At 67.6% G+C, this 109,266-nt stretch carries 114 protein-coding genes and 1 tRNA gene (2 of these 115 cut by a window edge); 50 read left to right on the forward strand and 65 right to left on the reverse strand.

All coding sequences use genetic code 11. The annotated features are described in order from the left end of the window. The 10 genes from ACQY76_RS14145 to ACQY76_RS14190 all read right to left on the reverse strand — a co-directional run. On the reverse strand, positions 1-15 hold the beginning of the coding sequence (locus ACQY76_RS14145; protein ID WP_428029374.1) for an FGGY-family carbohydrate kinase. The gene continues 1,590 nt to the left of window position 1, outside the view; 15 of the gene's 1,605 nt are visible here — the first part of the coding sequence; the start codon lies at positions 13-15; its stop codon lies off the left edge, out of view. A gap of 3 nt (positions 16-18) precedes the next feature. Next, positions 19-747 carry an SDR family oxidoreductase gene (locus ACQY76_RS14150; protein ID WP_428029375.1) on the reverse strand — a complete coding sequence of 243 codons (729 nt, stop codon included), beginning with the start codon at positions 745-747 and terminating at the stop codon, positions 19-21. 97 nt (positions 748-844) lie between these two features. Beyond that, positions 845-1,882, reverse strand: a complete 1,038-nt coding sequence (locus ACQY76_RS14155; RefSeq protein ID WP_428033016.1) for an NAD(P)-dependent alcohol dehydrogenase — start codon at positions 1,880-1,882, stop codon at positions 845-847. A gap of 41 nt (positions 1,883-1,923) precedes the next feature. Further along, complete coding sequence (locus tag ACQY76_RS14160; protein ID WP_428029376.1) at positions 1,924-3,006, reverse strand: ABC transporter ATP-binding protein; 1,083 nt, start codon at positions 3,004-3,006, stop codon at positions 1,924-1,926. 47 nt (positions 3,007-3,053) lie between these two features. After that, positions 3,054-4,028, reverse strand: coding sequence for a sugar-binding transcriptional regulator (locus ACQY76_RS14165; protein ID WP_428029377.1), 975 nt, complete (start codon positions 4,026-4,028; stop codon positions 3,054-3,056). A 10-nt stretch (positions 4,029-4,038) separates the two neighbouring features. Then, on the reverse strand, positions 4,039-4,959 hold the full coding sequence (locus ACQY76_RS14170; RefSeq protein WP_428029378.1) for a sugar phosphate isomerase/epimerase family protein: 921 nt from the start codon (positions 4,957-4,959) through the stop codon (positions 4,039-4,041). Next, a complete protein-coding gene (locus tag ACQY76_RS14175) occupies positions 4,956-5,774 on the reverse strand; it encodes a carbohydrate ABC transporter permease (protein ID WP_428029379.1) in 819 nt (272 codons plus the stop codon). The genes ACQY76_RS14170 and ACQY76_RS14175 overlap by 4 nt, the downstream gene beginning before the upstream one ends. Next, the gene (locus tag ACQY76_RS14180) at positions 5,774-6,691 is read right to left on the reverse strand and encodes a carbohydrate ABC transporter permease (protein WP_428029380.1); all 918 of its coding nucleotides are present in this window, start codon (positions 6,689-6,691) and stop codon (positions 5,774-5,776) included. Before ACQY76_RS14180 ends, ACQY76_RS14175 begins: the two co-directional genes overlap by 1 nt. A gap of 52 nt (positions 6,692-6,743) precedes the next feature. After that, entirely contained in the window at positions 6,744-7,298 is a 555-nt protein-coding gene (locus ACQY76_RS14185) for an SIS domain-containing protein (protein WP_428029381.1), read from the reverse strand. A gap of 113 nt (positions 7,299-7,411) precedes the next feature. Continuing rightward, positions 7,412-8,758 (reverse strand): ABC transporter substrate-binding protein, encoded by a 1,347-nt coding sequence (locus tag ACQY76_RS14190; RefSeq protein ID WP_428029382.1) that lies wholly within the window; start codon positions 8,756-8,758, stop codon positions 7,412-7,414. A 293-nt stretch (positions 8,759-9,051) separates the two neighbouring features. Between ACQY76_RS14190 and ACQY76_RS14195 the strand changes: the two genes are divergently transcribed. Next, positions 9,052-9,852 (forward strand): inositol monophosphatase family protein, encoded by an 801-nt coding sequence (locus ACQY76_RS14195; RefSeq protein ID WP_428029383.1) that lies wholly within the window; start codon positions 9,052-9,054, stop codon positions 9,850-9,852. A 133-nt stretch (positions 9,853-9,985) separates the two neighbouring features. After that, entirely contained in the window at positions 9,986-10,930 is a 945-nt protein-coding gene (gene choX / locus ACQY76_RS14200) for a choline ABC transporter substrate-binding protein (protein WP_428029384.1), read from the forward strand. 4 nt (positions 10,931-10,934) lie between these two features. Here the strand turns inward: choX and ACQY76_RS14205 are convergent, their stop codons facing one another. Continuing rightward, complete coding sequence (locus ACQY76_RS14205) at positions 10,935-11,900, reverse strand: GlxA family transcriptional regulator (RefSeq protein ID WP_428029385.1); 966 nt, start codon at positions 11,898-11,900, stop codon at positions 10,935-10,937. Between the two features lie 92 nt (positions 11,901-11,992). On the opposite strand from ACQY76_RS14205, the gene ACQY76_RS14210 reads away from it, so the two are divergent. The 3 genes from ACQY76_RS14210 to ACQY76_RS14220 all read left to right on the forward strand — a co-directional run bounded on the left by ACQY76_RS14210 (position 11,993) and on the right by ACQY76_RS14220 (position 14,770). After that, complete coding sequence (locus tag ACQY76_RS14210) at positions 11,993-12,895, forward strand: 3-keto-5-aminohexanoate cleavage protein (RefSeq protein ID WP_428029386.1); 903 nt, start codon at positions 11,993-11,995, stop codon at positions 12,893-12,895. Between the two features lie 10 nt (positions 12,896-12,905). Next, positions 12,906-14,414, forward strand: a complete 1,509-nt coding sequence (locus ACQY76_RS14215) for a carnitine 3-dehydrogenase (protein WP_428029387.1) — start codon at positions 12,906-12,908, stop codon at positions 14,412-14,414. 104 nt (positions 14,415-14,518) lie between these two features. Further along, positions 14,519-14,770 (forward strand): GlsB/YeaQ/YmgE family stress response membrane protein, encoded by a 252-nt coding sequence (locus ACQY76_RS14220; protein ID WP_428029388.1) that lies wholly within the window; start codon positions 14,519-14,521, stop codon positions 14,768-14,770. Positions 14,771-14,832: 62 nt separating this feature from the next. Here the strand turns inward: ACQY76_RS14220 and nikR are convergent, their stop codons facing one another. Beyond that, on the reverse strand, positions 14,833-15,306 hold the full coding sequence (nikR, locus tag ACQY76_RS14225) for a nickel-responsive transcriptional regulator NikR (RefSeq protein ID WP_428029389.1): 474 nt from the start codon (positions 15,304-15,306) through the stop codon (positions 14,833-14,835). A gap of 150 nt (positions 15,307-15,456) precedes the next feature. On the opposite strand from nikR, the gene ACQY76_RS14230 reads away from it, so the two are divergent. From ACQY76_RS14230 to ACQY76_RS14265, 8 genes are all read left to right on the forward strand, one after another. Beyond that, on the forward strand, positions 15,457-16,239 hold the full coding sequence (locus ACQY76_RS14230) for a DUF4198 domain-containing protein (protein ID WP_428029390.1): 783 nt from the start codon (positions 15,457-15,459) through the stop codon (positions 16,237-16,239). A gap of 6 nt (positions 16,240-16,245) precedes the next feature. Continuing rightward, positions 16,246-16,875, forward strand: coding sequence for a cobalt transporter CbiM (gene cbiM / locus ACQY76_RS14235; protein WP_428029391.1), 630 nt, complete (start codon positions 16,246-16,248; stop codon positions 16,873-16,875). Then, the gene (locus ACQY76_RS14240) at positions 16,872-17,450 is read left to right on the forward strand and encodes a cobalamin biosynthesis protein CbiL (protein ID WP_428029392.1); all 579 of its coding nucleotides are present in this window, start codon (positions 16,872-16,874) and stop codon (positions 17,448-17,450) included. The genes cbiM and ACQY76_RS14240 overlap by 4 nt, the downstream gene beginning before the upstream one ends. Before the next feature lie 5 nt (positions 17,451-17,455). Beyond that, on the forward strand, positions 17,456-18,190 hold the full coding sequence (gene cbiQ, locus ACQY76_RS14245) for a cobalt ECF transporter T component CbiQ (protein WP_428029393.1): 735 nt from the start codon (positions 17,456-17,458) through the stop codon (positions 18,188-18,190). Then, positions 18,187-18,900 carry an energy-coupling factor ABC transporter ATP-binding protein gene (locus tag ACQY76_RS14250; protein WP_428029394.1) on the forward strand — a complete coding sequence of 238 codons (714 nt, stop codon included), beginning with the start codon at positions 18,187-18,189 and terminating at the stop codon, positions 18,898-18,900. The genes cbiQ and ACQY76_RS14250 overlap by 4 nt, the downstream gene beginning before the upstream one ends. 119 nt (positions 18,901-19,019) lie before the next feature. After that, a complete protein-coding gene (gene hydA / locus ACQY76_RS14255; protein WP_428029395.1) occupies positions 19,020-20,450 on the forward strand; it encodes a dihydropyrimidinase in 1,431 nt (476 codons plus the stop codon). Beyond that, the gene (locus ACQY76_RS14260) at positions 20,447-20,962 is read left to right on the forward strand and encodes an ureidoglycolate lyase (RefSeq protein WP_428029396.1); all 516 of its coding nucleotides are present in this window, start codon (positions 20,447-20,449) and stop codon (positions 20,960-20,962) included. Before hydA ends, ACQY76_RS14260 begins: the two co-directional genes overlap by 4 nt. Positions 20,963-21,058: 96 nt before the next feature. Continuing rightward, a complete protein-coding gene (locus ACQY76_RS14265) occupies positions 21,059-21,373 on the forward strand; it encodes a hypothetical protein (RefSeq protein ID WP_428029397.1) in 315 nt (104 codons plus the stop codon). A gap of 78 nt (positions 21,374-21,451) precedes the next feature. Here the strand turns inward: ACQY76_RS14265 and ACQY76_RS14270 are convergent, their stop codons facing one another. Beyond that, positions 21,452-22,357, reverse strand: a complete 906-nt coding sequence (locus ACQY76_RS14270; protein ID WP_428029398.1) for a GntR family transcriptional regulator — start codon at positions 22,355-22,357, stop codon at positions 21,452-21,454. Positions 22,358-22,566: 209 nt separating this feature from the next. Here ACQY76_RS14270 and ACQY76_RS14275 point away from each other — a divergent pair, with 209 nt between their 5' ends. Further along, a complete protein-coding gene (locus ACQY76_RS14275; protein WP_428029399.1) occupies positions 22,567-23,694 on the forward strand; it encodes a mannitol dehydrogenase family protein in 1,128 nt (375 codons plus the stop codon). Positions 23,695-23,727: 33 nt separating this feature from the next. Here ACQY76_RS14275 and ACQY76_RS14280 read toward each other — a convergent pair whose 3' ends face one another. The 10 genes from ACQY76_RS14280 to ACQY76_RS14325 form a co-directional block, all read right to left on the reverse strand. Continuing rightward, positions 23,728-25,029, reverse strand: coding sequence for an L-fuconate dehydratase (locus tag ACQY76_RS14280; protein WP_428029400.1), 1,302 nt, complete (start codon positions 25,027-25,029; stop codon positions 23,728-23,730). A 29-nt stretch (positions 25,030-25,058) separates the two neighbouring features. After that, positions 25,059-25,904: a fumarylacetoacetate hydrolase family protein gene (locus tag ACQY76_RS14285; RefSeq protein WP_428029401.1), complete on the reverse strand. Its 846-nt coding sequence runs from the start codon at positions 25,902-25,904 to the stop codon at positions 25,059-25,061. Positions 25,905-25,928: 24 nt separating this feature from the next. Then, a complete protein-coding gene (locus ACQY76_RS14290) occupies positions 25,929-26,660 on the reverse strand; it encodes an SDR family oxidoreductase (RefSeq protein WP_428029402.1) in 732 nt (243 codons plus the stop codon). Positions 26,661-26,680: 20 nt separating this feature from the next. Beyond that, positions 26,681-27,010 (reverse strand): L-rhamnose mutarotase, encoded by a 330-nt coding sequence (locus ACQY76_RS14295; protein ID WP_428029403.1) that lies wholly within the window; start codon positions 27,008-27,010, stop codon positions 26,681-26,683. 14 nt (positions 27,011-27,024) lie between these two features. Beyond that, on the reverse strand, positions 27,025-28,035 hold the full coding sequence (locus ACQY76_RS14300; RefSeq protein WP_428029404.1) for a zinc-binding alcohol dehydrogenase family protein: 1,011 nt from the start codon (positions 28,033-28,035) through the stop codon (positions 27,025-27,027). Positions 28,036-28,044: 9 nt separating this feature from the next. After that, positions 28,045-28,884, reverse strand: coding sequence for an amidohydrolase family protein (locus ACQY76_RS14305; protein WP_428029405.1), 840 nt, complete (start codon positions 28,882-28,884; stop codon positions 28,045-28,047). Between the two features lie 14 nt (positions 28,885-28,898). Beyond that, positions 28,899-29,903 carry an aldo/keto reductase gene (locus tag ACQY76_RS14310; protein ID WP_428029406.1) on the reverse strand — a complete coding sequence of 335 codons (1,005 nt, stop codon included), beginning with the start codon at positions 29,901-29,903 and terminating at the stop codon, positions 28,899-28,901. A gap of 77 nt (positions 29,904-29,980) precedes the next feature. Further along, positions 29,981-30,937 carry an ABC transporter substrate-binding protein gene (locus ACQY76_RS14315; protein ID WP_428029407.1) on the reverse strand — a complete coding sequence of 319 codons (957 nt, stop codon included), beginning with the start codon at positions 30,935-30,937 and terminating at the stop codon, positions 29,981-29,983. A 42-nt stretch (positions 30,938-30,979) separates the two neighbouring features. After that, entirely contained in the window at positions 30,980-32,008 is a 1,029-nt protein-coding gene (locus tag ACQY76_RS14320; protein ID WP_428029408.1) for an ABC transporter permease, read from the reverse strand. Positions 32,009-32,019: 11 nt separating this feature from the next. After that, positions 32,020-33,585, reverse strand: a complete 1,566-nt coding sequence (locus tag ACQY76_RS14325) for a sugar ABC transporter ATP-binding protein (RefSeq protein WP_428029409.1) — start codon at positions 33,583-33,585, stop codon at positions 32,020-32,022. Positions 33,586-33,816: 231 nt separating this feature from the next. On the opposite strand from ACQY76_RS14325, the gene ACQY76_RS14330 reads away from it, so the two are divergent. Next, the gene (locus ACQY76_RS14330) at positions 33,817-34,512 is read left to right on the forward strand and encodes a FadR/GntR family transcriptional regulator (RefSeq protein WP_428029410.1); all 696 of its coding nucleotides are present in this window, start codon (positions 33,817-33,819) and stop codon (positions 34,510-34,512) included. Positions 34,513-34,684: 172 nt separating this feature from the next. After that, positions 34,685-36,208, forward strand: a complete 1,524-nt coding sequence (locus ACQY76_RS14335; protein ID WP_428029411.1) for a UxaA family hydrolase — start codon at positions 34,685-34,687, stop codon at positions 36,206-36,208. Positions 36,209-36,299: 91 nt separating this feature from the next. Here the strand turns inward: ACQY76_RS14335 and ACQY76_RS14340 are convergent, their stop codons facing one another. The 5 genes from ACQY76_RS14340 to ACQY76_RS14360 form a co-directional block, all read right to left on the reverse strand. Continuing rightward, on the reverse strand, positions 36,300-37,841 hold the full coding sequence (locus tag ACQY76_RS14340) for an amidohydrolase family protein (protein ID WP_428029412.1): 1,542 nt from the start codon (positions 37,839-37,841) through the stop codon (positions 36,300-36,302). Then, positions 37,829-38,692, reverse strand: coding sequence for a carbon-nitrogen hydrolase family protein (locus ACQY76_RS14345; protein ID WP_428029413.1), 864 nt, complete (start codon positions 38,690-38,692; stop codon positions 37,829-37,831). Before ACQY76_RS14345 ends, ACQY76_RS14340 begins: the two co-directional genes overlap by 13 nt. Positions 38,693-38,698: 6 nt before the next feature. Next, the gene (locus tag ACQY76_RS14350) at positions 38,699-39,487 is read right to left on the reverse strand and encodes an ABC transporter ATP-binding protein (protein WP_428029414.1); all 789 of its coding nucleotides are present in this window, start codon (positions 39,485-39,487) and stop codon (positions 38,699-38,701) included. Continuing rightward, on the reverse strand, positions 39,484-40,392 hold the full coding sequence (locus ACQY76_RS14355; RefSeq protein WP_428029415.1) for an ABC transporter permease: 909 nt from the start codon (positions 40,390-40,392) through the stop codon (positions 39,484-39,486). Before ACQY76_RS14355 ends, ACQY76_RS14350 begins: the two co-directional genes overlap by 4 nt. A gap of 89 nt (positions 40,393-40,481) precedes the next feature. Beyond that, the gene (locus ACQY76_RS14360; RefSeq protein ID WP_428029416.1) at positions 40,482-41,540 is read right to left on the reverse strand and encodes an ABC transporter substrate-binding protein; all 1,059 of its coding nucleotides are present in this window, start codon (positions 41,538-41,540) and stop codon (positions 40,482-40,484) included. A 663-nt stretch (positions 41,541-42,203) separates the two neighbouring features. Between ACQY76_RS14360 and ACQY76_RS14365 the strand changes: the two genes are divergently transcribed. Further along, positions 42,204-42,800: a GntR family transcriptional regulator gene (locus tag ACQY76_RS14365; RefSeq protein ID WP_428033017.1), complete on the forward strand. Its 597-nt coding sequence runs from the start codon at positions 42,204-42,206 to the stop codon at positions 42,798-42,800. A gap of 25 nt (positions 42,801-42,825) precedes the next feature. Here ACQY76_RS14365 and ACQY76_RS14370 read toward each other — a convergent pair whose 3' ends face one another. From ACQY76_RS14370 to ACQY76_RS14395, 6 genes are all read right to left on the reverse strand, one after another. Further along, positions 42,826-43,089, reverse strand: coding sequence for a hypothetical protein (locus ACQY76_RS14370; protein ID WP_428029417.1), 264 nt, complete (start codon positions 43,087-43,089; stop codon positions 42,826-42,828). Between the two features lie 119 nt (positions 43,090-43,208). Then, positions 43,209-43,502, reverse strand: coding sequence for a YciI family protein (locus ACQY76_RS14375; RefSeq protein WP_428029418.1), 294 nt, complete (start codon positions 43,500-43,502; stop codon positions 43,209-43,211). 210 nt (positions 43,503-43,712) lie between these two features. Next, positions 43,713-43,838: a hypothetical protein gene (locus ACQY76_RS14380; protein WP_428029419.1), complete on the reverse strand. Its 126-nt coding sequence runs from the start codon at positions 43,836-43,838 to the stop codon at positions 43,713-43,715. Between the two features lie 266 nt (positions 43,839-44,104). Next, complete coding sequence (locus ACQY76_RS14385; RefSeq protein WP_428029420.1) at positions 44,105-44,353, reverse strand: hypothetical protein; 249 nt, start codon at positions 44,351-44,353, stop codon at positions 44,105-44,107. A 131-nt stretch (positions 44,354-44,484) separates the two neighbouring features. Further along, positions 44,485-44,940, reverse strand: coding sequence for a hypothetical protein (locus ACQY76_RS14390; RefSeq protein ID WP_428029421.1), 456 nt, complete (start codon positions 44,938-44,940; stop codon positions 44,485-44,487). A 9-nt stretch (positions 44,941-44,949) separates the two neighbouring features. Further along, a complete protein-coding gene (locus ACQY76_RS14395) occupies positions 44,950-45,279 on the reverse strand; it encodes a hypothetical protein (protein WP_428029422.1) in 330 nt (109 codons plus the stop codon). A gap of 477 nt (positions 45,280-45,756) precedes the next feature. Here ACQY76_RS14395 and ACQY76_RS14400 point away from each other — a divergent pair, with 477 nt between their 5' ends. Continuing rightward, a complete protein-coding gene (locus tag ACQY76_RS14400; RefSeq protein WP_428029423.1) occupies positions 45,757-46,548 on the forward strand; it encodes an enoyl-CoA hydratase/isomerase family protein in 792 nt (263 codons plus the stop codon). 35 nt (positions 46,549-46,583) lie between these two features. Here the strand turns inward: ACQY76_RS14400 and ACQY76_RS14405 are convergent, their stop codons facing one another. Next, complete coding sequence (locus ACQY76_RS14405) at positions 46,584-47,375, reverse strand: enoyl-CoA hydratase/isomerase family protein (protein ID WP_428029424.1); 792 nt, start codon at positions 47,373-47,375, stop codon at positions 46,584-46,586. 192 nt (positions 47,376-47,567) lie between these two features. On the opposite strand from ACQY76_RS14405, the gene ACQY76_RS14410 reads away from it, so the two are divergent. Beyond that, positions 47,568-48,755 (forward strand): MFS transporter, encoded by a 1,188-nt coding sequence (locus tag ACQY76_RS14410; protein WP_428029425.1) that lies wholly within the window; start codon positions 47,568-47,570, stop codon positions 48,753-48,755. A gap of 195 nt (positions 48,756-48,950) precedes the next feature. Further along, positions 48,951-50,009, forward strand: coding sequence for an aminopeptidase (locus tag ACQY76_RS14415; protein ID WP_428029426.1), 1,059 nt, complete (start codon positions 48,951-48,953; stop codon positions 50,007-50,009). Positions 50,010-50,022: 13 nt separating this feature from the next. Here ACQY76_RS14415 and ACQY76_RS14420 read toward each other — a convergent pair whose 3' ends face one another. Next, positions 50,023-50,841 carry a GntR family transcriptional regulator gene (locus ACQY76_RS14420; protein ID WP_428029427.1) on the reverse strand — a complete coding sequence of 273 codons (819 nt, stop codon included), beginning with the start codon at positions 50,839-50,841 and terminating at the stop codon, positions 50,023-50,025. A gap of 463 nt (positions 50,842-51,304) precedes the next feature. Here ACQY76_RS14420 and ACQY76_RS14425 point away from each other — a divergent pair, with 463 nt between their 5' ends. The 6 genes from ACQY76_RS14425 to ACQY76_RS14450 are packed head-to-tail and all read left to right on the forward strand — an operon-like array spanning position 51,305 to position 56,811. After that, a complete protein-coding gene (locus tag ACQY76_RS14425) occupies positions 51,305-52,345 on the forward strand; it encodes an ABC transporter substrate-binding protein (protein ID WP_428029428.1) in 1,041 nt (346 codons plus the stop codon). Positions 52,346-52,376: 31 nt separating this feature from the next. Beyond that, positions 52,377-53,429: an ABC transporter ATP-binding protein gene (locus tag ACQY76_RS14430; protein ID WP_428029429.1), complete on the forward strand. Its 1,053-nt coding sequence runs from the start codon at positions 52,377-52,379 to the stop codon at positions 53,427-53,429. Between the two features lie 3 nt (positions 53,430-53,432). Continuing rightward, positions 53,433-54,281: an ABC transporter permease gene (locus ACQY76_RS14435; protein WP_428029430.1), complete on the forward strand. Its 849-nt coding sequence runs from the start codon at positions 53,433-53,435 to the stop codon at positions 54,279-54,281. Next, entirely contained in the window at positions 54,278-55,102 is an 825-nt protein-coding gene (locus ACQY76_RS14440) for an ABC transporter permease (RefSeq protein WP_428029431.1), read from the forward strand. The genes ACQY76_RS14435 and ACQY76_RS14440 overlap by 4 nt, the downstream gene beginning before the upstream one ends. A 17-nt stretch (positions 55,103-55,119) precedes the next feature. Next, on the forward strand, positions 55,120-56,271 hold the full coding sequence (locus ACQY76_RS14445) for a CaiB/BaiF CoA transferase family protein (RefSeq protein ID WP_428029432.1): 1,152 nt from the start codon (positions 55,120-55,122) through the stop codon (positions 56,269-56,271). A gap of 27 nt (positions 56,272-56,298) precedes the next feature. Beyond that, positions 56,299-56,811 (forward strand): MaoC family dehydratase, encoded by a 513-nt coding sequence (locus ACQY76_RS14450; RefSeq protein ID WP_428029433.1) that lies wholly within the window; start codon positions 56,299-56,301, stop codon positions 56,809-56,811. 220 nt (positions 56,812-57,031) lie between these two features. On the opposite strand, the gene ACQY76_RS14455 is transcribed toward ACQY76_RS14450, so the two are convergent. The 6 genes from ACQY76_RS14455 to ACQY76_RS14480 all read right to left on the reverse strand — a co-directional run bounded on the left by ACQY76_RS14455 (position 57,032) and on the right by ACQY76_RS14480 (position 64,904). Continuing rightward, positions 57,032-58,066: an extracellular solute-binding protein gene (locus tag ACQY76_RS14455; protein WP_428029434.1), complete on the reverse strand. Its 1,035-nt coding sequence runs from the start codon at positions 58,064-58,066 to the stop codon at positions 57,032-57,034. 79 nt (positions 58,067-58,145) lie between these two features. Then, positions 58,146-59,315: a CaiB/BaiF CoA transferase family protein gene (locus ACQY76_RS14460; RefSeq protein WP_428029435.1), complete on the reverse strand. Its 1,170-nt coding sequence runs from the start codon at positions 59,313-59,315 to the stop codon at positions 58,146-58,148. Further along, positions 59,315-60,526 (reverse strand): CoA transferase, encoded by a 1,212-nt coding sequence (locus ACQY76_RS14465; protein WP_428029436.1) that lies wholly within the window; start codon positions 60,524-60,526, stop codon positions 59,315-59,317. Before ACQY76_RS14465 ends, ACQY76_RS14460 begins: the two co-directional genes overlap by 1 nt. 59 nt (positions 60,527-60,585) lie before the next feature. Beyond that, a complete protein-coding gene (locus ACQY76_RS14470; RefSeq protein ID WP_428029437.1) occupies positions 60,586-62,298 on the reverse strand; it encodes a putative 2-aminoethylphosphonate ABC transporter permease subunit in 1,713 nt (570 codons plus the stop codon). Further along, positions 62,295-63,464 carry a putative 2-aminoethylphosphonate ABC transporter ATP-binding protein gene (locus ACQY76_RS14475; RefSeq protein WP_428029438.1) on the reverse strand — a complete coding sequence of 390 codons (1,170 nt, stop codon included), beginning with the start codon at positions 63,462-63,464 and terminating at the stop codon, positions 62,295-62,297. The genes ACQY76_RS14470 and ACQY76_RS14475 overlap by 4 nt, the downstream gene beginning before the upstream one ends. A gap of 390 nt (positions 63,465-63,854) precedes the next feature. After that, the gene (locus ACQY76_RS14480; RefSeq protein ID WP_428029439.1) at positions 63,855-64,904 is read right to left on the reverse strand and encodes a LacI family DNA-binding transcriptional regulator; all 1,050 of its coding nucleotides are present in this window, start codon (positions 64,902-64,904) and stop codon (positions 63,855-63,857) included. A gap of 334 nt (positions 64,905-65,238) precedes the next feature. Here ACQY76_RS14480 and ACQY76_RS14485 point away from each other — a divergent pair, with 334 nt between their 5' ends. The 3 genes from ACQY76_RS14485 to ACQY76_RS14495 are packed head-to-tail and all read left to right on the forward strand — an operon-like array spanning position 65,239 to position 67,406. Then, positions 65,239-66,018 carry an alpha/beta fold hydrolase gene (locus ACQY76_RS14485; protein ID WP_428029440.1) on the forward strand — a complete coding sequence of 260 codons (780 nt, stop codon included), beginning with the start codon at positions 65,239-65,241 and terminating at the stop codon, positions 66,016-66,018. A 9-nt stretch (positions 66,019-66,027) separates the two neighbouring features. Beyond that, the gene (locus ACQY76_RS14490; protein WP_428029441.1) at positions 66,028-66,819 is read left to right on the forward strand and encodes an alpha/beta fold hydrolase; all 792 of its coding nucleotides are present in this window, start codon (positions 66,028-66,030) and stop codon (positions 66,817-66,819) included. A gap of 2 nt (positions 66,820-66,821) precedes the next feature. Then, the gene (locus ACQY76_RS14495) at positions 66,822-67,406 is read left to right on the forward strand and encodes a hypothetical protein (protein ID WP_428029442.1); all 585 of its coding nucleotides are present in this window, start codon (positions 66,822-66,824) and stop codon (positions 67,404-67,406) included. Between the two features lie 84 nt (positions 67,407-67,490). Here ACQY76_RS14495 and ACQY76_RS14500 read toward each other — a convergent pair whose 3' ends face one another. Together ACQY76_RS14500 and ACQY76_RS14505 are read right to left on the reverse strand one after the other, a co-directional pair. Beyond that, complete coding sequence (locus ACQY76_RS14500; protein ID WP_428029443.1) at positions 67,491-67,970, reverse strand: acyl dehydratase; 480 nt, start codon at positions 67,968-67,970, stop codon at positions 67,491-67,493. Positions 67,971-67,973: 3 nt separating this feature from the next. Then, entirely contained in the window at positions 67,974-68,516 is a 543-nt protein-coding gene (locus ACQY76_RS14505; RefSeq protein ID WP_428029444.1) for an FAS1-like dehydratase domain-containing protein, read from the reverse strand. 219 nt (positions 68,517-68,735) lie between these two features. Here ACQY76_RS14505 and ACQY76_RS14510 point away from each other — a divergent pair, with 219 nt between their 5' ends. After that, positions 68,736-69,743, forward strand: a complete 1,008-nt coding sequence (locus tag ACQY76_RS14510; protein ID WP_428029445.1) for a Gfo/Idh/MocA family protein — start codon at positions 68,736-68,738, stop codon at positions 69,741-69,743. Here the strand turns inward: ACQY76_RS14510 and ACQY76_RS14515 are convergent. Further along, on the reverse strand, positions 69,740-70,783 hold the full coding sequence (locus ACQY76_RS14515) for a LacI family DNA-binding transcriptional regulator (protein ID WP_428029446.1): 1,044 nt from the start codon (positions 70,781-70,783) through the stop codon (positions 69,740-69,742). The genes ACQY76_RS14510 and ACQY76_RS14515 overlap by 4 nt on opposite strands. Positions 70,784-71,038: 255 nt before the next feature. Here ACQY76_RS14515 and ACQY76_RS14520 point away from each other — a divergent pair, with 255 nt between their 5' ends. The 4 genes from ACQY76_RS14520 (at position 71,039) to ACQY76_RS14535 (ending at position 75,230) form a co-directional block, all read left to right on the forward strand. Further along, entirely contained in the window at positions 71,039-71,959 is a 921-nt protein-coding gene (locus tag ACQY76_RS14520; protein ID WP_428029447.1) for a hydroxymethylglutaryl-CoA lyase, read from the forward strand. A gap of 173 nt (positions 71,960-72,132) precedes the next feature. Next, entirely contained in the window at positions 72,133-73,269 is a 1,137-nt protein-coding gene (locus ACQY76_RS14525; protein WP_428029448.1) for an iron-containing alcohol dehydrogenase, read from the forward strand. Between the two features lie 132 nt (positions 73,270-73,401). After that, a complete protein-coding gene (gene dusA, locus ACQY76_RS14530; protein ID WP_428029449.1) occupies positions 73,402-74,364 on the forward strand; it encodes a tRNA dihydrouridine(20/20a) synthase DusA in 963 nt (320 codons plus the stop codon). Between the two features lie 29 nt (positions 74,365-74,393). Beyond that, entirely contained in the window at positions 74,394-75,230 is an 837-nt protein-coding gene (locus ACQY76_RS14535; RefSeq protein WP_428033018.1) for a sulfite exporter TauE/SafE family protein, read from the forward strand. Between the two features lie 12 nt (positions 75,231-75,242). Here ACQY76_RS14535 and ACQY76_RS14540 read toward each other — a convergent pair whose 3' ends face one another. The 4 genes from ACQY76_RS14540 to bluB all read right to left on the reverse strand — a co-directional run bounded on the left by ACQY76_RS14540 (position 75,243) and on the right by bluB (position 77,700). Beyond that, positions 75,243-75,968 carry a TIGR02281 family clan AA aspartic protease gene (locus ACQY76_RS14540; RefSeq protein ID WP_428029450.1) on the reverse strand — a complete coding sequence of 242 codons (726 nt, stop codon included), beginning with the start codon at positions 75,966-75,968 and terminating at the stop codon, positions 75,243-75,245. After that, positions 75,965-76,147 (reverse strand): DUF1289 domain-containing protein, encoded by a 183-nt coding sequence (locus ACQY76_RS14545; protein WP_428029451.1) that lies wholly within the window; start codon positions 76,145-76,147, stop codon positions 75,965-75,967. The genes ACQY76_RS14540 and ACQY76_RS14545 overlap by 4 nt, the downstream gene beginning before the upstream one ends. Before the next feature lie 77 nt (positions 76,148-76,224). Beyond that, positions 76,225-77,007, reverse strand: a complete 783-nt coding sequence (gene cobS / locus ACQY76_RS14550; protein ID WP_428029452.1) for an adenosylcobinamide-GDP ribazoletransferase — start codon at positions 77,005-77,007, stop codon at positions 76,225-76,227. Positions 77,008-77,022: 15 nt separating this feature from the next. Further along, positions 77,023-77,700, reverse strand: a complete 678-nt coding sequence (gene bluB / locus ACQY76_RS14555) for a 5,6-dimethylbenzimidazole synthase (protein WP_428029453.1) — start codon at positions 77,698-77,700, stop codon at positions 77,023-77,025. Positions 77,701-77,850: 150 nt separating this feature from the next. Between bluB and cobT the strand changes: the two genes are divergently transcribed. The 3 genes from cobT (at position 77,851) to ACQY76_RS14570 (ending at position 80,624) form a co-directional block, all read left to right on the forward strand. Next, positions 77,851-78,873: a nicotinate-nucleotide--dimethylbenzimidazole phosphoribosyltransferase gene (cobT, locus tag ACQY76_RS14560; protein WP_428029454.1), complete on the forward strand. Its 1,023-nt coding sequence runs from the start codon at positions 77,851-77,853 to the stop codon at positions 78,871-78,873. 117 nt (positions 78,874-78,990) lie between these two features. Beyond that, entirely contained in the window at positions 78,991-79,542 is a 552-nt protein-coding gene (locus ACQY76_RS14565; protein ID WP_428029455.1) for a thermonuclease family protein, read from the forward strand. A 446-nt stretch (positions 79,543-79,988) separates the two neighbouring features. Beyond that, entirely contained in the window at positions 79,989-80,624 is a 636-nt protein-coding gene (locus ACQY76_RS14570; protein WP_428029456.1) for a uracil-DNA glycosylase family protein, read from the forward strand. A 20-nt stretch (positions 80,625-80,644) separates the two neighbouring features. Here ACQY76_RS14570 and ACQY76_RS14575 read toward each other — a convergent pair whose 3' ends face one another. From ACQY76_RS14575 to ACQY76_RS14590, 4 genes are all read right to left on the reverse strand, one after another. Beyond that, positions 80,645-80,887, reverse strand: a complete 243-nt coding sequence (locus ACQY76_RS14575) for a hypothetical protein (protein WP_428029457.1) — start codon at positions 80,885-80,887, stop codon at positions 80,645-80,647. A 20-nt stretch (positions 80,888-80,907) separates the two neighbouring features. Further along, positions 80,908-81,657 (reverse strand): ABC transporter permease, encoded by a 750-nt coding sequence (locus ACQY76_RS14580; protein ID WP_428029458.1) that lies wholly within the window; start codon positions 81,655-81,657, stop codon positions 80,908-80,910. Further along, positions 81,657-82,379 (reverse strand): ABC transporter permease, encoded by a 723-nt coding sequence (locus ACQY76_RS14585; protein ID WP_428029459.1) that lies wholly within the window; start codon positions 82,377-82,379, stop codon positions 81,657-81,659. The genes ACQY76_RS14580 and ACQY76_RS14585 overlap by 1 nt, the downstream gene beginning before the upstream one ends. Before the next feature lie 77 nt (positions 82,380-82,456). Then, a complete protein-coding gene (locus ACQY76_RS14590; RefSeq protein WP_428029460.1) occupies positions 82,457-83,233 on the reverse strand; it encodes a lysine/arginine/ornithine ABC transporter substrate-binding protein in 777 nt (258 codons plus the stop codon). A 261-nt stretch (positions 83,234-83,494) separates the two neighbouring features. On the opposite strand from ACQY76_RS14590, the gene ACQY76_RS14595 reads away from it, so the two are divergent. Continuing rightward, complete coding sequence (locus tag ACQY76_RS14595) at positions 83,495-84,694, forward strand: Mrp/NBP35 family ATP-binding protein (protein WP_428029461.1); 1,200 nt, start codon at positions 83,495-83,497, stop codon at positions 84,692-84,694. A gap of 223 nt (positions 84,695-84,917) precedes the next feature. Here ACQY76_RS14595 and ACQY76_RS14600 read toward each other — a convergent pair whose 3' ends face one another. Further along, positions 84,918-85,748 (reverse strand): isocitrate lyase/PEP mutase family protein, encoded by an 831-nt coding sequence (locus tag ACQY76_RS14600; protein WP_428029462.1) that lies wholly within the window; start codon positions 85,746-85,748, stop codon positions 84,918-84,920. 223 nt (positions 85,749-85,971) lie between these two features. On the opposite strand from ACQY76_RS14600, the gene ACQY76_RS14605 reads away from it, so the two are divergent. Genes ACQY76_RS14605 through ACQY76_RS14625 form a run of 5 tightly spaced genes read left to right on the forward strand, consistent with a single transcriptional unit; the run spans position 85,972 to position 90,482 of the window. Beyond that, a complete protein-coding gene (locus ACQY76_RS14605; protein WP_428029463.1) occupies positions 85,972-87,291 on the forward strand; it encodes an NtaA/DmoA family FMN-dependent monooxygenase in 1,320 nt (439 codons plus the stop codon). Between the two features lie 33 nt (positions 87,292-87,324). Continuing rightward, entirely contained in the window at positions 87,325-88,170 is an 846-nt protein-coding gene (locus ACQY76_RS14610) for a transporter substrate-binding domain-containing protein (protein ID WP_428029464.1), read from the forward strand. A 25-nt stretch (positions 88,171-88,195) separates the two neighbouring features. Beyond that, positions 88,196-88,930 carry an ABC transporter permease gene (locus ACQY76_RS14615; RefSeq protein WP_428029465.1) on the forward strand — a complete coding sequence of 245 codons (735 nt, stop codon included), beginning with the start codon at positions 88,196-88,198 and terminating at the stop codon, positions 88,928-88,930. Beyond that, a complete protein-coding gene (locus ACQY76_RS14620; protein WP_428029466.1) occupies positions 88,927-89,715 on the forward strand; it encodes an ABC transporter permease in 789 nt (262 codons plus the stop codon). Before ACQY76_RS14615 ends, ACQY76_RS14620 begins: the two co-directional genes overlap by 4 nt. Then, positions 89,712-90,482, forward strand: a complete 771-nt coding sequence (locus ACQY76_RS14625) for an amino acid ABC transporter ATP-binding protein (RefSeq protein ID WP_428029467.1) — start codon at positions 89,712-89,714, stop codon at positions 90,480-90,482. The genes ACQY76_RS14620 and ACQY76_RS14625 overlap by 4 nt, the downstream gene beginning before the upstream one ends. Positions 90,483-90,646: 164 nt before the next feature. Here ACQY76_RS14625 and ACQY76_RS14630 read toward each other — a convergent pair whose 3' ends face one another. Then, complete coding sequence (locus ACQY76_RS14630) at positions 90,647-91,960, reverse strand: NtaA/DmoA family FMN-dependent monooxygenase (protein WP_428029468.1); 1,314 nt, start codon at positions 91,958-91,960, stop codon at positions 90,647-90,649. 293 nt (positions 91,961-92,253) lie between these two features. On the opposite strand from ACQY76_RS14630, the gene ACQY76_RS14635 reads away from it, so the two are divergent. The 3 genes from ACQY76_RS14635 (at position 92,254) to ACQY76_RS14645 (ending at position 95,823) form a co-directional block, all read left to right on the forward strand. After that, on the forward strand, positions 92,254-93,378 hold the full coding sequence (locus ACQY76_RS14635) for a LysR family transcriptional regulator (protein ID WP_428029469.1): 1,125 nt from the start codon (positions 92,254-92,256) through the stop codon (positions 93,376-93,378). A gap of 103 nt (positions 93,379-93,481) precedes the next feature. Beyond that, entirely contained in the window at positions 93,482-94,570 is a 1,089-nt protein-coding gene (locus ACQY76_RS14640; protein WP_428029470.1) for a TRAP transporter substrate-binding protein, read from the forward strand. Between the two features lie 140 nt (positions 94,571-94,710). Continuing rightward, on the forward strand, positions 94,711-95,823 hold the full coding sequence (locus ACQY76_RS14645) for a TRAP transporter substrate-binding protein (protein WP_428029471.1): 1,113 nt from the start codon (positions 94,711-94,713) through the stop codon (positions 95,821-95,823). 33 nt (positions 95,824-95,856) lie between these two features. Here ACQY76_RS14645 and ACQY76_RS14650 read toward each other — a convergent pair whose 3' ends face one another. The 3 genes from ACQY76_RS14650 to moaA form a co-directional block, all read right to left on the reverse strand. After that, positions 95,857-96,759 (reverse strand): DMT family transporter, encoded by a 903-nt coding sequence (locus ACQY76_RS14650; RefSeq protein ID WP_428029472.1) that lies wholly within the window; start codon positions 96,757-96,759, stop codon positions 95,857-95,859. 106 nt (positions 96,760-96,865) lie between these two features. Continuing rightward, positions 96,866-98,065, reverse strand: coding sequence for an MFS transporter (locus ACQY76_RS14655; RefSeq protein ID WP_428029473.1), 1,200 nt, complete (start codon positions 98,063-98,065; stop codon positions 96,866-96,868). A 144-nt stretch (positions 98,066-98,209) separates the two neighbouring features. Beyond that, a complete protein-coding gene (gene moaA / locus ACQY76_RS14660; RefSeq protein WP_428029474.1) occupies positions 98,210-99,256 on the reverse strand; it encodes a GTP 3',8-cyclase MoaA in 1,047 nt (348 codons plus the stop codon). A 219-nt stretch (positions 99,257-99,475) separates the two neighbouring features. Here moaA and ACQY76_RS14665 point away from each other — a divergent pair, with 219 nt between their 5' ends. Beyond that, positions 99,476-99,862, forward strand: coding sequence for a gamma-butyrobetaine hydroxylase-like domain-containing protein (locus ACQY76_RS14665; RefSeq protein ID WP_428029475.1), 387 nt, complete (start codon positions 99,476-99,478; stop codon positions 99,860-99,862). Positions 99,863-99,969: 107 nt separating this feature from the next. On the opposite strand, the gene ACQY76_RS14670 is transcribed toward ACQY76_RS14665, so the two are convergent. The 6 genes from ACQY76_RS14670 to ACQY76_RS14695 all read right to left on the reverse strand — a co-directional run bounded on the left by ACQY76_RS14670 (position 99,970) and on the right by ACQY76_RS14695 (position 106,431). Further along, entirely contained in the window at positions 99,970-100,572 is a 603-nt protein-coding gene (locus ACQY76_RS14670; RefSeq protein ID WP_428029476.1) for a L,D-transpeptidase, read from the reverse strand. Between the two features lie 167 nt (positions 100,573-100,739). Further along, positions 100,740-102,653 carry an acyltransferase family protein gene (locus tag ACQY76_RS14675; RefSeq protein WP_428029477.1) on the reverse strand — a complete coding sequence of 638 codons (1,914 nt, stop codon included), beginning with the start codon at positions 102,651-102,653 and terminating at the stop codon, positions 100,740-100,742. A 139-nt stretch (positions 102,654-102,792) separates the two neighbouring features. Then, on the reverse strand, positions 102,793-104,688 hold the full coding sequence (locus ACQY76_RS14680) for an acyltransferase family protein (protein ID WP_428029478.1): 1,896 nt from the start codon (positions 104,686-104,688) through the stop codon (positions 102,793-102,795). Positions 104,689-104,794: 106 nt separating this feature from the next. After that, a complete protein-coding gene (locus ACQY76_RS14685; protein ID WP_428029479.1) occupies positions 104,795-105,526 on the reverse strand; it encodes an SOS response-associated peptidase in 732 nt (243 codons plus the stop codon). Between the two features lie 55 nt (positions 105,527-105,581). Then, positions 105,582-105,656: transfer RNA gene (locus ACQY76_RS14690), tRNA-Val, on the reverse strand. A gap of 88 nt (positions 105,657-105,744) precedes the next feature. Further along, on the reverse strand, positions 105,745-106,431 hold the full coding sequence (locus tag ACQY76_RS14695; protein WP_428029480.1) for an HAD-IA family hydrolase: 687 nt from the start codon (positions 106,429-106,431) through the stop codon (positions 105,745-105,747). Positions 106,432-106,613: 182 nt separating this feature from the next. On the opposite strand from ACQY76_RS14695, the gene ACQY76_RS14700 reads away from it, so the two are divergent. The 3 genes from ACQY76_RS14700 to ACQY76_RS14710 all read left to right on the forward strand — a co-directional run bounded on the left by ACQY76_RS14700 (position 106,614) and on the right by ACQY76_RS14710 (position 108,486). Next, on the forward strand, positions 106,614-107,084 hold the full coding sequence (locus ACQY76_RS14700; protein WP_428029481.1) for a hypothetical protein: 471 nt from the start codon (positions 106,614-106,616) through the stop codon (positions 107,082-107,084). A gap of 113 nt (positions 107,085-107,197) precedes the next feature. Next, positions 107,198-107,899 carry a ribose-5-phosphate isomerase RpiA gene (gene rpiA, locus ACQY76_RS14705; RefSeq protein ID WP_428029482.1) on the forward strand — a complete coding sequence of 234 codons (702 nt, stop codon included), beginning with the start codon at positions 107,198-107,200 and terminating at the stop codon, positions 107,897-107,899. Between the two features lie 23 nt (positions 107,900-107,922). Next, the gene (locus ACQY76_RS14710) at positions 107,923-108,486 is read left to right on the forward strand and encodes a DUF2059 domain-containing protein (protein WP_428029483.1); all 564 of its coding nucleotides are present in this window, start codon (positions 107,923-107,925) and stop codon (positions 108,484-108,486) included. 71 nt (positions 108,487-108,557) lie between these two features. Here ACQY76_RS14710 and ACQY76_RS14715 read toward each other — a convergent pair whose 3' ends face one another. Beyond that, a protein-coding gene (locus ACQY76_RS14715) for a tripartite tricarboxylate transporter permease (protein ID WP_428029484.1) crosses the window boundary here: on the reverse strand, positions 108,558-109,266 show its 3' end. Its footprint extends 803 nt past the window's final position; 709 of the gene's 1,512 nt are visible here — the last part of the coding sequence; its start codon lies off the right edge, out of view; it ends in the stop codon at positions 108,558-108,560.

A 109,266-nucleotide genomic window follows, 5' to 3' on the forward strand; every position in this document is an offset into this window, starting at 1 on the left:
GAAGCATCCGCCCATGGCCTAGAGGTCCGTTCCGTTCGGCACGATCACCAGATCGCGAATAGTCACGTTACGCGGCCGCGTCAGCATGAAGATGACGCAGTCCGCCACTTCCTTTGCTTCCATCAGGGCGCCGGAGGCAAGGGCCTCGTCGAGCTTGGCCTGCGGCCAATCCTTGATCAGGGCGGTGACCACCGGGCCGGGAAGCACCGCGCCGACGCGGATGCCATGCTTGGCGACCTGCCGGCGGGTGGTGTGGACGAAGGCCTGCACGGCGAATTTCGAGGCGGTGTAGATCGGCTCCCACACCACGGGCACGACGCCGGCGATGGAGGACGTAAACAGCACGTCGCCGCCCTTCTGCGCCACCATGTGCGGCAGCACCGCCTGCACGGTGCGGAAGGCGGCGTTGATGTTGAGGTTCAGCACCCTGTCCCACATGTCGGGATCGCCCTCTACCACGTCGCCGCCAATATAGGCGCCGGCATTGGCGTGGAAGATGTCGAGCCCGCCGCACCTGTCCAGGATCTGCGGCAGCATGGTGGCGACACTTGCGGGGTCGAGCAGGTCCACGACCACCGGCACCGCCTTCGGGCCGAGCTCCGCGCAGAGCGCGGCCAGCGTGTCGCCGGCGCGATCGACCAGGGCGACGGTGGCGCCCTCGTTCAGCATGGCTCGGGCGCATTCGAGCCCGATGCCCGACGCCGCGCCGGTGATGGCGGCCACCTTGCCTTCAAGCCGGTTTGCCATGTGAGAGCTCCGATGAAGTTGTCAGACGCCCGATCGAGCGGGCGGAAGAAGGCTGTTTTGCCCCTCTCCCTGGCGGGGAGAGGGGGCTTGCCGCGCCTCAGCCCGGCATCACGATCTGCAGCTTCACATCCGTCGGCAGCCCCTTGGCGGCGCGGTCGAACGCCTCGATGCTGCGAGCAAAGTCGAAGGTCTCGGAGATCAGCGGCTTGAGATCGACCTTGCCAGAAGCGATGAGATTCACCGCGCGATCGAAATTATTGGCGTAGCGGAATACGGTCTCGATCCGCGCTTCCTTGATGATCGCCGCCGCCACGTCGAACTTCGTCGTCTCCACCGGCATGCCGATCAGCACAAGCGTGCCGCCCGGGCGGACGATGTCGAACAGCCCCTCATAGGCGCGCGGCGAGCCGCTGGCCTCGAACACCACATCGGCGCCCCAGCCCTCGGTCTCTTCCGCGATCACCTCGTTGAGCGGACGCTCGGTGATGTTGACCGGGTGGATGCCGGGATACTGGCCGGCGATGGCCAGCTTGGGTGCGGACAGGTCGGAGATGTAGACGCGCGAGCAGCCACCCGCGAGTGCGGCGAGTGCCGTCATGATGCCTATCGGGCCGCAGCCGATCACCACGCCAACATCGCCGGGAGTGATGCGCGCGCGCGTCGCCGCCTGCAGGCCGACCGCGAAGGGCTCGACCATCGCCCCCTCCGCGAAGGAGACGTTCGCCGGCAGCTTGTAGGTGAAAGCGGCAGGGTGGACTACCTCGGGGGTCAGCACGCCATGGATCGGCGGAGTCGCCCAGAAGCGCACATCCGGGTCGACATTGTAGATGCCGAGCTTGGTGGCGCGCGAATTCATGTTCGGCACGCCCGGCTCCATGCACACCCGGTCGCCGACCTTGAGGTTCTTCACATGGGCGCCGACGGCGGTGATGGTGCCGGCCGCCTCATGGCCGAGCACCATGGGCTCGCGCACCACAAAGGAGCCGATGGCGCCGTGGGTGTAGTAATGCACGTCGCTGCCGCAGACGCCGACCGTGTGGATGGAAATCTTCACGTCGTCCGGGCCGACCTCCATCGGGAGATCGATGTCGCGAAGGGAGAGCTCGCCCTTCTTTTCGAGAACCAGTGCCTGCACCATGGGGCGTGTCCTGCTGGAGTTGCCGTCGTCGGCAGCGCTCAGAGAGCGAGGCCGGCGGCGTCGAAGAGATAGATGTGGGTGGGGTCGATGCCGAGGGTGAGGGCATCGCCCGGCTTGAGGTTCGGCCGGCCCGGGGTGAGCGCGATGATCGGCTCTCCTTCCGAGCGGGCGTAGAGCTGCGTCGAGCCGCCGAGGCTCTCGGCGAAGTCGAGCGTCAGCGCCAGCACCGGATTGCCGGTGTTGACGGTGAGATGCTCGGGCCGCAGGCCCACCGTCACCGGGGCGCCGACCTTGGCGCGGGCGGCGGCCGGCGTGTCGAGCGTGAGCGTGCCGCCGGCGAAGGTCGGGTGCTCCAGCGCGAGGGTGCTTCCCGTGACGGAAGCCACCTTGGCGTTGATGAAGTTCATCTTCGGCGAACCGATGAAACCGGCGACGAAGGTGTTGGCCGGGGTGTCGTAAAGCTCGGTCGGCGAGCCGATCTGCTCGACGAGGCCGGCGCGCAGCACCACGATGCGGTCCGCCAGCGTCATCGCCTCCACCTGGTCATGGGTGACATAGACCATGGTGGCGCCCAGCGCCCGGTGCAGCTTGGCGATCTCCACCCGCATCTGCGAGCGCAGCTCGGCATCGAGATTGGACAGCGGCTCGTCGAACAGGAACAGCTTGGGGTGGCGCACGATGGAGCGCCCGATGGCGACGCGCTGGCGCTGCCCGCCGGAAAGGGCGCGCGGCTTGCGCTCCAGCAGCGCTTCCAGCTGCAGGATGCGCGCGGCCTCCAGCACCTGCGCCTTGATCTCGGCCTCCGGCTTCTTCGCCATGCGCAGGCCGAACGCCATGTTCTCGAACACGCTCATATGTGGGTAGAGCGCATAGGACTGGAACACCATGGAAACCTCGCGCTTGGCGGGCTCCTCATAGGTCACGTCGCGGCCGTCGATATAGAGCTCGCCGGAGCTGACATCCTCCAGGCCGGCGATCATGCGCAGCAAGGTGGACTTGCCGCAGCCCGAGGGACCCACGAACACGACGAACTCGCCCTTGGTGGCCTCGAAGCTGACGCCCTTGATGACGGCGGCATCGCCATAGTTCTTCTTGATGTTGTCCAGTCGCAGGAAGGTCATCGTGCAGTCTCCAGATAGGCCGGCCGCAAGGGTCCGGCGGCCGTCCATCAGCTCTCAAGCAGCGCGTTGGCGCAGCGCTCATCCGTTACCAGTCGTTTCACATAGCCGGCGCGCAGGATCGCCCGCACGATCGGCACCTTGTAGAGCCCGCCCGAGGCGAGGATCGAGTGGCGCACCGGGCTCAGTTCGTGCGGCGCCAGCGACAGCACGCGCTCATTGAGGGGGTGGTCCACCGGCCGCCCCTCGGCATCGAGGAACATGCCGAGCAGGTCGCCCACCGCGCCCGCGGCCCGCAGGCTGTCGATGTTTTCCGAGACGGTCTGCGTCTGCACGAGCAGCGAACGGGTTGTCATGTCGCCGCAGGACAGCAGGGCGACGTCCACGGTGCGCGCGCGGCGCATGGTCTCGCTGATACCGTGGTGGGATAGCAGCATGGTGCGGCTTTCCGGGGTCGGGAAATACAGCGGCGCGGCGAGATAGTAGCACTCGGCCGAAATGGCGCGGGCATAGCCGGTGGCGACCTCGAAGGTGCTGGATCCCGAGCCCCGGGTTAGCCCACCCATCACCGAGGTCACCCAGCTTTCCGCCATCGGGCGGGCGGTGACGCGCTTCAGCCCGGCGGCCAGCGTCTTGCCCCAGCCGACGCCGAGGCCCATGCCGTTCTCCAGCAGCGTGTCGAGCAGGCCGCCGGCGGCCTCGCCGATCACCCGCTGCTGTTCGCTCTCGTCCGGCAGCGCCGGGACGACGGTGACGTGTTCAAGGCTGAAATGGGCCTTCAGCTTCTCTTCGGCCTCGATGCAATCGGCCATGGGCAGGCGGATGTCGATGAAGACGGAGCCGTCGGAGCGCACCTGGCCAAGGATCTTGTTGGTGCGCAGCCGGGTGAGGCCGAGCTGGTCGGCTATCTCCTGCTGGGTCAGGCCGCCGATGAAATAGAGCCACGCCACGCGCGCACGGATCTGCGCGGCTTCCGCGTCCTGCGGCCCCGCCGGTCTTCCGCGCTCGCGTGCACCGCCGTTCATCGCATCCCCTTCACGCCAAAGCTTGCTTGAGACGCGCGCAGGTCGTCTCCAGCGCGTCCAGGATCGACCGGCTGTCGTGCTCGAACGGATAGAACACTTCGAGGAACACCGGCGCCGGGGCGATGCCGGTGCGGCGCAGCAGGGCGGCGGCCTCGGCCGGGTCGACCCTGCCGGGCACGGTGAAGTCCCAATGGCGGTCGAGCGCGTAGTCAGTCTGCTGTATATGGACGGCGGTGATGACGTCGGAAAGCCCGCGGAACCAGGGCTCCATGCCGCCATCCTCCTCGCCATAGAGCGGCGCGAAGGTGCCGTGCCCCCAGTCAACGCAGAGTCGCCACGGCACGGCGCTGTCGGCCGTGTCGCTCATCATCTGCCGCGCCTGCTCGACGCTCCACGGCCATTCGCGGCGCAGCGGCGTCGGCTCGACATAAAGCTCGGTCAATCCCTCGGCGGCGGCGCGCTCGCCGAGCCGGTGCATGCGGGCGATCAGCTCCGCATAATCGGCCGCGTCCAGCGCGTCCGCCTCGCTGCCGTCGAGCCGCGCGGGGATGGCGCCGAGCGGGCCGCCGACGCGGGAAATGCCGGCCAGCGCGGCGAAGCGATAGGCTCGCCCGAGCCAGTATTCGGCATAGTTGCGCACGGCCGGATCGGGGTGCAGCAGCTGGTTGAACGTGTAATGGGCGAGGCCGATGAAGGCGCTGTGAAGCGTGATGCCGGTGGCTTCCGTCGCGCGCCTGATGTCGGCGGCGTGGCGATCGACGATGGCGTCCGGCCACATCGGGTCGACGATGTCGAGGGAGAACTGCGCGAGGTCCAGCCCGAGCCGCTCGCGCACCACCGGCACCCACAGTTCCGGCGTCACCCAGCGCTTCGTGCAGAAGCCGAGATTGATGCCGAAGGGGATCGGCGCCTGCGCCATGTCGCCGCTCACTTGGTCGCTCCCATGGTCAGGCCGCGCACCATATGGCGGGAGACGATGAGGGCGAAGATCGTCACCGGCAGCACGATCACCGTGCCGGTGGCCATGATCTTGCCCCAGGGCAGCTCATAGCCGGACATGAAGCTGGTGGCGACCACCGGGGCGGTCTGCACGGCGCGGCGCGTCAGCACCAGCGCATAGAGCAGCTCGTTCCACGAGAAGATGAAGGAGAAGATCGCCGACACAGCGATGCCCGGCGCGCCGAGCGGCAGGTAGATCTTGCGGAAGATGGTGAACTGGTCGGCACCGTCGAGCCGCGCCGCCTGTTCGAGATCGGGCGGGATCGACTTGAACTGGTCGGTGACGATCCACACCACGATCGGCAGCTGGAAGGTGAGATAGATGAGGATCAGCACCAGATGCGTGTCGAGCAGCCCGGTCTGGATCGCCAGCAGGTACACCGGCAGCGCCAGCACGATCGGGCTGATCATGCGGTTGGAGATGAACCAGAACCACAAATCCGACTTGCCGCGGAACTCGTACCGGGCCAGCGCGAAGGCGGCGGGAGCGCCGAGGATGACGGCGAGCAGGGTCGAGCAGGTGGCCACGATCAGCGAATTGATGATCGCCCCGCTGACCTTCGTGTCGGCGAAAATCTCGGCATAGTTCTGCAGCGTCGGGGTGAAGAACCACACCGGCGGCGAGGACAGGATGTCGGCCTGGGTCTTGAAGCTGGCTGACACCATCCAGAAGAACGGAAACAGCGAGAAGATGACGACCGCCGTCAGGCCGAGGGCGTGGAGGAGCTTGCCGGACGAGAAACGCATCAGTTGACCTCCCGATAGAGGACGCGGATGTAGAGGCGGCTGATGAGGATGGTGAGGATCAGCAAGAGGATCGCCTGCGCCGAGGCGGTGCCGAGATCGAAGATGCGGAAGCCCACGCGCTGGATGTAGATCGAGATCAGGTCGGTGGCCGAGCCCGGCCCGCCGCGTGTCATCACGAACACCATGTCGAACAGCTTCAGCACGTCGGCCGAGCGCAGGATCATCACGGCGGTGAGGCCGGGCAGCAGATAGGGCAGCTGCACATAGCGCAGCAGCGCCAGCTTCGACGAGGTCTCAAGCCGCGCCGCTTCCTCGATCTCGCCCGGCACCATGGAGAGGCCGGCGAGGAAGATGAGCGCGCAGAACGGCGTCCACTGCCACACATCCATGATGACGATGGCGGCGAAGGCGCCGTCGGGCGTCGAGAGCCAGTCGATCGGGCCGAGGCCGGCGAAGGAGAGGAACTGGTTGGCGACGCCGAAATCGCGGTTGAAGATCAGGCGGCCGATGAGACCCACCACGGCGTAGGTGGTGGCCAGTGGGACGACCAGTGTGACGCGTGCGAGCGACTTGAGCAGGCCCATGCCGGGCTTGTGCAGCAGCAGCGCGATGGCGAGCCCGAGCACCACCTGGACCGGCAGCACGGTGACGTAGAACTTGGCGGTGAGGAACAGCGACGACCAGAACGTGCTGTCGGTCAGCACGCCGACGTAATTGTCAAAGCCGACGAACGGGAACCCGTCGCGCGGCCGGGTGATGTTGTACTGCCGGAACGAGGTGACCAGCGCGAACAGCGTCGGGTAGATACCGATCAGCAGCAGCGTCAGCACGGCCGGCGCGAGAAACCACAGCGGCGTCCAGCGGCCATAGCCCCGGTTGGGCTTGCGTCGTGCGGCGGTTGTCGCGGCCTCGCTCATGGCGTCATCCCTATGGCGTCTTGCTGGATCAGTGCCCGGAACGATGGTCCGGTCACTCCAGGTTCGTATGGTTGGCGCGCATCTGCGCCGGCGTCACGCCCAGCCGCTCGCGCAGGCCGAGGATCACGATCTCGAACAATACGTACAGCGCGCCCTCATAGAGCGAGCCCATCGGCAGCACCGCGCTGGCGGTCGCGCCTTGGTCGCTGGCCATGGTCTGCGCCGGCACGGTAAGCACGACATCGGCACGGGCGGCGGCGGCGCCGCCCGGCTCGGCGGTGACCAGAAGCGTGCGGGCGCCAGCGGCGCGGGCTTCGCCCATCAGGGCGGAAACGGTGGAGAAATCGCCCGGCCCGGCGGAGACGACCAGCACATCGCCCGGCCCCACCGGCGGCGTGGTCATGTCGCCCACCATGGCCGCCTTGCGGCCGAGATGGAACAGGCGCATGGCGAGCCCCTTGATCTGCAGGCCCTCGCGGCCGACGCCATAGAGCGCGATGCGGTGGGCACCGGCGATCTCGCGAATGGCGGCATCAAGCTCGTCGCTGCGCACCTTGTCGAGGCAGGCGCGGATTTCATCCAGCGCCCGGCCGTGAAGAGTGGTCATGTCGTCGGATCCCGGAACGCCTGGGAAGGAAGTGGGCGGATGCCGCTTCGCGGGTTGCAGCATCCGCCCGGAGGCCGGCGGCGCGGGAGAGAGGCCCCGCCGCCGGCTTCAACTCACTGGAGGAGCTTCTTCTTGCCGTCGTAGTAGCCTTCCTTGCCGAGGATGGCTTCCATGCGGGTTCCAATCTCCTTGGAGCCGCCTTCGACGGTGACCTCACCCAGCATCATCTTGGAACCCCACTCGGCGACGATCTCGGAGATCGCCGGCCAGGCCGGGAAGCGCGGACGATATTCGGGAACGCCGGCCTGCCACGAGGCGACCATCGGCTCGACGAACTTGAACTTCTTGATGTCCGGGTCGTTGTAGACCGCCATGCGGCCGGAGACGCCGCCGGCCTCGACATAGGCTTTGGCGATTTCTTCGGACGTTGCCCACTGGATGAACAACCAGGTGGCCTTCTGCTGCTCGGGGGTCGCCTGCGCGGCGACGGCGAGCGAGAAGCCGCCCAGTGCGGGCAGGCGGCCGGCCGGGCCGGCGGGCTCGGGAGCCACGGCGAGGCAGTCGCCGAGCTTGGAGGTCGCCGGGTCGGCGAGGGTCGAGTAGAAGGCCGACCATTCGGTGATCATCGCCACCTGGCCCTGGGCCAGCGCGTTCACCGATTCCGCGTGATCGAAGGAAACCACGCCGGGCGGCTGATACTTGAGCAGGTCCTGACGGAAGTTCAGGCCGGCCTGGCTCTCCTTGCTGAGCAGGTTCGACTTGAATTCCTTGTTCAGCAGCGAACCGCCGAAGGGCCACAGGAAGCGCATGAAGCTGTCGGCCGACTGGGTCTCGCCACGGCGCGACTGCAGGGCGTAGGCGTACTGGTTCTTGGAGGCGTCGGTGAGCTTGGGACCGTAGACGGTCATCACCTCTTCCCAGGTCGCCGGAGGCTTGTCGAAGCCCGCTTCCTTGAGCTTGCAGGAATTATAGAACAGCAGGCCGGAATAATTGTCGAAGGGCAGGCCATAGACCGTGCCGCCCCACGAGCCGAAGGCTTCCAGCAGCAGCGGGAAGAAGCCGTCGAGCTTCAGGTTGGGGTCGGTGACTGCCTTGTCCTTGGCGAGGTCGTCGACCGGCACCAGCCAGCCATTCTCCGCGAACTCGCCCATCCACACCAGATCGACCAGTGCCATGGTAAGGTCGCCCTGCGAGGTGAAGTTCAGAACTTCCTTCTCGCGCGCGTTCTCGTAGGGAACGATCTCGTAATTGACCTTGATGCCGGTCTTTTTCTCGAACTCCGGCAGCAGCTTGATGATGGCGCGATAGCCCGGACGGTCGAGGAAGATGCCGTTGACTTCGGTGCCCTTCAGGGGCTTGGCCGCCTCTTCGAGCCAGTCGGCCATGGCCGCGACGGGCATGGTTGCCGTTGCCGCCGCAAGGGCGACGACGCTGGCGCAGATTTTCAATGCACGCTTCATGGTTTCCTCCTGAAATGGCGCAGCGCCACGGTTCGGGCGAGGCCGACATGCGGACGGTTCGGACCGTCTCTCGTCTTGGCGGCGGGGCGGGCCGTCTCCGGCGCCGCGCCCTCCGCAGTTCCGCCGGACGTGCCGGCCTAACCCTTGTCCGGCGCTTTTCGAGAAGCCCGGCAGCGACGACAGTGCCGTCGCGACGACGAAAGCGATACATTTGTATTCTGAAATATGCAATAGCATCGGGGACGGGTAAGGTGGCCGACGCGTGGCAGTCAACAAGCGTGGAGACGGGCAGGATGGCAGCAGGGAATGAAGCGGGCACCGATCCGCTCCTCATTCGGCAGGCCTTGGCCGAAAAGCTGGCGCGCGGAGCGGGTGCGCGGGCGCGGAAATTCTTCCTTCAGCGCGACACGCTGCACCCGGAGCTGAAATCCGATTCGCAGGATCTGGTCAGCGAGGCCGATCGCAGCATCGAAGCCTGGCTGCGCCGCGCCATAGGCCGGCAGTTTCCCGGCGACGGCATCGTCGGGGAGGAAGAGGCTGCCACGGAGGGCACGTCCGGCTTCGTCTGGGTGATCGACCCGATCGACGGCACCATGCCCTTCCTCGTCGGCCAGCCCAACTGGACGGTGTCGATCGGGCTCGCGCGGGGAACCGAGCCGGTGGCCGGCGTCATCTATGCGCCGATGCTGCGCGAGCTTTATTCGGCCGTCGCCGGCGGCGGCGCCCGGCTGAACGGGCGCGTGCTGACGATGAACCCGGACTGGACCATCGCCTCCACCACCATCGGCTTCGGCGCCACCCAGAAGGCCCCGGCCAAGGAGGTTGGCGCGTTCGTGGAAGGGCTGTATCGCGGCGGCGGCGTGCTGTTCCGCGTCGGCTCCGGCGCGCTCATGCTGGCCTATGTCGCCGCCAACCGCCTCGCCGGCTATTACGACCCGACGCTGCATTGCTGGGACTGCTGGGCCGGCATTGTGCTGGTGCGCGAGGCCGGCGGGCTGGTGACCTTCGACGGCGACTTCACCCACCCCGGCGCCATGTGGGCCGGAAACGCCAAGGTGCACGCCGAGCTGCGCCGGCTGAGCGGGCGCGGTTAGCCGCCCGCAGCGCGACCGGTTGCGCATTCGGTCATCTTTACTTCGAACAGGGTCAATCAGCCCGTCCCCCGGTCGATAGGCTTTCCCCTGCGATGCCGGTCCTGCGGCATGATCGCCAATCGAGGGAACAGCAATGATTTCACGCATTCTCGTGACTTGCGTCGCCTTATCCGCCACGCTCCTGTCGACCTCTGCCTTCGCTGTGGACCCGGCCGCCTGCGCGAAGCCCCGCTTCTCCGATGTCGGCTGGACCGACATCACCGCCACCACCGCGATGGCCAGCGAACTCCTGAAAAATCTCGGCTACACGCCCAATGTCGCGGTGCTCTCCGTCGCCATCACCTTCAAGGCGCTGGAAAATGGCGACCGCGACATCTTCCTCGGCAACTGGATGCCGCTGCAGGAGCCGACGCAGGTGCCGCTGGTGAAGGCCGGCAAGATCGACGTCGTCGCCACCAATCTCGACGGCGCCCGCATCGGCTTCGCCACCTCCAGGGCCGCCTATGATGCCGGCCTCAAGACCTATGCCGACATCGCCAAGTTCAAGGACAAGCTGCAGGGCAAGATCTACGGCATCGAGGCCGGCAGCGGCGCCAACGCCACCATCTCCAAGATGATCACCGACAACACCTTCGGGCTGAAGGGCTTCGATCTCGTCGAGTCCAGCGAGCAGGCCATGCTCTCGCAGGTCGGCCACCGCATCAAGCAGGGCGAGCCGGTGGTGTTCTTCGGCTGGCGTCCGCACCCGATGAACGTCAACCTGCCGATCGCCTATCTCGCCGACGGCAATGACGTCTTCGGCCCGAAGGATGGCGGCGCCACGGTGCTGACCCTCACCCGGCCGGGCTATGCCAAGGAATGCCCGAATGTCGGCAAGCTGCTCACCAACCTCGTCTTCGACGTGGCGATGGAGGACCGGCTGATGAGCGACATCCTCGACAAGAACATGCAGCCCGAGGCGGCGGTTACCGCGTGGATGAAGGAGAACCCGGCAACCGTCGACACATGGCTCGCCGGCGTCACCACGCTCGACGGCAAGCCCGGCGCGGCGGCGGTGAAGTCCGGCCTCGGTCTCTGAGACGCTACAGGCGTTGACGGCGCGCCGCCGAGGGTGGCGCGCCGAACTGCCGCCGGAATGCCCGCGACAGCGAGGCGATGGCGGAAAAGCCGGTGCGCTCGGCGATGTCGGCGATCGGCAGATTGGTGTCGAGCACCAGCCGCCGTGCCGCCTTGAGCCGCAGCGTGACGTAATAGGCGCCCGGCGACACATCCACCGTCTTCAGGAACAGCGTTTCCAGCCCGCGCGTCGAAACGCCCACCCGTCGCGCAATGGCGGCAACCGTCAGCGGCCGGTCGATATGCGTCTCCATCATGCGGATGGCGTCGGCCACGCGCGGCTCGTGCTGGCGGATGCGGCCGAGCGAGACGATGGGCTGCACGTCCGATCCCGTGCGCACTTCCTCATAGATGTAGAGGCTGGCGACATCGAGCGCGGCGGAATAGCCGTGCCGGGCGCGGATCAGCGCCAGCATGCAGTCGAGCGCCGGGGTGGCGCCGCCGGTGGTGAACACCGGCTCGTCCACCACGAAGCGGTCCGGCTGCACGTCGGTTTCGGGGAAGCGGGCGGCAAAGTCTTCCAGGTCCTCCCAATGGGTGGTGGCGCGCTTGCCGTCGAGCAGCCCGGCAAAGCCCATGAGCCACGAGCCCGATTCGATGCCCCCCGTCGCGGCCGAGCGCTTGGCCCCGGCACGGATCGCCTTGAGGATCGGCGGGGTGGCGAAGCGCGCTGCCTCGAACGCAGCCACCACCATCAGCACGTCCTGCCGCGCGCCGGCGTCGAAGGCGCCCTCCACCGGGATCGGCAGGCCGCAGCTCGCGGTCGGCATCTTGCCGTCCATCGACACCAGCTTCCAGCGAAAGGCCGGTCGCCCCAGCACCCGGTTGGCGCCGCGCATCGGGTCCAGCGTCGCCGCCAGCGAGAGCAGCGACAGGCCGGGGAACAGCAGCAGCGTGACGTCCAGCGCGTCGTCGGAATGGGTAAAGATCATCGCTTCGCAGAATGAAAAACGGGTTGCGCAAATAGTTGCGTCACGTCTTCGCTTTGCCGTCAAGCTCCCGCCATGCGTTCAGGAGCCATGCCATGCCTTTGCAGATGAATCGCGACGTCTTCATCACCTGCGCCGTCACCGGTGCCGGCGATACGGTGGGACGCTCGGCGCACGTGCCGGTGACCCCGCAGCAGATCGCCGAGAGCGCCATCGATGCGGCCAAGGCCGGCGCGGCGGTGGTGCACTGCCATGTGCGCGACCCCGAAACCGGCGCCGCCTCGCGCCGGCTCGAGCTCTACCGCGAGGTCACCGACCGCATCCGCGCGGCGGAGGTCGACGTGGTGCTGAACCTCACCGCCGGCATGGGTGGCGACCTCGTCTTCGGCAATGTCGAGGCGCCGTTTCCGCTCAACCAGAAGGCCACCGACATGGCCGGCGCCACCGAGCGCGTCGCCCATGTCGCGCAGTGCCTGCCGGAGATCTGCACGCTCGACTGCGGCACGATGAACTTCAACCTCGGCGACTACGTCATGACCAACACGCCCTCGATGCTGCGCGAGATGGCGCGGCAGATGACGGCGCTGGGCGTGCGGCCGGAGATCGAGGCGTTCGACACCGGGCATCTGTGGTTCGCCAAGCAGCTGGCCGAGGAGGGGCTGATCGAGGATCCCGTGCTGATCCAGCTCTGCATGGGCATTCCGTGGGGCGCGCCGGACGACCTCAACACGTATCTGGCGATGGTCAATAATGTGCCCGCCAGCTGGACCTTCTCGGCCTTCTCCATTGGCCGTAACGCTATGGCCTATCCGGCTGCGGCGGTGCTGGCGGGCGGCAATGTGCGTGTGGGGCTGGAGGACAACCTCTATGCCGGCAAGGGCCAGCTCGCCACCAACGCCCAGCTCGTCGAGAAGGCGGCGACGGTGGTAGCCAACATGGGCGCACGCCTCATTGGCCCGGCCGAGGTGCGCGAAAAGCTGAAGCTGGTGAAGCGCTGAGGAGACGTTGATGTCCGCCCTTTCTCCCATCTCCCGCGCCGCCTGCATCGGCGGCGGCGTCATCGGCGGCGGCTGGATCGCCCGTTTCCTGCTCGCCGGCATCGACGTGAAGGTGTTCGATCCGCACCCCGACGCGCAGCGCATCGTGGCCGAGGTGCTGGCCAATGCCGAGCGCGCCTATGGCCTGCTCACCGGCGCGCCGCTGCCGCCGCGCGGCACCCTCACCTTCTGCGCCAGCCTCAGCGAGGCGGTGGCGGACGCGCAATGGGTGCAGGAGAGCGTGCCCGAGCGGCTGGACCTCAAGCGCCGCGTGCTGGCGGAAATCGATGTCGGCGCGCCGCCGGAGGCGCTGCTGGGCTCTTCCACCTCCGGCCTCAAGCCGACCGATCTTCAAGAGGGGCTGGCCCATCCCGGCCGGCTCTTCGTCGCCCACCCCTACAACCCGGTGTACCTGCTGCCGCTGGTCGAGATTGTCGGTGGGGCACAGACCGTGCCGGCCACCATCGCGCAGGCCAAGGCCGTGCTCGACGCCATCGGCATGAAGGGCGTGGTCATCGCCCGCGAGATCGAGGCATTCGTGGGCGACCGGCTGCTGGAGGCGCTGTGGCGCGAAGCGCTCTGGCTGATCAAGGACGACATTTGCGACGTCGAGACGCTGGACGACGTGATCCGCTATTCCTTCGGCCTGCGCTGGGCGCAGATGGGCCTGTTCCAGACCTACCGCATCGCCGGTGGCGAGGCCGGCATGCGTCATTTCCTCGCCCAGTTCGGCCCCTGCCTGCAATGGCCATGGACCAAGCTCACCGACGTGGTCGACCTCGACGACGCTCTGGTGGAGAAGATCGGTGCGCAGTCGGACGCGCAGGCGGGTGGCCTAAAGATCCGCGAGCTGGAGCGCATCCGCGACGAGAATCTCGTCGGCATCGTGCAGGCGCTGAAAGCCGGCCGGGGCGGCGAGGGCTGGGGCGCCGGCAAGCTGCTGAAGGATTTCGAGCAGAAGCTGATGGCGCAGGCCGGCGGCGCGGCCGCGCCGGGCATCGCTTCGCCGCTTGTGCTGCTGGAGACCCGCGTCTCGCCGGCCTGGATCGACTATAATGGCCACATGACCGAGCACCGCTATTTGCAGGTGTTCGGCGACGCCAGCGACGCGCTGCTGCGCCGGATCGGCGTCGACCTCGCCTATGTCGAGGCCGGGCACAGCTACTACACGGTGGAAACCCATCTTCGGCATCTCGATGAGGCCAAGCTGGGCGAGGCACTGGTGGTGACCACGCAGGTGCTGGCCAGCGACGAAAAGCGCCTGCATCTCTTCCACCGGCTTTTCGCGGGCTCTGAGCGTCGCGAAATCGCCACCGGCGAGCACATGCTGCTGCACGTGGATGCCAAGGCGGGGCGTGCCGCCCCAGCGGCGGCGCATGTGCTGGCGAAGGTCAATGCCATCGCCGATGCGCATGCGGCGATGGCGCGGCCGGATGCGGCCGGGCGGGCCATTGGCCAGAAGGTATCTGCGGCCGCATGAGGCCAGTCGCCAAAAATACCTTCGCGACGTAGCCTGCGGCGGGAACAGCGCGCGGGCCCGTGCGTTTTCTCCACGGTTTTATCTGGGGCTATGGGAGAAATAGCATGGAAGACGCACAGATTGGCTGGATCGCCGCCATCATCATCGGCGGTCTGGCAGGCTGGATCGCCTCGGCGATCATGAAGACCGGCACCGGCATTTTCCTCAATATCGTGCTCGGCATTATCGGCGCGGCGATTGCCAGCTTCCTTTTCGGCCTGATCGGCGTCGGCTTCGGCGGCTGGCTGGGCTATCTGGTGGCCGGCGTGCTCGGCGCGTGTATCCTCATCGGCCTGGTGAGGGCGGTACGAAACTGACGTGCAGCAACGCACGCGGAAGAGGGCGCCCCCGGGCGCCCTCTTTTGTTCGGGCGGCCCGATCAGAAACCGCTCTTGACCCGCAGATGCGTGTGCTCATGGGTCGAACTCTGGTTGTGGACGTGGTGCGCGGCATCTTCCGCCACCGGGATCAGGCTGAGCGCGCCGTGCATCACCCCGCGCTCCAGAAACAGCGCCTGCGCATAAGTAGAGATGTCGGTGACCTGCCCGCGCATCACCGTCACATCGATCGACGTCGTGTGGTCGAGGGGGACTGACAGGGCCGCTACCGTCTGGTCGTGCCGGTCAAGCCGGCCCTGCGGCACGCGGGAGGCCAGGTTGCGCACCGATTGGTCGATGGCGCAGCTGATGACGCCGAAGCAGGGAGCCTGCGCCGGGCCGTCCGGGCGGGCGGAAAGGCCCCGGCGCACCAGGTCGCGTATCGCCTCGGAGCGGCTGGTCGCGCCGGTTTCCTGCATGTACGCGTCCAGCTCTGCGGCCAGCTCGTCGTCAATGGCGATGGTGATCCGCTGCATGGGCTGCTCCGTCCGGCGATGCCTGCCATGTTAGCATAGCGAGCCGAGAGGATTCAGGGCGTCGGGCGTCATGCGCGCTTGCCGCCGCGCCGCGCCGTCGGGTATGATTTTTTGAATCATATTTCATAATGCGCGAGGTTGCCGTCTTCCATGCCCGTCTTTTGCCATGCCGGTCGTGTCGCTTTCGCCGCTGTTCTCCTGCCGTTGCTGGCGCTGCCGGCGCTGGCGCATTTCCAGGAGATCATTCCCTCCGCCGACGTGCTGCCGGAGGGTGGCGAGGTCAGCGTCGACATGGTGTTCACCCACCCGGTCGAGGGCGGGCCGGTCATGGAAATGAAGAAGCCGGCAAAAGTGGGCGTTCTGGTCGGCGGGACGCAGACGGACCTGCTCGACCGCATTGTCGAGAAACCCGTCGACGGCAAGGCCGGCTGGTCGTTCACCCACGCGCTGAAGGAGCCCGGCGCGGCGATCTTCTTCGTCGAGCCGCAGCCCTATTGGGAGCCCTCCGAGGGCAAGTACATCGTCCATTATTCCAAGGTGATCGTCGACAGCTACGCCTCCGGCGAGGGCTGGGACGAACTGGTCGGCCTGCCGGTGGAGATCCAGCCGCTGACCCGCCCGACCGGCCTGTGGGCCGGCAATGTCTTCACCGGCGTCGTGCTGAAGGGCGGCAAGCCCGTCCCCTTCGCCGAGGTGGAGGTCGAGTTCGTCAATGACGGCGCGGTGAAGCCGCCCAACGATGCCTTCGTCACCCAGGTGCTGAAGGCCGACGCCAACGGCACCTTCACCTATGCCATGCCGCGCGCCGGCTGGTGGGGCTTCGCCGCGCTGCTGGAAGGCGACGCGCCGATGACCTCGCCCGAGGGCAAGCAGGTGCCAGTCGAGGACGGAGCGCTGATCTGGGTGAAGGCTACCGACATGGGCGGGAAATAGCCCCTCATGGCGCATATCCCCGACGGCATTCTCTCCGCGCCCGTCCTGATCGGCGGCGGGCTCCTTGCCGCAGCGGGGGTGGCGCTGGGGCTGCGCCGGCTCGACGACCGCATGATCCCGCGCACCGCTCTGTTGGCGGCGGCGTTCTTCGCGGGATCGCTGATCGCGGTGCCGGTGGGGCCGTCGAGCGTGCATCTTCTGCTGGCGGGGCTGATGGGCGTCATGCTCGGCACCGCCACCTTCCTCGCCGTGCTGGTGGCCCTGTTGTTGCAGGCGCTGCTGTTCGGCTTTGGCGGCCTGACGACGCTGGGGGTGAACACGGTGAATATCGCTTTGCCCGGCGTGCTGTTCGGCATGCTGCTGGGACCGCTGATCCGCCGCACCACGCGGCCCTCGGTGCGGCTGGCGGCGGGGGCGCTGGCGGGGGCGCTGCCGGTGCTGGGGACGGCGGGGCTCGTGGCGCTGTCGCTCTGGATGTCCTCGACCGACTACACGCCCGTGGCCAGCGTGGTGATCGCCACCTATCTGCCGCTGGCGCTGGGCGAGGCCTTCGTCACCGCCGTCATCGTGGCCTTTCTCGCCCGCGTGCAGCCGGACGCGCTGCGGCCCGTAGCGCCAGCGCTTGCCGCCCCATGATCCGCTTCCTGCTGCCGCTTCTGCTGGCACTGGCCTTTTCGGGGCCGGCGCAGGCTCACAAGCTGAAGGTGTTCGCCACGGTCGAGGGGGGCTCGGTCAAGGGCTATGCCTTCTTCATCGGCGGCGGCCGCGCGGCGCAGGCGCCCTGGATCGCCGAGGACGGCGCCGGCGCGCGCCTCGCCGAGGGCGCGACGGACGGGGAGGGGCGCTTTGCCTTCGACGTGCCCCCGCCGCCTTCCGACGTTACCGTCACCGTCGACACGCGCGAGGGCCACATTGCCTCGGCGTCCCTGCTCGCCGCCCGCTTCGCTGGCGCGCCCGGAAACACGGTTTCGAGCCCGAGCGCGGCATCGGGCCACGCGGTTGCCGTGGCGGCGCCGGCCGGAGGGCCGGGGGGCCAAAGCGAACAGCTTGCCGCTTTGGTCGAGGCCGCCGTGCAGCGGCAGGTCGAGCCGCTGATGGAGCAGATCGAGCAATTGGACTCGCGCCTGCGCCTTGCCGATGTGATGTCCGGCGTCTTCCTCATTCTCGGCCTGGCCGGCATGGGGATGTGGGCACGGTCGCGGCGCGCATGAGGCGAATGTCTTCGACATTTGTGCAGGCAGCCCCGGGGGAAGACCTCCGGCTGCGGATCGTTGCCGCCTTCGTCGTCATCGCCTGCCTGTCGCAACTGCACACGCTGCCGGTGGCGGTGGGGGCGCTTGTCGCCGTGCTCGGCGTGGCGGCGTGGAGCCGCCCGGAGCCGCGCCTGTGGAAGCGCCTGCTGCATGTCGAGGGTTTCCTGCTGCTGCTGTTCGCGACCCTGCCCTTCACCATGGCGGGGCGCACGCTGTTCACCCTTGGTCCGCTCACGGCGAGCGTCGAGGGGGCCGAGCGCGCGGTGCTGATCGCCGCCAAGGTTTCATCGTCCGTGCTGATGCTGATGGTGATGCTCGGCGCGGTCGAGCCGGCGCGGCTCGGCACGGCGTTGCGCGGGCTTTACGTACCCGAGCGCATCGTGCGGCTGTTCGTGCTCACGGCGCGCTATCTCGGGCTGATCCGCGACGAGGCGCGGCGCCTGCTGGAGGCGATGCGCGCGCGGGGATTCCGCGCCCGCTCGAACCGCCATAGCTGGCGCAGCTACGGCCATCTCGTCGGCATGCTGCTGGTGCGCGCGCTGGACCGCGCGCAGCGCGTGGAAGAGGCGATGCTGTGCCGGGGCTATGAGGGGCGTTTTCCGCGTCTCGCGCAGCCACGCCCGGCGCCGCGCGACTGGCTGCGGGCGATGGCGGCACTGGTTTTCGGCGCCGTGCTCACGCTGGCGGACCGGCTATGAGCGCGCTGCTCGCCCTTGAGAATGTCACGGTTGTTCGCGACGGCGCCACGCTGCTGCGCCAGGTCGATCTCAGCCTCGCGGCAGGCGAGCGGCTGGCCATTGTCGGGCCGAACGGGGCGGGCAAGACCACGCTGCTGCGAACCTTGATCGGGCTGGAGCGGGCAGCCGCCGGGCGGGTGCGCCTGTTCGGCACGCCGTGCCACGGCGAGCGCGACTTCCGGGCCTTTCGCCCGCGCATCGGCTTTCTGTTCCAGGACAGCGACGACCAGCTCTTCTGTCCGAGCGTGATCGAGGACGTGGCGTTCGGTCCGCTCAATCTGGGCCTCTCGCAGGCCGAAGCCTTTCGCCGGGCGGAAGAGGTGCTGGCAATGCTGGGCATCGCCGCGCTCGCCCCGCGCATCAGCCACCGGCTGTCCGGCGGCGAGAAGCGCCTCGTCTGCCTCGCCGGGCTGCTGGCGATGAAGCCGGATGTGCTGCTGCTGGACGAGCCCACCAATGGCGTCGACACGGAGAATGGCCGGCGCCTGCGGGCGGCGCTGCATGCCTTTCCCGGCGCGATGCTGCTGGTCTCGCATGATGACGGCTTCATCGCGGAACTCGCGACGCGGGCGATGGCGATCCACGATGGCCACCTGTCGCCGGCCGAGATCCACACGCACCCGCACAGCCACACCCATTCGCACCCGCATATTCACCAGAGCGAGGCGTAGCGGGGCGTTGCCCTCGCGGGCGCCTCTCGCACGCTCGCCTCGGCCGGCGGCTCCTTCTATGCTGGCTATAGGCAGTCGCCTGACCCCGACTTTCCCCGACGCATCCCAGTGAGGCACCCATGCACGAATTCGATACGGTCATCCGTGGTGGCACGGTCGTCACCGCTTCGGACACGGTGCGCGCCGATGTCGGCATTCGCGACGGGCGCATCGTGGCGGTGGCCGAGAGCCTGACCGGCGGGGCGAAGGTGATCGATGCTTCGGGGCTGCTGGTCATGCCGGGCGGCATCGACAGCCACGTGCACCTCGCCCAGCCGGCCTTTGGCGGCCCGGCCATGGCCGATGATTTCGAGAGCGGCACCCGCTCCGCCATCGCCGGCGGCAACACCACCGTGCTGCCCTTCGCGCTGCAGCCGCGCGGCGCCAGCCTGCGCCAGAGCGTGATGGACTATCACAAGGAGGCCGAGGGCAAATGCTATTGCGACTACGGCTTCCACCTCATCATCTCGGACCCTTCCGCCAGCGTGCTGGGCCAGGAACTGCCGGCGCTGGTGGGTGACGGCTACACCTCGTTCAAGGTGTTCATGACCTATGACGACCTGGTGCTGAACGACCGCCAGCTGCTGGAGGTGTTCGACTGCGCGCGCGGCTGCGGCGCCCTCGTCATGGTGCATTGCGAGGGATATGACGCCATCCGCTTCATGACCCAGAAGCTGGAGGCGGCCGGCAAGACGGCGCCCTATTATCACGGCGTCTCCCGCCCGCAATCGGTGGAGCGCGAGGCCACCCACCGCGCCATCAGCCATGCCGAGTTGACCGATGTGCCGATCATGGTGGTGCATGTCTCCGGCCGCGAGCCGATGGAGCAGATCCGCTGGGCGCAGCAGAAGGGGTTGAAGGTCTATGGCGAGACCTGCCCGCAATATGTCGCGCTGACCGCCGAGGACATGAAGGGCCTCAACATGGATGAGAGCGGCGGCAAATATGTCTGTTCGCCGCCACCGCGCGACCCTGCGAGCTGGGACGCCATCTGGGAAGGCATCCGCACCGGCGTGTTCCAGACCTTCTCGTCGGATCACTGCGCCTTCTTCTACGAAGGCGAGATGGGCAAGCTGAACCCGAAGGCGCGCACCTCCTTCCGCTGGGTGCCGAACGGCATTCCCGGCGTCGAGACGCGGCTGCAGATCCTGTTCAGCAAGGGCGTGGTGGAGGGGCGCATCACCCTCAACGAGTTCGTGGCGCTGACCTCCACCAACCACGCCAAGATCTACGGCCTCTACCCGAAGAAGGGCTCCATCGCGCCTGGCTTCGACGCCGACATCGTGCTGTGGGACCCGAACCGGAAAGAGATCATCCGCCAGGAGCTGATGCACCATGCAGCCGACTACACGCCCTATGAGGGCATGCACGTCACCGGCTGGCCTGTCATGACGCTGCTGCGCGGCAAGGTGATGGCGGAGGACGGGCGCATCGTCGGCGAGCCCGGCGATGGCGGCTTCCTCAAGCGCGAGCTCTCGCCCTATGCCGTGCCGGCGGGGGTGCTGCCGTGAGCGAAAGGACGGAAGGTCTGGAACTGCGGGCGCTGCCGGCAACGGCCGAGGGTCTGCACCCCTACGGCCATCTGGCGGGCCCCGTCGCTGCCGAGCCGCTACAGGTGAATGCCGGCACGGCGCTTCGCCACGACATCGTGCAGATCGAGCCGGACCATCGGCCCGGAAGCCGGCTGATGGTGTCGGTGTTCGAGGCAACGCCGCAGGCGCTTCCGCTTGCCGTGCGGCTGATGGAGCGGCACCCCTTCTCGCAGCAGGCCATCATCGCCATGCATGCGGAAGACTTCATCCTCGCCGTCTGCCTCGACGATGCGCAGGGCCGCCCGGACCTTTCCTCGTTGCGCGCCTTTCGCTTTTCCGGCGGCGGCATGATCTATCGGCGCGGCGTCTGGCACACGCCGATCATCGGGCTGGGCGCGCCGGGGCGGTTCTTCGTGCAATCCTGGCAGGCGGGGACCGCGCAGGACTGCGAGGAGCAGGCCATGGATGCCTTCCTGATCCGCGCGGAGTGAAGGCCGCCGGCCAAAGCGGTGACGTGCCGAGCGCCCGGGGGGAACGTCCACCGGGCCGGGGCGTTGTTCCGGCATTCAATCGTCAGGAGCACTCCGATGGCCGACGCCAACAAGATCAACGAAAATCTGCCGTCCAGCGCCGACGCGCTCATGCGCGAGACCGGCCGCAACGTGTCGGCCGCGACCGATACCGTGAAGGAAACGGTGAACGATGCCGCCGATCGCGCCTCCGGCCTCTACGCCGCCGGTAAGGAAACCATGAGCGAGGCGGCGGACCGTGCCTCCGGGCTTTACGCCGCCGGCAACGCCGCCGTGGCCAGCCGGGTCGACGTGCTTCCCGGCATGGTCGCTGCGGCTCTTGCCGGGGTGGTGGTCGGCTATATGCTCGGCCGGGATCGCCACAGCTGGTGAGCGGCGCCCTCATCGGACGTCCGCCCCTTCGGCAGTACCCGCCGAGAGGGCAGACGGCCTTCGCCGGTTCCTTGAGGTTCAGGGCGACGCGACGCCCTGCTGGTGCAGCGAGCGAATAAGCGTGTCGCGGGCCGTTCGTAGATGCCTGCGGCACCGGATGTCGATCGCGCGCTGGTCACGGCTGCGAAGCGCGGCGATATAGTCGAGATGCTCGCCAAGCGCGATGACGCTGCGCTGCTTCGCATCCTCCCGGTTCCACCGATAGGTGTAGTGAAACAGCGTCGCGACGACATCGTAAAAATCCAGGATGAACCGGTTGCCGGTGGTCTCATGGATCACCCGGTGCAGCCGCTCGTCGAGCCGGGGAAACAGCGCGTGGTCGCGGTCCATATGGGCCAGGATCGCCCGGTGTTCCTGCTCGATCGCCGCTAATTCCCGCCATTGGCTCGCCGTGTCCGGCAAAGCGAGAAGGCTGCGGGTCGCGCGCAGTTCGAACATCTCGCGCACGTCGTAGATTTCGCTCACAAACCCGGCGGTGAGGCCATTGAACAGCCAGGAGCTGTTTGGCCGGCGCTCCAGCAAGCCGAAATGCTGGAATCGGGCAAGGCATTCGCGGATGGTGGTGGTTGAGGTGCCGAACCGGCGCGCGAGTTCCGCCGCGTTGAGCAACTGGCCGGGGCTGGTCCCGCTCTGCAATATCCACTCCAGAAACAGACGCTCGAAGGAGGCGCCGGCCGACAAGGTCTGCGGTTCGGGAAAATAGTCGACATCGGCCGGTTGGCGGGCAAGATGGCGATGCCCGTTCGAGCGCCGCAGGATGCCGTTGTCGTCGAGCATGGCTAGCACCGCGCGGATGGTGGTGCGGCTGACCTCCAGCGTCTGCGCGAGTTCCGTCTCGGAGGGCAGCGGCGCGCCGAGAGGCATCCGGGCGAGCAGGTGCAGGCAGCGATTGGTACCCGCCTTGAAAACCGCCTTGCCCCTCATGCCGCCCCGCACCTCCGAAATTGCCGACCCTCAACGCCGCGCGGCTGTTCTTTTTACATTAAGAACCGGTTGACACCCGCCGTCCAGCATGGACACCTGCGCCCCGTCAAACCGCAGCGCGCCTGCAGGCTATCCCGGGCTTTCCGACGCCGGCAGTGCTCCGGCGAGCCGCCGCGCTTCCTGCCGTCCGCTCCTGTCGAGGTCCGCGCGTGAGTGTTCGTATCGTCCAGTTCGGCACCAGCCGGTTTCTGCAGGCCCATGCCGATCTCTTCGTCCATGAGGCACGAGAGGCCGGGCAGGATATCGGGCCCATCGCGGTTATCCAGGCTTCCGGCTCGGCGGACCGGGCGGGCAGGGTAGCGGCGTTTGGGCGTCCCGAGGGTTTCCCCGTGTGCATTCGCGGCTTGGTCGACGGCATGCCCTCCGAGCGTGACGTCGCGGTTCGGTCGGTCGATCGGGGCCTGTCAGCCATCGCGGACTGGCAGGAGATCAAGGCGCTGTTTGCCGCCGAGGCGCAACTGGTCATCTCCAATATGGGCGATTCCGGCTATCGCGTGGAGCCGCAGGAGGCGACGCCCGCACTCCTCGCCGGCAGCGTGCCCGCCTCTTTTCCCGGCAAGCTCACTGCGCTGCTGCACCATCGCTGGACCGCCGGCGGGACGCCGCTGACCGTGCTGCCCTGCGAACTGATCAATCGCAATGGCGAGGTTCTGGCGGCGGAAATCCGCCGGCTTGCGGTGGCGAGCGGTGCGCCGGCGGCGTTCGTGGCGTGGATCGACACGTCGGTGATCTTCGCCAATACGCTGGTGGATCGCATCGTTTCCGAGCCCATCGAGCCCGTGGGTGCCGTCGCCGAGCCTTATGCGCTGTGGGCGATCGAGCGCCGGCCGGGGCTGGAACTTCCCTTCAGCCATCCCAGCGTGGTGCTGACCGACGATCTCGAACCGTTCGAGCGGCTCAAGCTGCACATCCTCAATCTCGGCCACACGGTTCTCGCCGAGACCTGGTCGCGCGAGGGGCGCCCGGCGGGCGAGACGGTCCGCGAGATCCTGGGCGACGAGGCCGTGCGCGAGCGGCTCGATGCGGTCTATGCCGACGAAGTGGTGCCGGGCTTCGCCACTCACGGCAGGGCGGAGGAGGCCCGCGCCTATGTCGAGGTCACGCTCGACCGCTTCCGCAACCCGTTCCTCGACCACCGCATCGCCGACATCGCGCAGAACCATGGCGTGAAGGTCGAGCGCCGCATCGGCGCGTTTCTCGACTGGATCGCCGGCCGGCCCGGCGCGCCGGCGACGCCCGTCCTTGCCGCCATCCTTGCGCGGCACAAGGCGGGCTGAGGCGTCGACAGCAGGCGGGGGACGCCCGCGCCTTCAGGCCGCCGAGGGTCGGGCCTGCGCAGGCGCATAGGCGAAGGCGGCGAGCGTTTCCGGCTTCATCTCGATGGAGAAGCCCGGCTGCCGGGGCGGCATGTAGGCCGCGTGCTCGATCACGCACGGGTCGAGAAAATGCTCGTGCAGATGGTCGACATACTCGATCACCCGGCCTTCCTTGGTGCCGGACACGGCGACATAGTCGATCATCGACAGATGCTGCACATATTCGCACAGCCCGACGCCGCCGGCATGCGGCCACACCGGCAGGCCGAATTTCGCCGCCACCAGCAGCACCGCCAGCACTTCGTTGAGCCCGCCCATGCGGCAGCTGTCGATCTGCACCACGTCGATGGCGCCGCCGGCGATGAACTGCTTGAACATGATGCGGTTCTGGCACATCTCGCCGGTCGCCACCTTCACCGGGGCGATGGCCTCGCGGATCTTGCGGTGACCGGCCACGTCGTCGGGGCTGGTCGGCTCCTCGATGAAGAAGGGGTTGGCGAAGGCGAGCTTTCCCACCCAATCGATCGCCTGCCCGACCTCCCACACCTGGTTGGCGTCGATCATCAGATGGCGGTCCGGTCCGATGACCTCGCGGGCAATGGTCAGGCGACGAATGTCGTCGTCGAGGTCGCGGCCAACCTTCATCTTCACATGGTTGAAGCCGGCATCGATCGCCTCGCGGCAGAGGCGCCGCAGCTTCTCGTCATCATAGCCGAGCCAGCCGGCCGAAGTGGTGTAGCAGGCATAGCCCTCGCGCTCGAGCGTGGCGATGCGCGCGGCCTTGCCGGCCTCGGCGCGTTGCAGGATGGCAAGCGCCTCGTCGCGGTCGAGCACATCGGTCAGGTAGCGGTAGTCGACGATGTCGGCGATCTCCGCGGGCGACAGGTCGGCGACGAGCCGCCAGACAGGCTTGCCGGCCTGCTTGGCGAGCAGGTCCCAGAAGGCGTTGACCACCGCGCCCGTCGCCAGATGCATCGCGCCTTTCTCCGGGCCGATCCAGCGCAGCTGGCTGTCGCTGGTGAGATGCCGCCAGAACCGCCCCGGCGCGGCGCGCACCTCGTCGAGTTCCGTGCCCACCACGAGGTGGCGCATGGCGAGGATCGCCATGCAGCAGATGTCGTTGCCGCGCCCGATGGTGAAGGTGAGCCCGTGCCCCTTCAGCGCCGGTTCGTCCGTGTCCAGGATGACATAGGCCGCGGAGTAGTCCGGATCGGGATTCATGGCGTCCGATCCGTCCAGCGCCTGCGAGGTGGGAAAGCGCAGGTCGATGACCCGCATGTCGGTGATTTTCGCCATGGCTGTGCCTCCCGGTGCGTGGGCGCGGATCAGAGATCGGGCACGAAGGTCTGCTTCTGCGACCCCAGCCCCTCGATGCCGAGTTCGACGACGTCGCCGGCCTTCAGGTAGCGCGGCGGCTTGAAGCCGAGGCCGACGCCGGGCGGCGTGCCGGTGGAGATGATGTCGCCCGGGTAGAGCGACATGAACTGGCTGAGATAGGAGACGAGATAGGCGGCACCGAACACCATGGTCCGGGTCGAGCCGTTCTGCAGGGTCTCGCCATTCACCTTCAGCCACATGGCAAGGTTCTGCGGGTCCGGAATCTCGTCCTTGGTCGCCAGCCACGGGCCGATGGGGCCGAAGCCGTCGCACGACTTGCCTTTGGTCCACTGGCCGGCGCGCTCCAGCTGAAACTCGCGCTCGGACACGTCGTTGCAGACGCAGTAACCGGCGACATGATCGAGCGCTTCGGCTTCGGTGACGTATTTCGCCGTCCGCCCGATGATGATGGCGAGTTCGACCTCCCAGTCGGTCTTGCTGGAGCCGCGCGGGATCGGCACGTCGTCATTGGGCCCGCCGATGGACGAGGTCGCCTTCATGAAGACAACGGGCTCGGGCGGCACCTCCATGCCGGATTCGGCGGCGTGGTCGGAGAAGTTGAGGCCGATGCACACGAACTTGCCCGTTCCGGCGACGCAGGGGCCGAGCCGCGTGCCCTCGGCGACCAGCGGCAGCACGGCGGCGTCGAGCGCGGACAGGTCGGCCAGCGCGGCGGGGTCGAGCGCCGCGCCGGCGATATCAGGGACATGGGCGGAGAGATCGCGAATGCGGCCCTGCGCGTCGATCAGGCCCGGCTTTTCCTGGCCCGCGAGGCCGTGGCGTACGAGTTTCATGCTGTGTTCTCCCGGAAAGGCGGATCAGAGCGACCAGCCGCCATCGATGGCGAAGGCCTGGCCGGTGGTGTAGGTGGCGCCGGCGAGATGGATGGCGAGGTCGGCGATCTCCTCGGGCGTGCCGATGCGCCCGATCGGCTGGCGGGCGATGAACGCCGCGCGCGCCGCCTCATAGTCCCCCTGGGCGCGCAGCCGGTCCTGCAGCGAGGGGCTTTCCACCGTGCCGGGACAGATGGCGTTGCAGCGGATGTTGTGCCCGACATACTCGGCCGCCACCGATTTGGTGAGGCCGATCACCGCCGCCTTGGTGACGCTGTAGGCGAAGCGGTTCGGCACGCCCTTCACCGAGGAGGCGACCGAGGACATGTTGATGATGGCGCCGTCGCGCCGCGCGATCATGCCGGGCAGCACCGCGCGGATGGTGCGGACCATCGATTTCACGTTGAGATCGAAGGCGACGTCGAGATCGCCCTCCTTCATGTCGAGGATGCTGCCCGCATGCACCATGCCGGCGCAGTTGAACAGCACGTCGACCGGTCCGATGCTGTCGACGAAGCCGGCAACGGCGGCGTCGTCCAGAACGTCGAGCCGCGCGGTCACCAGCCGGTCAGAGGGCGGCAGTTCGGCTAGCAACGCCTCGTTGATGTCGGTGGCATAGACGCGGGCGCCGGCGGCCAGAAAGCCGAGGGCGCTCGCGCGGCCGATGCCCTGCGCGCTCGCGGTGACGAGGACGGTCCTACCCTCAAGGCTGGCCATGGCATTTCTCCCTTTTGTCGTTAGTCGAGGTGGAACACTTCTTCCATCGAGGCCCACCATTCGCCGTCCTGTCGGGTCGCGAGCGGGCGCTGGCACGGGATGGTCAGGCTCCACCATTCCTGATTCGTGGGGTCGGCGGCGATTTTTGCCATGTCGGCCGCGAAGTCGCTGCCGTGATATTCCCACGTGCCGAACAGGATGTTCTCCGGTTCGCGCAGGAAGATCGTGTAGTTGCGGATATGGCTGGCGCTCAGCCGTTCCAGCACCTGCGGCCACACCGCCGCGTGCAGTTGCCTGTAGCGCTCCACCATCTGCGGCTCGACGCCGATCATCATTCCCATGCGCTGCATGCCCGCCGCTCCGCTCACGCCACGTCGACCAATGCCTTGACGACACCCGCGCCCGGCTCGGACAGGGTGGCGAACTTCTCCGGCACCTCGGACAGACGCAGGCGATGGGTAACCAGCGCGTCCGGCACCTCGCCGGCGCGGATCGCCGCCATCACGCGCTCGAAATCGTCGCGCGTGGCGTTGCGACTGCCGAGCAGCGCCGTCTCGCGCTTGTGGAACTCGGGATCGGCGAAGGTGATGTCGCCGGCGACGATGGACACCAGCACATAGGTGCCGCCATGGGCGACGAAGCCGAAGCCGCGTTCGATCGCCTGCGGGTTTCCGGTGGCATCGAACACCGCGTCGAAGAAGTCGCCCCCGGTCAGCCTCGCGAGCTCGTCGGTGTCGCCCGGGCCGAGCCCGACGGTGGAGGCGATGGCGAGATGGGCGCGGGCGAAGGCCAGCCGGTCCTCCCGGCCGTCGATCATCGTCACCTGCGCACCGGCAATGCGGGCGAAGATAGCGACCGCTGCGCCGATCGGGCCGGCGCCGGCGACCAGCACCCGGTCGCCTCCGGCCGTTCCTGCCCGCGCCACGGCATGGGCACCAATGGCGAGGAATTCCACCATGGCCGCCTGATCGAGGCTGAGGCCCTGCGCCTTCAGCACGAAGGGCTCCGGCAGGCAGATGAACTCGGCCATGCCGCCGTCGCGGTGGACACCGAGCACGCCGAGGTTGCGGCAGCAATTGGTTCTGCCCTTGAGGCAGGCGGAGCAATGGCCGCAGGAGATGTAGGGGATCACCGAGACGAGGTCGCCGGGGGCGAGCGGGCTGCCGGCGGGCGCTTCCTCCACCGTGGCGGCAAGCTCATGGCCCATCACGCGCGGGTAGGAGAGGTAGGGCTGCTTGCCGGCGAAGATGTGCAGGTCGGTGCCGCAGATGCCGATCCGGCGCAGCTTCAGCAGCACCTCGCCTTCGCCGCGCACCGGCTTCTCGCGTTCGATGGCCGACAGCGTGCCGGGCGTGTCGCAGATGATGGTGAGCATGAGCGTCTCTCAGTTCGCGGCGGCGGGAGGAGCGCCGTCCAGCCGGTAGAAGCGGGCCGCATTGCCGCCGAACACGGCGTCATGGTGGGCCGCCGGCACGATGTCGCGGCACAGCGCCAGCCAGCCGGCATAGTCGCCGGCGAGGCGAAGCACCGGCCAGTCGCTGCCGAAGATCAGCCGCCCGGGCCCGAACAGGTCGAGCAGCGTCTCGGCATAGGGGCGCACGGCGACGGCGCCGCGCCCATCCGCCTCGGTCAGCAGGCCGGAGAGCTTGCAGCAGACATTGGGCAGTGACGCGAGGGCGGCGAGGTCGCGGCGCCACCCGGAGATGCGCCCTTCGCCGATGAGCGGCTTGGCGCCATGGTCGATGACGATCCGCAAAGAGGGGTAGCGGGCGGCAAAGGCGAGCAGGGGCCGCAGATGGCGCGGCAGCACCAGCGCGTCGAAGGCGAGATCATGGGCAACCATCGCGGCGATGGCGGGCGCCAGCGCCGGGTCGGCGATCCAGTCGTCGTCGGCGATGTCCTGCAGCATGGGGCGCAGGCCCTTCAGCCGGGCATGGCCCGCCAGTCGGGCTATGGCGCCCGGCGCATCGGGGGCCTTCAGGTCGGTCCAGCCGACCACCGCCCTGATGAAGGAGTGCCGGTCCGCGAGACCGAGCATGTAGGCGGTGTCGGCCGCGCGCTCCATGGTCTGCACCAGAACCGTTCCCACGATCCCCGCCGTAGCCAGCAGCGGTTGCAGATCTTCCGGCCCGAAGTCGCGGTGGATGGGCGCGAGATCGGCCGGCGGCCATTGCCCCGCCCGGTCCGCGATCCGCCAGAAATGCTGGTGTGCGTCGATGCGCAAAGGAGCCGCCCTGGTCATGCCGGAACCGGGGCGCTGTCGGCGATGAGGCCGCGCTCTTTCAGCCGCGTCCAGAAGGTCGCCGGCAGCTGCTCCTCGAACCAGCCGATATTGGCGCGCACCTGTTGCGCGTTGCGGGCGCCGGAGACGACGCCGAGGGTGGCGGGATGGGCGAGGGGGAATTGCAGGGCCGCGGCCTGAAGGCTCACGCCCTCCGCCGCGCAGGCGCCGCGCAACGCCTCGACACGCGCGACGATCTCGGCCGGGGCGTCGCCATAGTTGAATTTGCTGCTGCCGGCGAGGATGCCGGAATTGAACGCGCCGGCAATGACGATGCCGATGCCGCGCGCCGCGCAGGCGTCCATGAAGGCGAGGCTGGCCTGCTCGAGCAGTGTGTAGCGGCCGGCCAGCATGCAGATGTCGATGTCGGCGACCTCGATTGCCGCCTCGATGATCTCGAATTCGTTGACGCCGAGGCCGAACGCCCTGATCGCCGCTTCCTCGCGCAGTCGGCTCAGCGCCCGGAAGCCGCCGCCTGCGGTGAGCTGCGCCCAGTAATGCGCGTGGCGCTCGCCATGGGTGACGCGGCCGATGTCGTGGACATAGAGGATGTCGGGAGCGAGAAGGCCGAGCCGGCTCTGGCTGGCCTCGAAGGAGCGCAGGATTCCGTCGTGCGAATAGTCGAACACCGGCCGGAAGGGCAGGGGGGCGGCGAAGCCATCCTCCTCCGGCCCGACGCTCGGGTCCGGTGTCATCACCCGCCCGACCTTGGTGGAGACGGTGTAGCTGGCGCGCGCCCGCTCCCCGAGCAGGGTGCCCAGGCGCAACTCGGAGCGGGTGTAGCCATAGAAGGGCGCGGTATCGAACGTGCGGATGCCGGCGTCCCACGCGGCCTCGAAGGCACCGGCGGATTCGGCGTAAGGGGTGACGCGGTAAAGGTTGCCCATCTGCGCGCAGCCAAGTCCCATCGCCGTCACGGCCACGGTGCTGCGTGCATGGATGCGCTGATCGCCGGCTTTCATGAGGGTGCGGGTCCGTTCCAGGGAAAGCCGGGACGCGGCGAGGGGCGCGTCCCGGAAGGTGCGCGGGAGGGGCGCGCTCAGTAGAGGACGTTCTTGGCTTCGGGCTGGTCGATATTGGCCTTGGTCACGACCACGGCGCCGGTGTCGACGAACTTGTCGACCTTTTCCTTCTTGATCAGCTTGGAGACCGTCTTGACGCCGAGATCGCCCATCTGGAACGAGCCCTGCACGATGATGGCGGCCAGCGTGCCGTCCTTGACGAATTCCTGCAGGTCCTGATTGCCGTCGAAGCCGACCGCGACGATCTTGCCGGATTTGCCGGCCTGCTTGATGGCGCGCGCCATGCCGATGGCGGTGGGCTCATTGGCGCCGAAAATGCCCTTGAGGTCGGGATTGGCGGCGAGCACGTCGGTGGTCTGGTTCAGCGCCGTCGCCATCTGCGACTGCGAGTAGAACGGGCCGACGATCTGCAGCTTGGAATGCGCCTTGATGTAGTCGGTGAAGCCGCCCACGCGGCCGATCTCGGAGCCGGCACCGGCGACATAGGACATGACGGCGATCTTGCCCTCGGTGCCGACCTTGTCGATCAGCGCCTTGGCCGCGAGCTCGCCCGCGTTGCGGTTATCGGTGGCGAGGTAGGACTGGTAATATTGCTCCGCCCCCTTGGCGAGCAGCGAGTCGATGATCACCACCGGGATGCGGGCTTCCCAGGCCTTCTTGACGGCGGGCACCAGCGCGTCGGGGTCCGAGGGGGCGAGCACGATGCCGGCGACGCCGCGATTGACGGCGTTCTCGACCATGTTCACCTCGTCGGCGATGGCGGATTCCGAGGCCGGGCCCTGGAAGGTCAGCGTGTTGCCGCCGCCGGCCTCCTTGAGCGCGGCATCGGCGCCCTTCTGCACATTCTGCCAGAAGGTGGAATTGACCGTCTTCACGATGACGGCGATTTCCCCCGCCTGGGCGGTGGACTGCGCGACGGCAGCACCGCCGAACAGGACTGCAGAGGCGAGCAGGGCACGAGCGATTTTCTTCATGGTTTCCTCCTGTTATGGGGCGCCGCTTTGCGGTCGCCGGCGTTATTTGCGATTGCGCAGCTGGTCGATCCACACGGTCAGCAGGATCACCAGGCCGATGATGATCTGCTGGGTGAAGGCGGAGACGCCGTTCATGTTCAGCCCGTTGCGCAGGATGCCGATCACGAACGAGCCGATGAAGGTGCCGGAGATCGTGCCGACGCCGCCGATGAGCGACGTGCCGCCGATGACGGCGCTGGCGATGGCGTCCAGCTCGTACATCACCCCCTCATTGGGCTGGGCGGTGACGAGGCGGGACATCAGCACGCAGCCGGTGAGGCCGGCGAGCGCGCCGGAAAGCACATAGGTGAAGCGGGTGACGCCGGCGACATCGACGCCCGAAAGCCGGGCGGCCTCGCCATTGGAGCCCACCGCGTAGATGTGGCGGCCGAGCACGGAGCGGTTGAGCATCAGCGACACCGCGATGGCGATCACCGCCATCAGGATCACCGGGTAGGGGATGCCCGGGAACACCACGGTGGGGAAACCGTCATCGCCGATGGTGACCACCCGGAACAACGCGCCATTGCCGAGCACGCCGAAGGATTCGCCGAGGCCCGAGATCGCCCGGGCGCCGGTGATCTGCAGCGCGACGCCGCGCGCGATCAGCATCATGCCAAGCGTGGCGATGAAGGGCGGCAGGCGCAGGCGGGTGACGAGGATGCCGTTGACGAGGCCGCAAAACGCCCCGGTGAGAATGCCGAGCATCATGGCGAGGGGAACGGCGAGCCCGAGTTCCTTCACCGCCAGAGCCGCCACCACCCCGGACAAGGCCAGCACCGACCCGACAGAGAGGTCGATGCCGCCGGTGATGATGACGCAGGTGGCGCCGATGCCCAGCAGGGCGATGGAGGTCACCTGCAAGGCGATGGTCATGCCGTTATTGACGGTGAAGAAGGCGCTGCTGGTCAGCGAGAACACCACGATCAGCACCAGAAGGCTGCCCAGCGCGGCAAATTTCTGCAGGATGTCCTTCTGCCGGTCGGTCAGGCCGCGCGTGGGCGCCGGCGGTGTCGTCACGCTCATCGTCATTCCCTGCTCCGTCAGTCGCGGCTGCTTGGCCGTCCGTAGCCGGACGCGTAGTGCATGATCTCTTCCTGGGTGGTCGCAGCGGTTTCCAGCACGCCGGCGATGCGGCCGTGATGGAACACCGCGATCCGGTCGGTCATTCCGAGGATTTCCGGCAGTTCGGAACTGATCAGGATCACCCCGATCCCCTTGGCGGCCAGTTCGTCCATGATCTGGTAGATCGCCAGCTTGGCGCCGACATCGATGCCGCGCGTCGGCTCGTCGAAGATCAGCACGCGCGACTGGCAGAACAGCCATTTGCCGATGATGATCTTCTGCTGGTTGCCGCCCGAGAGAAGGCGTACCGGCTGGCTCGGCGAGGGGGTCTTGATGCTGAGCAGGTCGATATAGTCGTTGGCGACCTGCGCGTGCCGGGCGAAGTCGATCAGGCCGAAGCGGTTGGACACCGCCGCCATGTTGGCGAGCGTCATATTGGCGTCCACCGGCATCTTCACGGCCAGCCCCTGCGCCTTGCGGTCCTCCGAGAGATAGGCGAGGCCGGCGGCGATGGCGTCGCGCGGCGAGCGGATGTCGAGCGGCCTCCCCTCAAGGGACACCGTGCCGGCGTCGAGCGGGTCGGCGCCGAAGATGGCGCGCGCGACCTCGGTCCGCCCCGCGCCCATCAGCCCGGCGAAACCGAGTATCTCGCCGCGATGGAGATCGAAGTCGATGTCCCGGAACACGCGGTGGCGGGTGAGGCCGCGCGCGGAGAGAATGACGTCGCCCGTCGGCCGGGAGCGGCGCTCGGGGAACTTCTCTTCCAGCGAGCGGCCGACCATGCGGGCGACGATCTCGTCGACGCTCGTCGCGGCGAAATCGTCGGTGGAGATATAGCGCCCGTCGCGCAGCACCGTCACCCGATCGACGATCTCGGCCATCTCGTCGAGGCGGTGCGAGATGTAGATGATGCCGACGCCGGACGCCCGGAGATCGTGGATCACCTTGAACAGCAGCCGTGTTTCCTGCTCGGTGAGCGAGGAGGTCGGCTCATCCATGATGAGAACCTGTGCGTCCAGCGACAGCGCCTTGGCGATCTCCACCATCTGGCACTGGGCAACCGAGAGCTCGCGCACCAGCCGGTCGGGATCGATGGCGACGCCGAGCCGGTCGAGGCAGGCCTTGGCGCTGGTGCGCAGCGCCCTGCGGTCGAGGAAGAAACCCCGCCGGGGCTCGCGGGCAAGGTAGATGTTTTCCGCCACCGACAAATGCGGAACCAGGTTGAGTTCCTGGTGGATGATGGCGATGCCGATGGCTTCCGCGTCCAGCGGCGAGGCGAAGCTGCACGGCCGGCCCTTGTAGACGAGGCGGCCCGAGGTCGGCGCGTAGACGCCGCTGATGATCTTCATCAGGGTCGACTTGCCGGCGCCATTCTCGCCGCAAACGGCATGAACCTCGCCCCGGCGAAGATTGAAATGCACGCCCTGCAGCGCTTTGACGCCCGGGAATTCCTTGCAGATGTTTTCCAGTGACAGCAGCGGCTCGCCCACCGCCTGCGCGGGCGGCGCGTCGATCCGGCCGTCGGCGATCCCGCCGCGCGGCATTGGCATTCCTCCCTGCCGCATGAAGCGACGTGCGCCCGCTGGTGCGGATCTCTTCGGCCGGTGGCCGTTGCAACCTCATGGTGCCATCCCGGCCGATGTGGTCAAGCCAATTTTTGATCTTCTGCGGAGTTTTCTGCCAAGAATATGAAAATACATTGAGATTCAATGGGATGATCGATCTTGGCCGATGGCGGCATTCAAGGTATGGTAAGGCCAAATCAGAGTGTGAAGATGAACATCAATCGAAATTCGGAGCGCAGGCTTTACCAACAGGTGGCGGATCAGATCCGTGGCCTGATCCAGAATGGCCTTTTTGAAGTGGGCAGCCGGTTGCCTGCCGAGCGCGATCTCGCGCAGCAGCTTGGCGTGTCGCGCCCCTCGCTGCGCGAGGCGCTGATCGCGCTGGAGATCGACGGCACGGTCGAGATCCGCATGGGTTCCGGCATCTATGTCGCGGCCGCCGTCGAGCGCCGCGCGCTTTCCCAGGCGGCGACCGGGGAGAGCGCGGTCGAACTCATGGAAGCGCGCGCCACGGTGGAGGCGGCGGTGATGGGTCTGGCCGCCGCCCGCTTCACGCCCGCCACCCTGCGCGGGCTGCGCCTGACGCTGGAGGCGATGCGGGCGGATATCGAGGAAGGCCGCAAGCCGCTCGGGCATGACCGGCAGTTTCATCTCGCCATTGCCGCGCAGACCGGCAACAGCGTGATCGTGCGGCTGGTCGGGGAATTGTTCGACGAGCGCCACAGCCCGATTTCGTCGCGGCTTCGCGCGCGGTTCGACACGCCGGCGACGTGGCGGCACGCGCTGGCCGAGCATGAGGCGATTCTCGCCGCGCTGGAGGCGCGCGACGTGCCGCTCGCGCAGATGCGCATGCACGCCCATCTCGCGGAATCCAAGCGCCGCTGGATCGAGAGTGAACCGCGCTGACACGGCGGGCCATGCTGGAGGAACGGGCCTGCCCCCGTTGAATGTGCATTGACAGTGCCGGCGTGACGCTGTCGTTTATACATAAAAGACAATCCTCCGTCGCAGCGCGGACCCCGCTTTCGGTCAGGTCGCGCGCCCATGCCGGACGGGGCAGGCTTCAGGTTTCAACCCCATGACCACACCTCGCACGCTGCGTCTCAACGAGAGCGACAATGTCCTTGTCGCCATTGACAGCCTTCCCGGCGGCACGGCGCTGGCGGAAGGCATCGTCGCCCGGCGGCATGTCCCGAAGGGGCACAAGATCGCCGTCCGCCCGATCGCGGCGGGTGAGGCGATCCGCAAATTCGGCCAGGTGATCGGCTTCGCCGCATCGGACATTGCGCCCGGCGACTGGGTGCATGAGCACAATGTGCAGCTGCAGGATTTTGCCCGCGATTATGCCTTCGCATCCGAGGCGACGCCCGAGGAGGGCCTGAGGCCGGGGGAGCTTCCCGCGACCTTTGAAGGTTTCCGCCGCGCCGACGGCCGGGTCGGCACGCGCAACTATATTGGCATACTCTCCTCGGTGAACTGCTCGGCGACCGTTGCCGACTTCATCGCCGACGCGGTGACGCGTTCCGGCATGCTCGACGCCTATCCCAACATTGACGGCGTGGTCGCCTTCACCCATGGCACGGGCTGCGGCATGGGCGCCAAGGGCGAGGAGTTCGACATTCTCGCCCGCACCCAATGGGGCTATGCATGCCACCCCAATTTCGCCGCCGTGCTGCTCATCGGGCTCGGCTGCGAGGTGTTCCAGATTCCGCGCCTGAAACAGGAATATGGCCTTGTCGAAGGGCCGCATTTCCAGAGCCTGACGATCCAGGAAGCCGGCGGCACCCGCAAATCGATCGAGGCCGGCGTCGCCAGGATCCGCGAGATGCTGCCGGCGGCCAATGCCGTCGCCCGCGAGAGCGTGCCCGCCTCGGAGCTCGTTCTGGCGCTGCAATGCGGCGGATCGGACGGCTATTCGGGGCTCACCGCCAATCCTGCGCTGGGCGCGGCGGTGGATCTTCTGGTGCGCCATGGGGGCACCGCCATCCTCTCGGAAACGCCGGAAATCTTCGGCGCCGAGCATCTGCTCACCCGCCGGGCCGAGAGCGAGGCGGTGGGGCGCAAGATCGTCGATCTCATCGACTGGTGGACCGGCTACGCGGCCCGCTCGGGCGGGGAGCTGAACAATAATCCCTCGCCGGGCAACAAGGCGGGCGGGCTCACCACCATTCTCGAGAAATCGCTCGGCGCGGTCGCCAAAGGCGGCACCTCGACCCTGCGCGGTGTCTACCGCTATGCCGAGCGCATCGACCGTCGTGGCTTCGTCTATATGGACACCCCCGGCTACGATCCCGTCGCCGCGACCGGGCAGGTGGCGGGCGGGGCGAACATGCTGTGCTTCACCACCGGGCGCGGCTCGGCCTATGGCTGCAAGCCGACGCCCTCGGTCAAGCTCGCCACCAATTCGGAGCTGTTCGCCCGGATGGAAGAGGACATGGACATTAATTGCGGCGACGTGCTCGACGGCGTGTCGATCGAGGAGAAGGGCCGCGAGATCTTCCAGCTGGTGCTCGACATCGCCTCCGGCCGTCGCTCCAAATCCGAATTGCTGGGCTATGGCCGCAACGAGTTCGTGCCCTGGCAGATCGGCGCCGTCATGTGAGCGCGGCGCCCTCAGTGCGCCGCGCCTCCCGTCGCGCGGACGGAACGGGGCGGCGGAGCGTTGCGGCTCCGACGCCCGGCTCGGCGCCCCCTCAGACCCGTGCGGAGTTGGCGTAGAACGGGGTCGGCTCGGTCTCGGGCAGGTAGCCCTCATAGAACTTCTTCACATGCGGGAACACGGCGAGGCCGAGTTCGCGACGGGCGACCTCTTCTGCGCTGCGCGGCTTGCCGAGCGTGTCGGCAATTTCCGCCAGCACCGCCTCGCGGTCGACCCTGGTGAAGCGGCCGTCCTCATAGACCAGGTCGCCATTGACGAACACCGCGTCGACCGCCCCGGTCTTGGCGCGCTGCACCAGCGCGTCGAGCATCGGGATGTCGGGGTCCTGGTAGGGGTAGGTCGCCTTGGTCCAGTTGATCAGCGAGGCGTCGAAGAAGCGGCCCGCGTCGAGCCGGCCGATGGTGGCGCCGAAGGCCGTGGTCATGGCGCCGGCCTCGGTCGCCATCTTCACCACCTGCGGGCAGGTCGGCACGTCCGCCTCGTCCATGCCCGGCTCGCGGTGGACGCGCAAAGCGAGGCGCAGCTCGGAGAGCATGTCGCGGTCGTCATTGATGCCGGCCTCGTCGAGGCCCATGCCGACATTGATGCCCTTGGCCTCCCAGCGATTGAGCGGGGCGAGGCCGGAGCGCAGGCGGAAATTGGACGAGCAGTTGTGGCAGATGCAGGTGCCGGTATCGGCGACGATGTCGATGTCTTCCCCGTTCAGCCACACGCCATGGCCGAGCGTCATGTGCGGGCCGAGCACGCCGAGATCATACAGATGGCGCAGCGCCGTCTTGCCAGTGCGGCGGCGGGCATATTCCTTCTGGTAGATGGTCTCCAGCAGATGCATGTGCATCGGCACGCCGGCCGCCTTGGACTTGGCGTCGAGCGCCTGCAGGCCCTCATCCGTGCACCAGTGCAGGTTCGCCGGGGCGAGCTGGATGCGGGTGAGGTCGTGGCCGGCATTCTCGGCCGTGAGCTGGTCGAACAGGGTGAGGAAGTCGTCGAAGGGCATGGCCTGCGCCTTCAGATGCGCCGCCAGCGTCTCGCCGAGATCGCTGGGCAGCCGGGCACAGAACGCCTCGTCGGCCTCATAGACCAGCCGGTTCTGCTCGCGCACCGCGTAGCAATAGGAGGCGCGCATGCCGAGCGTGCGATAGGCGCCCAGCACCTTGCTGGCGGCACCATGCACGGCATCATAGCCGCCGGGCATCCAGCCATGGATGTGCTGCACGGTGGTGACGCCGGAGGCGATCATCTCGAAGGCCGAATAGAGCGTGTCGAGCGTGAGATCGAGCCGCCGCGCCGGCAGGCGTCCGGCGAACCACAGTTCGAGCGCGTAGTCCGGCGAGCCAAGCTGGAGCGGCGTCATCCCGACATGATGGTGGCTGTTGACGAAGCCCGGCAGCATGGCGTGGTCGGGATATTTGCGGGTTTCGGCGGTGGGCGCGAGCTTCTGCATCTCCTCCAGCGCGCCGGTGGCGACGATCACGCCGTCGCGCGACAGCACCGCCCCCTCGTCGATCACCTCGGGGGTGAAGCGGTCCCGGATGCCGGTGACGACCCAGCGGGCCTGCACGATCAATTCAGACATGATGCTACCTCAGGCTTATTTGGCAGGCGCAGGCGCGCTGCCGTGGCATTTGTCGTCCGCGCGCCGGCGAGGCGTGCGGGATCGATGGAGATGAGCAGGGGCCGGCGCTCGCCGGGCGTTGCGCGGGCGAGAAGGGCGCCGTCCGGGCCGAAGGCCAGCGTCTCGCCGTCATGGCGCACCGGCCCGCCAGTGACGGTTTCCGTGCCGTAGCGAGCGGCCGCCACCGCATAGACGGCATTGGCGCGGGCGCTCGCCTGCAATTCGGCGGCGTACAGCCCGTCCGGATCGCCTGGTGCCGGTCCGCCGACCAGTACCGCGACCAGATCGGCACCGGCTGCCGCCGCCGCACGCCAGCATTCGGGAAAGCGGCGGTCGTAGCAGATGAGAGCGGCGACGCGCAGCGGACCAATCGCGACGGCGTCGATCTCGGGCGCGCCGGCGGCGAAATGATCGGTCTCGCCGAAGCGCGCGCCAGGCTCGCCGGGCGGCAAATGGATCTTATGCGCCAGCGGCTCGATGCGCCCGTCCGGCCGGGCGAGCAGGGCGGCATTGAAGGGCAGCCCGACTTCGCCCCGCAGCGCCATGCCGAACAGCACCGCTATGCCGCACTGCATGGCCACGTCCCGCATGCGGGAGGCGGTCGGCCCGTCGATAGCTTCGGCGAGCTGGCCCCAATCCGCGGGATCCTCGCCGGCCACATAGGGAACGGCGAACAGTTCCGGCAGCACGACCAGCTCCGCGCCGGCGCTCGCCGCCGCCCGAATGCCGGCCTCCGCCTCTTGCCAGAGCAGCGCGGGATCGCGGCCGGCCGGGCCAATCGGCAGGGCGGCGGCGAGGAACACGGCAGCCATGACGCGCTACACCGCTTCCTGTTCGGCGAAAGCGCGGTCGACCTCGTCGGCCAACAGCTCGGTGAACATGTCGCGATAAGCGTGGTAGCGGGGATCGCGCGATTCGCGCGGGCGCGGCAGGTCGATGGGAACGATGGTCTTCACCTTGCCGGGCCGCGAGGTGAACACCACCACCCGGTCGGCCAGCGAGATCGCCTCGTCGATGGAGTGGGTGACGAGCAGGATCGAGGCGCCGCTGTCGCGCCAGATCTGCAGCAGGAAGTCCTGCATGCGCGCGCGGGTCTGCACGTCGAGCGCCGCGAAGGGCTCGTCCATCATCAGCACCTTGGGGCGCATGGCGAGCGCCCGGGCGCAGGCGGCGCGCTGGCGCATGCCGCCGGAAAGCTCGTCCGGCTTCTTGTCCAGCATGTCGCCGAGACCGACGCGCCGCAGCGTTTCCAGCGCGATTTCGCGGCGCTTCACCGGCTGCACATGCTGCACGGCGAGGCCGAAGGCGACATTGTCGGCAATGGTCAGCCAGGGGAAGAGCGAGGCCTCCTGGAAGATCAGCCCGCGCTCGGCGGAAGGCTCGCTGACGGGCTCGCCGTCGCAGGCGATGGTGCCGCCGGAGACGTCCTCCAGCCCGGCGATCATGTAGAGCAGCGTGGACTTGCCGCAGCCGGACGGACCGAGCAGCACGATGAACTCGCCCGGCTCGACATCGAAGGTGAGGTTGTCCAGCGCCTGCACCGGGGCGCGGCCCTCCGGCGTCCAGCGTTTGGAAACCGACTGGATGGAAACGGCGGGGCGGCTCATCGTGCGGCTCCCTGGTTCGGGGCGATCCACCAGAGCATCTTTCGCTGGACCTGACGGAGCGTGAAATCCGACAGGAAGCCGAGCAGGCCGATGATCGCCATGGTGAAGAAGACGAGCTTGGCGTTGAAGGTGGAGCGGGCCATGGAGGTGATCTGCCCGAGACCGGTGCCGACGCCGACCGTCTCGGCGATCAGCACCACCATCCAGGCCGCGAACAGGTTCAGCCGCAGCGTCATGAACAGGCCGGGCAGGATGGAAGGCAGGATAACCTTCCAGAAGGTCTGCCGCTGGCTGGCCCCCATGATGCGGGCGACGTGAATATAGTTCTTCGGCACGCTCTCGATCTGCGCCCCGGTGGACAGCACGATGGCGAAGAACACGGTGATGAAGACGAGGAAGATCGCCGGCACGTCGCCGATGCCGAACACGAAGATGGCGACCGGCAGCCATGCCACCGGCGAGATCGGCGCCAGCAGCAGGATGGTCGGCAGCAGCAGGTTGCGCAGGATCTTCACGTAATGGATGGTCGCGCCCACCGCGACGCCGCAGGTGAAGCCGAGCGAAAGCCCGACCACCACCCGCATCAGCGTCCAGCCCATCACCGTCAGCAGCGCACCGACACCGCCCCCGGTGGCCACCGAGCCGACGCGGTTCGAGCGATCGAAATATTGCAGCGTGCCGGGAATGTCGGAGAGGAACATGTGCGGGGGCGGCAGCAGCAGCGGGTTCAGCGCGCCGAAGAACCACAGCGCTTCCCACACGCCCGCGAACAGGCCCACCGACAGAAGCCCCCAGCCGATGGCGGCGAGGCGCCGGCGGAGTGCGGGGGACAGCAGCGGGGCGGCGGGCCGCACGGGATCGGTGCCGCCGAGACCGGTATGTCCGGCATCTGCGCTCATCGTCATGGCATCCTTCCGAGGTCAGGTCGGGCAGGAAAGTCGTCGATTTCCAAAGGCCCGGCCGGCGTGAAGGCCGGCCGGGCCGGTTCGACGGATCAGGCCGACTTCAGCTTGAGGCTGTCATAGAGCGGCTTGTTGGCGGCGATCACCGTTTCCATCAGGCTCCAGTCGAAGGCCCCCTGGTCGGGCTGCTTCTTGACATAGCCGAGTTCCATCATCGACTGGCCGCGGTCGATGATGAACTGCGTCTGGTTGCGCTGGTCGACGACGATGGGCTGCTTGCTGGAAGCATCCTTCGCCGCTTCCATGCTGGTCTTGTAGTATTTGCCGACCGTGTCCTTCAGGGCGGCTTCCTTGTTGGTCTCGGCCTGCGACTGGGCGACGAACAGCGCCTTGATCACGGCCTTCACCGCCTCGGGGTTGCTTTCCAGCAGCGGGGTGCGCACGGCGAGCACGCAGTCCGAATAGCCCTTGCCGTAGACGTCGGTGCCGTTGGACAGCACCGTCGCGCCCTTGCGGCCCATGACGCACTGGGACGCGTAGGGTTCGATATGGCAGATGGCGTCGAGGGCGCCGGCCAGGAAGGCCTGGGCAAGTTCGGGCGAGGTGTCGAGATACTTGATCTGGACATCGTTGAAGGAAAGCCCCGCCTTCTTCAGGTAATCATAGGGCAGCACTTCCAGCGTGTCGGCCTGGAAGGTGCCGAAGGTCTTGCCCTTGAGGTCGGCAGCGGAGGTGATGCCCTCCTTGGCGACGATGATGCAGCCTTCGACGCCGCCACCGGCAACGATCTTCACCGGCGCGCCGGCGTCATACAGCGTCATGAAGTTCGAGTAGGGAATCATCGACATGTCGACGAGGCCCGCGCCGAACATGGTGGTGATTTCGGTGTTGGACGGCGTGATGACGAATTCGAGTTCGACGCCGTCTGCCTTGGTCAGTTCCCGCTCCTTGGCGAGGAAGATGCCCATGTTGCAGAAGCCGGAGCCGTGCGTGGCCTTGATGGTGGTGCCCGCCGCGCGGGCGGCGTTTGGCGCCAACAGGCTGGCCAGCGAAGCCGGCAAGGCGATGGTTGCCGCAGCGCCCGCCACAGACGTCTTCAGGAAGTTGCGGCGCGAAAAGTTGCGAAAGAAAGTGCCGTCACGATCACACATGATCCCCTCCGGATCTTGAGAACCGATATGACCCCGCCTGACAGCCCGCTCGTTGTCGAACTGTAGATCACGCCAGAACGGCAGCATACCGCGCAGCGGGATCCTCAGACAGGATCACGATGATGGGCACGCCAACCCGTAAGAGCATTTTCGCCCTGCGCTACACCATAGGTGCGGCGAAAACACCCGCACTATACTCGACTGATATCGGCAAAAAAGCGCAAATAAGCGTCAGGATATCCGAACTTCTGAACACGAAATGAGCCGAACAGACTCGCTTATTCGCGTTTGCGCCTACCGATCATGCGACCCCGCGTCCGGGGGGGATTTTGGCGTATGGCCCGACGCCGCTGCGTGTGAAACGGCGCCGAGCCTGTGCTTGCGGGCAGTAAACGTCGCTGCGCATTTGGGTGCAATCATTTTTTGTATGCTGAATACAATTTACTCCAAGTGCCTATTGGACGAGCGCAATTTGATTATAATTGTAGCTGTTCACCGCCTTACCCCGGTGCGGGGCCATGCTAGGATCGGCACGTGACGGACATTGTGGACATAGCGCGCAAGCGTGGCCGCCCGCGCAAGCTGCGCCCGGCCGAGGGCCCTGGCGCCGGCAGGCTGCAGCGCACGGTGCTGCACGAGCACGCCGCCCGCCGGCTGCGCGACATGATCGTCAGCGGCGCGCTGCCGCCGGGCGCGTCGCTCGTCGAGGCCGATCTTTGCGAAAGACTGGGCATTTCCCGCACGCCCTTGCGCGAGGCCGTGAAGATGCTGGCCGCGCAGGGGCTGGTGGAATTGCGGCCCAACCGCAGCGCCCGCATCACGCCCTTCGACGCCACGCACATCACCGAACTGTTCGAGGCACTGAGCAATGTCGAGCGGATCGCCGCCGAATACGCGGCCCAGCGGCTGAGCGTGGCCGAACTCGCCAGCCTGCGGAACCTGCAGGAGACGATGGAGCAGCACTACCGCGACGGCGACCTCGCCGCCTATTTTGCGGTCAACCAGGCCATTCACAGCGCCATCCTCGCCGGCGCCCACAACGCGACGCTGGTCGAAATGCATCGCTGGCTCTTCGCCCGGGCCGAGCGCGCCCGTTATTTCGCACTGGGCGCGCATGCCCGCTGGGCCGAATCGATCGAGGAACACCGCGATATCCTCGCGGCGCTCGAGGCTCGCGACGGCGAAAGCGCCGGGCGACGGCTGGCCGCCCATGTGATGCATACCGGGCGCGGCGTGATGGCGATGCTTGCCGGCGCCTAGCGGGCGGGCGCCCGGCAAGGGCGCGTCAGCTGTCGCCGTCGCGGCCCTGGGCGAGCTTCTGGGCATAGAGAAAGCCGCCCAGCCCGCCCATCAGCCCACCATTGACATAGATGACGAGCAGCGGGGCCAGGCCCTCGAACAGTCCGAAATTGACCGCGGCGACGGCTGCCAGGATCACGATGGCGCCGATGATGGCGGCGGCCGGCAGCAGCTTGCGCACCGAGAAGGCAATGAGAGCGGAAACGCAGAGAATGGCGAAACCGGAGATCAGGCTGAACAGGTCGATCATCAAGGGTCCTGCAAGGGGCCGTTAGGGAAGGTGGTGCGCGATCTATAGAGGCCGCGCCGCCCCCATCCTAGCCGCTCAATGACGCATGCCGGCCTCGTCGCCCGTTCGCGGGCGCCGCCTCACGCCCCCACAACGCCGTCCCTGACGACCACCCGGTAGCCCTTCAGCTCAGCTTTCTCGAACAGCCCCGCCTTGCTGTACGGGTCCTGCGCCACCAGCGCCTCGGCCGCCGCGCGGTCCGGCGCTTCATAGACCATGACGGACCCGCACGGCTTGCCCTCGTCGTCCAGCATGGGGCCGGCGAAGACCAGGCTGCCGGCGATGGAACGGAGATAATCGAGATGTGCGGGCCGGGTGTCGAGGCGCAGGGCGAGGGCGTCGGCGCGGTCGTGGGCGGTGAGCACGAATTGCATGGTGAAGCAGCCTGTCAGCGAAGGGGCGCTAGCGATAATCCATCGCCTCCGCAAATCCAAATGGCGGAGGGGGCGATGCTATCGGAGCGGGGCCGATCCTGCTCGGCGGCCAATGGCGGCGCCGGAATTCCGTCGGCGCGGCATGAGCCCTGCGCGGCGCAGGCTCGACTGATAGTAAAAAGAATCGGGGGCATCCATGCCCCCGACCGGTCAGCCGATCTGTTCGATGATGATGGCCCGGATCTGCTCGCGGGTGAGGCCGCAGGGTTCAGGCTTCCAGTCGGGGCTGGAGCGGATGATGGGGTGGGTGGTCTCGTTAGGCTTGTAACTACGCATATTTCCTCTTGGCCGCATCGACCTGTGGTCGGCGGCGGACGCGCGTGCGTCGATGTATGAGAAAGAGCCCGGCATCCGTTGGGACGGGGCTGGCCGCAAGAGCGACGACGGGGTTTGTAGCGCCCCATTGCGGTATCAATGTGACCGGCGTCCCCGAGGCGGCATGTGCCGGCGGGTGGGCATGGCTAAGGGCAGGTCGCGGGCATCTGCCCTTCTCGGTAGTGCCCGCCCATGCCCGGGCGGGCCGCCGAGCCGTTCGACGCGACTTAAGCCGGTTCCAGCACCCCGTCCGGCACCTGGCCGAAGGAGGCGATGAGCACCGGTGGGTCGGCGTCGCCGCTTTCGGGCTCGACATCGGTCGAGAAAGCTATGGCCCCGAGTTTCACCAGGCTCATGCGCTCGGCAATGCGCGCGGCGTCGGCCGCATTGCGCACTTCCATGGGAAGGCCGGCCCTTATCGCGCCGCGCTTGCCCGCCACGAAGGGCTGGACGACATAAAAGGTCTTCTTGGTCATGGCCGACTCCCGGGTTGCGGGATTCTGGCGTCAAACCATTGAACAAAGCAAGAACAATCGCGTCGCCTTGTGGCGATCAAGGAAACGGCACGGCCGGGCAGCCTCATGGAGCGCCCGGCCGCATCGCGGCGTCACTTCAGGAAGAGCGGCACCTTGCCGGGCTCGGCCTTGAGCTTGGTGGCGACGGCACAGAAATCCTTTTCATTGTCGCCATTGGCTTCGGCGACGAACAGGCCATAGCGGGTGCCGAACGAAATCAGCACCGCTGCATTGCGCTGCATGTGCTCGTTGTCGGTGAGCTCGGTTTCCGTATCCACGAGGATATCGGCCACGGCCTTTCCGAACGCTTCGGAATCCAGCTTTTCCCCGTCGCACACCCGCGCCGCCGCTGCCTGGAAGGCGAGGTTGTTGAGCGCGGCATATTGAGTGGGGGAGAGGAGCTGGCCTTCGCCCTCGATGATATCGGACCAGGCATTATCGAGCCGGTCATTATCGGTCTCGGTCGCGGTCTGGGCCACGAGCGGCGAGCACAGTGCCAGCGTAACGGCGAGCCCGGCAGCGGTCGTGCGGATGCAATCCATTTTCATGATGCTATCTCAGTTTGAGCCGAACACGCGCCACGTCCAGTCCGCGCTGTACGCGCGTCCGTCATAGTAGCAGGCACGCTGGTCCGGGTAGCAGAGCACGCTCGGGGCGGGGGAGAAGGGCGGCGGAGGCGCATAGACCACCGGCGGCGGCGGGCCGTACACCCTCTTGTCGCGATTGATGCTGTCCGCGATGATGGCGCCGACCGCCAATCCCACGATACCTGCCGCGGCGGCCCCCCGGGCGGCGTTGTTGCGCGCCTCGCCGGTGCCGGTCTGCGCGACCAGCATGGCCGGCATCAACAGGCATGCCGCCAGCAGGCCGATTGCCTTGATTCTCATTCCAATCCCCCGAGTTCCCTAGGCCGCGCGCATGACGCAGCGAAAGAAAAGCCATTTGTACTCATCTGACTCGGGCAGGCTAGTGTTTCGCGGGTAAAAGCGGCGGTAAATCGGGCGGATTATCCCAAGGTGGGGCGGTCGCGCCTGCCGGGCGTCGGCGCCTATCCCGGCTTCCCCCACGGGGCGCGAGGCCGGCGCGGCCATAGCGGGCTTTAGGGCGTCGGCACGGGCGCAGGCAGATCGCTATCCACCCGAGGCGGTGAGCTGTCGGGTAGCGGAAAATCGTAATACCGACTTTTAAAAGCCCAGGGCAACGGGATAGGCGGGACCAGACATAGAAAAATGAAACGTTTACCAAAGTCTTTTCCGCGTGGTAAAACGCTGTTCAGAGGCGGGCTCGCTCTCCTTGCCGCGGACAGGATCTGTGCCGCAGGGGTGTCCAAGGGCCGCACTGTTTGAAGCGAGGAACAGCCTTTCATGTCCGACGCGCCGGCCTTTGAGTTCTTTCATCTGGTGACGAAGGACGGCGTCGCCGTCCTCACCATCGATCGCCCCCCGGTCAATGCGCTGTCGCGCGAGCTCTATGAGAGCCTGGGCAAGGTCATCGACCATATCGAGGCGACGCCGGCGATCCGTGTCGTCGTGCTGGCCTGCAAGCCCGAGGCGCGGGCGTGGATCGGCGGCGGCGACCTGAAGGAGTTCCTTTCCTTCACCTCCGAAACGCGGCGGGCGCGCCACGACTATGTCGAAGGCGTCACCGATCGTTTCTATCGGCTCTCCTGCCCCACCATCGCCGCCGTCACCAAGCCCGCCATTGGCGGAGGCATGGTGTTCGCCAGCTTCTGCGACATCATCGTCGCGGCGGACACGGCCTTCTTCTCCATGCCGGAGGTCGACCGCAGCCTCACCGGCGGGGCGGGTTCCTATTTCAACCGGCTCAACCTGCCGGTGAGCTTCATCCGCGAGATGATCCTCACCGGGCGCCGCATCGGCGCGGCGGAACTGCGCCAGGTCGGCTTCCTCAACCATGTGCTGCCGGAAGACGAGGTCCTGCCCAAGGCTCTGGAACTCGCCGCGATGATCGCCGCCAAAAGCTCGGCCGCCGTGCGTGCCATCAAGGAAAGCGCCAACCTCATCGACGAGATCGGCTGGCAGAAGGGGCGGGATGCGGCGCACGAGGTCAGCGCGTCGCGCCTGGTCGACGGGCCGGACTACAAGGAGGCCATCTCGGCCTTCCTCGAACGCCGCAGGCCATCCTTCAACCACTGAGCCGCAGGGCGAGGGGGCGGGGTACAGCGCGCGCCTCATTCGCCCCGGAACACGGGCTCGCGTTTCTCCGCGAAGGCGGCGAGGGCCTCCTGCCGGTCAAGTGAGCGCGCCGTGGGCGCGTGCGCTTCCAGCTCGAAGCGGAAGCCGGTGCCGAAATCGGCATCGAGGGCGACATCGAGCGCCTTCTTCGCCTGGCGCACGGCGAGGGGCGCGTTGCCGGCGATGGTGCGCGCCACCGTCATGGTTTCCTCCAGCAGCGTGGCCGCCGGCACCACCTTGTTGACGAGCCCCCACTGGAACGCCTCCGCCGCCGAGAACATGTCTCCCGTCAGGATGATCTCCTTGGCGCGGCGAAGGCCGCAGGCGCGCGGGATCGTCTGCGTCGCGCCGGCGCCGGGCGAGATGCCGCGCCGAACCTCGGGCAGCGAGAACCGGGCGGCCTCGCTCGCATAGGCGAAGTCGACAGCGGCGACGATTTCGCAGCCGGCCCCGACCGCCGCACCGTTCACTGCCGCGAGGATTGGCACCGGGCAGTCGGCGATCTGGCGGATCAGCCGTTCCATCAGCGCCCGCTGCCGGCGGATGGCGGGCGGGTCCATGTGCTGGCGCTCCTTCATGTCGCCGCCGCCGCAGAAGATGCGGTCGCCCGCGCCGGTGAGCACGATGCAGCGGATGGGGCTGGCATCGACATAGAGTTCCCACAGCCAGTGATTCAGCTCCTCCACCATGGCGAGATTGATGGCGTTGCCCGTGGCGGGACGGTTCAGCGTCACGAGCTGGACGTGCGCGAAGGATTCAACCAGCAAGGTCTCATAGGCAGCCGGCACGCAGGTCTCCCGTTCGGTAAACGTTATACGAAAATGGTAGGCCGAGTGTCAGCTACTACCACGTTGACACGACTTGGGGAGCATGCGTTAGGTGGAAAACGATAAATGAAGATGCCGGTAGGGTCGTCGCTTCGGCCTGCCGGCTATCCCGGCGCGGGCCCCTTCCACGCCGTTCGGTTCTGCGGAAGGCCCATGTCCCGTCACGGCCCGATGGCGTTGCTGTTCGCCACCATGTACCCGCAGACCCTGATGTCGATGATGGTGCTCACCCCGCCCGTGGTGGCCGAGCAGGTGACGTCGGCCTACGGCCTTCCCGCCGAGATGGCCGGGGTCTATGCGGCGGCCAGCTACGTCTTCGTCGCCATCGGCACGCTCGCCACCGCGTCGGTCATTCCGCGCGTCGGCCCGCTGCGGCTGAGCTTCGCCTGCATCGTCGCCGGCGGCTGCGCGCTGGCGCTGTTTGGGCTCGGCTCGCTCGCCTTCGTCGTGCTTGCGACGGCGCTGATGGGCCTGTGCTACGGCCCGCTCACCCCCGCCGGCCAGCAGGCGATTGCCAATGGCGAGCCGATCGCCAATCTGGCGCTGTTCCTTTCCGTGCGGCAGACGGCGGTTCCGCTAGGCGGCATGCTGGCGGGGCTGGTCGTGCCGGCGCTGGTGGTGCGAACCGATCTCGAAACCGCCCTCTTCATCGTCGGCGGCACGGCGACGCTGACGGGGTTGCTGGCCGGGAGCCTGCTCGGCATCGTGCGGCACGAAAAGCGCGAGCCGCGCCCGGTGGCGCGCGCCGGTTTCCTTGCGCCGCTGCGGCTGATGCTGGGCCACCGCGCGCTGCTGGCCATGTCGTTCGCGTCGATGATCTATGGCGCCCTGCAACTTGTCGTCAGCTCGCTGCTGGTGGTGTTCGTGATGCGCGAACTCGGTCGCGACCTCGTCACGGCCGGCATGATGCTCGGCATCAGCCAGGCGGCGGCGGTAGGCGGGCGCATCGCCTGGGGCTTCATCGCCGACCGGATCGGGCGGCTGCGCGGCACTCTCGGCGCCATCGGGCTCGGCATGGCGATGGCCTGCGTCATGGCCTGGGCGCTCACACCGGCGACGCCGGACTGGACCATCGCGCTGGTGGCGTTCCTGCTGGGCGGCACGACGAGCGGCTGGAACGGGGTGTTCCTCGCCAGCCTCATGCAGTCGGTGCCGGCCGCGCAGGCCGGCTTCGCGGCGAGCGGCGCGCTGCTGTTCTCCTATCTCGGCATTGTGCTCGGCCCGCCTCTGTTCGGGGGACTCGCGGCGCTGGCCGGCTTCCCCGTCGCCTTTCTGGTGCTGGGCGTGTTCGCCCTTGGCGGCGCCGCGCTTTGCCTGATGCCGGCTCACGCGGCAGAATAGTCGACATTTAGTGACGTGCTCGCCGCTGAAGGGGCTGCCAGCCGGCTCTCGTCGCTGCGTATTCCCTTATGAAGAGCGCATAAAGGCACGTCGCGGCACGGTGGAGGAAGTGCACCCTCTTGACCCGAAAGTCAAAAATGTCGACACTATTGACAATCAAGCCGAAGCGCGATGCTTGGCGATGGGGAGAGAGAAATGTCGGGAGTGAGTGGCCTGATCACAGGCACGCTGGAACATCTGCGCCGCCCGCTGGTGCGCAACATCACCAAGGGCCAGCGCGTCCTCGTGCTGTCGGACACCGAGCATGACCCCCGCGTGTGGCAGGCGATCATGACCGTCCTGGCGGACATCGAGGCGGATGCGACGCTCTGCCTGTTCAGCCGCCGCCCCGCCGATTACTACGACCCGCCGGCCGCCGTATGCGAGGCGATGATGAAGTCGGACGTGAACATCCTGTGCTCGTCCACCGGCATGCTGCACTGCGCCGCCAGCCTGCGTTCCATGGAAGCCGGCATCCCCTCGATCTGCCTCGATGGCGGCATGCGGCTTGAGTGGCTGCAGTCCGGCGCCATCGCCGATGACATGAAGCAGATTGCCGTGCGCAAGCACTATGTCGGCAAGAACGTGTTCGGCACCGAGGCCAAGACCTGCCGCGTGACCTCGCGCCACGGCACGGATTTCACCTACAGCGTCGACAACATGATCTGGATCCCGCCGCTGCCGGGTGAGAGCTTCGATCCGTACAAGATCATCAACTTCCAGAAGGACGAGAACCGTCCGGCCGGCAAGCTCTACTACTATCTCTACCCCACCGGCGAGTTCAACGTCGCGCCCATCGAGGGCACTGCCAATGGCAAGCTGGTGATCGATCTCACCATGCACCATCTCGGCAGGCTCGGCTCGCCTATTGAGCTGACGGTGGAGAACGGGCGGGTGGTGAGCATTGACGGCGGCGCCGATGCCCGAATCCTGCGCGACTTCCTCGCCACCTATGGCGACGACAATGCCTATATGTGCCCGGCCGAGGCCTCGGTAGGCGTCAATGCCAAGGCGGTCATTCGCGGTATCCAGCGCGAGGACAAGAACATCATGGGCACGATGCATTTCGGCCTCGGCACCAATGTCGATGTCGGCGGCTCGATCATGTCCAAGATCCACATGGACGGCGTCATCCTGGAGCCCACGCTCTATGTCGACGGCGTCAAGCGGATCGAGGACGGCCGCTTCCTCGTGCCGATCGAGGGCGAGGGCTGAGCCCCGTCACCCGCTACGGCGCCGCGGTAACCGCGGGGCGCCGCCGGCGGCGCGAGCGCGTCGGGGAGGGGATGCCGCCCTCGGCGTAGATCTGCTCCAGCACCGCCAGCGCATGCAGATGGTTGGAGCGGATGAGGACGTCGGCGAGCGGCGCGTCCTGCTCCTCAATGGCGGTCATGAGCTGGACATGGTGGGCCATCGACTTCTCCCGGCGCGTCGGCTGCGAGAGTGACAGCCGGCGCAGGCGGAGCGTGCGCAGCAGCAGGGAATCGAGGATGCGCTTGGCCGTGGCGTTGTGCGCGGCGACCGTCAGCCGGTTGTAGAATTCGACATTCGCCCAGAGATAGGCGGAGAGGTCGTGCGCGTCATGGGCGGCGCTGAGGCGGCCCAGCAGGTCGCGCAGCGCCGCGAGGTCCTCGGGCGTGCGCTGCGTCGCCGCGTCCGAGGCCACCGCGCCGAACAGCACCGCGCGCACCCGATAGATCTCCCGCACCTCGGCGATATCGAGCACCGCCACATGCGGCCGCCGGCGCTGGGGAATGCGGACCAGGCCCTCCTTTTCCAGCAGCAGCAGCGCCTCGCGGATCGGCGTGCGGCTGGTCTCGTAGCGCTCGGCCAACTCGACCGAGCTGAGGTCCTCGCCGCTGTGGCGGATGTTCTCGATGATCTCCGCCCCCACCTCGCAGGCCACCCGCGAGACCAGGGAGGGCCGGTCGTGATGTTCGGCGACGATGCGGCGAACGACCATCACGGCGCTGAGAAACGATTCCGACTGGCTGGATGGCGGCGTGGCGATCCAGGAATCGGCGCGCTCGAAGGTGGTCTTCGTCAAGGAATGGGTCGCCTTCCGCCGCTGTGCCGGCCGCCTCACGGGCCGGACGTGCCGCCTGAGCCTACAGGCGGGCGGCCGATCCTGTCGACAGGATCGCGCTCGCGCGGGCTTTGCCCACACATCCCGCGACGTCTCGGCCGCGCCGCGTGAAAGCCGGCGCGGAGCTAATTTTGTCGACATAATGTGTCGACCTCAGATGCGCCGCAGGCATCAGATGCGATTTCTCGCTGTTGAAGATCTGTCCGAAATGCCCCAAGAATGCCGGTCGGATAATCCATAACGTACTGATAAAGATAATTTTTAAGGGATACTATGGCTCAGGCCTTGCCCTTTGCCAGCAGGCGGGCGCGTGGGCTGTGAAGCGGGGCAATTGCGAATCTGTCGACACATGTCTTGACGATAGGCCGCGCGTTCCGCTTGAATGCCGGTCCAACGAGAACAATCATTCAAAAGGAGGAACGTCATGTCCCGGTGCCTTTCCTATCTCCTGGGCGGAACCTTCGTGGCTTCGCTCGCCATCGCGCCGGCCGTGGCGCAGGATTCGCTGGTGGTTGCGGCCTTTGGCGGCAAGCACGGCCAGACACTGCAGAAATGCGTCATCGACACCTTCACCGCGAAGACCGGCATCAAGGTCACGGTGGATCAGGGCGTGTCGTCGGTCACCGTCGCCAAGCTGAAGCAGCAGAAGGGCAACCAGTCGCTGGATGTCATCTGGCTCGACGGCGAGGTCTCGCAGGCGGCGGAAACGGAGGGCGTGTTCGCGGCCGTCGATCCGGCAAAGGTGCCCAATATTGCCAACATCATCCCGGAGGCCATCCACAAGGACAAGGACGGCAAGATCACCGGTCTGGACGATTATTACTACTCGGTCGGCATCGTCTACAACGAGGATGAGGTGAAGCAGACGCCGACATCCTGGTTCGACCTCTGGAAGCCAGAATATGAGGGCCAGTCGACCTGGCCTTCCATGTCGGATGGCTCGGGCCCGCCCATGCTGGTCTATGTCGCGGAACTGCTCGGCGGCGGGGTCGATAATCTGAAGCCCGGCGTCGACAAGATGAAGGAGCTCGAAGTCGCCGCCTATTACGACTCGGGCGGCAATGCCAGCAACATCCTCTCCCGCAAGGAGGCCATCATCGGCGTGCTCGACAGCGGCGCCGTCTGGTCGCTGGCCGATGCCAACCCGTTCAAGGTGGGATTCGTCATTCCCAAGGAAGGGGGCCTTGCCTCCGGCACGCGGCTTCACCTCATCAAGCCGTCCGAGGCGGCCTATGCCTTCATCAACCACGCGCTGACGGCCGACGCCCAGACCTGTTTCGTGGAGAACTATTTCTACGGCCCGTCGGTAAAGAACCTTGCGCTGAGCGAGAAGGCCAAGGCCCGGCTTCCCTGGGGGCCCGACGGCTCCATCAAGGATCTGCGCTTCTCCGACGCCAACGCGATCAACGCGCATCGCCAGCAAATCCTGGATGCCTGGAACCGCGACGTCCTCGGCCGGCGCTGAGCGTGCGCGTTTTCCAGGCGGAGGCCACCCGATGCCGCTGATCACCATTGACCGCGTGACGAAATCCTACGGGTCGCTGCAGGTGCTGAAGGGCGTGTCGCTTGCTATCGAGGAGGGCGAGTTCGTCGCTCTCCTCGGCCCCTCCGGCTGCGGCAAAACCACCTTGTTGCGCGCCATTGCCGGCTTCGTCGACATCGACGGCGGCGACATCTCGATCGGCGGCCGTTCGCTGGTCGGCGAGCCGCCGAACCGGCGGCCGGTCAACATGGTGTTCCAGAACTACGCGCTGTTTCCCCATCTCACCGTGCGCGAGAACGTCGCCTTCGGCCCGCGCCGCAACGGCGTGGACAAGGCCGGCATCGCCGCCATCGTCGATCCGGCGCTGGAGACCGTGGGCATGGCCGGCTATGCCGACCGCCTGCCAGCCCAGCTTTCCGGCGGCCAGCAGCAGCGCGTGGCGCTCGCCCGCGCCATCGCCAACAAGCCCAAGGTGCTGCTGCTCGACGAGCCGCTCGGCGCGCTCGACCTCAAGCTGCGCAAGCGCATGCAGATGGAACTGAAGCACCTGCACCAGAAGCTCGGCATCACCTTCCTGTTCGTGACCCATGACCAGGAGGAGGCCCTCGTCATGGCCGACCGCATCGTCGTCATGCAGGATGGCGACATCGCGCAGATCGGCACCGGCGAGGACATCTACGCCCGGCCGCAGAACCGCTATGTCGCGGACTTCATCGGCGAGGCGAACCTCCTGCCGCTGGACGTCGCCACTGACGGCGCGTTGCGCATCGCCGGCGAGGCGGAGGCTCTGCCCTATCGCGCCCCGGCCGGCGGCGGCGCCCCCACCTTGCTCATCCGCCCGGAGGAAATCCGCCTCGGCCCCGCGCCGGAGGGCGGGGTCACGCTATCCGGCACGCTGACCGACCGGGTGTTCATCGGCAACGCCACTCGGCTCTATGTGAATCTTGCGAGCGGCCAGTCCATCGTCATCCAGCAGGCCGGGTCGGGCGCGGACGGGGCCTTGCCCACCGGAGCGCCGGTCCGCATCAGCTGGGCGCGCGATGCCGCCCGCGTGCTGGCGGGCTGAGCCATGCACATCAACCGCTTCTGGGCGGCGATCCTGCTCGGCATCCCTCTCATCTACCTGATCGTCTTCTTCGTCACGCCGCTCGGCATGGTGGTGGTCGACAGTTTCTCGAACCCGGCGGGCGAACTGACGCTGGCGAACTACGTCACCGTGCTCGGCGAGGCGTATTATTGGCGGGTGCTCGGCTACACGCTATGGATCGCGCTGGTGACCTGCGTTGCCACGCTCATTTTGGGCTACCCGCTCGCCTATTACATGAGCCTGATCGAGCGCCGCCGGGCGGTGCGCCGGCTCTGCTTCATTCTCATCCTCATGCCGCTGTTCACCTCCAACATCGTGCGGTCCTTCGGCTGGATCGTGCTTCTCGGGCGCGAGGGGCTGGTGAACGAGACGCTGGTGCTGCTGGGCGTCGTCGACCGGCCGCTGCGGCTCCTGTCGACCGAGGTCGCGATCATCGTCGGCATGATCTACGTCATGCTGCCCTTCATGGTGCTGGCCATCGCCAGCGTGCTGCAGAACATGAACGGCTCGCTGCGAGAAGCCTCGCGCGATCTCGGCGCCACGGCATTCAGCACCTTTCTGAGGGTGACGCTGCCGCTCAGCGCGCCCGGCATCGTCGCCGGCACGCTCATCGTCTTCACGCTGAGCATTTCGAGCTATGTGACGCCGCGCATCATGAGCGGCGGGCGCTCGGTGGTGTCGTCCATGCTGATCTACGACCAGTTCATGCTGGTGTTCAACCCGTTCCTGGGCAGCGCCATCGCCGTCGTGCTGCTGGTCACCAGCTTCGCCCTCATCGTCGCCTACACGCTGCTGCTGGAGCGTCGGCCGGGACGGAGGGCGCCGTCATGAACCGCCGCCGGCTGACCCGTGCCCGCGACGCGGCCGGGCCCTTGTTGATCTCGGTGATCGCCTGGGCGGTGCTGGCCTATCTGGTCCTGCCGCTCGCGGTAGTGATCGCGATTTCCTTCACCACCACCGAATATCTGTCCTTCCCGCCGGTCGGCTTCACGCTGCGCTGGTATCAGCGCTTCCTCGCCGATCCGTCCTATGTCGACGCGATCCTGCTGAGCGCGCGCCTGGCCTTCGGCTCGACGCTGCTCGGCTTTCTGCTGGGCGTGCCGGCGGCTCTGGTGCTCAAGCGCGGCCGCCTGCCCGGCGCGCGGACGCTCGGCAACCTGTTCCTGTCGCCGCTTATTCTGCCGGCCATCATCATCGGGGTGGGGGTGCTGCAGATTTCCGACGCGCTCGGCTTCGCGCGCAGCTTCGAGGCGATGCTGGCCGGCCATGTCGTGATCATCCTGCCGTACATCGTGCGCACGACGCTCGCCTCGCTGGAGGGTTTCGACACGTCGCTGGAGGAGGCGGCGCAGGATCTCGGCGCCTCCGGCCTCGCCACCTTCTTCTTCGTGACGCTGCCGCTGATCAAGCCGGGCATCATCGCCGGCTGCCTGTTCGGCCTGATCATGAGCTGGATCGACGTCGAGGTGAGCATCTTCAACACCGTGATCGCGCAATCGCCCATCCCGGTGAAGGTATTCAACTACGTGCAGTACTCGGTCGATCCGATGATCGCCGCGGTCTCCGCCGGCACGATCTACATCGCCTTTGTCCTCGTCTTCCTCCTCGACCGGCTCGTCGGCCTCGACAAGGTCGCGGGGCAGCAGAAATGACAATGGAGCCTTCCGCCATGCCGCACGCTGCCGCTTCCGCCTGCTCCGGTCCGCTCGCCGGCATTCTGGTGGTGTCCATCGACCAGGCGGTGGCCGGCCCGCTCTGTACGCTGCGGCTCGCGGATGCCGGCGCGCGCGTCATCAAGATCGAGGCCCGCGAGGGCGACCGGGCGCGCGACTACGATACGGCGCTGGGCAGCACATCGGCCGCCTTCGGCTGGCTTAACCGCGGCAAGGAGAGCGTCGTCCTCAATCTGAAGGAGGCCGACGATCTCGCTCTCGCCAGGGCCATGCTGGCAAAGGCCGACGTCTTCGTCCAGAACCTCGCGCCCGGCGCCAGCGATCGGCTCGGCCTCGGCGCGGCGCCGTTGCTGGCGGCGTTTCCCCGGCTGATCGTCGTCGACATCATGGGGTATGGGCGCGGCACGCCCTATGCCGCCAAGCGCGCCTACGACATGCTCGTGCAGTCGGAAAGCGGCGTCTGCGCGGTGACCGGGACGCCCGACGTCCCTTCCAAGGTCGGCATCTCCATCGCCGATATCGGCACCGGCACCAACGCCTATTGCGCGGTGCTGGAGGCGCTGTTCGAGCGCGAGCGCACCGGGCGCGGGCAGGCCATCGAGGTCGCGATGTTCGACGCCATGGCGGAATGGATGTCGCTGCCGCTGCTGCATTACGACTATCTCGGCGTCGAGACGGCCCGCTACGGGCTCTCGCACGCTTCCGTCTATCCCTACCGGCCCTATCACTGCGCCGATGGCGACATCGTGGTGTCGATCCAGTCGACCGCCGAATGGGTGCGCTTCTGCACCCATGTGCTGCACCTTCCCGACCTCGCGAAGGACCCGCGCTTCATCGACAACTGGGCGCGGGTGCAGAACCGCGATGCGCTGGACGCCGCCGTCCATGCGGTGTTCACGCCTCATGGCTGCGCGGAGATGATCGAGCGGCTGGAGACGGGGCAGATCGCCTGGGCGCGCGTGTCGACGCTGCAGGATCTCTCGGTCCACCCGGCGCTGCGCCGCATCGGCGTCGAAATGCCGGGCGGCGAGAGGGTCGAGATGCCCCGCCCGGCCGGCCGAACTGTCGCCTCGGGCAGCAAGGTGCCGGCGCTTGGTGCCGACAGCGCGCGCATCCGCGCGGAGTTCGCGCCCGTTCGACCCGCGTGACGCAGATTCACCAACAAGGAGGCCAGAATGGCAGAGAAAATCGGCTGGCAGGGACGCTTCTATGAGGATTTCGAGGTCGGCGACGTCTACCCGCACCAGATCGGGCGGACGCTGCTTTCCGCCGACAATTCATGGTTCACCCTGTTGATGGGCGCGCCGTCGCCGGTGCATTTCGACCATCACTATGCGGCGCAGACCGAATTCGGCAAGCCGCTGGTCAATTCGGTGCTGACCCTCGCCACGGTGATGGGGCAGAGTGTCTCCGACCTCTCGCAGAACGTGTTCGGCAATCTCGGCTGGGACGAGATCCGCCTGCCGAACCCGGTATTCGAGGGCGACACGATCTATTCCCAGTCGGAGGTGCTGGAAAAGCGCCTGTCGAAGTCGCGCGAAAGCGTCGGCATCGTGAAAGTGTCCACCACCGGCTTCAATCAGGACGGCAAGGTGATCATCACCTTCCGGCGCACCATCATGCTCTACCGTCGCGGCTACCAGCCCAAGCTGCCCAAGCCCACGCTGGACGCCGCCGCCACGGCGTGAGCGGAGGGCGAGGCGGACGCCGCTTCGGCCGCGCCCGCCAAGTTGCTCCAGCCCGTGTGCGGGTGTTTCTGCGGTGTTCCGGCGCACGCGCGACGCGGCGTTTCAGGAAGAGAGCTGACGCCGGTTCAGTAGCCCGCCTGGCGGAAAGGCCCACATGGAAAAGGCCCCCGGCATGCCGGGGGCCTTTGGAGTTACGCCATCTGCAGTGCATCGGGCCGGGTCAGTTCGACTTCGGCTCGGACTTCGAGTCGTAGCGCTTGGCCCATTCGGTGAGGATGGGCGTGCGGTTGTCGATCGACCATTCCACGCTGTAGTCCTGCGCTTTCTTGGCGCCGTCCGGGATCGAGTTCGGCGGGCCGCCATTGATGCCGTCCATGCCCACCGAGCCATAATATTTGTTGAACAGCTCGTGCGCCTCGCGGCTCGCGCCCCAGTCGATGAGCACCTTGGCGGCTTCCGGGTTGCGGCTGCCCTTCACCATGGCGGTCGACTCGATATCCCACGCAGTCTCGTCGCTCGGCACCAGCAGGTCGATCGGCGCGCCCTTGGTCTTGAGGAACGGGCCGGTCAGGTCGGTGGAAAGCCCGATGACATACTCGCCCGTCGCCGCGTATTTGCAGGGGGTTGACGAGGAGTTGGTGTAGACGGAGACGTTCTGGTGCAGCTTGTCGAGGAAGGCCCAGGCCTTCTCGTCGCCCATCTTCTGGATCCAGCTATGGACATAGCCATAGCCGGTATTGCTCATGGTGGGGTTCGGCATGGCGATCTGGCCCTTATAGACCGGGTCGGCCAGATCCGCCCAGGTCTTGGGCTTGGGAATGCCGCGCTTCTCGGCTTCCACCGTGTTGAAGCAGACGATGTTCAGGTACATCTCAAGCCCGGTCCACATCGGCGGGTTGTTCTTGTCGCGGAACATCGGCTGCAGGTTCATGTAGTCCTTGGGCGCATAGGGTTCGATGAGCCCGTCGCGCGCCAGCGACACGATGTTGGTCACCGGCACGCCGAACAGCACGTCGGCGCGCGGGTTCGCCCGCTCGGCCAGCAGGCGGGCGTGAATGACGCCGCCGGCGTCGCGCACCCAGGTGATATCGATATCGGGATGTGCCTTCTCGAACGCCTGTTCGTAGGGCGTCAGCACTTCCTTCTGCAGTGTCGAATAGACCGTGAGCTGGGTCTTCGCCGCCGCGGGGCCGGCAATGCCAATGACGAGAGCCGCCGCGGCCGTGGTAGAGAGCAAGCAAGCAAATCTACGCATCTTTTCCTCCTTGTTTCCATTGCCCATGACGCCCGCCTTGAGGCGGATCTTTCTGGTTGGAGCGTTACCGGCCGCCGCGTCAGCGGATCGTGCCGGCCTCGGCGAGTGCGGCGCGGCCCTCGGCGGAAAGGCCGAGAAGCGTGCCGAACACATAATCATTGTCCTGCCCGATGGCCGGGGTGGGCGCGAAAGCGCCGCGCCAGCCTTCCTCGGTGAGCCAGGGCAGGGTGGCCATCTGCACCGTGCCGTCGATCTCGCCGAACATGCCCCGCTCGCGCATGTGCGGGTCGGCGACGATCTCCGCCATGTGGCGCGAGCGGGAGGCCGGCACGCCCTCGGCCTGCAGCGCCGCCTCGCTGGAGTGCGAGTCGCGCGTGCGCAGCCAGGCGGCCACGCGGGCGTTTATCTCCTCCTTGGCGGCGAGGCGCGTCGCGGCCCCGGACGCGAAGGGCTGGCCGTCGAGATCGGCCTCCGCCATCACGCGGCACAGGCCGCGCCATTCCTCGTTCGTGCGCACCGACAGCGCCAGCCAGGCGTCGTCGCCGGCGCAGCGGAAGCAGCCGGAGGGCGCCGCGCCCGTCTCGGTGATGCTGCGCCGCTCAGGCACATCCCGGCCGAGCGCGGCGTGCAGCAGCGCTTCCGGCAACAGGGCGACAGTCGCCTCTAGCATGGACAGGTCGACATAGGCGCCCTGTCCGCTCTCGCGCCAATGGCGGATGGCGGCGAGGATGGCGGTGGTCTCCCACAGCGCGGTGATCGGGTCGGTCCAGGCCGGCAGGATGCCCATCGCCTCCAGCGCCGCATTGGGTTCGCCGATCATGCCGACGCGGCCGCTATAGCCCTGCAGCAGCGAGCCATAGGCCAGGAGGTCCTTCTCCGGCCCGGTCCGCCCCATGCCGGAGGCGGACACGAAGATGATGTCCGGCTTGATCTCGCGCAGCGTGTCGTAGGACAGGCCGTATTTACTGAGCACGCGCGAGGAGAAGTTCTCGACCACCACATGGCTGGAGCGCACGAGGTCGCGGATCAGCTCCTGCCCCTCGGGCGTGGTGATGTTGAGCGTGGCGCTCCGCTTGTTGTTGTTGATCACCGAAAACATACCGTCGCGGACGGAGAATTCCGGGCGCGTGGAGGACTCGATCTTGATGATTTCGGCACCCATGGCGCCGAGCATCTTGGTGGTCATCGGGCCGGCCATCACCCAGCTGAAATCGATGACGCGGATGCCTTCGAGTGCGAGCGGGTTCATCACATGCCTCCTACGGCGCTGCGCTTGGTGGACGCTTGGGGTGGGGCGAAATCGCCGTCGCCGGCCCTTCCCGGCGCCGCCGTCTCGCCGCCGCGCCCCATTTCCTCGCCGCCCTGGTTGATGAAGCGGAAGGGAAGCGCGGGCATGGGCAGCATTGTGCCGTCGGCGAAGCGGACATCGTCGAAGAACCCGCGTGCCCGCAACTGGGCGTTTTCGATGAGATCGCGCGGGGTGCTGACCGGGAAGCAGGCCACCCGCGCCTGCTTGGCGGCCTCGACGACATCATGGGTGCGCTGCGTGGTCGACCAGCGCGCCATCAGCTCCTGCAGCCGTGCGGCATTGTTGGTGCGCACCACACGGTCGCCGCACAGGCTGGCGTCGCGCGTCCAGCCGGGATGGCCCATCACTTCGCACCAGCGCGCCCATTGATGGTCCTCGCGCGGCGACACCATCACCGCGCCATCGGCGCAGGGTAGATACCAGACCAAGCCGCCGGCGATGGTGAGGCCCTTGGCCGGGTCGCGCCGGCGGTCGGTCACATCCGTGCCTGCCTGCCAGTCGGCGAAGGGTTCCACCAGCATGTAGACCAGCAGGTCCTCATGCGAGAGATCGACCACCGGCCCGGGCCGGGCGCCCTTGGCCGCTTCCACCGCCCACAGCGCGGCAATGGCGACGACCAGCCCGCCGGCCATGTCGCCCTCCCAATCCGCGCAGCCGACGGGCGGCGTCGATTCCGGATCGGTCACCGGGCTGGCCTGGTGAAAGGCGAAGCCGCTGGCATGCTGCTGGATGAAGGGGGAGGAGGGCCGCCCGGTCGTGGGGCCCGACTGGCCCTGCGGCGAGACAATGAGGGTGGCGGGGCGCTGCGGCCAATCGGGTGCCGCACCGCGCATCGCAAGGTCGGTCGCGAGGACGAGGTCGGACCGGCCGGCGAGCTCGCCCAGCGTCCGCCAGCCATCGGCCGTTTCGCCGTCCAGGCTCACCAGCGTCTTGCCACGGTTGAGATAGGCGAAGAGCGCGCTGTCCCCGCCTGGTGTCAGCGGCGCCTCGCGGCGCAGCGGGTCGCCCTCCGGCGGCTCGACTTTCACCACCTCGGCGCCGAGATCGGCGAGAACCCGCGCGCCGAAGGCGACCGAGATGTCGGAGCCCAGTTCGAGCACGGTGAGGCCGGCCAGCGGGCCTTGGAAAGGTGGGTGTGTGAAACGATTCATATCAGTCTCGAACGTTTGCCGGTCGCTACGATGCCGGGCGGATCCGTGTGGAGCAGGTGTCAGGCTTCCCGCAGATTGGCGCGCCATTGCTGCTGGCTTCGCAGCAGTACCTTGGTGATCAGCACCTGCAGCAGCTTCACGCCGGCGGAGGTGTAGAGGATCATCAGCGCCATGGCGCAGGCGGCGCCGTCGTCGCCCGTGTCGTTGAGCGCCACCACCGCGATGGAGGCGACTTTGGTCGTGGAGGCGTAGATGAAGATGACGCCGGCCACCGTCGTCATCGCGTTGACGAAGAAGAAGGTGGCGATGTCGATGATGGCCGGGATCGAGATCGGGATCGTCACTCGCCGCAGCGTGGTCCAGAACGAGACGCCAAGCGCCTGCGAGGCCGCCTCGAACTCGTTGTCGATCTGCTTCAGCGCGGTCAGCGCCATCAGGTGCGGCACCGTGTAGTAATGGCCGATGGTGCACATCACCATGATCGCCATCGTGCCGTAGAGCACGTTGAGCGGGTTGCTCGGCAGGTTGAAGAAGAACACATAGCCGAGGCCGAGCACGATGCCGGGCACCGCGAGCGGCACCATGGCGACGATGTGGTAGCCCAGCAGGACGCGCGACCCCTTGCGGTGCTTTTCGGTGAGATAGGCGCCGCAAAATGCCATGACGGTGCCGAACAGTGCCGTCCAGGCCGCCATCTCGACGCTGTTCCAATAGGACAGCCAGCCGCCGGGATCGAAGGCGCCGAAGTCGAAATTGCTGAACGTCAGGGCGAGGTTGTACGGCCACATCGTGACGAAGGAGGCGAAGATGGCGGTGCCGATGATGCCGACGATGGGCAGGGCCAGCACCACCACCACCGCCAGCATGAGCCTGTCGAACAGGCGCGAGGGCTTCGGCTGCAGCATGACCGCCCGCGAGGTGAGCTGCGACGTCTGGTGCTTGTAGGTCAGGCGTTCGACCACGAAGGTGAGCACGGCCGGCAGCAGCAGGATGACGCCGATCACCGCGCCCATCTGGAAATTCGCCTGGCCGATGATCTGCCGGTAGACATCGACCGCCAGCATGTTGAACTTGCCGCCGATCACCTTGGCGATGCCGAAATCGACGATGGCGGTGGTGAAGACGACGAAGCTGGCATTGATCAGGCCGTAGCGCACCCCGGGAAAGGTGATGGTCCAGAAGATCCGCCAGCGAGAGGTGTTCAGCGTCTCGGCGGATTCATAAAGCCGCGCATCGGCGGTTCCCAGCGCCGTCGTCATGATCAGCACGACAAACGGCAGGCAATGAAACACCTGCGCCATTATGATGCCGACCGGGCCATAGACGGTGTGGCCGAACATCAGCGGTTTCAAATAGCCCTGATTGCCGAAAATGTAGATCAGCGCGATGGCCGGCAGCAGCGAGGGCGCCAATATGGGCAGCAGCGCAATGCCCTTGAACGTGCCCTTCAGCGGCATGCAGCTGCGCGTGAGCGCGTAGGAATAGAGAAAGCCGAGCGGCACCACGAGGGCTACGGTGAGGCTGGCGACCCACACGCTGTTGATCATCGATTGCCGCAGGATCGGGTCCTTGGCGTAGCTGACGAAATTGGCCAGCCCGATGAAGTTGCCCTGGTGGTCCTCGAAACTCTGCGACAGCAGCGCGTAAAGCGGCAGCACGATGATGACGAGCGCGATGATCAGCATGATCGCCCCGGTGACAAACCGGGTGATGTGCTCCCAGTCCAGGCTGCGGCGAAGCGCGGGCAGGTGCGGCGAGGTGAGGTCGCTCATGGCTGCGCCGCCTCGCGGATCTGCCCGGACTGGGCGGCCGGGAACACCGCGAAACGCTCGCGCGGCAACCCCACCCCGACCCGGTCGCCCACCGAGACCGGCAGGTCGGACATGTCGCGGCTCGACAGGTCGGCGGACATCTCGGCATTGCCGAGCGCCGGAACCAGAAGGCTGGCGCGCCAGAACGAGCCGAGGAATTCTAGATGCGTCACCTGCGCGGGCAGGGTGTCGCCGGCCTCGCTGCCGGTGAGCGCCCGCAGACGGATCTGCTCGGGGCGCAGGCAAGCAATGACATCGCCTTGGTTTTCGGGCGTGTCATAGGGCGCGGGCACCGGGAAAGCGAGGCTGCCGACCGTCAGCCGGCCTTCGCTCACATGGCCGGGAAAGATGTTCATCTTGCCCACGAAGCCGGCGACGAAGAGGCTGCGCGGCGTGTGGTAGATCTGCGTCGGCGTGCCGATCTGCTCGACCTCGCCGTCCCGCATCGCCACCACCCGGTCGGCCATGCTGAGCGCTTCTTCCTGGTCGTGGGTGACCATGATGGTGGTGAGGCCGAGGCGGCGCTGCAGATCGCGGATCTGCTGGCGCAGATGCACCCGCACCTTGGCGTCGAGCGCGCTGAGCGGCTCGTCGAGCAGCAGGAGCCGAGGGGAAGGGGCGATGGCGCGCGCGAGCGCCACGCGCTGCTGCTGGCCGCCGGAAAGCTGGGCCGGGTATTTCTTCTCCGAACCCTTCAGGTCGATGAGCTCCAGCAGCTCCTGTAGCCGGGAATCGATTTCCGAAGCCGGCTGCCGCCGGTTGCGCAGCCCGTAGACGATGTTTTCCCGCACGTTGAGATTGGGAAACAGCGCATAGGACTGGAACAGGATGCCGAACTGGCGCTGCGCCGGCGGCAGATCGGAAATATCCTGGTTGAGGCTGTGGATCGTGCCGGCATTCTGGCGCTCCAGCCCGGCGATGATGCGCAGCAAGGTGGACTTGCCGCATCCCGAGGGGCCGAGGAAGCAGACGAATTCGCCCGCTTCCACGTCCAGCGTCACATTTGAGAGCGCCTTGAAGCTCCCGAAGTTCTTGTCGATGCCGGCGACACGCAGGAACGGCGCCGCGCCGGCCCGGTCATTGCCATGGCGCGCGAGATGCGCGGCGGAACTGGAGACGTCAAGCATGGAAGGCGCGCTCTCTGACAACGGGAAGGGCAGGGCGGCGGGCGTCCGGCTCACGGGCGGACAGCCCCACCGGACGGCGCCGGACGGGCGGCGGCAAGACGCCGGCCATCCTGCGGGACGTCAGAGGGCGAAAATGGGTGGCGACAAAGGCGCACGCGGCCGCGCGACAGCGCGGCGCTCCGGGCTGGGACATGGTTTCCTCCTGATTGGCGTCGCCCTGTGCATGACCGGACAAGTGCCGATGCTGCCGGGGACGTCCGTGCCTGTCTTTGCAGGTCGCTTTAAACGGACGATAGGACGCGCGAAACGATGTGGCAAGAAAGAAATGAAACGGTTCATCACTGAACTGCGAGCGTCGCCGTCCCTGCCAATACTTGGCAGCAGGGCCGGCTAGCCGGCGAGCGGCGCCTTGCCTCCCGGCGCTGCGCAGGAGCCGCGAATGATGAATTCGTGCGTCACCGTGATGCGCTGCCGCGTCGAGCCACGGCTGCCGGCGAGGTGATCGAGCAGCAGTTCCGCCGCGCAGCGCCCCGTCGCCGCCCAGTCGTAACGGATGGCGGTGATGGGGGGCTCGATAAGGGCGGCAAGCTCGGTGTCGCCGAGCGTCACCAGCGACAAATGCTTGGGAATGCTGAGGTTTAGCAGGCGTACTGCCTCGATTACGCCGGCGAGATGGCCGCCGCTCACCACGATGGCTGTCGCCGGGTCGCGGCCGATCAGCGAGGAATAGGCGGCGTCGCGTCCATAGGGATGCTGGCGACCGCCGGAGTGGATGAGGTCGCGAGGCACCTCAGCGCCGAGATCGCTGAAGGCGGCCTCGAAACCGCGCAGCCGCTCCCGGCCCGAATGGGTGATGGCGGGCACGGTGATGAGGCAGATGCGCCGATGGCCGAGGCCGAGAAGAAAGCGCGTGGCGCGATAGGTGCCTTCATACTGGTTGGTGAGCACGCAATCGACATCGATGTCGATCACCCGCTCCAGCATCACCTGCGGCACGGAAAAATCGCGCAACTGCGCTCGCGTCGCCTCGTCATTGTCGTTCGCCACCATCACGATGACGCCATCCACCCGCCGGCGTTTGAACTGCTCCAGCACGTCGCTCTCGCGCTCGCGGTCGGAATGCGAGTTGGCGAGAAACAGCGTGTAGCCGGCACGGGTGAGAACGGGCTCAAGCCCCGTCACGGCGGCGGCGGTGAGCGGATTCTGAATGTCGGGCATCAGCACGCCGATCACCCGGCTCTGGCGCGATCGCAGGCTCTGCGCCACCGGATTGGGCTCGTAGCCGAGGTCGCGTATGGCCTCCTGGACGCGCTGGCGCAATGTGGCGTCGACATTGCCCGCATGGTTCAGCACCCGCGAAACCGTCCCGAGCGAGACCCCCGCGTGCCGGGCGACATGCTTGATGGTGACGGTCGCGGAGGTGGCGTGCGGCTGTTTCACAGGGCCATCAAGGGGCTGAAGGTAGGGGAAAGTCGGCGGCTCACGACGTCGCGCGACCTGTACTGTAGACGTGCGGGAAGCCGCCCAGCAAGCCACGCGCCGGCGCCGGGCGACATTGCCCCGGCGCCGTCAGAATGAACCCGGGCCGCTCCGCCATCGCTTGACAGGTTGGAACGGACGCGCCAATTCTGTCGACACTATCTATAAGGACGTGTTTGTTGCGGCTTAAATTAAAGCGATCTGCGCCGGCCGCCGGGGTAGGCGGTCGACATTCTTATTGCGTCCTGCCGTGCGTCTCCCCGCTGCGGCGAACCACCGAATGAACAGGCCAGCCATGGAAACGGTCGCGCTGCACGGTATCGTCGAGGGCTCCGGGAAGGAACTGGTCCTTCTCCACCCGATCGGCCTCGACAGTTCCTTCTGGGGCGCGATGCCGGCCATGCTCGCGCACACGCACCGCGTTCTCCGTCTCGACCTGCGCGGCTTCGGCGGCTCGCCGATGGGCGCACAGGCGGCGCCGATCGAAGCCTATGCCGCCGACGTTCACCGGGCGATCCGTCGTTACGGGCTTGAGCGGCCGGCCGTGCTGGGCCTCTCCTTCGGCGGCATGGTCGCCCAGACCCTCGCGCTGGATCATCCCGAGCTCGTGTCGCGGCTCATCCTGTGCGGATGTCCGGGAGGCATCCCGGCCGAGGCGCGCAGCGCCCTGCGCGAGCGCGGCGCGGCGGCCGAGCGCGAGGGCATGGACTCCATCGTTCCCCTCACCATCGAGCGGTGGTTTACGCCCGGTTTCGTCGAGAATCCCGTGGTGGAGCGGGTGCGTGCCCGGTTGCGCGGCAACAGTGCGCGCGCCTGGTCCGAGGGCTGGCAGGCGATCAGCGGCTTCGACGCGTTGCCGCGCCTTGGCACCTTGGCGGTTCCTGCGCTGGTCGTCGCCGGTGAGAAGGACGCGGCCACGTCGCCCGCCGCCTCCGCTACGCTCGCCGCCACCATCCCCCACGCCCGGCTGGCGACGCTGCCCGGTGCGCCGCATATGATGCAGCTGGAGACGAGCGGCCTGTTCACGGAGACCGTCGGCGACTTTCTCGCCGGGCGGCGGGTGGGGACGGAATAGGCGCGCGTCATGGACCAAATTCTTTCCCACGTGCTGACGGGCTCGCAGCGGGATTTCGCCCTGCTGCTGGTGCATCCGATGGGCGCCGACCTGACCTTCTGGGATGATGTCGTACGGGCTGTGGATGGGCGGGCAACGACGCTGGCCGTCGATCTTCCCGGTGCCGGCTCCAGCCCGTCGCCTGGCGGCCCTGTCTCGCTCGACGCGCAGGTCGCGGCGCTCGACGCGCTGCGTCGGGGCCTTGATATCGGCAGGATCGCCGTCGTCGCCTGTGCGGTCGGTACGATGACCGCCGGTGTCTACGCTGCCACCCATCCGCACGTGGTGGCGGCACTCGTGCTGGCCAATCCCACCCCGGCCAGCGCCCCGGCGGCCCGGCAGATGCTGGCGGAGCGCGCCGAAGCCGTGCGCGCGAGCGGCATGGCGGCGGTGCTGCCGGGCGCTGTCGAGCGCGCCTTTCTCGAACAGCCGCGCGGTGCCCGCTATCTCCACTACATGAATCGTTTCGCCGCGCAGGATCCCGCCGCCTATGCGTGGGCGCTGCTGGCGGCGGCGCAGGCGGATGCGACCCATGCCTTCGGCAGGGTCGCATGCCCCACCTTGCTGGTGCCCGGCCGCCATGACGTGCTTCTGCCCATGGAACGCGCGGAGGCGGTCGCCGCGCTGGTGCCGCAGGCGCGGCTCGTCGCGATGGAGGATGCCGCGCATTTTGTGCCCTACCAGAAGCCGGCGCGCTTTGCGGAAATGGTGCTCGATTTCGTCGGCCGCGAGGCCGGGCTCGTCCTCAATTCCGGAGTGTGACCATGGCCAATAAAGGCTTCCTTCTCGTCCTGATGCAGCCGCCGCCGGCCTTCGAGGACGAGTTCAACGCCTGGTACGACACTGAGCATGTGCCCGAGCGGGTGGCGGTGGAAGGCTTCGAGAGCGGGCGCCGCTATGTCTGCCTCGACGGGCACCCCCGCTATCTTGCCATGTACGACATGGAGAACGAGGCGGTGCTGGAGACCGAGTCCTATCTGCGCGTCTCCGCCGACCGGGCGAGCCCGTGGACGCGGCGGGTGACCAGCCGGGTGAAGGTTTACCGGTCGGCGGGACAGCAGATTTTCCCCGGCGGCGCAGTGACGGTGCCGACCGTGCGCACGTTTCTGCTGCGCTTCAGCGGTGCGCCCGCCGCGCTGGGCGACGCGGTGATTGCCGGCGCCAGGGCATGCTTCGAGGGAGCGCCGGGGCTGGTGCAGATGCGGGTCTTCGCCCATCCCCACGGGGCAGAAGTCGACTTCCTCGTCATGCTGGGCCTGAGCGCGCCGCAGCCTGTCGCCTTCGACGCGACGGCCTTTGGCGAGGCGGCGCGGTTTCTCGACATGGCGAACAGCTACGCGCCCTATTAGGGCCTCTCGCCAAAAGGAGCCGGCCAGCGCAGGCGCTGGCCGGGAGTTGCCCGAGAGGTTCTTCGGGAGACGTGTGGCGGCGCGTCAGTGCAGCGCGGCCGGATCGAACGGGTAGGGAACCGGGGGCCCGTCGCGCAGCGGCAAGACGATCACGGCGGTGCCGGGCGATCCTTCTTTGCCGTTCTGGTCCTTCAAGCCGATCTCCAGTTCGATCACGCCGTAGGGCCCGCGCTGACTCCGGCCCGTCACCCGGCCCCAGGCCGTCAGCGTGTCGCCGGGGATGTTCATGCCGCGATACTGGAAATTCATCTTCCACAGCCAGCCGGTCTCGCCGACCCAGTCGACCAGCACCTGCGCCAGCACGTGCTGCTTCCAGGAGCCGTTGATGAGCACATCGGGCAGGCCGTCATGCTCGGTGGCATAGCGCCAGTCGTAATGGATCTTGTGCCAGTTCTCCATCGCCGCCGACCAGCGGATGATGTGGGCGGTGGTCATCGGGCCCTTGGTGAGCGCGGGGATGTCGTCCCCGACCGCGACGTTCTCGAAATATACGGTTTCGGCCATCGTCTATCTCATGATCATGGTGTTCAGGGATTTGAGCAGCGGGCGACCGTCGGCGGTGCGGTACTCGTCCTCGATGACCACGAGCACCATCGGCCCGGCCTTGCCCTGCTTCTGGTAGATGTCGAGATAGGCCGAGCGGCATTGGATGCGGTCGCCCACCTTGGGGTAGCTGAAGAACTCGTATTCGTAGCCGCCATTCAGGATGCCCGAGAGCGGGATCGGCAGCTTTGGCAGGCCGAGGCGCATGGCGCGGGACACACCGTCGAAATCGGGGTCGCCCGCGGCGGCAAGGCTGTCCGCCATCTCGTCGGCCGGGCGGCGAAAGGCGTGCACCGGAAAGCCGGGCGGCGCGACGACGGCGCCGTAGCGCGTGCCGGCGGCGTGCTCCGTGTCCCAGAAGCGCGGGTTTGGGTCCATCAGCGCCTGGAAGAAGCGCCGGACCTCGCTGGCTTCCACCGGGTGCGGCGCCTCCAGCCAGTCGGAGCGGGCGCCGATCACGGCGCGCACCTCGGAGGTGATGTGATCCACCAGTTCGTCAACAGCCATGCAGCTCTCCTCACCTTGAGTCTTCTTCTGCCGCCTTCGGGCGGCAGGACGTGCCCATTGGCGGGGCATGTCCTTCTTGAAGGTCACTTTACTCGTCTATGAAACGTTTTCAAGATTGATGCGACGTGGCAGACTGATGGCCCGATCCGAGGTCGCCACAAATTCCGGGCGATTGAGGGGTGACAGCGATTCGAGATGGGCAATGCGGGCAGGGTGAACATGAAAATCGTTTTTATCGGCGCCTCTCACTGGCACCTCGACCTCTATCTGCTTCCGCTGCTGGACCACCCCGAGGCCGAACTCGTCGGCATCGCCGATCCGGACCCCGGCGTGGTCGCGCGGCTGGTCGAGCGACTTGGCTGCGCCGGCGATACCGACTTCCGTGCGCTGTGCCGGCGCCTGCGGCCCGATTTCGTCTTCGCCCTCGGTCGCCATGTCGACATGCCGGAGGAGGCGCGCTTCCTCATCGACGAGGGCATACCCTTCGCGCTGGAGAAGCCCTGCGGCCTGTCGGCCGCCGATGTCGCGCCGATGGCCGAACTCGCGGCACGCAAGGGCGCCTTCGCGGCGGTGCCGCTGGTGTTCCGCAATGGCGACTTCGCCCAACATCTGGAATCGCTGAAGCAGGAGGGCGATGTGAGCTATGCCAGCTTCCGCTTCATCGCCGGCTTCCCCGCCCGCTACCGGCAGGCCGGCTGCGACTGGATGCTCGATCCGTCACTGTCCGGCGGCGGCTGCACCATCAACCTTGCCATTCATTTCTTCGATCTCGCGCTCCGTCTGCTGGGGCCGGAGGTGCGCGTGCTGAACGCCACCATGGCCAACCATGCCTGGCGTGAGCGCGTCGAGGATTATTCGGTGGTGACCTTCGAGCGTGCGGGCGCGCTCTGCGTGGTCGAGACCGGCTATCTCTACCCGGCGCCGACCAGCAATTTCGACATGCACTATGCCCTGCGCTCGCCGCGCAGCTACACCATCGCCCATGACATGCAGACGGTGGAAAGCCTCGCCAATGACGGCACGTCCCGCCAATGGCCCTCGGTCACCACGAATGTCCCGCACTACCGAACCTTCGTGAACGATGTGCTGGAGCGGGTGCGGACGGGAAAGCCGCCGCTCGCGAACCTTTCCGACATGGTGCCGATCATGCGGCTGGTGGATGATGCCTATGCCAAGGCGGCCGCCAGCCCGCTGCTGCCGGCGACGCCCATCCTCGCGTCGGCCTAATCGGCGGAAACAAGCTCCTGGCAGGATTCGCGCAGGATGAACTCGTAGGGCACGATCACCCGCTCGGGCGGCGTCTGGCTGCCGCCGATCCGCGAAATGGTCAGGCGCGCGGCGACGCGCCCGGTCTGCGCCCAGTCATAGCGTATGGCGGTGATGCCGGGGCGGGTGAGGGCTGCAAGTTCCGTATCTCCCAGAGCCACCAGGGAAAGCTCGTCCGGTATCGACAGATTGAGCTGGCGCATGGCGTCGAGCACGCCGGCCAGCATGCCGCCGGACACGATGAGCGCCGTCGGCTTGTTGCGCATGGAGAGGACGGAATAGGCGGCATTCACCGCGTATTCGCGGGTGTATCCGCCCATATGCACGAGGTCTTCGGTCACCGGCACGCCGACATCGGCGAGCGCTTCCTCGTAGCCCTGAAGCCGGTAGCGCCCCGACATGTTGTCGGCCGGGACGGTGATGAGGGCGATGCGCCGATGGCCGAGCGCCGCGAGATAGCGGGTCGCGCGATAGGTGCCCTGCACCTGATCGGTGCGCACGGCGTCGAATTCGGTGCCGATCTCGCGCTCCAGCAGCACCACCGGCATGGGAAGGCGGCGCAGCTGCTCGACGGTCCGCGGGTCCTGATCGCGAGCGAGGATGGCGATGATACCGTCGACCCGCCGGCGGGCGAATTCGTTGAGGATGTTCTCCTCGCGGCCGCGCTCATAGCGGGAATTGGCGAGGAAGAACGAGTAGCCCTGCTGGGTGAGTTCCTCTTCCACCCCCGAAGCCGCTTCGGAAGATAGAGGGTTGCGCAGATCGGGCACGATGACGCCGATCACATGGGTCTTCTTCGACCGCATGCCCTGGGCGAAGCTGTCCGGCCGGTAGTCCAGAGCGGCGGCGGCGTCGAGAACGCGGCGCTGGAGGGCCGGCTTCACGTTGCGCGCCTTGTTGAGCACGCGCGACACGGTGCCGATCGACACGCCGGCGTGGCGCGCGACATCGCTGATCGTCGCGCGGATCGGCACCATTTTCGCCGGCTTGTCGTCGTCCATCGGGTGGTACTCGCTATGCGTTCCCGTGCGCGAGAACGTTCCATGCTTAGCCGATAGCTGGCGAGTGCGCGACGGTGTTCGTGCACAACCGCGCCGTCATCCACCTGCGCGACACACTGGGAAATTCCGTTCCAGCGAAGCCGATGGCGGACGCCTCACGCGCATCTCGTTGCTTGACCGGCGGGCGAGGGTGCCCTTAGTCTTGTCGTGGAAAACGTTTCAAAAATAACGCTGCAAGCATGGGAGCACGCTGTCATGGGTGAGAAGGTCAAGATATGCGAGGTCGGCCCGCGCGACGGATTGCAGATGGCGGCATCCATCATGCCGACCGCCGTCAAGATCGAATGGATCGCGTCCCTTGTAGAGGCCGGCATCCATGAGATCGAGGTCGGCAGCTTCGTCCCGCCCAAGCTCATCCCGCAAATGGCCGACACCGCCGAGGTGGTGCGCGCCAGCCGCGCCATGCACGGCCTCACCGTCGCGGCGCTGGTGCCGAACCTGAAGGGCGCGCAGCGCGCCCATGAGAGCGGCGCCGACGTCATCATCGTTCCGGTCTCCGTCAGCGAGGGACACAGCCGCGCCAACACCAATAAGGGCAGCCTCGACCAGGTGGCCGAGCTGCGCGGCATTGTCGACTGGGTGAGGGCGCAGGAACGGCCGATGAAGGTCGATGCCGGCTGCGCCACCGCCTTCGGCTGCTCCATCGAGGGGCATGTCCCGCAGGAGCGCGTCGTCATGGTCGCCGCCGCGCTGGCCGAGGCCGGGGTGGACAATGTCGTTCTCGCCGACACGGTGGGCTATGGCAACCCGATGCAGGTGCGCGCCACGGTGCGCGCCGTGCGGCAGGAAATCGGTCCGGTGCTCGACCGGCTGCATCTGCACGACACGATGGGGCTCGGCCTCGCCAACGCGCTGGCGGGCTTGGAGGAAGGCATACGCTGCTTCGATTCGGCGCTGGCCGGGCTCGGCGGCTGCCCGTTCGCCCCCGGCGCATCCGGCAATATCGTCACAGAGGATCTGGTCTTCATGCTGGAAAGCATGGGTTTCGCGACGGGCGTCGATCTCGATGGCCTCATCCGCGCGCGGGAGGTGCTGCAGCGCGGCTTGCCGGGCGCGGCATTGCTCGGCAACGTGACCAAGGCCGGCATTCCCCGCACCTATCGACGGGCGGCCTGATACGATTCTCCGTGTGTCGCTCTCCGGCATGATCGGCCGCAGGGGTGCCGCGCTCGACGAGGCCGGGCGGCGTCGAACGTTTCGTCCCCGGGCGCGCAGGCGCTGCCTGAACGCGCCAAGAGTTGGCCACGCCAAGCATGCGCAAAGCATGCGCCATCTGAAGGAGGAAGCCTGTGCAGGGCACGATCACCTATCTGACGACGATCGAATTCGGTGAAGGAACGATCGCCGGTCTCGGGGATCACCTCGCGCTCACCGGCATTCGTCGTCCGCTCATCGTGTCCGACCGGGGCCTTGCCGCGACCGGGCTGGTGGACCGCGTGGCCGCGCTCTGTCCGCCGGGGTCGGCGACGTTTCTCGATGTGCCGTCCAACCCCACGGAGACGGCGGTGCTTGCGGCCCTCGCGCTCTATCGCGACAGCGGCGCCGACGGCATCGTCGCCCTCGGCGGCGGGTCTCCCATCGATCTCGCCAAGGGTGTCGCCCTGCTGGCCACCCACGAGGGGCCGCTGGAGCATTACGCCGTCATCTATGGCGGGCTGTCCCGCATCACCCCCGCCGTCGCTCCCGTCATCGCGGTGCCGACAACCTCCGGCACGGGCGCCGAGGTCGGGCGCGCCGCCCTGCTGACGCTGGCCGACGGGCGCAAGCTCGGCTTCATCAGCCCGCACCTGTTTCCGCGCAAGGCCCTGTGCGATCCCGAGCTGACCTATGGGTTGCCGCCCTTCCTCACTGCGGCGACGGCTCTCGACGCGCTGTCCCATTGCGTCGAGACCTTCCTGTCGCCCCGCTACAACCCGCCTGCAGACGCCATCGCATTGGATGGCGCGGGCCGCATCTGGAGGCATATCGAGAGTGCCTTCGCCGATGGCCGCGACGTGGTGGCGCGCCGGGAATTGATGATGGGCTCGCTCCAGGGCGGCCTGAGCTTCCAGAAGGGTCTGGGCGCCGTGCATTCCCTTTCCCATGCGCTGGGCGGCCTCGGCGAGCCCAATTTGCACCACGGCACGCTGAACGCGCTCCTCATGCCGGAAGTCCTGCGGTTCAACGGTCCGGCCATCGGCGAGAAGATGGAGCGCCTGAACCGCTCATTGGGGCTGGAGCCGGCGGCGGATCTCGCCGACGAACTGGACCGGTTGAACCGCCGGCTCGGCATCCCGGCCGACCTGACATCGCTCGGCGTCACGCGCGACACGCATGAATGGCTCATCGAGCGGGCGCTCGCCGACCACAGCTCGGCCACCAATCCACGCCCCCTCACGGCGGCGGACGTCCGCTTCCTGCTGGAACGGGTCTCCGCCCCGGCGTGACGTTGAGGCGGCGTCAAAACCGCGGGAAAAGCGGCGCCGGATAGCGTAGAAAGAGAGCGCAAAACGCGCCGCATTTCCTAATTTCTGAGAAAAATGTCGATCGATCAATCACATAGGTTCGCGGTCGCCCCCATGATGGACTGGAGCGACCGGCATTGCCGGGCGTTCCATCGCGTCCTTTCGGCCCGCGCGCGGCTCTATACGGAAATGGTGACGGCCAATGCGGTGATCTTCGGCGACCGCGAAAGGCTGCTCGGCTTCTCGCCCGTCGAGCATCCCGTCGCCGTGCAGCTCGGCGGGTCCGACCCGGCGGCACTGGCCAAGGCGGCGGCGATCTGCGCGGAGTGGGGCTATGACGAGGTGAACCTCAATGTCGGCTGCCCGTCCGATCGCGTGCAGGGCGGCAATTTCGGCGCCTGCCTGATGCGCGACCCGGCGCTGGTCGCGGACGGCGTCGCGGCGATGAAGGCGGAGGTCGCGCTGCCCGTCACCGTCAAATGCCGCATCGGCGTCGACGAGCAGGACCCGGAAATCGCGCTCGACGCGCTGGCCGACGCCGTGCTGGCGGCGGGGGCGGATGCGCTCATCGTGCATGCCCGCAAGGCCTGGCTGGAGGGGCTTTCCCCGAAGGAGAATCGCGACATTCCCCCGCTCGACTATGACCGGGTGTATCGCCTCAAAGCCCGGCTGCCCGCCGTTCCGGTCAGCATCAATGGCGGCATCGCCACGCTGGAGGCGGCGCAGGCCCATCTCGCTTATCTCGATGGCGTCATGCTCGGCCGCGCCGCCTATCAGCAGCCGGAACTGTTGCTGCGCGTCGACAGCCTGTTCTTCGGCGCCGCCGATCTGCACGGGAACGCCTTCGTGGCGGTCGAGGCGTTCGAGCCCTATATCGCCGCCCATCTCGCGGCGGGCGGGCGGCTGCACGACATTACCCGCCACATGCTCGGCCTGTTTCCCGGCCGTCCGGGCGCGCGCGCCTACCGGCGCCATCTGGCGACCGAGGGGGTGAAGGCGGATGCCGGCCTCGACGTGCTGCGCGCCGCCCTCGACGAGGTGCGCAGGGCCGAGGAGCGACGGGCGCTGGTAGCGTGATCGATCAGGTGGCGTGAACGGGTGGCGTGATGCTGCAGGCAATTCCTCTCGAACATCTGTTGTGGCTGTCCGCCGTGCTGCTCGTGGCGGGCCTGGCGACCGGCATCCTGGCCGGCCTGTTCGGCATAGGGGGCGGCGCCATCGTGGTGCCGGTGCTGTACGAGGTGTTCGGTGCCGTCGGGGTCGACAATTCGGTGCGCATGCACCTGTCGGTGGGAACGGCGATCGCCATCATCGTGCCGACGGCGCTGCGTTCCTATTTCGCGCATCGGCGCCGTACCAAGATCGATAACAGCGTGCTTCGGCAGTGGGCCGTGCCGCTGGTCGTCGGCGTCATCGCCGGTACGTCGCTGGCGGCGGTGTCGCCGGACGTGGTGCTGAAGATCGCCTTCGTGCTGTTCGCGACGCTGATGTCGTCCAAGCTGCTGTTCGGCCGCGACCGCTGGGTCCTGGCCGAGACGCTGCCCGGTCGCTTCGCCATGTCGCTCTATGGCTTCGGCATCGGCGTGGCCGCGCCACTGATCGGCATTTCGGGCGGCGGCATCGCCACCGTGGTGCTCACGCTCTACCGGGTGCCGATCCATACGGCCATTGCCACCTCGGCCGGCCTCGGTGCGCTGATCGCCGTGCCGGGCACGATCGGCTACATCATCAGCGGCATACCGCATCTGCATGAGCTCCCGCCGTTCTCGCTCGGCTATGTCTCGCTGCCGGGCCTGCTGCTGGTGGGCGGCGTCGCGACGCTGGCGGCCCCGCTCGGGGCACGGCTGGCGCACGGCTTCACCAAGCGGCAGCTCGAAGTCGGGTTCGGGCTCTATCTGCTGATCGTCGGCCTGCGTTTCGTGGTGGCGCTGATCGCCGGATGAGGCGGGGTCTGTCTACTCCACCACCTTGGCGCGCATCACCAGCTTCTCTCCGCGAATCTCGAAGCTGGCGAGGCGAGAGAGGAAGGTCATGCCGAGCAGGCTGTGCTTCAGCGTGCCGGGGCTGGCGATGAGGGCGGGCACGTCGCGTTCCTCGATCGAGCCGGCGATGCCGATGCGGTCCAGCACCACGGCGGCGGCGCGGCCCCGGCCATTGGCGGTGTCGATGGGAATGTCGTAGCGCAGGAACTCGATCGGCAGGCCGACGGCGACCGCGTCCTCCGGGGTCAGGACGACGCTGGAGGCGCCGGTGTCGACCAGCATCGGAATGCGGTTGCCGTTCACCTCCACCCGCACGTTGAAATCGCCGTCGCGGGCGCGGGCGACTTCCACGGCGGGGCCGTCATCCTTGGCCAGTGGGACCGCGTAGCCCGGCGCCAGCTCGGCGAGCACGCGGTAGGCGACCGCGTGCAGTTCGAAGCGGTAGGTGTAGCCCACCGCCAGCACGCCAAAAATCACCAGCCACAGCGCGGCGGCGCGCAGCGCCTCGCCGAGCCGGCCGGTGAGGGTCGCGAACACGCTGGCCCCCACCACCATCAGCAGCGAGCCATAAAAAACCAGCTGCGCCAGATCGTTAGCGCCGAGGCCGGCGATGTCGCCATAGCGCGAGGTCCAGAAGATGAGGCCGATGCCGCCGGCAAGGCCGATGACGACGATCCACATCAGGCGGTCGGCGTTCATCGCGCGGCTCCCGCGGCGGGGCGGAGGGTCAGGCGGGCCATGATGGCGCGCCGCTCGGTTTCGCTGAGCGTTCGCCACGCGCCGATCTCCTCCAGGGTGCGGCCGCAGCCGAGGCAGATGCGGCCGACCGCATCGAGCGTGCAGACGGAAACGCAAGGTGTGGAAAGGGTTTGGGGCATTGATTCGGTACGCTAAGGGACGCCTGACTCTGCCGCATCTTCCTGTCGATCCGGTTAAGCCGCCGGTGGCGAATGCGTCAGCGCGCGAAGATAAGCAGACCGATCAGGAAGGCAATCTCGACCAGAAGGGTCGCGGCTCCGGCGACATCGCCGGTCTGCCCGCCGAATTGGGCGCGCGCAAGGCGGACCACGAGGAGGTAGGCGACGAGCCCGAAAAGGGCTCCGCCGATCAGGCCGGTGAGGCCGATGAGGGGGACGATGAGGACAGTGAGAACGAGGAGACCGACGCCCAGCGCCAGCCGCCGGCTCTCTGCGCCCGGCACCCCGGCGCTGCGGGCGAGGCCGTCCGCCCGGGCGAAGGGCAGGGCGGCGAGCATCCACAGCCCGGCGAGGCGCGAGACGCCGACCGCCGCGACAAGGCCCGCCGCCGCCGCCAGCGGCGCGACCGCCAGCAGGCCCGCCAGCGCACCGATGCGCAGGGCGAAGGCGAGGATGAGGGCGCACACCCCGAAGGCGCCGACGCGGCTGTCCTTCATGATCTCCAGCCGCCGCGCCACGCTCATGCCGCCGAGCGCGTCCGCGACATCGGACAGCCCGTCCTCGTGCAGCGCGCCGGTGATCGCCACCAGCACCGCCACGGCCAGCGTGGCGGCGAGGAAATCGCCGAGCCCGATGCCATGGGCGACGACCAGCACCGCGGCGCCGATGAGCCCGAGCAGCGCGCCGGCAATCGGCAGCGCCGGGCCGAGGCGGTCGAGGTCGGGCGGGCCGTCCGGCGCGGTTTCCGAGGGCAGGCGCACCGGCAGCCGCGAGAGGAAGCGCAGCGCGGCCGGAACGTCGGAGAGAATGGGCAGGGGCATGGGCGTGTTTTCCGTTCAGCGCTCGACCAGCAGGTCGGCGAGGGGCAGGCGATGCTCCCATCCCGCGCGCTCCAGCTCCGGCACTTTCGAGGCTTCGGCGGGAAAGCCGATGCAGAGATAGCCGACGAGCTGCCAATGCGCCGGCACATCGAGCGCGCGAACCACGTGCTGCGGGTCGAGGATCGACACCCAGCCCACCCCGATGCCGCGCGCGGCGGCGGCCAGCCACAGCGTGTGGATGGCCAGCACGGCGGAATAGGCCACCGTCTCCGGCATGGTGGCACGGCCGAGGCCGTGGCCTGTCCCGGGCTGCGGCTCGACGAAGACGGCGAGATGCTCGGGCGCGTCATCGAGCCCGGCGAGCTTGAGGCGGGCATAGAGCCCTGCGCGCTCATCGGCCTGGAGCGCCAGCGCCGCGGCGTTCGAGGTCGCGAAAATGGCGCGGATCGCGGCGCGCCTTGCGCCCTCGCGCACCCGCACCAGCCGCCAGGGCTGGCTGAAGCCGACGCTCGGCGCCTGGCAGGCGGCGCCCAGCAGCGCGGCATATTCCGCCTCGTCGAGCGGTGTCGTGTGGAAGCAGCGCACATCCCGCCGCCACGCGAACAGCGCCTCCAGCCCGGCGCGGAATGCCGCGTCGAAGCTCGGCGGCGTGTCTGTGCGGGCTTCCGGGGGAACGGCCATGCGGGCTTCCATGCGGGCCTCCATTTGGGCCTCCATGCGTGCGTCTCGGGGCGCGGCTGCGGGCGTGAGGGTTGCGCGTGCGTCAGTGAGGGTCTACCCCGCCCTCGCGCCCGAGGCGACACTCTTCCGTGGCCGCCGCCCGTTTAGCTGCTTGAGGCTTCCATGCTGCGCTCCGCCACTGGCCTGCCTTTCGACGACATCCGCAACCTCGTCGCCCAGATGCCGGGCCCGGACATGGACGCGCGCGCCGCCGCCGCCGCCCGGCAGGGGCAACTTGTCAAGCCGCCCGGCGCGCTGGGGCGGCTGGAGGAAATCGCCATCCACATCGCCGGCTGGCAGGGGCGCGAGATTCCGCAGATCAACCGGCCGACGGTGGCGGTGTTCGCGGCGACGCACGGGGTGGCGGCGCGCGGCGTCTCGCCCTATCCCCCGGAGGTGACCAAGCAGATGGTCGCCACCTTCACGGCGGGCAAGGCGGCGGTGAACCAGATCTGCGGGGTATTCGGCGCCGGGCTGCGGGTGTTCGATCTCGCGCTCGATGTGCCGACGCCCGATATCGTGGAGAAGGACGCGCTCACCGAGGCCGAATGCGCCGCCACCATGGCCTTCGGCATGGAAGCGCTGGCGGGCGAGCCGGACCTTCTGTGCCTGGGCGAGATGGGCATTGGCAACACCACGGTGGCCGCCGCCATCTTCCACGGGCTTTATGGCGGGCAGGCGCAGGACTGGGTCGGCCCCGGCACCGGCGCCACCGGCGAGGTGCTGGCCCGCAAGGTGGAGGCGGTGCGCGCGGCGGTGGCGCGCTGCAGGGGCCAGCTCGACGATCCGCTGGAGGTTCTGCGCAAGCTGGGCGGGCGCGAGGTGGCGGCGATGGCCGGCGCCATCCTCGCCGCGCGGCTGCAGCGCGTGCCGGTGGTGCTCGACGGCTATGTGGTGACCGCCGCCGCCGCCGTGCTGAAGGCGCTGGACCCCACCGCGCTCGACCATTGCCTTGCCGGCCATGTCTCGGCCGAGCCGGCGCATCGCGCGGTGCTGGAGCGGCTGGGCCTGCGCCCGCTGCTCGATCTCGACATGCGGCTCGGCGAGGGTTCCGGCGCGGCGCTGTCCATCGGCATCATCAAGTCGGCGCTCGCCTGCCATGGCGGCATGGCGACCTTTGCCGAGGCGGGCGTGGCGGAGGGGTGAGGGCGATGAAGCGGTTCGGGGATTGCCGTCATCCCGGACGGCCGCAGGCCGAGCCGGGATCGCGGCGAACCGGCGCGCGATCCCGGCTCTGCGCTTCGCTGCGGCCGGGATGACGCCATGCGGCTCGACAACCTGACCTCTCCGCGCCGCACGCGCGGCTCGCGCCCTCCGCGCGGCTGGCGGCCGCAGACCCTGCGGGGGATCCTCCTCGCGCTGGTGCTGATCGTGGTGACGCTGGTGGTCGAGCGCGTCATCCCCCCGCTCACCGGTGCGGTGCGGGTGGCGGATGGCGACAGCCTTGAGATCGAGGGCGAGCGGGTGCGGTTAGACGGCATCGACGCGCCGGAACTGCATCAGGAGTGCGGCGAGGGGATGAAGGCCTGGCCGTGCGGGATGAAGGCGCGGGGGGCGCTGGCTGCCCTTGTCGCGCGGGGCGAGGTGAGCTGCCGCCCGGTGGACGAGGATCGCTATGGCCGCGCCGTCGCGCGCTGTGCTGTCGAGGGTGCCGACATCGGGGCGGAACTGGTGCGGCAGGGATGGGCGGTGGCGCTGGGGCTGTCGTACCGGGCCGAGGAGCGGGCCGCGCGGGCGGCGGGCGCAGGCATCTGGTCCGGCCCGTTCGACATGCCGGCGGACTGGCGGGCGCGGCATCCCCGCCCGGCGGAGTAAGGGGACGCCGTCGTCGGGACCACGACGTAGCGTCGCCCTGAGGTGCCGTCGTTAAGACCGGCACGCACCGTCATCCTGAGGGGCGAGCGAAGCGAGCCTCGAAGGATGGTCTCCCGTTCCGCCATGGGCATCCTTCGAGGCTGGCCTTCGGCCCGCACCTCAGGATGACGGCGATCGGGCAGGAGGGGGCTTGGGTCGGCCGTGACGGCGCGAGGGGTATCTTCCGCGTAAGCAGTTCTCGGCGCGAGAGGTATTCGATCCGTCCCGGCTATGAACGGCAGAGCGACGACGTGACCCGAGCAACGTCATCGCCGGACCTGGCCCGAGGATCAACTTCTTCGACGGCTGCTTGCGACGCGACGAGGAAAGTCGTGGATGGCCGGGCCAAGCCCGGCCATGACGGTGGACGGGATGGCGGAAGACGCCCGCCTCCCTATCTATCCCCCATGCCGCCCGACCTGCTCGACAGCTTGCTCGCCGATATCCGCACCTGCCGCTTCTGCCTGGAGACGCCGCGGGGCAAGCCGCTGCCGCATGCGCCGCGGCCGGTGCTGCATGTCGGCCCGAAGGCCCGCATCCTCATTGCCGGGCAGGCGCCGGGGACGAAGGTGCACGCCTCCGGCAAATCCTTCACCGATGCGTCCGGCGATCGGCTGCGCTCCTGGCTCGGCGTCGACGCCGAGACATTCTATGATTCCAACCGCATCGCCGTCGCCGCCATGGGCTTCTGCTTTCCCGGGCAGGACGCCAAGGGCGGCGACCTGCCGCCGCGCCGCGAATGCGCCAGCCTCTGGCACGACCGGCTGTTTGCCGCGCGGGCGCCGTTCGATCTGGTGGTGGCGGTGGGGGCCTCCGCGCAGGCCTATCACCTGAAGCGACTGGGGCTGGAGCGTTTCGCTGGGGGCGGCCTGACCGAGCGGGTGGAGCGCTGGCGCGAGATCTGGCAGGCGCGGCAGGGCCCGCGCCTCCTGCCGCTGCCGCACCCCTCCTGGCGCAACACCGGCTGGCTGAAGCGCCATCCCTGGTTCGAGGAGGAACTCGTGCCGGTGCTGCGCGCCGAGGTGGCGCGGCTGCTCGGCTAACTCTGCTTAGGGCTCGCGCCTCACGGCTCGCGGATCACCTGCTCGGCCTGGAGATTGGCTTTCGCGATGGCGTCCGGCTCGATCCGGTCGGAGGAGACGACGAGATAGTCGGCGTCGTCCAGCTGCTTCAGCACGGCTTCCTCCGCCTGGAATTTCAGGCCGAAGCCGGAGAGGTAGGCGATGATCGGGTGCAAGGGTTCGTCATTCTCGTCCAGCCCGTCCTTCCTCACGAAGACACGCCAGGCTTCTTCGGCCAGCGACATTGGCTTTCCCTCCGGTTGCGCTAGCGCGACACCAGCAGGTGCCGGTTCAGCCGTCGCTCCAGCACGTTCCACACGCGGCGGATGATCTCCACCATCAGCAGGTATAGCACCGCCGCCCAGAGATAGACCTCCATGTCGTAGGAGCGGGAGAAGGCGAGGCGGGTGACGCCCATCAGGTCGTACACCGTGATGACGGAAGCGATGGCGCTGGCCTTGATCATCAGCACCAGCTCATTGCCGAGCGGGCGCAGGCCCACCGCGATCGCCTGCGGCAGCACGATCTTGCGATAGGCCAGCACGCGCGACAGGCCGAGCGCCTGCGCCGCCTCCATCTGGCCGACCGGCAGGGTCTGGATGCCGCCGCGCAGGATTTCCGACTGGTAGGCGGCGGTGTTGAGGGTGAAGGTGAACACCGCGCAGTTGAAGGCGTCGCGGAAGAACCACCACAGGCCGATATCGGTCAGCTGCTCGCGGAACTGGCCGGCGCCGTAATAGACCAGGAAGGTCTGCGCCAGCAGCGGCGTGCCGCGGAAGAAATAGGAATAGGTGAAGGCCGCGCGGCCGAGGAACTTGCCGCCCTCCACCCGGGCGATGGCCAGCGGCAGCGCGAGCAGCCCGCCGAACAGCACCGACAGCCCCACCAGCTGCAGCGTCACCCAGACGCCGTCGAGGAAGCGCAGGCCGTAGCGCGACATGAGGTCGGCGTTGAGGCCGATCAGGCTCATCGTCCACAGGAAGCCGTCGCCCAGCGATCCGAGAAAGGATTCCATCAATGGCCTCCCACGCGCTTGAAGCCGCGCGAGGCCCGGTTCTCCAGCGCGGTGAACACGATGCTCGAAAGCCCGGAGAACACGAGGTAGATGAGGCAGGCGACGAGGTAGAAGAAGAAGGGCTGCTTGGTCACTCCCACCGCGATCGAAGTCTGGCGCATCAGGTCGCTGATGGCGATCACCGAGACCAGCGAGGTGTCCTTCAGCAGCACCATCCAGTTGTTGGAAAGGCCCGGCAGGGCGACGCGCCAGAGCTGCGGGAAGGTCACCAGCCGGAAGGTGCTCCAGCCCGAGAGGCCGAGCGCGGAGGCCGCCTCCTTCTGGCCCTTGGGCACGGCGCGGATGGCGGCGAGCAGCACTTCGCTGGAGAAGGCGCCGAGCACGAGGCCGAGCGCCACCACGCCGGCGACGAACTGGTTCACCTCGATGGCGGCGCCCTCGACCAGGTAATTGGCGATGCGGGTGAGCAGCATCTGCCCGCCATAATAGACGATGAACAGCGTCAGCAGCTCCGGCAGGCCCCGGAACACCGTGGTGTAGAGGTCGCCGACCGCGCGCAGCAGGCGCGAATTCGAATCCTTGGCCAGCGCCACGGCGAGGCCGATGACGATGCCCACCGGCAGGGTGACGACGGCCAGCTCGATGGTGAGCAGCGCGCCCTTGGCGATCTCGTCTCCCCAGCCATTCGGGCCGAAGGAGAGCAGCTCAAGGAAATTCAGCATGACGGATGGCGCGCCCCACGGTCATCGACGAACAGGCGCCGCCCCGGCCCGGCCGGAACGGCGCCACGGCAGGCGCGTCAGTAGACGCTGAAGGGAAAGTACTTGTCGTTGATGGTCTTGTAGGTGCCGTCGGCGACGATCTCGTCGATCGCCTTGTTGAACATCGCCACGAGGTCGGGATCGCCCTTGCCGATGCCGATGCCGATGCCCTCGCCGAAATATTTCGCGTCGGTGTGGTCGGCGCCGACGAATTTGCAGCAGGTGCCTTCCTTGGAATTCAGCCATTCCAGCAGCACGATCTTGTCGGCCAGCACCGCGTCGAGGCGACCGTTGGCGAGGTCGAGATTGGCCTCGTCCTGCTTGCCGTACAGCTTCACCTCGGCGCCGGCCTTGGCATAGATGTCCTCGAGGTAGTTCGAGTGGATGGTGGAAGCCTGCGCGCCCAGCACCTTGCCCTTGAGCGCGGCCGGCGAGGTGTCGGTGATCTTGCTGTCCTTGGCGGCGGCGAAGATGGCGGCGGTCTTGTAGTATTTGTTGGTGAAGGCGATCTGCTGCTTGCGCTCTTCGGTGATCGACATCGAGGCGACGATGGCGTCGTATTTGCCGGCGAGCAGCGCGGGGATGATGCCGTCCCAATCCTGCGCGGTGAAGGTGCAGGTCACCTTCATCTTCTCGCAGAGGGCCTTGCCGATTTCGACGTCGAAGCCCTTCAGCTCGCCCTTGTCGATGTAGTTGAAGGGCGGGTAGGCCCCCTCGGTGCCGATGCGGACGGTTTTCCATTCCTTGGCCGAAGCGCCGCCGGCCATCGCCGTGACGAGAAGGGCCGCGGCCGCTATTCGGGTAACGAGGCTCATGATGTTCCCCTCTGGAAGCTCTTGCACGGGGCCGGCTGTTCTGTGATTTCCGGCAACCCATGCTGGCACTATTTCCGAAGCGAGTGCAACGGGGGTGCCGCATCCCTAGCCAGAAAGTCGAACTGACCCATTTGTGTGCATTGCAGCGCCATAAGCGGCGCCGATCGGGCGACGGGGCCGCACGGGTTGACGCCTTGGCCGGGCTGGTGTCTCACCACACTCCACGTCCCATGACTGACGTCCGGTGAAGAGGAGCGCGCAATGGCCACGGCAGACGACGTAAAGGCACGGCTGGCGCAGGTTTCCGGCCCCGATGGCCGCCCTGTGACCGAGGCCGGCGTGCTGTCGGACATCCTCGTCTCGGACGGCAAGGTCTACATGTCCATCACCGTCGACGCGGCGGAGGCGAAGGCGTGGGAGCCGGTGCGCGCCGCCGTCGAGCGCACGGTGCGCGGCACGCCCGGCGTCACCTCGGCGCTGGTGGCGCTCACCGCCGAGCGCAAGGCGGGCCTGCCCCCGATCGCGTCGCATACGCCGGCGTCGGCGCGTGCGCCCGCGCAAGGCGGCCATTCGCATGCCGGCCATTCGCATGCCGGCCATTCGCATGCCGGACATTCCCACGCCGCGCCGCCGGCCGATCCGCAGAAGGGAGCGCCGGGCCTGCCGGGCGTCGGCGCCATCATCGCCGTCGCCTCCGGCAAGGGCGGCGTTGGCAAGTCGACGCTGGCGGCCAATCTCGCGCTGGGCCTCGCCTCCTTCGGGCTGAAGGTCGGGCTGCTCGACGCCGACATTTACGGCCCCTCCGTGCCGCGCCTGATGGGGCTGAAGGGCCGGCCCGAGGTGAACGGCCGGATGATCACGCCGATGCAGGCCTTCGGCCTCAAGGTGATGTCCATCGGCTTCATGGTCGAGGAAGAGACGCCGATGATCTGGCGCGGGCCGATGGTGATGTCGGCCATCAGCCAGATGCTGAAGGAAGTGAACTGGGCGCCGCTCGACATTCTTGTCGTCGACATGCCGCCCGGAACCGGCGATGCGCAGCTCACCATGGCGCAGCAGGTGCCGCTGGCCGGCGCCGTCATCGTCTCCACGCCGCAGGACCTTGCGCTCATCGACGCGCGGCGCGGCGTCGCCATGTTCCAGAAGGTGAACGTGCCGGTGCTCGGCGTCGTGGAGAACATGAGCTATTTCATGTGCCCGCATTGCGGCACGCGGTCCGACGTGTTCGGCCATGGCGGGGCGCGGCACGAGGCGCAGCGGCTCGGCGTGCCTTTCCTTGGCGAAGTGCCGCTGCAGATGTCGATCCGCGAGACCTCGGATGCCGGCAGGCCGGTCGTGGCGACCCGGCCGGACAGCCCGGAGGCGGAAATCTACCGCTCCATCGCCAATGCGGTGCGCGAATCGCTGGCCGGCCGCCGCAGCTCCGCCCGCCCGGCGCCGCGCATCGTCATGGAGGGGTGAGGGCGGTTTTGCGCGAGCAAGGCTTGGTGTGAGCAAGGCTTGGCGCGAGGGAGGCTAGGCCCGAGCAAGGCCAGGCGCGAGCAAGGTTTGGTGTGAGCAAGGCTTGGCGCCGCTCCTCGCCCAGCGCCGACCGGCCGTGCGGATAGGCCTCGCCCACCTGACGGCTTTTCCCGCCTGTCGGTGTTGCTGGCCTCTCGGTGCTTCCAACCTATCGCTCCCGCGCCTATCGCTCCCGCGCCGCGAACGAGGTGAAGAAGGCCTCGATCTCGGCAAAGCCCATCGCCTCGTCGAGGAAATCGAAGCGGCCCTCGCGCTGCATCGCCTGCGCCGCGCGGGCGAAGCGGCCATAGGCGAGGCGTGCGAGGCTGGAGCCGATGCTGATGCGCCGCACCCCGGCGGCGGCGAGTTCGTCCCTCGTGAAGCGCGCCGCGCCAATGCCGATGACCACGTTCACCGGCCGCGACACCGCCGAACACACGGCGCGCACCGCATCGATGTCCGGCAGTCCCGGCGCGTAGAGCACGTCGGCGCCCGCCGCCTCGAAGGCCTGAAGCCGGCGGATGGTGTCGTCGAGATCGGGCCGGCCCCACAGGAAATTCTCGGCCCGCGCGGTGAGCACGAAATCGCCCGGCAATGCCTGCCGCGCTTCCACTGCGGCCGCGATGCGCTCGACCGCGAGGCTGAAATCATAGATTGGCGCGTCGCGCCGGCCGGTATGGTCCTCGATCGAACCGCCGGCCAGCCCCACGGCGGCCGCGGCGTGGATGGTCTCGGCCACCGCCTCGGGGGAATCACCAAAACCGTTCTCCAGATCGGCCGACACCGGCAAGGGCGTGGCGCCGACGATCAGCGCGCAATGGGCCAGCATGTCGTCGCGGCTCGTGCCGCCGTCGCGCACACCGCCCGCGAACGCCAAGCCGGCGCTGGTGGTGGCCAGCGCGGCAAAGCCGCAGGCGGCGAGGATGCGCGCGGTGCCGGCGTCCCACGGGTTGGGCAGGATGAACGCGCCGGGGCCTTCATGCAGGGCGCGGAAACGGCGGGCCTTGTCGTCCATCGGCGGGTCTCCATCCATGTGGCCCGACGCTAGCAGTGGCACGGGAACAAAGAAAGAACATCTTACCTGTCATGGGTGTTCTGAATATTTTTTAGGCAGGCTTATTTCCCGGGCAGACAAGCAAGCTTCGCCTCTTGGCGATACTCCCCGCGCCGCCCGCCGCCTTAACCTCCGGGACGTCTCGGCGGAAGCCGATGCGTCGATTCAGCAAGAGGTAGCGTGCATGGCGGCGAATCCCTTTCATCTCGCCTGGTTTCTGCAGGGTTCGAGCATTCAGGCCTGGGGCGAGCCGTGGACCGGCAATATCGGCCAGGACTGGATGACCGCCGATCTGTTCGTCGACCTCGTGCGGGCCATGGAGCGCGCGTGCTTCGATTATCTCCTCATCGAGGATTCGATCTATGTCGGCGAGAACTGGCAGAATTCGCGCGACATCTTCCTGAAGGGCGGCATCTGCGTGCCCCGGCAGGAGCCGAGCGTGGTGGCGACGCTGCTGGCGGCCTCCACCCGCAAGCTCGGCATCGTGCCGACGCTGTCGACCTTCGCCTATCACCCCTACCTCACCGCCCGCATCGTCTCCTCGCTCGACCAGATTTCCGGCGGGCGTGCCGGCTGGAACATGGTCACCGGCTCGTCGGACTTCTCCGCCCAGAATTTCGGCAATGACAAGCTGCCCGAGCACGACCAGCGCTACGTGATGGCGGAGGAATACATCGACATCGTCAAGAGCCTTTGGGGTTCGTGGGAGCCCGGCGCCATCCTCGACGACCATGAGAAGGGCGTGCTGATCGACCCCGCCAAGGTCCACACCATCGATTACAAGGGCGCCCATTACGCCTCGCGCGGGCCGCTCAATTCCGGGCCCTGCCCGCAGGGCCTGCCGGTGATCGCGCAGGCCGGCGGCTCGAAGAGCGGGCGCAAGATCGCCGCCACCCATGCCGACACCATCGTCGCCGCGCCGAGCGGCGTCGCCGCCATGAAGCAGTACCGCGACGATGTCCGCGCGCAGATGGCGGGGATGGGCCGCAACCCGGATGACTGCAAGATCCTGTTCCTGCTCTCGCCCATCGTCGCCGAGACCGAGGACCAGGCGAAATGGGCCGCCGACCAGCGCCGCGTCTCCGCCGCGCAGAACCTCAACGCCCGCATGGCCCGCTTCGGCTGGAGCACCAATCTCGATCTCTCCAGCCTCGATCTCGATACGCCGGTGAGCCAGCTCACCCTCACCACCAATGGCCACCAGTCGAGCCTGTCGCAATTCCTCACCCGCGCCGGCGACAAGCCGCTGCGCGAGGCGATGATCGACCATGTGAGCGGCGGCTATTGCGTCGACGTGGTCGGCACGCCGGACAGCGTCGCCAGCCAGATGGACGAGATCATGGAGGAGATCGGTGGCGACGGCTTCCTCATCGCCCTCGGCGATGTCTCGCGCCGCTCGGTCGCCACCATCACCGACGGGCTGGTGCCGGTGCTGCAGCGCCGGGGCCTCACGCGCCGCGCCTACGCCCACCAGCATCTGCGCGACACCCTCACCGAATTCTGACCCCTCAACCGTCCCTCTCATGGAAAGACGCCGATGATCTCACGCCTTCCGCATCATCATCTCCGCCGGGCCGGTTGCCTCGCCCTCAGTGTCCTCGTGCTGGGCGCCGGCCTGTCGGCCGCCTCGGCCGAGAAGCTGAAGCTCGGCAATGAAGGGGTCTATCCGCCCTTCTCCATGGTCGATTCCTCCGGCAACCTCACCGGCATGGAGCCCGAGCTGGCGCGCGAGATGTGCAAGCGCATCGGCGCCGACTGCGAGATCGTGGTCATGGATTTCAAGGCGCTGATCCCCTCCATGCTGCAGGGCAAGTTCGACGGCATCGTCACCCAGATTTCGCCCACCCCCGAGCGGGTCGAGAAGGCGCTGTTCGCCACGCCGATCGTCTATAATCCGGCGACCTTCATCGTGAAGAAGGACAGCAACCTGACGCTCACCAAGGAGGGCGTCACCGGCAAGGGCCTGCGCATCGCGCTGCAGCGCGGCGCCTCCATGGTGCCCTATATCCACAAGCATTTCGGCAAGGACACCTTCGTCGAGGTCTATTACGACAACCCCGACCAGATGAAGCTGGACCTGCTCGCCGGCCGGCTCGATCTGGTGTTCGATTCCAAGATCAACTGGACGCTGGAGCTGATCGCCAAGCCCGAGGGCAAGGACTACATGCTCGCCGGCGGCGACCACTGGCTGGGCGACCCGTCCATCCCCGAGGCCGAGCGCGGCTATAGCTGGATCTTCCCGAAGAAGAGCGAAGCGCTGGTCAAGCGCGTCAACACGGCGCTGGCCGAGATGATCAAGGACTGCACCTACACCACCATCCGCAAGAAATACGTGCCGGTGGCCACGCTCGCGGCGGAAGCGGCCTGCGAGAAGACCAACTGATCACGCCCCGGGCGGAGAACGGCGCATGACGAATCTCTCCCCCGCCGACATCGCAGGCTATCTGCGCCAGCTCGGCGAGGGGGCGCTCATCACGCTGGAGCTGTTCCTCGCCAGCTTCGCGCTCGCCTTCACGCTCGGCGTGCTGATCGGGGTGGCGACGCTGTCGCGCAGCCGGATCATCACGGCGCTGTGGCGCGTCTACGCCTCCATCTTCATGGGCGTGCCCTCACTGCTGGTGATCTTCCTCGTCTATTACGGCGGCAGCGCCATGCTGTCGGCGGCGCTGGGCGAGTTCGGCGCCAGCATCGACATCTCGCCCTTCGGCGCCGGTGTCGCCGCGCTCGCCATCGTCTATGCCTCCTATGTCGCCGAGCTGGTGCGCGGTGCCATCGCCAACCTGCCCAAGGGCCAGTTCGAGGCGGCCCGCGCGCTGGCGATCCCGCCTTTCATCCTGTGGGGCAGGGTGATCCTGCCGCAGGCGATGCGGCTGGCATTGCCCGGCCTCGTCAATGTGTGGAGCTTCATGCTCAAGGAGACGCCGCTGGTCTCGCTCGCCGGCCTGCAGGATCTGGTCGCCAGCGCCAAGATCGCCGCCGGGGCGACCAAGGAGCCCTTCCTGTTCTTCATCGCCACGGCCCTCGTCTTCATCGCCTTCAGTGCGCTCACGCTCAAGCTCGGAACCTGGCTGGAAATCCGGCTCGACCGGGGCCAGCGCCGCGACCCGGCGCAGGGAAGGGCGGCTGCCGGGATGGAGGCATGAGCGCATTGCCCATCGACCTCGCCCTCGCCTGGGAGAGCCTGCCGGCGCTGCTGCAGGGGCTGAAGGTCACGGTGCTGGTCACCGTGCTGCCCATGGCGCTCGGGCTGGCGCTGGCCTTTCCCGTCTGCTTCGCGCGCATGTCGGAACGGCGCTGGCTGTCGCTGCCGGCGGAAATCTTCGTGGTGTTCTTTCGCGGCGCGCCGGTGCTGATCCTGCTCTATCTCGTCTATTACGGCCTCGGCCAGATCGAATCCCTGCGCAACGGCCCGCTCTGGCTGCTGTTCGGCTCGCCGCTCGGCTGCGCGCTGGTCGCCTTCGGGCTCAACCACGCCGCCTATATGGCGGAGATCCTGCGCGGGAGCCTGCTGGCGGTGCCGCATGGCATCGTCGAGGCCAGCGAGGCGCTCGGCATCACCAGGCGCAATATCTTCATCTGGGTGAAGATGCCGCTGGCCATGCGCTACGGGCTGAAGGCCTACCAGAACGAGGTGGTGAGCTTCGTGAAGGGCACGGCGATCGTCTCCGTGGTGACGCTGACCGACCTCACGGCGGTGGCCAACGGCATCTTCGAGCAGACCTATGACCCGTTCACGCCCATTCTGTGCGCGGCGGCGCTGTACTGGGCCTATGTGAACCTGATCCGCCTCGCCTTTGCCGGCTGGGGCCGCTGGCTGGACCGCCACAACGCCGAGACGGCCATTGGCGCGTCGGTGGCTGCGCCGGCGTCCTCCCTCAGCGTCGGCCCGGCGCCGCGCCCCGTCGCCCTGGGCAAGGAGGCGTCGTGAACCCGTCCGCAACCGATCACGCTTTCGCGCACCCCACCCCCGCCATCGCCCTTTCCGGGCTGGTGAAACTCTACGGCACGCATCGCGCGCTCGACGGTGTCGATCTGGAGGTGCGGCGCGGCGAGAAGCTGGTGATTTGCGGCCCCTCCGGCTCCGGCAAGTCGACGCTGATCCGCTGCATCAATGCGCTGGAGCGCCACAATGCCGGCCGCATCATCGTCAACGGCATCGAACTGACGGCCGATGAGGGCACCGTGCAGGATGTCCGGCAGGAAGTCGGCATGGTGTTCCAGCACTTCAACCTGTTCCCGCACATCACGGCGCTGGAAAACTGCATGCTGGCGCCCCGGCTCAATCGCGGCCTGTCGAAGCCGCAGGCCGAAAAGCTCGCCCTGCGCCATCTGGAGCGGGTCGGCCTTGCCGATCACGCCGGCAAATATCCGTCGCGCCTGTCGGGCGGGCAGCAGCAGCGCGTCGCCATCGCCCGCGCGCTGTGCATGGAGCCGCGCATCCTGCTGTTCGACGAGCCGACCTCGGCGCTCGACCCGGAAATGGTGAACGAGGTGCTCGGCGTGCTGGAAGAACTGGCCGCCAGCGGCGTCACCATGATCTGCGTCACCCATGAGATGGGCTTCGCCCGCCGGGTCGCCGACCGTTGCGTGTTCATGGACCGGGGAACCATCGTCGAAGAGGGCGGGGCGCAGGACTTCTTCGCGGCGCCGAAGAGCGAGCGGCTGCGCCATTTCCTCGCGCAGATATTGCGCTGAGGCCTACCGCGACGGTGCTTAGGCGACCGTCATCCCGGCCGCCGCCGGAGGCGCAGAGCCGGGATCGTACCCCGTCAGAAACGCGATCCCGGACAGGACCTGCGGTCCTTCCGGGATGACGCTTTCTGAGGCGTAGTCTTACGAAGCGGTCTCCCGGCAGCCGCTCAGAACTCCCGCAGCATCTGGCGCAGCGTCGCGCCCTCGGTGTAGCGGGTGCGGGCGAGGCCCCGGCGCTGCAAGGCCGGCACCAGCCCCTCGCAGATGTCGGCGATGTACTGCCGGCTGATATTGGCGGTGAACGGGCGGGTGATGAGGAAGCCGTCGCCGCCTACCTCCGCCATCACCTCGCCCATGCGCTCGGCCACCTGGTCCGGCGTGCCGACAAGGCCGTCGAGCCCGCGCGAGAGCTGGTCGGCGCAGAGCTGGCGCAGCGTCTTGCCCGAGCCGGTCTGCTGGAAGGCGTCGAGCGAGCCCTGCTCGCCATTGGTGGTGAGGTGCGGCAGGGGCGCGTCGAGATCGAAGGTGGAGAAGTCGATGTCGGTGATGGCGGCAATGAGTGCCAGCGCCTTCTCGCAATAATCCGGTGCCTCGACGATGCGCGCCGCCTTCGCCTTCGCCTCCGCCTCGGTCTCCCCGAGAATGGGCGCCACGACGAACAGCACCTTGATCTCGTCGGGGTCGCGCCCGCCGGCCTCGGCGCGTGCCCGCACGTCGGCGCGATAGGCCTTCAGCCCGGCAACGCCCATGGAGGGGGCGATGATGCTGTCGGCGGTCATCGCCGCGAATTGCCGCCCGCGCGGCGAACCGCCCGCCTGCACGAAGGCCGGGCGGACCTGCGGCGAGGGCACGCAGTTCAGCGGGCCCCGGCTCTTGAAGTACTTGCCGTTGAAATGGATGGGGCGAACCTTCGAGGCGTCGGCATAGGTGCCGGTCTCGTGGTTGCGCACCACGGCGTCGGGGTCCCAGCTGCCCCAGAGCTGCTTGACCAGCTCGACATACTCGTCCGCCATGTCGTAGCGCTCCTGGCGCGGCGGCAGCTTGTCCATGCCGAAATTCTCGGCAGCGAGGTCCTCGCCTGTCGTGACGATGTTCCAGCCGAACCGGCCCTTGCAGATGCCGTCCAGCGTCGAGCACAGGCGCGCCAGCATGAAGGGCGGGTAGGCCATGGTGGAGAAGGTCGCCACCACGCCGAGATTGGTGGTGTTGGCGCCGATCAGCGCCGCCATCGGCGAGGGGTCGGCCTTGGGGCCCATAATGTTGTGCTTGAGATAGACCTCGTTGGTGCCGCCATAGGCCTCCGAGATCATCAGCGTGTCTTCGAGCATGATGTAGTCGAAGCAGGCGCGTTCCATGGCCTGCGCCATGTCGATGTAGAACTTCCCGTCCCACGGATCGCCGCCGCCGCCGGTGAACGGCTTCGTCCACTCATCGACCGCGAAATTGGTGAACCAGCCGAGGTGGAGTGGCCGTGGACTCATGATGCCTGCCCTGTCTGCCCGCTGCGAGTAGGCATCCACGCTAGGGCGCCGGTCCTCCCCGGCACCATCGCGAAAAGCCCAAGCGATGTTCCGGCGGGAGGCGGCTCAACATTGGGCAGAGGGTAGGGGGGTGGGCAAACGCTGTGCAATTCGCGCGCAAGGCGGCGCGGCGCGCTCTTCCGGCGGCCGTGGAATGCCGGCAAAACGGCGTCGGCGCTGGTGCGGCGCACAAATTGCTACGTGCGGTGCGCCGGGGGGAAAGGGGCGCCATCGACGCGGAGAGAGGCATAGCCATGTCGCACATCAGCCAGATCTACGATATCGACCTGAAGCTGCTGCGCTGCTTCTGCACCATCGTCGAGGAGGGGAGCTTCACCGCCGCGCAGGCGGCGCTCAACCTCTCGCAATCCACCCTCAGCGAGAACCTGAAATCACTGGAGATACGCCTGGGCACGAGACTGTGCCGGCGCGGGCCCAAGGGCTTCAAGCTCTTCCGCGAGGGCGAGGTGGTCTACAAGGCGGCCAAGGAATTGTTCGCCTCGGTCGAAGCCTTCAAGCAGAAGGCCTCGAACATCAACCAGAACACCGTCTACGAGCTGTCGATCGGCATACAGGACGGGATCGTCGAGAACCCGCACGCCCGCATTCACGACGCCATTCACCGCTTCTGCGACTATTACCCCAATGTCCGTTTCCGCATGGAAGTCATGCTCGGCTTCCAGCTCGCCGGCCGGGTAGCCGACGGCATTGTGCATGTCGGCATCGGCCTGGTGAATGAGCATTACCCCCAATTGACCTATGAGCATTTGTTCGACGAGCAGGGCTTCATGTGCTGCTCCAGCCGGCACCCGCTCTTCGCCGTCCCCGACGCGCAGCTCACCATGGCGGACATCGAATCCGCCGCCTATTGCAACCGGGGGCATCTCGAATACTACCATCCCGAGCGGGCGCGTCGCGGCGATATCGGCCTCGGCATCCAGTCCCAGCTGGCGCTGATCCTGTCCGGGCGCAATATCGGCTATGTGCTCGACCACACGGCGCAGCCGCTTTTCGATGGCGGCTCGCTGCGGGCGCTGCGGCCCGATCTCGTGCGCATCGTCAACCCGATCACCGCGATGATGGGTCCGGCCGCCGCCGACTTCAAACTCGCGCGCCATTTCGTCGACTGCCTGATCGACGTCCATATGGAGCTTGGTCAGGCGCGCCTGCTGCCGCGCCCGGATTTCGCCACCGGCTGCGGCACGGTGGTGAACCGCGACGGGGTGTCCAGCGTGCTCTCCTCCATGAGCTATCCGGCGGCGCGGCACCGCAATGAAGGCGCCCCCACGCCAGCGGCCATCGAGGCACCGGACGGCGCTGACATGGACGACTTCGAGGTTCCGCGTCCCGGCAGGCAGCGGCACTACAGCGCCGCCTGAGCCGTCGCGCGGGCAGGCGGGCGACGTCGGGCCGGGAAGGCGGTTGCCCTGCGCGGCCGGCTGTTGCAAACATCCCTCGCCCGTCTGCCAGGGATGCCCGCCCATGAAGCGCCGTGACTTTCTCCGCAACGCCGCCCTCGCGGCGCCCGCCGCCACGCTGGCCGCGCCGGCCTACGCACAGGACGCGCCGCAGATCCGCTGGCGGCTCACTTCCTCGGTGCCCAAGGTGCTCGACGCCATTTTCGGCGCCAATGAGCTGGTGTCGAAATATGTGAGCGAGGTGACCGGCGGGCGCTTCGTCATCCAGAACTTCGCCGCCGGTGAGATCGTGCCCGGGCTGCAGGCGCTCGACGCGGTGCAGAACGGCACGGTCGAGATCGCCCAGACGCCGCTCTATTACTACACCGGCAAGGACCCGTCCTTCGCCTGCTTCACCACCATGCCCTTCGGGCTGAACGCGCGCATGCAGAACGCCTGGTTCTACCATGGCGGCGGGCGCGAGCTGCAGGACGAGTTCCTCGCCCAATACAACCTCGTCGGCTTTCTCGGCGGCAATACCGGCACCCAGATGGGCGGCTGGTTCCGCAAGGAGGTGAAGGACCTTGCCGACTTCAAAGGGCTGAAGTTCCGCATTGGCGGCATTGCCGGGCAGGTGGTGGCCAAGCTCGGCGTGGTGCCGCAGCAGATCGCCCCCGGCGACATCTATGCCGCGCTGGAAAAGGGCACCATCGACGCCTGCGAATGGGTCGGCCCCTATGATGACGAGAAGCTCGGCCTCAACCGGGTGGCGCCCTATTACTACTATCCCGGCTGGTGGGATGGCGGGCCGACCATGAATGTGGTGGTCAACCGCACCAAATGGAACGAACTGCCCAAGGCCTACCAGGCCGCCTTCGAGGCGGCGGTGGCCTATGCCAATGTCGACATGCTGGCGAAATACGACGCCTTCAACCCGGCGGCGCTGCGCCGGCTGGTGGCGGCGGGCACCCAGCTGCGCACCTTCCCGCAGAGCTTCCTCGACGCCTCCTGGAAGGCGGCGATCGAGCTCAATACCGAGATCGGCGCCAAGAACCCCGGTTTCAAGAAGATCATGGACGCGCAGGTCGCCTTCCGGAACGAGGAATATCTCTGGTGGCAGGTCGGCGAATACCCCTATGACAGCTACATGATCCGCGCCCGCACGCGGGGGTGAGGTGCTTCTCCCTCTCCCCGGCGGGGAGAGGGTGGGGTGAGGGGTCTTGTCTCCCGCCTCGCAAACCCCTCACCGACCCGCTTCGCGGGCCACCTCTCCCCGACGGGGAGAGGGAAGCAAGAAGCAATGAGGAAACGCCAATGCCGAGTTCGACCTCCCGCCGCGGCCTCATCAAGGGCGCCGGGCTTGCCGCCGCCGCTTCGACCCTAGCGGCGCCTCTTGCGGCGCCCGCCCTCGCACAGACCCTCCCGACGCTGCGCTGGCGGCTGACGTCGAGCTACCCCAAATCGCTCGACACCATCTATGGCGCGGCGACGCTGCTGTCGAAATATGTCGGCGAGGCCACGGATGGGCGCTTCACCATCGATGTGTTCGCGCCGGGCGAGCTGGTGCCGGGGCTGCAGGCGCTGGACGCGGTGCAGAACCGCACGGTCGAGGTCTGCCAGACCGCGCTCTACTACTATATCGGCAAGGACCCGGCCTTTGCCCCCTTCACCACGCTGCCCTTCGGGCTGAACGCGCGGATGCAGACGGCGTGGCTCTACCATGGCGGCGGCAACGAGCTGCAGAACGCCTTCCTCGCGAAATACGGCGTGGTCGGCTTTGCCGGCGGCAATACCGGCGCCCAGATGGGCGGCTGGTTCCGCAAGGAGATCAAGACCGTCGGCGATCTCAAGGGGCTGAAGATGCGCATTCCCGGCATTGCCGGGCAGGTGCTGGCGCGGCTCGGGCTGGTGCCGCAGAACTTCGCCGGCGGCGATATCTATCCCGCGCTGGAAAAGGGCACGATCGACGCGGCCGAATTCGTCGGGCCGGTGGATGACGAGAAGCTCGGCTTCGTCCGGGTGGCGCCCTATTACTACTATCCCGGCTGGTGGGAGGGCGGTCCGACCATCCACTTCATCGCCAACATGAAGGCGTGGAGCGAGCTGCCCAAGGCCTACCAGGCGGCGTTCGAGGCGGCTTCCGCCTATGCCAATGCCGACATGCTGGCGAAATACGACGCCCGCAACCCGGCGGCTCTGCGCCGGCTGGTGGCCGCCGGGGCGCAGCTTCGCCCCTTCCCGCCGGAGGTGATGGACGCCTGCTACAAGGAAAACATCGCGCTGATGGCGGAGATTTCCGCCAGGAACGCGGACTTCAAGAAGATCTACGACTCGATGCTCGGCTTCCGCAACGAGGAGTACCTCTGGTGGCAGGTCGGCGAATATCCCTATGACGGCTACATGATCCGCGCCCGCCAGAAGGGGTGAGGCCGCGCCGATGAGAGGCGCGCCGCGCGCCGCTCAGGCGGCGCCGCGCGGCTGCTTGCGCACCACAACTACCGGGCGCGCGCTCATGTGGTGATGCATGGTGTACAGCCCCGCCGCCATGATGAGGGCCATGCCGCCGATCGAGATGAGATCGGGCATGTCGTGGAACAGCAGGGCGGAGAGGCCCACCGCGCACACCACGGCGGCGTAGCGGAAGGGCGAGACCAGCGCGGTGTCCGCCGCCCGGAAGGCGGAGATGGTCAGCATGTGGCCGACCACCAGCGACACGCTGCCCCCGACCAGATAGGCCAGGGTTGCCGGGTCGATCGCGTGCCATTGCTCGACCGAGCTGCCGGCAAAGCCGAAGCTCATGCCCATCACCGTGGTGCCGAAGGTGACGACCAGCGTCGGCACATGGGCGCCGATGCGGCCGGTGATGAAATCGCGGAACGCCATCAGCAGGGCCGCGCCGAGCGGCAGCAGCGCCATGGCGTCGAAGGCGGAACTGCCCGGCTTCACGATCAGCGTCACGCCGGCAAAGCCGATGGCGACCGCCAGCCATTGCCGCCAGCCTATGTGCGCGCCGAAGAACAGCACCGCCACCGCCATGGTGGCGAGCGGGGTGATCTGGAGGATGGCCGTCGCGTCGGCGATCGACATCTTGGTGATGGCGGTGATGAACAGCATCGCCACGCAGGCCTCGGCCACCGCGCGCGCCAGCACCCGCCAGTCGGCGACGAAGCGCAGCGCCGGCAACTGCCCCTTCCAGCCCAGCACCGCGATCAGGAACAGCGCCGCCATGACGCCGCGCAGCGCGAGGATCTGCGAGGGCGGGATATGTTCGAGGGCGAGCTTGGAGAAGGCGTCATTGGTCGAGAAGATCGACGAGCCGGCGATCATCAGGAGGATGCCGCGCTGGGCGCTGGGGGCGTGCATGGGAAAGGTCCGAAAGAGGTGGCGCCCTTAAGCCATCCAATCGCGACGGAATCGCGACCGGCGGCCGGCGCTGGAAAAAAATGTTTGTCGTCAAACGAGAAAGCGCTCAGCCTTCCTCGCAGGCGACGTCGCCGAGCCGGTCGTCGGCCTCGACCAGACCGCCGGTGCGGCGCTCCAGCGCCTGCGAGGCGACGCACAGGCCGAGCGCGCCGACCGCCAGCGCGGCGCCGACCCAGGGCAGGTCCGCATAGCCGATGCCGAAGGTGATCGCCGCCCCGCCGATCCACGCGCCGGCGGCGTTGCCGAGGTTGAACGCGCCCTGGTTGAGTGTCGAGGCGAGGTTGGGCGCGCCCACCGCCGCGTCGACGACGCGCATCTGGATCGGCGCGACGACGGCGAAGACCAGGATGCCCCAGACGAAGATGGTGGCGACGGTGGCGACGTCGAAAGGGCTGACGAACACCAGCACCACCAGCACCGCCGCGAGGCCGATGAAGGTGCCCATCAGCGAGGGCATCAGCCGCCAGTCGGCGAGCTTGCCGCCCAGCAGATTGCCGATGGTGATGCCCACCCCGAACAGCAGCAGCACATAGGTGACGGCGTGCGGGGTGAAGCCGGTGACGTCGCGCAGCAGCGGCGCGATATAGGTGAACACCGAGAACAGGCTGGCCGAGGCCATCACGCTCATCAGCATGGTCAGCACCACCTGCGGGCGCTTCAGCACCGCGAACTCGCGGATGATGTTGCCCGAGGAATGGGGAATGGCGCGCGGCACCCACAGCGCGATGGCGGTGACCGCGAGAATGCCGATCAGCACCACCGCCCAGAAGGTGGAGCGCCAGCCCAGCGCCTGGCCGAGCGCGGTGCCCAGCGGCACGCCCAGCACATTGGCCAGCGTCAGCCCGGCGAACATCAGCGCGATGGCGCTGGCGCGCTGCTTCGGCGGCACGAGGCTCGCTGCCACCACCGCGCCGATGCCGAAGAAGGCGCCGTGGCAGAAGGCGGTGACGACCCGCGCACCCATCAGGAACCAGTAGTCCGGCGCGATGGCGCAGAGGAAATTGCCCACCACGAACATGCTGGCGAGGCCGATCAGCGTGCCCTTGCGCGGCAGCGAATTGGTGATGATGGCGACGATCGGCGCGCCGACGACGACGCCCAGCGCATAGCCCGTCACCAGCAGCCCGGCGGCGGGAATGGTCACCGAAAGGTCGGCGGCGACCTCCGGCAGCAGGCCCATGATGACGAATTCGGTGGTGCCAATGCCGAAAGAGGCCATGGCAAGGGCCAACAGCGGAAGCTGCATCGCGGAAGCTCTGGGTGTCGAGATAGGCGGTCGCTGCCGGATTAGCAGCGCGATTCACCCAAGCATATGCACGTTGCATTGCAGTGCAGCAACAAAGCCCGGCGCGCGGCAGCCATGCAGTGCGCTCGCAGCGGCGGTCTCGCGTCAGCCGCCGGTAAGGCTCATATGGCGGCGCACGGCCGGCGCCTGGCCGGGGCGGTCGATCACGAAATCGTGCCCCTTCGGCTTGCGGAAGATGGCGTCGTCGAGCACCGCGTGCAGCTTCTCGTCGCCCTCGGAGGCGCGCAGGGGGCTGCGAAGGTCCGCCGCGTCCTCCTGGCCGAGGCACATATAGAGCGTGCCGGTGCAGGTGACGCGCACCCGGTTGCAGCCCTCGCAGAAATTATGCGTCAGCGGGGTGATGAGGCCGAGCTTGCCGCCGGTCTCCTTGATCGAGACGTAGCGCGCCGGGCCGCCGGTGCGGAAGGCGATGTCCTCCAGCGTCCAGCGCTCGGCCAGCTGGGCGCGCACGGTGGAAAGCGGCAGGTACTGGTCGACGCGCTCCGAACCGGTTTCCCCAAGCGGCATGACCTCGATCAGCGAGACATCCATGCCGCGCCCATGCGCCCATTCGATGAGCGCGGGAATCTCGTGCTCGTTCTCGCCGCGCAGCGCCACGGCGTTGAGCTTCACATGGATGCCGGCGTCCTGCGCCGCGTCGATGCCGGCCAGCACCTTGCCGAGGTCGCCCCAGCGGGTGAGGGCGCGGAACTTCGCCGGGTCCAGCGTGTCGAGCGAGACGTTGATGCGCTTCACGCCGCAATCGGCCAATTCCTTGGCGAAGCGGGCGAGCTGCGAGCCATTGGTGGTCAGCGTCAGCTCTTCCAGCGCGCCGGAATCGAGATGGCGGCTGATCGAGCGGAACAGGGTCATCACATCGCGGCGCACCAGCGGCTCGCCGCCGGTGAGGCGCAGCTTCTTCACGCCACGGGCCACGAAGGCGGAGCACAGCCGGTCCAGCTCTTCCAACGTCAGCAATTCGGGCTTGGGCAGGAAGGTCATGTGCTCGGACATGCAGTACACGCAGCGGAAATCGCAGCGGTCGGTGACCGAGACGCGCAGATAGGTGACGGCGCGGCCGAACGTGTCGACGAGCGGCGCGCGCGGCGCCTCGCGCTGGATCCGGTCGATGACGGCTTCGTCGCTGATCACGCTGTCGCTCCCGCGCGCAAAGGCGCTTTTTCTTCAGTCTGTTTCTAATGGTCGGCACGCCGCGTGCCAAGGCGCCGGGCCCTATGGGGCGATAGCCTAACCCATTCGTGACAGGCCTTCCCGCAAGGACCGGGCGGAACCGACAGGCGCGCGGCCTGCGCTTGGCGAAAGCACCATGTCTGTCTATGTGGGGATGAACGCGAAGAGAGGAAGACGCCCGTGACCGACGCCGCCATCTGGCCGACCGAGATCAAGGTCCACAAGGACCGCCGTGCGCTGACCATCGCCTTCGAGGACGGGGCGAGCTTCAACCTGCCGGCAGAGCTGCTGCGGGTGGAGAGCCCTTCCGCCGAGGTGCAGGGCCATTCGCCGGCCGACCGCCAGCTCGTGGCGGGCAAGCGCGAAGTGCGCATCGACGAGGCGATTCCCGTCGGCAATTACGCGGTGCGGCTGATCTTCGACGACGGCCATTCCACCGGCATCTTCACCTGGGACCTGCTGCACACGCTCGGCCGCGAGCAGGAGATGCGCTGGACGCGCTATCTGCAGGAGCTGGCCTCGAAGAACCTCTCGCGCGACGCACCGGGTGCCGTGCGGCGGCATTGACCGGACAATGCCGGCCGCGCCCCGCGCAGGCGCCGACGCTCAGTTGTCCTGTCGTTCAAGAGACGATCCCGGAGCGGCCTTCCGGCTGTCCGGGATGCGCCTTCGGGTCAGTTCAGCACGACGACCTGGGTGCCGACGCGGACCCGGTCATACAGGTCGGTCACGTCGTCATTGGTCATGCGGAAGCAGCCGGACGACACCGCCTGGCCGATCGTCTCCGGCTCGTTGGAACCGTGGATGCGGTACAGCGTCGAGCCGAGATACATGGCGCGGGCGCCGAGCGGGTTGTCGATGCCGCCGGGCATGTAGCGCGGCAGGTCGGGGCGGCGCTGCAGCATCTGCGCCGGCGGCGTCCAGCCCGGCCACTCGGCCTTGCGGGTAATGGTCTTGACCCCGCCCCAGCGGAAGCCGTCGCGGCCGACGCCGATGCCGTACTTCACCGCCGTGCCATTGTCCTGCACCAGATAGAGCCGGCGTTCCGCCGTGTTCACCACGATCGTGCCCGGCTTGTACTTGCCATAATATGGCACCACCTGCCGGCGGATCGAGGAGGCGCCGCTCACCGGCCCGTTGCCGAAATTCGACGGCCGGAGGAAGCTGAAGAACGAGGGTTTGGTCGAACTCTGCGCCATGGCGGGGAGGGTGCCCGCCAGCGTCACTGCGGCCAGCGCCATGGCGGCCATTGTCTTCAATCGCATCGTAAGCCCCATAGAATGCCCTTCCCGCCCGCGCGAATGCGATCGGAGAATCGGCTGCACCGGCGAAATGTGCCGGCCGCGGCGCCCAGTATGCGGCGAAAATCCGCAGCCTGCCGTCATCCTGGTAGGCGAAGGTAAATTTGTGTGACGCTATGGCAATGCGGCCACAGGCCTGCCGCTCATGGCGGGGCCTCGCCCGGCGGCCCCGGTGCGGCGGGCGGGCGGGGCGCGAAGATGAGGTCGCTCACCGGCCGGCCGAAGAAGTCCACCCCGGCCTTGGTGAAATGCGAGCTGTCATGCTGCAGCGGCTCGCCCTCCACCATCAGCGGGCAGGAGGCGTCGCCGCAGGCGGCATCGAAGACGGAGATATAGGTGACGGCGGCATTGCCGGCGAAATGCGCGCGCAGCGCCTGGTCGTTGCGCCGCGAGACCGGCAGCGTGTCGCCCCGTGCCGCGGTGTCGGCATCGCCGGCCATGGCGCGGCGGGCCAGCAGCTTGGGCACCGCGTCGCGGTAGATCGGCACCGGGCCGATGACCACCACCCGCATGCCCTCGCGGGCGAAGGCCTCGATGGCCCGGTCGAGCGCCGGCGAAGGCGTGTCGATGCCGCCGAGCACCAATATGTCGGGCTTGTTCGCCTGCACCCAGTCGCGCGCAAAGGCGTTCATCGCCTCGCAGAATGGCAGGCGGAACGTGTCGGTGTCGAGCGCCGGCGGGCAGGCGGCGCCGGTGATCTGCCCCACCGCATAGCCGCGCGCGCGGCCGGCCTCGATGATGGCATTGATGAAATGGGCGACATGGCTGCTGCCCCACACCAGCACGGAGGGGTGGGTGGTGGGCAGGCATTCCGGCTTGATGGCGAGCTTCGCCTGGAAGAACGGCGTGAAGCACAGGCCCTGCCGGAACACCGCGTCGCCCTTGTAGAAGGAATAGTCGGCGATGCGCCGCACCTCGGGATCGAGCCGCATTGGCAGGCCGCGCGTGGCGATGGTGACCTGCGCGAAGCCCGCCAGCGCCAGCGTGCCGGCCAGCGTGGCGCCGACCAGAACCTTCGGCGTGAACCGGGCGCGGTTGAGCCGCACCGGCTGCTCGACGAAGCGGTAGGAGAGCCAGCCCAGCAGGATGGAGAGCGCCACGCCGCCGATGAGGAAGGGCAGCGGCGACACCGGGCCCAGCCATTCCTTGCCGAGCGACACCAGCGGCCAGTGGACGAGATAGAGCGAATAGGAAATACGGCCGAAGAACACCATCCCCCGGCTGCCCAGCACCCGCGTCGGCAGGCTCGGACCCCGCTCGCCGCCCCAGATCACCAGCGCGGCACCAATGCATGGAATGAGCGCCAGCAGACCGGGGAAGGGCGAGGACGAACTGAGCGCCACCATTCCGCCGATCACCAGCGCGCAGCCGGCCGACACCGCGATCAGGCGGGTGGCGCGGCCTTCGGGGAAGGGCAGGAAGGGCAGCGCCAGCGCCGCGCCGATCAGCATCTCGAAGGCACGGAAGGGCAGCAGGAAATAGGCGGCGGCCGGGTCGTGCGCGAGCATCATCTGGCTGGCCACCAGCGAGGCGAGCAGCATCGCCAGCACGATCCAGCCAAAGGCCCGCAGCCCCAACCGGCGGCAGCCCAGCACGAGCGCCGGGAAGACGAGGTAGAACTGCTCCTCCACCGCCAGCGACCAATAGTGCAGCAGCGGCATTTCCCGCGCCGCCGGCCCGAAATAGTCGGTGCGCTCGAAGAAGAAGAAATTGCCGGCGGCGAACACCGACCACAGCACCGAGCGGCCGAAGATCAGCATCTCGCGCGGCAGCAGGATCAGCGCCGCGAAGAGCGCTGTAACGGCGGTGACCACCAGGAAGGCCGGCGCGATGCGGCGGATGCGCCGCTCATAGAAGCCGAGAATCGAGAACCGGCCTTCCGCCACGTCGGCATAGATCGATTTCGAGATCAGGAAGCCGGAGATGACGAAGAACACGTCGACGCCGGTGAAGCCGCCCGGCAGCCAGCCCGCGCCGAAATGATAGAGCACGACGCCCAGCACGGCGACGGCGCGCAGGCCGTCAATATGGGCGCGATAGCGCAGAGGATGATGCACGGCAGTCCGCAGGCTGGTGGGGGAGGGTGACGGCGCCGGCATTATGACCGCGCCGGCGAGGCCGGGCACGTTCCCCCGCCCGGCGGAACGCAATAGGGCCGCAGGTGTGGCCGGGCGGACATAGCGGCAGCGCCCGGCCTCATGGCGTCGCCGCCGGCGGCGCGGCGCCGAAGATCAGCGCGCCCAGCTTGTCGCCATAATAGGCCACGCCCTCGCGGGTGAAATGGGTGGGGTCGAACTGCAGCGGCGTGCCGTCCACCATCATCGGGCAGTTGTCGCCCGGGCACATGGCGAGGATGGAGACGAAGGTGACGTCGGGGTTGTCGCCGAAATGCGCCGCCATCAGCCGGTCGGCGCGCCGCGTGCCCTCGGTGAGGTCGTCATCGGCGAGGCGGCTCGCAGTGCCGCGATACATCCGCTCGGCCAGAATCTCCGGCGCCGGGCGCGTATATTGCGGCACCGGGCCGAGCAGCACCACGCGGATGCCCGCGCCATGCAGCCGGGCGAGATCCGCGTCGAGCTGCTTGAAATGGGCGGGCGAGTTCAGCGTGTCGCCGCCGATCACCACGATGCTGGGCTTGTGCTCCAGCAGCCAGTCGAAGGCGAAGCGGTTCAGCGTGTCGCACATCGGCGAGATGGAGGCATGCACCAAAGGCGGGCAGGCGGCACCGGTGATCTGGCCCACCGCATAGCCGTGCGCCTTGGCGATCGGCTCCAGCGCACCGATGAACTGCGCGACATGGCTGCTGCCCCACAGCACCAGGCTCGGCCGGCTCTCGGGCAGGCATTCCGGCTCCGGCCGGGGCTTGGGCCGGCGGTCATTGATGAAGCAGGTGCCGTCGCGCACCACCTCGCGGAAGGGGTAGCGGGTGAAGGCCAGCACGCGCTGGATCTCCGGGTCCAGCCGCTCGGGAAAGCCGCGATATTGCGAGGCCAGCGCGCCGAAGCCGATGAGCAGCAGGCCGCCCAAAGCCGTGCCGGCAAACACCACGCGCCGCGCGAACAGGGCGCGGTTCAGCCGCACCGGCTGCTCGACAAAGCGCCAGCACAGCCAGCCGAGCGCGGTCGAGAGCGCCACGCCGCCGATGAGGAAGGCCGGCGCCGGCAGGTCCGGCAGCAGCGGGCGGGCGAACACCACGATCGGCCAGTGCACGAGGTAGAGCGAATAGGAGATGGCGCCGAAGAACACCAGCGGGCGCAGCCCCAGGAGCCGCGCCGGCAGGCTCATGGTCCGCTCCCCGCCCCAGATCGCCAGCGCGGTGCCAAGGCACGGCACCAGCGCCAGCAGGCCGGGAAAGGGCGAGCGCTCGGTGATGAGCACCATGCCCGCGAGGATGAGCGCGAACCCGCCGGCCACCGCCGCCCCGCCGGTGCGGCGCTCCTGCGGAAACCACAGGCCCGGCAAGGCGAGCGCGGCGCCGACCAGCAGCTCGAAGGCGCGGAACGGCAGCAGATAGAACGCCGCCGCCGGGTTCAGCGGGCGGATGATCTCGCACGCCGCCAGCGAGGCGACGAGCAGCCCGAGCACCATCTGCCCCCGCGCCCGGGGAAAGAACCGCGCGCACAGCAGGATCAGCGCCGGGAACAGGAAATAGAACTGCTCCTCGACGCCGAGCGACCAGTAATGCAGCAGCGGCGTCTCCTCGGCCGAGGGGCCGAAATAATCCGTGCGCAGGTAGAAATAGACATTGCCGAAGGCCAGCACCGCCCAGATGAGCGAGCGGCCATAGGTCATCAGCTGGTTGGGAAAGAAGAGGAGGAAGGCGCACACGCTGGTCAGCGCGGTGACCACGAAGAAGGCCGGCGCGATGCGCCGCATCCGCCGCTCATAGAAGCCGAAAATCGAGAAGCTGCCCGCCTCCATGTCGGCATAGATCGACTTGGTGATGAGGAAACCGGAAATGACGAAGAACACGTCGACGCCGATAAAGCCGCCCGGCAGCCAGTTCGCGCCGAAATGGAACAGCACGACGCCGAGCACGGCGATGGCGCGCAGTCCGTCAATATGGGCGCGGTAGCGCAGATGATGATGCACGGATGGCGGGCTCGTTCAGGCGGAAACCACGACCATTATGGCCACCCGGCAGCACGGGCAAGGGGACGCGCGATAGGATGCGCCACAGGACGCGCCGAAGCGCACGTCAGAACAGGCTGCCCTGCTCGGGCGCGGCCGGCGGGCGCGGCGCGGCGGGCGGCGCTGCGTTTGCGGGTCCCGGCGGCGGGTCTTCCTTGGCCGCGCCCTGCGCGACGATGACGAGGCTCTCATCCGGCAAGGGCCGCTGCAGGGCGCGGGCCTCGTTCCACGGCGCCCGCAGCCAGATGTCGCGCTCCTCGGCGGTGGTGAGGATCACCGGCATCGCCTTGGGATGGATCGGCTCGACCACGCCATTGGGCGCGCAGGTGAGAAAGCCGAACAGCTCGTGCTGGCCTTCCACCGGCGCCGCCTTGGTGCCGCGCGTGCCGGTCCAGCCTGTCCACAGGCCGGCGAAGAAGGCGAGCGGGCGCTCCTCGTTGAGCGCGAACCACACCACATCCTTGCGCCCCGTCGCCGGGTTCGGCACGGGCGCATATTCGGAAAAGCTGGTGAACGGCACGAGGCAGCGATGCGCCGGCCCGCTCCACGCCCGCCAATGCGGCGAGGCGAGGTTGCGGATATTGGTCACCGGCGGTCCCCCGACCTGGGGCGGCGAGGGCATGCCCCAGCGCGCCAGCACCAGCTCGCGCATGCCTAGCGGGTCCGTGCGCACGATAGGGGCGGGGAAATCCGGGAAGATGCCGGGCTGCGGCGGCAGGTTGCCGGCAAGGTTGCGCAGCGTGCCGACAAGATCGGTGATCGCGCGGAGATTCGAATGATGGCTGTAGAGGTTGCACATGAGGGCGTTCCGAACGGCGCGAAGGCCGTCGCCATCCCCGCGCAGAGGCGATGGATGGTGGGCGATGCAGGGATTGAACCTGCGACCCCTCCCGTGTGAAGGGAGTGCTCTCCCGCTGAGCTAATCGCCCGTCGGCCTCGGCGGGTTACCCCGAGGCCAGCGCCATCGCGGCGGGATGTAGTGTGTCCGCGCCCCGGGTGTCAAGCGGGCTCGCACCGTCACCCACGGCTGAGTAGGCGCTCGACCGTTTCCACCAGCAGCCCGTAATGCGCGATGAACACGTCGGCGCCCAGTTCCTCGGCCGGGGTTTCGGTGTAGCCGAAGGGCACGACGATGGACGGCACATTGGCATTCTTCGCTGCCAGCACGTCGGTCAGGCTGTCGCCCACCATGATGGCGCGGGTGGGCACGCCGCCGGCACGCTCGATGGTGCCGAGCAGGTGCCCGGCGTCCGGCTTGTGGACCGCGAAGGTGTCGGCACCGGCGATCACGGCGAAGCGGTCGGTGAGTTCCAGCCGGTCGAGCAGCAGGCGCGAGAGATATTCCAGCTTGTTGGTGCACACGGCGAGCACATGCCCCCGCGCGGAAAGCTCGTCCAGCGCCTCGATGAGGCCGGGGAAGGGGCGCGAGGAATCGGCGATATGCGCGGCGTAATGGGCAAGGAAGCTCTCATACAGCTTCTCGAATTCCGGCGGCGCGACGGTGATGCCGGCGGCGGTGAGGCCGCGATTCACCAGCGCCTTGGCGCCGGCGCCGATCATCTTGCGGGTTTCCTCGCGCGGCAGGCGGGCGGCGCCCACCTCGTCGAGCACGATGTCGAGCGTGTCGAGCAGGTCGGGGGCGGTGTCGACAAGGGTGCCGTCGAGGTCGAAGGCGATGACGGCGGGAGGCGGGGAGGCTGTCATGACAATTTCCGTGGATTGTGACGGGAAACGGCGCCTGCCCGCCGCCGCGAGACGGACTTGCACGTTAGGCCTACAATCCTGCCGCTTTTGCTGTCCAGCGTGCCGCGTCCATCGGGCGCAGCGGACGAGACCGTCACGCGGCGGGAAGATGGTATCCGAGGCCTATCTGGGGTGTTCCGGCGATGAAGGTGATGATGCAGGGCTGGCTGACGACCGCGGCGGGTGCCGCCTTGATGTTCGCTATGCTGGCGGGAGTTCCGGCCAAGGCGCAGGACGCGGCGCCGGCCGCGGCTCAGGGCGAGTCCGCTGCCGGCGGGGCGACCGGCCCGTTCGTGTTCGCGGCGCCGCCTTCGGCACAGGCGAACCGGCTTTATTCGGTCAATATGCGCAATGGCGAGGTCAATGCCTGCCAGTTCGAGCGCCCGGAGGGCAGTCTCGTCGGCGTCACCCGCTGCTTCCGGCGCGATGCCAGCGCGCAGGCGGGGGCACCCGGCACCTATGACATCATGTCGACCCGCTACTCCGGCGAGACCGGCATTTTCCGCGTCAATGCCGGGACCGGGCAGATGAGCGTCTGCTATGTCCGCGACATGCCGAAGGACGGCGGCGGGGTCGAGCCTGCGGTGGTCTGCACGCCGCCTTCCACCCAATGATCGACGGGGGCGGCGCTGCGCCGGGGGGGCTCGCGGGCTTGTCCGCGCGGCCCAAGGGCGCTACGCACGAGTAGAAGCTGGAAGCGCTCAAAGGCAGGGGCCACGCGACGACCATGTCCGACGCAGACAACCTCAAGAGACTGGCCGCCGCGCAGGCGCTGGAATATGTGCGCTCGGGCATGAAGCTCGGCCTCGGCACCGGCTCGACCGCGCGGCATCTCGTCGACCTTCTCGCCCTGCGCATGAATGACGGGCTGGAAGTGGTCGGCGTGCCCACCTCCGAGGCCACCCGCGCACAAGCCGAGAGCCTCGGCATTCCGCTGGGCACGCTGGACGAACATCCCGTGCTCGACCTGTGCATCGACGGCGCCGACGAGGTCGGGCCGGACCTGACCCTGATCAAGGGCGGCGGCGGCGCGCTGCTGCGCGAGAAGATCGTCGCCTCGGCCGCCAAGCAGATGATCGTCATCGCCGACGCGTCGAAGAAGGTCGAGGTGCTCGGCACCTTCCCGCTGCCGATCGAGGTGGTGGATTTCGGCGTCGCTTCCATCCGCCGGGGCATCGACCGCGCCGCCCGCGCTGCGGGCTGCCATGGCCTTCTGACCCTGCGCCGCCGGCCGGACGGTCATGTTTTCGTCACGGATCAGGGACACCTGATCCTTGATGCCGCCTATCACAGCATCGCCAACCCGACCGCGCTTGCCGCCGAGCTCTCCACTGTGCCGGGCGTGGTGGAGCATGGCCTTTTCATCAATCTGGCGAGCCGCGTCATTCTCGCGGGCGCCGGCGGCGTGACAGTCATTGATCGCGCATGAACGCAGTTCGCAGGGAGACTTTCATGCAGCTTGATAGTGCAGCAGCGCTTGCAGCGCGTTTTGCAGGCGCGGCGCTGGTGCTGGGCCTCGCCGGTGCGGCTCCCGCTTTGGCGCAGGACACCGCCCCCTTCCAGATCGCCCAGGCGGCCACCCCGGCGGTGCCCGAGCCCAACGCCGAGCAGATGAAGCTCGCCAATGAACTCCTCGTCGCCAATGGCGAAGCCAGCAGCTTCGACGCGGTGATCCCCAACGTGGTGGAGCAGACGGCGGCCGGCTTCGTGCAGGCCAACCCGGACCTGATTCGCGACCTGCGCGAAGTCGCCAAGCAGCTCTCGGCGCAATATGAGAGCCGCCGCACCGAGATCGTCCAGATCCTCGCCAAAATCTACGCCACCCAGTTCACCACCCAGGAACTGAAGGACCTTCTGGCCTTCTACCGCTCGCCGGCGGGCGAGAAGCTGGTGGCCAAGCGCGAGGAACTGCTCAAGGTTGGTTTCAGCAGCATCCAGGCCTGGAGCGCCACCTTCGCGCGCGAGATGGACGGCCGGGTGCGCGAAGAGATGAAGAAGCGCGGCTTCACCATCTGATTGTTACGCTCTGATTTTGAAAGAGAAATGCCCGGCTCGCGCCGGGCATTTTCGTGTGTGCGGCCGGCCGCTCAGTCCTCGTCGGCGCCGACCGGCGCCTTGCGGCCGGTGATGACGTAGAACAGCAGCGGCCCGAACAGGGCGAGGGCGGACAGCGCGTAGAGCGTCAGCGCCACCGGGCTCTGGAACAGCACGAACGGATCGCCGACGCTGATGGCCAGCGCGCGGCGCAACTGCTGCTCGGAGAGCGGGCCGAGGATCAGGCCCACCACGACCGGGGCGATCGGGTAGTCGTAGCGGCGCAGCACGTAGCCCAGCAGGCCGAAGATCAGCAGCATGCCCAGTTCGATCAGAGATGGGTTCGCGCCCAGCGTGCCGAGCGTGGCGAACACCAGGATGCCGCCATAGAGCCAGGGGCGCGGAATCGCCAGCAGGCGCACCCACAATCCCACGAGCGGCAGGTTCAGCACCAGCAGCATGCCGTTGGCGATGAACAGGCTGGCGATCAGGCCCCAGACCAGATCGGGGTTGGTGGCAAACAGCAGCGGGCCGGGGTTCATGCCGTATTGCTGGAAGCCGGCGAGCATGATGGCGGCGGTCGCCGAGGTCGGCAGGCCGAGGGTGAGCAGCGGCACCAGCACGCCGGCCGCCGCCGCGTTGTTCGCCGCCTCCGGCCCGGCAACGCCTTCGATGGCGCCGTTGCCGAACTCGTCCGGCTTGCGGCACAGGCGCTTCTCCAGCGCATAGGACAGGAAGGTCGGGATTTCCGCGCCGCCCGCC

The organism is Ancylobacter sp., assembly GCF_965279025.1.
Lineage (GTDB): Bacteria > Pseudomonadota > Alphaproteobacteria > Rhizobiales > Xanthobacteraceae > Ancylobacter.

Bases quoted from the DNA above. Each gene is read 5' to 3' on its own strand.
- ACQY76_RS14150 (WP_428029375.1), bottom strand. From the start codon at position 747: ATGGCAAACCGGCTTGAAGGCAAGGTGGCCGCCATCACCGGCGCGGCG.
- ACQY76_RS14160 (WP_428029376.1), bottom strand. From the start codon at position 3,006: ATGACCTTCCTGCGACTGGACAACATCAAGAAGAACTATGGCGATGCC.
- ACQY76_RS14165 (WP_428029377.1), bottom strand. From the start codon at position 4,028: ATGAACGGCGGTGCACGCGAGCGCGGAAGACCGGCGGGGCCGCAGGAC.
- ACQY76_RS14175 (WP_428029379.1), bottom strand. From the start codon at position 5,774: ATGCGTTTCTCGTCCGGCAAGCTCCTCCACGCCCTCGGCCTGACGGCG.
- ACQY76_RS14180 (WP_428029380.1), bottom strand. From the start codon at position 6,691: ATGAGCGAGGCCGCGACAACCGCCGCACGACGCAAGCCCAACCGGGGC.
- ACQY76_RS14185 (WP_428029381.1), bottom strand. From the start codon at position 7,298: ATGACCACTCTTCACGGCCGGGCGCTGGATGAAATCCGCGCCTGCCTC.
- ACQY76_RS14190 (WP_428029382.1), bottom strand. From the start codon at position 8,758: ATGAAGCGTGCATTGAAAATCTGCGCCAGCGTCGTCGCCCTTGCGGCG.
- ACQY76_RS14195 (WP_428029383.1), top strand. From the start codon at position 9,052: ATGGCAGCAGGGAATGAAGCGGGCACCGATCCGCTCCTCATTCGGCAG.
- choX (WP_428029384.1), top strand. From the start codon at position 9,986: ATGATTTCACGCATTCTCGTGACTTGCGTCGCCTTATCCGCCACGCTC.
- ACQY76_RS14205 (WP_428029385.1), bottom strand. From the start codon at position 11,900: ATGATCTTTACCCATTCCGACGACGCGCTGGACGTCACGCTGCTGCTG.
- ACQY76_RS14210 (WP_428029386.1), top strand. From the start codon at position 11,993: ATGCCTTTGCAGATGAATCGCGACGTCTTCATCACCTGCGCCGTCACC.
- ACQY76_RS14215 (WP_428029387.1), top strand. From the start codon at position 12,906: ATGTCCGCCCTTTCTCCCATCTCCCGCGCCGCCTGCATCGGCGGCGGC.
- ACQY76_RS14220 (WP_428029388.1), top strand. From the start codon at position 14,519: ATGGAAGACGCACAGATTGGCTGGATCGCCGCCATCATCATCGGCGGT.
- nikR (WP_428029389.1), bottom strand. From the start codon at position 15,306: ATGCAGCGGATCACCATCGCCATTGACGACGAGCTGGCCGCAGAGCTG.
- ACQY76_RS14230 (WP_428029390.1), top strand. From the start codon at position 15,457: ATGCCCGTCTTTTGCCATGCCGGTCGTGTCGCTTTCGCCGCTGTTCTC.
- cbiM (WP_428029391.1), top strand. From the start codon at position 16,246: ATGGCGCATATCCCCGACGGCATTCTCTCCGCGCCCGTCCTGATCGGC.
- ACQY76_RS14240 (WP_428029392.1), top strand. From the start codon at position 16,872: ATGATCCGCTTCCTGCTGCCGCTTCTGCTGGCACTGGCCTTTTCGGGG.
- cbiQ (WP_428029393.1), top strand. From the start codon at position 17,456: ATGTCTTCGACATTTGTGCAGGCAGCCCCGGGGGAAGACCTCCGGCTG.
- ACQY76_RS14250 (WP_428029394.1), top strand. From the start codon at position 18,187: ATGAGCGCGCTGCTCGCCCTTGAGAATGTCACGGTTGTTCGCGACGGC.
- hydA (WP_428029395.1), top strand. From the start codon at position 19,020: ATGCACGAATTCGATACGGTCATCCGTGGTGGCACGGTCGTCACCGCT.
- ACQY76_RS14265 (WP_428029397.1), top strand. From the start codon at position 21,059: ATGGCCGACGCCAACAAGATCAACGAAAATCTGCCGTCCAGCGCCGAC.
- ACQY76_RS14270 (WP_428029398.1), bottom strand. From the start codon at position 22,357: ATGAGGGGCAAGGCGGTTTTCAAGGCGGGTACCAATCGCTGCCTGCAC.
- ACQY76_RS14280 (WP_428029400.1), bottom strand. From the start codon at position 25,029: ATGGCGAAAATCACCGACATGCGGGTCATCGACCTGCGCTTTCCCACC.
- ACQY76_RS14285 (WP_428029401.1), bottom strand. From the start codon at position 25,904: ATGAAACTCGTACGCCACGGCCTCGCGGGCCAGGAAAAGCCGGGCCTG.
- ACQY76_RS14290 (WP_428029402.1), bottom strand. From the start codon at position 26,660: ATGGCCAGCCTTGAGGGTAGGACCGTCCTCGTCACCGCGAGCGCGCAG.
- ACQY76_RS14295 (WP_428029403.1), bottom strand. From the start codon at position 27,010: ATGCAGCGCATGGGAATGATGATCGGCGTCGAGCCGCAGATGGTGGAG.
- ACQY76_RS14300 (WP_428029404.1), bottom strand. From the start codon at position 28,035: ATGCTCACCATCATCTGCGACACGCCCGGCACGCTGTCGGCCATCGAA.
- ACQY76_RS14310 (WP_428029406.1), bottom strand. From the start codon at position 29,903: ATGAAAGCCGGCGATCAGCGCATCCATGCACGCAGCACCGTGGCCGTG.
- ACQY76_RS14315 (WP_428029407.1), bottom strand. From the start codon at position 30,937: ATGAAGAAAATCGCTCGTGCCCTGCTCGCCTCTGCAGTCCTGTTCGGC.
- ACQY76_RS14320 (WP_428029408.1), bottom strand. From the start codon at position 32,008: ATGACGATGAGCGTGACGACACCGCCGGCGCCCACGCGCGGCCTGACC.
- ACQY76_RS14325 (WP_428029409.1), bottom strand. From the start codon at position 33,585: ATGCCGCGCGGCGGGATCGCCGACGGCCGGATCGACGCGCCGCCCGCG.
- ACQY76_RS14330 (WP_428029410.1), top strand. From the start codon at position 33,817: ATGAACATCAATCGAAATTCGGAGCGCAGGCTTTACCAACAGGTGGCG.
- ACQY76_RS14335 (WP_428029411.1), top strand. From the start codon at position 34,685: ATGACCACACCTCGCACGCTGCGTCTCAACGAGAGCGACAATGTCCTT.
- ACQY76_RS14340 (WP_428029412.1), bottom strand. From the start codon at position 37,841: ATGTCTGAATTGATCGTGCAGGCCCGCTGGGTCGTCACCGGCATCCGG.
- ACQY76_RS14345 (WP_428029413.1), bottom strand. From the start codon at position 38,692: ATGGCTGCCGTGTTCCTCGCCGCCGCCCTGCCGATTGGCCCGGCCGGC.
- ACQY76_RS14350 (WP_428029414.1), bottom strand. From the start codon at position 39,487: ATGAGCCGCCCCGCCGTTTCCATCCAGTCGGTTTCCAAACGCTGGACG.
- ACQY76_RS14355 (WP_428029415.1), bottom strand. From the start codon at position 40,392: ATGACGATGAGCGCAGATGCCGGACATACCGGTCTCGGCGGCACCGAT.
- ACQY76_RS14360 (WP_428029416.1), bottom strand. From the start codon at position 41,540: ATGTGTGATCGTGACGGCACTTTCTTTCGCAACTTTTCGCGCCGCAAC.
- ACQY76_RS14365 (WP_428033017.1), top strand. From the start codon at position 42,204: ATGATCGTCAGCGGCGCGCTGCCGCCGGGCGCGTCGCTCGTCGAGGCC.
- ACQY76_RS14370 (WP_428029417.1), bottom strand. From the start codon at position 43,089: ATGATCGACCTGTTCAGCCTGATCTCCGGTTTCGCCATTCTCTGCGTT.
- ACQY76_RS14375 (WP_428029418.1), bottom strand. From the start codon at position 43,502: ATGCAATTCGTGCTCACCGCCCACGACCGCGCCGACGCCCTCGCCCTG.
- ACQY76_RS14380 (WP_428029419.1), bottom strand. From the start codon at position 43,838: ATGCGTAGTTACAAGCCTAACGAGACCACCCACCCCATCATCCGCTCC.
- ACQY76_RS14385 (WP_428029420.1), bottom strand. From the start codon at position 44,353: ATGACCAAGAAGACCTTTTATGTCGTCCAGCCCTTCGTGGCGGGCAAG.
- ACQY76_RS14390 (WP_428029421.1), bottom strand. From the start codon at position 44,940: ATGAAAATGGATTGCATCCGCACGACCGCTGCCGGGCTCGCCGTTACG.
- ACQY76_RS14395 (WP_428029422.1), bottom strand. From the start codon at position 45,279: ATGAGAATCAAGGCAATCGGCCTGCTGGCGGCATGCCTGTTGATGCCG.
- ACQY76_RS14400 (WP_428029423.1), top strand. From the start codon at position 45,757: ATGTCCGACGCGCCGGCCTTTGAGTTCTTTCATCTGGTGACGAAGGAC.
- ACQY76_RS14410 (WP_428029425.1), top strand. From the start codon at position 47,568: ATGTCCCGTCACGGCCCGATGGCGTTGCTGTTCGCCACCATGTACCCG.
- ACQY76_RS14415 (WP_428029426.1), top strand. From the start codon at position 48,951: ATGTCGGGAGTGAGTGGCCTGATCACAGGCACGCTGGAACATCTGCGC.
- ACQY76_RS14425 (WP_428029428.1), top strand. From the start codon at position 51,305: ATGTCCCGGTGCCTTTCCTATCTCCTGGGCGGAACCTTCGTGGCTTCG.
- ACQY76_RS14430 (WP_428029429.1), top strand. From the start codon at position 52,377: ATGCCGCTGATCACCATTGACCGCGTGACGAAATCCTACGGGTCGCTG.
- ACQY76_RS14435 (WP_428029430.1), top strand. From the start codon at position 53,433: ATGCACATCAACCGCTTCTGGGCGGCGATCCTGCTCGGCATCCCTCTC.
- ACQY76_RS14440 (WP_428029431.1), top strand. From the start codon at position 54,278: ATGAACCGCCGCCGGCTGACCCGTGCCCGCGACGCGGCCGGGCCCTTG.
- ACQY76_RS14445 (WP_428029432.1), top strand. From the start codon at position 55,120: ATGCCGCACGCTGCCGCTTCCGCCTGCTCCGGTCCGCTCGCCGGCATT.
- ACQY76_RS14450 (WP_428029433.1), top strand. From the start codon at position 56,299: ATGGCAGAGAAAATCGGCTGGCAGGGACGCTTCTATGAGGATTTCGAG.
- ACQY76_RS14455 (WP_428029434.1), bottom strand. From the start codon at position 58,066: ATGCGTAGATTTGCTTGCTTGCTCTCTACCACGGCCGCGGCGGCTCTC.
- ACQY76_RS14460 (WP_428029435.1), bottom strand. From the start codon at position 59,315: ATGAACCCGCTCGCACTCGAAGGCATCCGCGTCATCGATTTCAGCTGG.
- ACQY76_RS14465 (WP_428029436.1), bottom strand. From the start codon at position 60,526: ATGAATCGTTTCACACACCCACCTTTCCAAGGCCCGCTGGCCGGCCTC.
- ACQY76_RS14470 (WP_428029437.1), bottom strand. From the start codon at position 62,298: ATGAGCGACCTCACCTCGCCGCACCTGCCCGCGCTTCGCCGCAGCCTG.
- ACQY76_RS14475 (WP_428029438.1), bottom strand. From the start codon at position 63,464: ATGCTTGACGTCTCCAGTTCCGCCGCGCATCTCGCGCGCCATGGCAAT.
- ACQY76_RS14485 (WP_428029440.1), top strand. From the start codon at position 65,239: ATGGAAACGGTCGCGCTGCACGGTATCGTCGAGGGCTCCGGGAAGGAA.
- ACQY76_RS14490 (WP_428029441.1), top strand. From the start codon at position 66,028: ATGGACCAAATTCTTTCCCACGTGCTGACGGGCTCGCAGCGGGATTTC.
- ACQY76_RS14495 (WP_428029442.1), top strand. From the start codon at position 66,822: ATGGCCAATAAAGGCTTCCTTCTCGTCCTGATGCAGCCGCCGCCGGCC.
- ACQY76_RS14500 (WP_428029443.1), bottom strand. From the start codon at position 67,970: ATGGCCGAAACCGTATATTTCGAGAACGTCGCGGTCGGGGACGACATC.
- ACQY76_RS14505 (WP_428029444.1), bottom strand. From the start codon at position 68,516: ATGGCTGTTGACGAACTGGTGGATCACATCACCTCCGAGGTGCGCGCC.
- ACQY76_RS14510 (WP_428029445.1), top strand. From the start codon at position 68,736: ATGAAAATCGTTTTTATCGGCGCCTCTCACTGGCACCTCGACCTCTAT.
- ACQY76_RS14515 (WP_428029446.1), bottom strand. From the start codon at position 70,783: ATGGACGACGACAAGCCGGCGAAAATGGTGCCGATCCGCGCGACGATC.
- ACQY76_RS14520 (WP_428029447.1), top strand. From the start codon at position 71,039: ATGGGTGAGAAGGTCAAGATATGCGAGGTCGGCCCGCGCGACGGATTG.
- dusA (WP_428029449.1), top strand. From the start codon at position 73,402: ATGATGGACTGGAGCGACCGGCATTGCCGGGCGTTCCATCGCGTCCTT.
- ACQY76_RS14535 (WP_428033018.1), top strand. From the start codon at position 74,394: ATGCTGCAGGCAATTCCTCTCGAACATCTGTTGTGGCTGTCCGCCGTG.
- ACQY76_RS14540 (WP_428029450.1), bottom strand. From the start codon at position 75,968: ATGAACGCCGACCGCCTGATGTGGATCGTCGTCATCGGCCTTGCCGGC.
- ACQY76_RS14545 (WP_428029451.1), bottom strand. From the start codon at position 76,147: ATGCCCCAAACCCTTTCCACACCTTGCGTTTCCGTCTGCACGCTCGAT.
- cobS (WP_428029452.1), bottom strand. From the start codon at position 77,007: ATGCCCCTGCCCATTCTCTCCGACGTTCCGGCCGCGCTGCGCTTCCTC.
- bluB (WP_428029453.1), bottom strand. From the start codon at position 77,700: ATGGAAGCCCGCATGGCCGTTCCCCCGGAAGCCCGCACAGACACGCCG.
- cobT (WP_428029454.1), top strand. From the start codon at position 77,851: ATGCTGCGCTCCGCCACTGGCCTGCCTTTCGACGACATCCGCAACCTC.
- ACQY76_RS14565 (WP_428029455.1), top strand. From the start codon at position 78,991: ATGCGGCTCGACAACCTGACCTCTCCGCGCCGCACGCGCGGCTCGCGC.
- ACQY76_RS14570 (WP_428029456.1), top strand. From the start codon at position 79,989: ATGCCGCCCGACCTGCTCGACAGCTTGCTCGCCGATATCCGCACCTGC.
- ACQY76_RS14575 (WP_428029457.1), bottom strand. From the start codon at position 80,887: ATGTCGCTGGCCGAAGAAGCCTGGCGTGTCTTCGTGAGGAAGGACGGG.
- ACQY76_RS14580 (WP_428029458.1), bottom strand. From the start codon at position 81,657: ATGGAATCCTTTCTCGGATCGCTGGGCGACGGCTTCCTGTGGACGATG.
- ACQY76_RS14585 (WP_428029459.1), bottom strand. From the start codon at position 82,379: ATGCTGAATTTCCTTGAGCTGCTCTCCTTCGGCCCGAATGGCTGGGGA.
- ACQY76_RS14590 (WP_428029460.1), bottom strand. From the start codon at position 83,233: ATGAGCCTCGTTACCCGAATAGCGGCCGCGGCCCTTCTCGTCACGGCG.
- ACQY76_RS14595 (WP_428029461.1), top strand. From the start codon at position 83,495: ATGGCCACGGCAGACGACGTAAAGGCACGGCTGGCGCAGGTTTCCGGC.
- ACQY76_RS14600 (WP_428029462.1), bottom strand. From the start codon at position 85,748: ATGGACGACAAGGCCCGCCGTTTCCGCGCCCTGCATGAAGGCCCCGGC.
- ACQY76_RS14605 (WP_428029463.1), top strand. From the start codon at position 85,972: ATGGCGGCGAATCCCTTTCATCTCGCCTGGTTTCTGCAGGGTTCGAGC.
- ACQY76_RS14610 (WP_428029464.1), top strand. From the start codon at position 87,325: ATGATCTCACGCCTTCCGCATCATCATCTCCGCCGGGCCGGTTGCCTC.
- ACQY76_RS14615 (WP_428029465.1), top strand. From the start codon at position 88,196: ATGACGAATCTCTCCCCCGCCGACATCGCAGGCTATCTGCGCCAGCTC.
- ACQY76_RS14620 (WP_428029466.1), top strand. From the start codon at position 88,927: ATGAGCGCATTGCCCATCGACCTCGCCCTCGCCTGGGAGAGCCTGCCG.
- ACQY76_RS14630 (WP_428029468.1), bottom strand. From the start codon at position 91,960: ATGAGTCCACGGCCACTCCACCTCGGCTGGTTCACCAATTTCGCGGTC.
- ACQY76_RS14635 (WP_428029469.1), top strand. From the start codon at position 92,254: ATGTCGCACATCAGCCAGATCTACGATATCGACCTGAAGCTGCTGCGC.
- ACQY76_RS14640 (WP_428029470.1), top strand. From the start codon at position 93,482: ATGAAGCGCCGTGACTTTCTCCGCAACGCCGCCCTCGCGGCGCCCGCC.
- ACQY76_RS14645 (WP_428029471.1), top strand. From the start codon at position 94,711: ATGCCGAGTTCGACCTCCCGCCGCGGCCTCATCAAGGGCGCCGGGCTT.
- ACQY76_RS14650 (WP_428029472.1), bottom strand. From the start codon at position 96,759: ATGCACGCCCCCAGCGCCCAGCGCGGCATCCTCCTGATGATCGCCGGC.
- ACQY76_RS14655 (WP_428029473.1), bottom strand. From the start codon at position 98,065: ATGCAGCTTCCGCTGTTGGCCCTTGCCATGGCCTCTTTCGGCATTGGC.
- ACQY76_RS14670 (WP_428029476.1), bottom strand. From the start codon at position 100,572: ATGGGGCTTACGATGCGATTGAAGACAATGGCCGCCATGGCGCTGGCC.
- ACQY76_RS14685 (WP_428029479.1), bottom strand. From the start codon at position 105,526: ATGTGCAACCTCTACAGCCATCATTCGAATCTCCGCGCGATCACCGAT.
- ACQY76_RS14695 (WP_428029480.1), bottom strand. From the start codon at position 106,431: ATGACAGCCTCCCCGCCTCCCGCCGTCATCGCCTTCGACCTCGACGGC.
- ACQY76_RS14700 (WP_428029481.1), top strand. From the start codon at position 106,614: ATGAAGGTGATGATGCAGGGCTGGCTGACGACCGCGGCGGGTGCCGCC.
- rpiA (WP_428029482.1), top strand. From the start codon at position 107,198: ATGTCCGACGCAGACAACCTCAAGAGACTGGCCGCCGCGCAGGCGCTG.
- ACQY76_RS14710 (WP_428029483.1), top strand. From the start codon at position 107,923: ATGCAGCTTGATAGTGCAGCAGCGCTTGCAGCGCGTTTTGCAGGCGCG.